This window comes from Mediterraneibacter sp. HA8405 (genome assembly GCF_056148955.1).
This window is the reverse complement of sequence record NZ_CM148758.1, coordinates 1,440,499-1,555,202: the sequence shown is the minus strand read 5'-3', so window position 1 is coordinate 1,555,202 and position 114,704 is coordinate 1,440,499. Positions and strand designations below refer to the sequence as shown.

Here is a 114,704-nt window from a genome sequence, read left to right as displayed (position 1 = left end):
CCGGTCAGAATTTTTGCCCTTCCGGACAGTTTCCGTTTCCTTCGCAGAAAAACAACAACTCCGATCAGAATGACAGATCCGGCCAGCACTCCTGCTGCCGGCAGAAGTCCGGCAAGGGTATCCCCTGCCTTCACATTTTCCTCTGTCTTCTCCTCTCCGTCTCCATTCTGAGCCGCTTCTTCCTCTGCCGCCAGGAACGGATCTGTCTCTGCAGAATCTGCCCCCTCTTCTGTCTGTTCATTGTCCGGCGTCATCTCTTCTTCATCCGGCGCCGGCTGTTCTCCATCCGTCTGTCCATGATCTGTGTCCGGATATTCCGCCACAGCGGATAATGTAAAAGAAGCATCCGCCGGCATAAAATCCTCTTTTCCTTCAGAAACCGACAGTTCCTTCACCGAAACTGACACATCGCCCTCCGGTATGGACCGGCCGGCTGTCAGACGGATCCGGAATACCGCCTCTTCTTCTGTACTTCCGGCTCTGTTGATCAGAACAAACTGTCCGTTGTCCGGATTATAAAACAACTTTTCCCAGGAATTTACTGTCTGGAAGTCTTCCCTGGAAACCTTTTCAAACACAGCGGAGTCATATTCCAGCGTTCCTTTCAGCGCATTTACTCCGCTTCTGATATCTGAATACCCGTCCAGAGCAAATGTGAATTCAATCACCTGCCCTTTTCTGACGGAATCGGCTGTGGAAGTAATTTCCATCCCGGACACATCCGCCGCGTTTACCTCCACACTTCCCCATAAGAGTCCGCATACGGTAACCGCTGCTGCCAGCAGGGCTCTTATTTTTCCCATATATCATTTCAGTCCTTTCAAAAAATTTGTCATTTTATGACCAGACTGATTGTACTTGTTTTATATATAGGGAACAATATGAAATTACTGGTAACAGGGCCTGTCATATGTTTTTCCTTACGGCAGGGATCCGCAATCCGCGTCAAAGAAAAACAGACTCTGCCCTTTTATTTATTCTGTCTGATTTATATTGACAGATTTAATATACGCAAAGTCTGTTTTTCTTTTATTTGAATCGTATTTCTGTTTTATTGATTCTTTTCAGATCAATCCTTTTCTTCCGAAGGTATTTTATACATCCAGATATGAGGGCATCCCTCCTCAAATCCGATCTCTCCATAGGGCTGATATCCCTGTTTTTCATAAAATTCCTTTGCTCTGACCTGCGCGTGAAGAACAACCCGGATTCCTCCCTTTTCCTTTACTGCCCTTTCCACCGCTTTCAGCAGTTCCGTTCCGATATCCCGCCCGCGGTATTCTTTCCTCACGGCAATTCTTCCTGCAATATAGTCGTTCTCTGTCTTATCATCTTTGAAAAAACGGCAGGTCCCCACCGGTTTATCACCGTCAAACGCAACAACATGCTCTGCATATGAGTCAATGTCATCCATTTCATTTTTAAATCCCTGCTCCTCAACAAAAACCTCTGTTCGGACCGCCGCCGCTTCCTCCGGCAGCGTGCTGTAAAACTTAATCTCCATATTCCCTCCCACAATAAAAGGCACTCAGGAATTAACCTTATAACACAGAATGTGCCGTACCTGCGGTTAACTCTGAATGCTTTCATAAGGCGCCTTACCCGGTGATAAAGCGCGGCAGATAATATTTTTCACCATTGTAACAACAGAGCAGCGAAAAGTCAATTTGAATTTACCTGTGGCATGCGATTGAAAAAAAGTCCGAAAATGTCAGAATACGAAGTAAGAATAAATCGTTTTCGGATAGCGGCTGCGGGAAATTTCAGCTCCGTTCCGCATAATAATTAAAACTACAAAACCCTGAGCACAGGCTAAAAGCAGGATTTTCAATGGAGCTGTTCGAACGGAACGTGAGTTTCCATTGAAAATCCTGTTTTTAGCCTGTATCCAGGGTTTTGTTGTTTTACTTATTCTGCGGAACAGAGATCAAAATCTCCCCAGCCGCTTCCCGAATACGATTTCTGTTTACTCTGTATCAAAGTATTTTCGGACCTTTATTCAGCCACATGCTACAGATAAATCCAAATCCGTCAGTTTATACTTCTCTCCACATATGTTGTATGCAGAATATGATGCGCTTTTTCACTTCCCGGCTCTCCCAGATATTCTTCATACAATTTCTTTATCGAAGGATTTTCATGGGATTTTCTCAGGGTCTTAGCTGCGTCGTTATCATACAGTGCCTTCGCGCGGATGGCTTTCACATCTTCAAAATTTCTCACATCCGCGTGCACCTGGGGCTGGCCGCCGCCGTTGACGCATCCGCCCGGACAGCACATGATCTCTACAAAATGATAATCTGCCTGGCCCGCACGGATTTTGTCCATGATTACTTTTGCGTTGCTTAAGCCGGAAGCCACGGCCACTTTTACATCCGTTCCTGCCACGTTATATGTGGCTTCCTTGATGCCTTCTGTTCCGCGCACTTCTGTAAACTCCACATTTTCAAGCGTTTCTCCGGTCAGTTTTTCCACTGCGGTACGAAGAGCTGCCTCCATAACGCCTCCGGTAGCGCCAAAGATCACGCCGGCTCCCGTGGACTCGCCCAGCGGATCGTCGAATCCTTCCTCCGGCAGAGCCCGGAAGTTGATGCCAACCTTACGGATCAGCCGTGCCAGCTCTCTTGTAGTGATAGAGATATCCACGTCCGGAACACCTGCGGCGTCCTGATCATCTCTTTGGATCTCAAATTTTTTCGCCGTACAGGGCATCACGCTGACACAGACGATATCCTTCGGATCAAGTCCCATCTTTTCAGCATAGTATGTTTTTGTCACTGCGCCGAACATCTGCTGGGGAGATTTACAGCTGGACAGGTGCGCCAGCTGATCCGGATAGTAATGTTCACAGTACTTGATCCATCCCGGAGAGCAGGAAGTTATCATGGGCAGTACCCCGCCGTTTTTCACCCGGCCGATAAACTCATTGGCTTCCTCAATAATTGTAAGATCGGCGCTGAAGTCTGTATCAAATACTTTGTCAAATCCGATCCGCCTCAGTGCGGCTGCCATCTTTCCTTCTACATCCGTTCCCATGGGGTATCCGAATTCTTCCCCGAGAGCTGCACGGACAGAGGGGGCAGGCTGCACAACGACATGTTTTGTTTCATCTGCGATTGCCGCCAGTACGTCATCCGTATTGTCTTTCTCATACAGGGCGCCTGTGGGACAGGCAGCAATACACTGTCCGCATCCGACGCAGCTGGTATCTCCCAGCCCCATTTCAAAGGCTGAGCCGATAAATGTGGCAAATCCTCTGTTATTCGGGCCGATCACTCCTACAGACTGTACCTTCTCGCACACTGCAGAACAGCGGCGGCAGAGAATACATTTGTTATTGTCCCTGACCATATGTACAGCGCTGGTATCGGGCTCATAGTGGGGCATTTCTCCTGCGAAATGATCTTCATCCTCCACGCCCAGTTCCTGGCAGAGCTCCTGCAGTTCACAGTGTCCGCTTCTGACGCAGGACAGGCATTTCTTGTCATGCACAGACAGAAGAAGTTCCAGCGTCCGTTTCCTCGATTCGATCAGTTTCTGCGTATTGGTCAGAACTTCCATGCCTTCCGATACAGGATAAACACAGGCAGCCACCAGATTTCTTGCGCCTTTTACCTCTACCACGCACATGCGGCAGGCGCCGATCTCGTTGATTTCTTTCAAATAGCACAGGGTGGGAATACGGATTCCCGCCGCATGTGCGGCTTCCAGGATTGTAGAGCCTGCCGGAGCAGTAACATTTAAGCCGTTAATTTTCAGATTGACATTTTCCATCTTCTCTACCCTCCTTATTCTTTATAAATCGCGCCGAATCTGCATTTTTCCATACAGGCGCCGCATTTCACGCATTTTTCAGGGTTAATCATATGAACTTCCCTTACGCTGCCGATGATCGCATCTGCCGGGCAGGTTCTCGCGCAGAGCGTACATCCCTTACATTTATCCGGATCAATCTTATAGTGAAGAAGCTCCTTACAGACGCCTGCCGGACATTTTTTATCCACGATATGCGCAATATATTCCTCTCTGAAATACCGCAGCGTGGAGAGCACGGGATTGGGAGCCGTCTGTCCAAGCGCACACAGAGAGCTGGTCTTCAGATGATTGCACAGCTCTTCCAGCCGGTCCAGATCTTCCATCTCTGCCTGTCCTTTTGTAATCTTTTCCAGGATTTCCAGCATACGCCTTGTTCCGATCCGGCAGGGCGTACATTTGCCGCAGGATTCGTCTACTGTGAACTCCAGGAAAAACTTGGCAATATCCACCATACAGGTGTCCTCGTCCATAATGATCAGGCCGCCGGAACCCATCATAGAACCGATGGCGATCAGATTATCGTAGTCTATGGGCACATCCAGATGTTCCGCCGGAATACATCCGCCGGAGGGGCCGCCGGTCTGGGCCGCCTTGAACTTTTTCCCGCCGGGAATGCCTCCGCCGATCTCTTCCACGATCTCCCGCAGTGTAGTTCCCATGGGGATCTCCACCAGACCGGTGTTGTTGATCTTTCCGCCCAGAGCGAATACTTTGGTTCCCTTGGACTTTTCTGTTCCCATAGATGCGAACCATTCCGGCCCGTTTACAATAATCTGGGGAATATTTGCAAATGTTTCTACGTTATTTAATATGGTCGGTTTCTGAAACAGACCTTTAAGCGCCGGGAACGGCGGGCGGGGTCTGGGCTCTCCTCTGCTGCCTTCAATGGATGTCATGAGAGCCGTCTCCTCGCCGCACACAAATGCACCTGCACCGAGTCTCAGTTCTATATCAAAATCAAATCCGCTTTCAAAAATATTTTGCCCGAGAAGGCCATATTCCCGCGCCTGGGCAATGGCAATCTCAAGACGTTTTACGGCAATGGGATATTCCGCACGCACGTAAATATATCCCTGGGACGCCCCGATCGCGTATCCGGCAATGGCCATAGCCTCCAGCACCGCATGGGGATCTCCCTCCAGAATCGAACGGTCCATAAATGCTCCCGGATCTCCCTCGTCCGCGTTGCAGCAGACATATTTCTGATCCGCCTCATTTGCCGCCGCGAATTTCCACTTCAGTCCGGTGGGGAAACCGGCGCCGCCTCTGCCTCTCAGACCGCTGTCCAGCAGGATCTGTATCACATCTTCCGGCTTTTTCTCCGTCAGCACAATGCCAAGAGCCTCATAGCCTCCGGTTCCTATATATTCCTCAATATCTTCCGGGTTGATCACACCGCAGTTGCGCAGGGCAACCCGGTGCTGTTTTTTATAAAAATTCGTCTCATTAAGAGGAGTGATCTTGTCTGTTTTTGTTGTCTCTTCATAGAGAAGGCGGGTCACAACTCTTCCTTTCAGAAGATGTTCCGCCACGATCTCCGGAATGTCGTCTTCCTGCACCATGGAATAAAAGGTTCCTTCCGGATATACGATCATAATCGGTCCCAGGGCGCACAGGCCGAAACAACCGGTCTTTACCACGCCGACTTCCTCGGAAAGTCCCTGAGCCGCAATCTCTTTTTCCAGTCTGTCAATAATTCTCTGGCTGCCGGAGGAGGTACATCCTGTTCCGCCGCAGACAAGTACATGTGAACGATACATATTCTTCCACCTCCTCTTTCTACTCGGCTTTTTCCTGAGCGGCGCTCAGCGTATACTTTGTCACCACCTGTCCGCCCAGCAGATGAAGCCGCAGCACTTCCAGCGCCTTCTCCGGAGTCATTTTCACATATGTCACCTTTTCTTTTCCCGGCGCCATCACTTCTACGATGGGCTCATACTGGCACAGGCCGATACAGCCGGTCTGGGTCACATTGATCTTATCGCTGAGACCCTGTTCCTGAACCGCATCGGAAAGCGCCGTAAGCACCGGTCTTGCTCCGCTGGCAATTCCGCAGGTAGCCATACCTACAACAACCCGGGTCTGCTTTTCGTTTTCGGCGCGGACGCCGACCCGTCCCTGCATCTTTGCCCTGATTGCACGTAATTCTTCGAGAGATTTCATAGCTTTCCTCCAATTCTGCTTTCAATTCTTCTGTCTCTTTCTGTTCATGTTTCCGATTGGTCTGTTCTTAACTTCCACTTTTTCATCTTTATTCATTATCTGAGATCTATATATCCGCTCCTTCGTCCGTGTCTGTTTTCCCCGACTCCAGATATTCCTTTATAAATGCAGACACTTCCGGTTCACGAAGAGATATCCCTTCTCCCAGAATCTCCCGGATCTCCCGGGTATCCAGGACAAAACACTTTTCTCCATATCTGTATGTATACCGGAAACGGATATGCCCGTTAAATACAATCAGCGTATGAATCACTGAACTGATATCCCCCAGCGGCATTCTGTCAATGTGAGACAGTCCGAATACCGCTTTTACTGTCGTTCCTTTTCCTTTTTCTGAATCAATCTGAAAGCTGCCTCCCGTACTCACCGCCGCCTGCCGGAAAAACGGGATTCCCAGTCCCACTTTCCGTGTGGTTCTTGTGGTGAAAAACGGATCTTCCGCATGAGCCGCTTCCTCCGCCGTCATGCCCCGCCCGTTGTCTCTGATCGTTACTGCCAGAATGTCCTGCGCAGGCTGTACGTCCACTTCAATTTCCACAAGAGAGGCCTGCGCCCGGATAGAATTCTCAGCTACATCCAGAATGTTCAGAGAGATCTCCGGCATCATGCGCTTACTCGTACTTTGCCAGAATTCCGTCCAGATCGTCCACTGTGAGGCGGCCGTAGACTTCGTCGTTAATCATCATAACCGGGGCAAGCCCGCAGGCTCCCACGCAACGGCAGGCGTCCAGAGAAAACTTACCGTCCGGCGTGCATTCTCCGCCTACAATGCCAAGCTTTTCCATCAGTGCATTGTAGATATCTCCCGAACCTTTGACATAGCACGCCGTGCCAAGACAGACAGAAATCCGGTATCTGCCTTTCGGATTCAGCGTAAACTGGGAATAAAACGTGGCGACGCCGTAAATTTTTTCCATAGGGATACCGGTTTCATCAGAAATGATCTTCTGCACTTCCATCGGAAGGTATCCATATATATCCTGTGCCTTCTGCAGAATCGGCATCAGGGCACCTTTTTCATTTTTCAGCTCGGAAATTACTTTCAAAAGCGCCTCTTCCTGTTCCTTTGTTCCGGAAAACGGAACGCTTCCTGTTTTAGCAGCCATTCTTCAACCTCCATTTCTCGCATATATTGGTGCTCATTACAACCATGATAGCATAGGGCATCACAAAATACTACCAGAATATTTGTGAAATTTTGTGAAAAATTTTAATCTTCCAGATTATTTCTTTTATTTTCGCAGTGCAGAATATACAATTTCCTGTTTCATTGCTTTTTTTATATGTAAATGTTATACTGAATGAAACTTTTGTGTGAATTCCGGCAGAATTCTGAGCGGCAGCTGTCAGCCGGCAGTTCACCGGCGATTACTTCTTTTTTATAAGATTTTATTTACAGGAGGGTTTATGACAATCAGAGAGATGCAGAAAATTCTGGACGCGCAGTTTCTGTACGGAGAGGAACTGGAGGATGTGGATGCGGAATTTGTCTTTTCCGCCGATATGATGAGCGATGTGCTCGCCTACTGCGGCAAATGTTCCGTCCTTATGACAGGTCTGTGCAATCCCCAGGTGGTCCGTACCGCCGAGATGCTGGACATTGTCTGTATTATCTTTGTCCGGGGAAAAATGCCGGACGAACACATGCTTGCCCTTGCCATGGAAAAAGGGATCGCGATCCTTGCAACCGAACACTATATGTTTACGGCATGCGGCCTGCTTTACGAACACGGACTCAGAGGAGGTGCTTAGATGGGCGATCAGCTGATATTCACCTACGACATAGACGGCAGCGACTTTACCCGCGCAGGTGAAGCCAGCAGTTCTGTCAAAAATAAATTGAAAATGCTGGGAGTAAACAGTGAAGTCATCCGGAGGGTGGCCATCGCCATGTACGAAGGCGAGATCAACATGGTCATCCACGCCGACGGCGGCCAGATCACAGTCACTGTTTCAGATGACGACATTGTCATAGTTCTCGCTGACAGAGGCCCCGGCATACCGGATATCGGGAAGGCTATGCAGGAAGGCTATTCCACGGCCAGACCGGAAGTCCGCTCCCTGGGCTTCGGCGCCGGAATGGGCCTTCCGAACATGAAGCGCTATACCGACCAGATGGAAATTGATACCGTCGTCGGGAAGGGCACTACCATTACCATGAAAGTAGCGTTTTAAAGGAGGTGCGTCATTGAACAAAGACAAATTTATCCGTTCTGTCCGACTGAAGGAATCTGCCTGTCAGGGATGCATCAACTGTATCAAGCACTGCCCTACACAGGCGATCCGGGTGCACAACGGAAAGGCGCACATCATAGATAAATTCTGCATTGACTGCGGGCGGTGCATCCGCTACTGTCCCCACCATGCGAAAATTGCTATCTATGATCCCCTTTCCGTAATCAATAATTTCAAATACACTGTCGCCCTTCCGGCCCCTTCTCTCTATGCGCAGTACAACAATCTGACCAGCACGGACATTGTACTTAACGCACTTCTGAAACTGGGATTCGATGACGTATACGAAGTAAGCGCAGCAGCAGAACTTGTATCGGAGGCTTCCAGGGAATACATAAAAACTCATGAAAAAGAAGCGCCCTTTATCAGCTCTGCCTGCCCTTCTGTCATCCGTCTGATCCGTGTGAAGTTTCCCGCCCTGCTCTCCCGGCTGCTTCCCATCAAAGCTCCGGTGGAAGTCGCGGCAGAAATTGCCCGGGCCAGGGCCATGAAAAAGACCGGACTGAAACCGGAGGAGATCGGTATTATCTTTATCTCTCCCTGTCCGTCCAAAGTCTCCTATGCAAAAGCGCCTCTGGGCATTGAAAAAAGCAATATTGACAATGTAGTGGCCATCAAGGATATCTATCCCCTGCTTCTGCCCCATATGAAGCACGACGAAAGTCAGCTTACACCGCTGTCCAACTCCGGCAGAATCGGAATCGGATGGAGCAGCGCCGGCGGAGAGGTAGGCGGACTCCTGGTGGACAACTATCTGGCGGGAGACGGAATCGTCAATATTCTCCGGGTTCTGGAAGAACTGGAGGACGAAAAGCTTCACGGACTGACCTTTGTCGAGTTAAGCGCCTGCACCGGCGGCTGCGTCGGCGGCACTCTCACCGTGGAAAATGAATATATTGCCGCCACAAAGACAAAGCGTCTCGCAAAATATCAGCCGGTGTCCAAAAACCACTTATCTGACAATCCGGAAATCGAAAGCATGTACTGGGCGGATGATGTGGACTACGAACCGGTCTTCCGTCTGGGCAATACATTCAAGGAAAGCCTGCGCATGATGAGCGAAGTAGAACAGCTCACCGCCCGGTTCCCGGGTCTGGACTGCGGTTCCTGCGGCGCTCCCACCTGCCAGACTCTGGCGGAAGACATTGTCCGGGGAGACGCCACGCCGAACGACTGTATCTATGTTCTCCGCTCCAATATCGCAGACCTTTCCCAAAAAATCCGGCATCTCACCCGGGAAAGAGAATCCGGGGACAGCATGCCTGAGGAAGACAAAGTTCTCCTTCGGAAATACATCAGCGAACTGACCACGGATCTGGCCTCCTTCGGGGTGCCGGAGAGACAGAAAAGAAAGGACTAGGTGATCCACATGAAACTGCAGACAATACTGAAACTGCCGGACTGCCGTGTTCTGTCGGAAGGCAGGCCGGAGCGGGAAGTCACCCGGGTCTTCTGCTGCGATCTTTTAAGCATCGCCATGAGCAGAGCCCCCTCTGACAGTGTATGGGTGACGGTAATGGGGAATAAAAATACAGTAGCCGTTGCCTCGCTCGCTGACGTAGCCTGTATCGTACTGGCAGAGGGCGTCTCCATGGACCGAGATTCTCTGGAGAAAGCGTCGGAAGAAGGGATTGCAGTTCTTTCCACAGAACTCCCTGTCTTTGACATGGCCCTGAATATTTACAGGGCGGGCATGGAATGATCCCTCTTTTTTATGACCTGCACATTCATTCCTGCCTTTCCCCATGCGGGGATGATGACATGACTCCGGCAAATCTGGTCGGGATGGCTGCGGTCAAGGGACTGGATGTCATTGCTCTGACGGACCACAACAGCTGCCGGAACTGTCCCGCTGCCCTCTATCACGGAAAAAACTACGGCGTCACTGTAATTCCGGGTATGGAACTGACCACTGCGGAGGAAGTCCATGTGATCTGTCTGTTTCCCACACTGGAAGGCGCACTGGCATTTGACGCCTATGTATATGAGCGTCTCCTTCCCGTTCCGAACCGGGAGGACATCTTCGGGAAGCAGCAGATCATGGATAAGAAAGACCAGGTGACAGGCACGGTAGAAAACCTGCTGATCAACGCCACTTCCATTTCCTTTGACAACGCCCTTCCTCTTGTGGAGTCTTTCGGAGGCATCGCCTACCCGGCTCACGTAGATAAATCTTCCACAAGCCTCCTTTCCAACCTGGGCTTTGTCCCTCCGGACAGCAGATTTTCCTGTGCTGAATTTCATGACTTCCGGAACCTCCACCGGATCCGCAGAGAGCATCCGTATTTTGAAAAATGCCATGTAATCTGCTGTTCCGACGCTCACTATCTGGAGGATATCCACGAACCGGAATACCAGATTCTGTCCGGCTCCCGGAAAATCAAAGATATTCTGAAAGCCCTTGCGCGGTGTGAATAATAGCAGCAGAATTTATGTTCACGCCGCGCTTTCTTTTTATCCGCGATTTATTCATGTCGTTCATAATTTTAAGAAATGTTACTAACAATCCCTTGCTTTGTCTATTTCTCCTGCTATAATAAGTTTGGAAATATTTCTTTGGCGGCTGTCCGGCGGGACGGCCTGCCTGATCATATTTTTTCTAAGGAAGGAGACTCATCTACATGATACATGTTACAGAAACTATCAAATATGTCGGAGTCAACGATCACCAGGTAGATCTTTTCGAAGGCCAGTATGTTGTGCCAAACGGAATGTCCTACAACTCCTACGTCATTGATGACGATAAGATCGCTGTTATGGATACTGTGGACATTCACTTCACTCACGAATGGCTGGACAATCTGGCAAATGTTCTGAACGGAAGAAAGCCGGATTATCTGATTATCCAGCACATGGAGCCGGACCATTCTGCAAATATTGAAAATTTCCTGAAGACCTATCCGGATACAACTGTTGTTGCCACAGCCAAAGCTTTTGCCATGATGGACTGTTTCTTCAGCCTGGATCCTGAGGTAAAGCGTCTGGTAGCTGAAAATGGCTCCACTTTATCTCTTGGAAGCCATGAGCTGACTTTTGTGTTTGCTCCGATGGTTCACTGGCCGGAAGTTATGATGACATATGACAGCACAGACAAAGTACTCTTCTCCGCAGACGGCTTCGGAAAGTTCGGCGCCCTGGATGTGGAGGAAGACTGGGATGACGAAGCCCGCCGCTATTATATCGGCATTGTCGGCAAATACGGCGCGCAGGTACAGGCTGTCCTTAAAAAGGCTGCCGGACTGGACATTCAGACCATCTGCCCGCTGCACGGCCCGGTACTGAAGGAAGATCTGGGACACTATGTCGGAAAATATGATGTCTGGTCCTCTTATACAGTAGAGTCAGAGGGAATTGTAATCGCATATACTTCCGTATATGGTAATACAAAGAAAGCCGTAGAAATGCTTGCCGAGCTGCTGAGGGCCAAAGGATGTCCGAAGGTGATTGTTCACGATCTGGCACGATGCGATATGTCACAGGCAGTTGCTGATGCTTTCCGCTACGGCAAACTGGTTCTTGCCACCACAACATATAACGCGGAAATCTTCCCGTTCATGAAACAGTTTATCGATCACCTGACAGAACGCAACTATCAGAAGCGCACCATCGGTCTGATCGAAAACGGTTCCTGGGCTCCTCTTGCCGCTAAGATTATGAAGGGCATGTTTGAAAAGTCCAAAGACATCACCTGGCTGAACACAACTGTAAAGATCAAATCTGCTGTCAGCGCGGAAAACAAAGATCAGCTTCAGGCAATGGCTGACGAGCTCTGCCAGGAGTATATCGCCCAGTCTCCGGAAGCTGCCAACAAGAATGATCTTACCGCTCTTTTCCGTATCGGATATGGTCTGTATGTGGTTACATCCAACGACGGAAAGAAGGACAACGGTCTGATTGTCAACACAGTAACACAGCTTACCGACACGCCGAACCGTGTAGCTGTGAATATCAACAAAGCCAACTACTCTCACCACATTATCAAGCAGACCGGTATTCTTAACGTGAACTGTCTGTCTGTAGACGCGCCGTTCAGCGTATTCGAGAGATTCGGATTCCAGAGCGGACGTACAGTGGACAAATTTGAGGGCATCACGCCGGTACGCTCGGACAACGGCCTGGTCATCCTGCCGAAATACATCAACGCTGCCATCTCTCTTAAGGTTGAGCAGTATGTTGACCTGGACACACACGGCATGTTTATCTGTTCCGTGACAGAGGCCCGCGTAATGAGTGATAAAGAGACAATGTCTTACACATATTATCAGAACAACGTAAAGCCGAAACCGGACACAGAAGGAAAGAAAGGCTTTGTCTGCAAGATCTGCGGATATATCTATGAAGGAGATGTACTTCCGGATGACTTCATCTGCCCGCTCTGCAAACACGGCGCAGCTGACTTTGAGCCGATCCAGTAATCCGGACCGGAGCAGCATCACCGGAAGTTCCAAAAGGCACATTCCGGGATTATAAGCGGTCGCCAAGGCCTCGGGCAGGCCCGGACTTTGGCTCGTCGCCAGTACAAAAAGAAAAGCGGATTCGGCTGTCCGCTTTCCCTCGATATAAAAACCGGAAACGGAAGAAAACAGAAAACTGCCGGAACCGCAGCGCATATCAGCGAACTGCGGTTCCGGCAGTTTTTTACCGAATATCTGCCTGATCAATAGATCTGCTCACAGATCTTCCAGCTTCTCAATTCTCTGCCGCACTTCTTTTACCCTTCCCGGGCTCTCCCCGCCGGAACCGATTCCGATTACCACATCATCCGTCAGCACAAGGGCCGGGAAAAAAAAGTCACAGAGCGTTTTATCGTCTGCCACATTCACCGGAATTCCCCTTTTTCTGCACTCCGCGTACACGGCTCGGTTTACTTCCCGGTCGTCTGTGGCGGCAATGGCAAACTCCATCCCGTCCAGATCGGAAGGACGGTATTCCCGAAGTAAAATTTTTATTTTTCCTCCTTCGGCAAAAAGAGCAATCTCCGGGCATACCTGAGGAGCAGCCGCATGAATATCCGCGCCGAACTTTACAAGGGCTTCAATCCGCCTCCGGGCGATCCGCCCTCCGCCCGCCACGAATATCTTCCGGTCTGTCAGGTCGATAAACATAGGAAAATATGGTCTTTCCATCTCACTCCTCCATCATATACAGCAGCGCATTGCAGATGCATGCCGCAATATTGCTGCCGCCTTTTCTCCCCCTTGCCACAATGCAGGGGACGTCCTTCAGATCCAGTATCATTTCCTTCGCCTGTACAACATTCACAAAGCCTACCGGCACCGCGATAATCAGCTTTGGTTGCAGCTTTCCTGCCTCGATCAGTTCGCAGAGTCTGACCAGAGCTGTGGGGGCATTTCCAATTGCAAAAATACCATTCAGCCCCATCTCTGCCACCTTGTCCATACTTGCACAGGCCCGGGTGGTCCCCCTCTCTGCTGCCATCCCGGCCACGTCCTCGTCTGACATAAAGCAGTATGCCTGACTCCCATACTGAGCCAGTTTCTTTTTATTGATTCCTGCTTTTCCCATCTGGGTGTCCGTCACTACCGGGGCGCCCTGCCGGAGCGCTTCCAGCGCCTTCTCCACGGCTCCCCGCGAAAATACCAGGTTGTCCGCATAGTCAAAATCCGCGCTGGTATGAATGCACCGTTTGACAATGGGTTCCGTGCCGGGCATCAGAACTTTACCCTTCTGCCTCAGTTCTTCCGTTATGATCTCAAAACTTCGCTTTTCAATATCCGCAGGCCGTACCTGCTCCAGTTTTTCATGCATAGTGCTATTTCCCACGTTCTAAATCTTTATTATCTTTATTCAAAAAATCACTTTCTACTTTGAAGTTCATCCACATGCTCTTTAATCACCACATCAATATATTTCTTCCACATTGGTGCATCTACCATGTCTCTGTTGGCTTCACATTTCAGAAGTAATGATTGTAATCTTTCCGGCGTAGCTTTTTCCGCTTTGAACAACGCTACAAAATATCTCCGGAACTGTTCCAATGTAAGTGGCACAATATCCAATCTCTGTTTCTCATCATCCTTTGTATACCAGATACCATGGCGAAAAGTTTCTGCAGTATTGGTATCAATTTTTATCGCAATAAACATCCCATATACAGGCTTGTCATATTTCAAAACAGCATCCGAAACATGACGCCGAACCGGTTCCCCTTCCATTGCTTCCTGTCGAGATGATGTTGACATTGTAACTTCTGTCAAAATAGTGAAATCCTTATACTCACAATATAAATCACCTTTTCCTCCTCCTGCTGCCGATACAGGCAGAAAATCCGAATCCAGGCGAAAACCCCGAACTTCATAAGGTTTATTAACCATATGATCAATCGCAAGTGCTGCTCTCCACAATACCCATTCAAGATATGCCGGTGTTTCATCTTTTGGCACTTCGATGGCATTATCCTCATCATAAACATGCTTCCCGCCGCCCTTGATAAGAAGTGACATGTAATCGGATATTTCCTGCCATTGTTTACACTGTTCTTCTGCATAAGCAATTTCATTCGTCTGAGCCAGTATGTTCTCCAATCGTTGTCTGGCTATATTAATTTCGACAGCATTAGTTAATGGGAGATCTGAAATATCGAATACTATATGACGTTCCCTCATATGCACCATCAGATCGTCCAATAAAATTTTCGCGATAAGAATATCGTCTGTAGGTAAAGGAGCTCCATTACAGAGTTTTTGGTACTCATTTATAATTGGCTCTGTACTTGCAGTAACTTTAGAAAGCTTCTCTGCAAGAATATGTTTTGAAGGAACAATTATAAGGCCTCTTCCTTTACGCTGAAGTACGCCTGAAATACGAAGATATCTCATATTCATATCGCTATAATCCAAGAAGTTATCGCTTTTCCTGTCATAATTTTCGCCTCTTTTGGCAATCTCTTTTTTATCAAACGATCGTTTTGCTGGTGCAAGTGCCCTCCTGCCTCTTAAATCAAGAATATTGTCAACAACTTCATTTAAATTATAACTTGGATTTGTTGTATGTCCCCATAGAGCAAATTCAATTCGACTGAGTTCAGAAGAGCCTGTTCTTCTTTCTAACTCCAACATAATTGCCAATATCCATCTTAACGGAGAAAAATAGCCTTTCCCACCCGGCATCGGAAACTGCTCCACACTCATCGCACGTAAATAGCATTCCTGAACAGCAGAATAAGTATCTGCTTTTAAAAATATTTTTCCAAACGGAGTAATGTCATCAATCCGTCCTAGTGCTTCCTGCTTTCCCTCTGCCTTTCTTACCTGAGGATAAATAAAACCATTTTTGGCAAACATTAGCCTCCATTTTCGGGCATGACTTCCGGATTCGTCTTTTCCACTTTCATTCTGAATTATGCCTTTTTCATTAAGCAGATTCATAAAACCAATTTCATTTTCTTTACCATGAAGATTTCCAATAAACGAAGATTTTGCAAAAACTGAAAATCCTTCCTGAATTCGATTGGGATTTCTTAAACCGGTATTTCCGACCAACCAGATATTAATTTTTTCGTTCATAATGCCCCTCTCTTATCAGAATCCAATAAATAAGTATTCCTGCACTTTATTCCGATTACTTTTCGCCCTACTTTGGTTGCCAAATGAATAAGTATAATTTATGGGAATCACTTCAACATGTTTTTTATATTTTGCCAAAATAGCTACCATTTCATCCTGTGCAGGCAAACTGTTTGAAGAATATGATACAATTAAAATACTGTCTTTAAACTTTTTAAACAGTAGGTCAAAAGCATCTGATGCTCCCTTTCGTGTTGAAAAAGGTGTTGGATAAGACTTGAATTTTTTTGTCAAGGTATTCTGCTGAATTTCTACACCTTTCCAATCACGGGCAAGGCCTTCTACAAAATGATAACGTCTGACATATTCATTATCAGATAGCGGTGAATAATATGGAGGATCTATATATACGAGATCAGGAGTCTCGACTTTTAATTCCATTGCATCTCCGTGCCTAGCTTTATTGGGCTTACCATTGTCAAATACCGCGTAATTTACAGCCTGTACTGCTTCTAAAAAATGCTGTTCCAATGATTTCTTTAAATCTTTTCTACCGTCATTATACCGGTTTCCGGTATAGGTAAAGATCCCTCTGGGACGTTTTTTAGTACATGCACGAATCAAGGCTGTCATGGCGATAGCATGCCTATATGGATCTTTGATTGATGCTATATTCATTCTTAAAATATCAATCAGATCATTTTCCTCATCTGTATAATATAAGCCCTGAAATGTATCAGCCACAAAGTGATCCGATTCTTTCCGCGGTATCAAAAGCTTTTCTGCTTCATCCATAGATAAAGTAATTCCATTATTTTCAATCATTGCTTTTGCAAATGTCGCAGACATAGCCATATAATCATTACTTACTACCGTTTTCCCCTGAGCTTTAAACATATATCCCACAATGCCCGATCCGGCAAATAAGTCTACTACTGTATCAAACTGAAATTGTGATGCAACGGCCCAAATTTCAGAAAGCAATTTGCTTTTAGAACCCATAAATCTTGTAGATGGATATTTATATACCTGTTCAGGTAATATTTCTGGAACAAACTTAAACATCGCCTTGCCTTTGGGAAGTGCTGTAACAATTACATCTTCTCCTTTTCGATTACTGCCACTGCAGGATATATATCGTTTTGTCTGAATCACTTCAATGCTAAAAGGCTTATATAATTCATGCACAAGCGGATGATTAGAATTTGTTAAAATTACATAACATCCCATTTCATGCAGACGTAAGACTTCTTTAGCTAATTCCACATGGTCTTCTTCATAAAACTGTTCTTTTGTATATCTCTTAAAATCAGAATATTCCGAAACAGGCAGATAAGGCGGATCTAAAAATATAAAATCCCCCGGCCTGGCATACTCTTTCAATACTGACAGATAATCGCCACAAATTATATTTGCTTTCCGTAATACATTTGATGCCGCATACAAGGCCTCTACATCACAAAACTTTGGAGCCTTATATTTTCCAAATGGAACATTGAACTGTCCTTTTTTATTCACACGATATAGTCCGTTAAAGCATGTCTTGTTAAGATAAATCATCCTGGCTGCGGCTTCAGCCTTCGGCAATTCCTGCCATTCCAAAGCACGCACACGGTAAAACATCTCCTGTGTATTCTCATATTTCTGCAAATAAGAAATTACTGCATCGACGTTATCTGCAACTTGCTTATACATATTGATCAATTCCGGATTACTATCTGCAATAACTGCATCCTCAGGATTTAATGCAAAGAACATTGCTCCGCCGCCGATAAATGGCTCAATATATCTACCGTACGAAACCGGTACTTTCGGCAATAATTCTCCTAACATCTGTGTCTTTCCACCTGCCCACTTTAATATGGGTTTCGCCTGCAGGCATTTTTTCTTTTCAATTATTAATTCCGCTGCGCTGTTTCCTTTCATCACGACTCAATCTCCGTTATCTCCATAATATCACTTATATCACATTTTAAAGCTGTACAAATTTTTACCAACACATCTGTAGTAACATTTTCATTCTTTCCTAACTTAGCCACAGATGCATGACTAATACCAGCAGCAACACATAAATCTTTCTTTTTCATATCCCTGTCTATTAATAACTTCCATAATTTCTTATAACTAATTGACATTTTGCACCTCTTACATTCCATACCAGTGAACATCAGTTCTTTTATCAACTTTATTAAGTATACCTTAAGAATTCAGCAAAAGCAACTTAAAATTCATCATTTGCTGAATTCCAGAAGATAAACCGAGCACGGATATTTTTCCACCGCAAAAGTTCTAAATCACATATTTATTTATATAATACGAAGATATATTCATGAGACAACATCAAAAAATCTTTCTTCTTTTCTTTCCAGTATTCTGTAGATCTACAATTATGCTGCTGTTTGATAATAATCTCTTTTAATTGAAAACCTGTTCCAATAAAAACATTCATAGTATCCATTCCTAATGGCCGAACAGAACCTTTTTCTCGTATATCTCCAATCATAAATGCACAAATCGACTTATTTTTTAAAATCCTATATGCCTCTTGTGCCACATCTTTCATTGCAAAAAGAAATTCTTCATAATGTAGATGTGATACATCCTCAACAATATCGGAACTATATTCGATTATATTGGCATATGGTGGATGTGTACAAATCATATCTATACTATTGTCTTTAAGAAATGATAAATCTCTTGCGTTTCCCTGTTGTATAAAAATCTGGGATTTTAAATTATTTGAAAAATTCAGATTTGAATTAGATAATTTAATGGATTCGGGATTAATATCTATACCAATAGCATTTCTGCCCAGAAGTTTTGCCTCAATCAGTGTTGTTCCACTTCCCAGGAACTGATCTAATATCCAATCATTTTCTTTCGTATACCTTAAAATTAAATTTCTTGGAACATAAGGAGTCCAATTCCCCCTATATTTACCTGAATGTGTGGCCCATTTCCCTCTATCCGGGAAGGACCATATCGTCGTTTCCTCTAATTTGAAATTTTCAGGTTTTTCTCTTATAAAAATCATTCCCTTCTTTATATGATTTTACCATTATAACCTACAAGCAAATCGCCGTCTATTAAATCTATATAAAATATTACCCCTATTCCAACATATCTTCTTCATGGTAATTAATATCTATATATCTTCATTTCACCCTCCGGGCAATCCCGCAGACCACCCGGTCTGCCCGGGCCGCCTCCGCCGCCAGCTCTGTACAAATCCGTCCCACAGCCTCTCTGTACTCCCGGTCAGAAGCGTCTATGGGGACAAGACCGCAGCCGATCTCATCCCACACAAGAACAATTTCTCCCTGCCGTTCCAGAATCAGATCCGTCAGTTCTTCTTTTTCCCGTCCCGCTTCCAGCCAGCGCCGGATAAACAGATGAAAACGGTTCATTCCCTGAAATGTATGGATCTCATCCAGGGAACAGATCCCTCCGTCCGTCCAGGAGAGTCCGGGATACTCTGCCGACGCCCAGGCGTATTTTCCCTGAAATGCCCCGCCTGTTACCAGCTTCAGTTCCTGTCCTCCTCTGACGCCGCAGGGAATGCCATAGACCACCTCCGTCACCTGGTCCGCTGTCTCTGCCAGAGTCCGGTTGATCTCTCCCAGGATCCTTTTATACTCTGTCATCTCGTCTGTTTCCCCTCCGTTCTCCGAAGGAACTTCCGAAAACACCTCATTGGTCACCACCACTACAGCGGCGCAGCTGTCCTTAAGCATCCGGACTCCCTCCGTCACCGCATGTGCCGTATTTTCGCCTGCCCCTTCCGGCTCATACATCTCATTGGCTGTCAGATTGGACAGACACTCCAGCAGAACGCAGGCGTTCTCAGGCAGGAGATTCTCCCGGATTTTTCCTGCAATATCCGTATACCATTCCAGCGTCTGAAATCCCCTTGTCTCCCTCATCTTCCTGTGACGTTCTATTTTTCTGAGCGTCTCTTCTCCCCGGGGGATCATGGCGGCAATATAGAAAAGAGGAAGTTTCGTGCCGGCTTTTCTGCTCAGTATCCGGTGGATCCGGCAGATGTGTTCCTCCGCGTAGGCAGACTTTCCGCTGCCGCTTCCTCCTGTAACCAGTTCCAGCATGTTTTCCTTCCTCCTTTGTCCTTATCCATTTGTTTATTTGCTTACATCCGCATACCGGTATTCCAGACCTCCGGTGGCCGGGTTCCGGGTAATACCGGTAATATCCGGATTCACCAGATTTACGCCCTTCATGGCATAAAGGGGAAGGATGTAAAACTGCTCTCCCACCGCATACTGTTCCGCCTGGTGCAGCAGCTCCGAGCGCTTCGCAGGATCTGTCTCGGAATCAGACCGGGCCACCAGGCTGTCGTACTCTGCGTCCCGGATGCCGCTGCAGTTGTACGTACTGTTTGACAGAAGCATGGACAGGTAGGTATAAGGATCGGCAAAGTCTGCCGTCCAGTTCATTCTGCACAGGTCAAAGTCTCCTGCATGGCGACTGCTGTAGTTCATCTGCAGTTCCTGGGCCTCCAGTTCTATGTCAATATTCAGGTTCTCTTTTAACTGTTCTTTCAGAACCTGGGCCGTATCTGAGTCCATTTCCAGAGAGGGATAACGGTATGTCAGCACCGGAAAGCCCTCGCCGTCGGGATAGCCAGCCTGGGCCAGAAGCTCCCGGGCCCGGCTTACATTTTCCTCAAAAGGCTGCTCTGCGCCGTCCGTAAAATATTCCCCTGTGTTCTTATCTTTCATATATTTGGCCACCAGATTGTACGTCGGTTCCGTATCCTCTCCCACAATCCTGCAGAGTTCTTCCCGGTTTACCGCCAGATTGATGGCCTCCCGCACCCGCACGTCGCCGAGGGGTTCTACATTCAGATTGAAATAAATATACCGGGTAGCGATCTGTTCCGTCAGATAAAGATCCTCTTTTCCCTCATACAGTTCCATCACTGTGGAAGAAAGGGATGTGGCCACATCCACCTCCCCGGCTTCGTAGGCGCTGGCCATAGTCTGGGTATCGGCGTAAAACCGGAAGGTGATCCGGTCCAGATTTACCGCGTCGGCATTCCAGTAATTTTCGTTTTTCTCCAGAACAAAATACTGATCCGGTACATACTCCTTCAGGAAAAAGGGCCCGTTGGAAAGGCTGGTCTCAGGATTTTTGTCCCAGCCGCTGTCCGCAGAGTCCGCGTACGTCCGGCAGGAGGGCATATATACAGGAAGACGCAGCAGATCCAGGAAATACACACAGGCCTCATCCAGCCGGAAGATGAGCGTATAATCATCCGGCGTCTCCACCCCCAGACTGTCCATGTCCGCCTCTCCATTGTATATCCCTTCCGCATTTTCAATGGGGAAAAGGTATACCGCGTATCCGCTGCCGGAAGCCGGGTCCAGGGCCCGTTCTATGGTATTGCGGAAATCTCCGGAGGTAACCGGCGTTCCGTCGGACCAGAGGGCGTCTTCCCGCAGATGGAAGGTCCATACCCGGTTGTCCTCACTTACCTCATAGGACTCGGCAGCCCGGTACTCTACTTCACCGTTCTCATCAAAAGTGAGCAGTTCATCCATTGCGGCCGGGGCATAGGAAAGCCAGCTCAGGGCAATGGAGCCTGCCGGGTCCAGGGTTCCCGTGTCACTGCTGATGGCGATGGTAATCTCCTTCTCTCCGTCCGCGCTTTCGCCGCTGTCCTGTAAACAGCCGGTCAGCAGCCCCGCCGTCAGCGCCGCAGTCAGAAGAACCGCCCACAACCGGGGCAGGGTCCTTTTTGTATTCTTCCGTGTTCTCCTTCTTTTACTCATGTCGTTTCTCCTTTTTCAGACTCGCACATCCGTCTATATCTGAGATGTCATTTTATAGCCTTCTGCTCTTCTGCCGCTGTGTTTTTCCGAGTAGAGGAAGCATTTTACCGTCCGCTCTCCGAATACATAGCTGTCCGGTGTTTCCTCCCTGCAGCAGTCCATGGCGTAGGGACAGTTTTCTGCAAAAGGACAGCCCCTCTGCGCTCCGCTGTCTCTGCCCGGCAGCTCCGTACTTTTCTCCCGGAAAGAGATTCCTTTTCTCCGTCCTGCCCGCAGAGGATCCGGGGCCGGCATGGACAGGAGAAGCTGCTTCGTATAGGGATGCCAGGGATCGGTGCAGACCGATCTGGTTCTTCCTGTCTCCACCAGTTCTCCCCGGAAGAGGACGCCCATTCTGCCGCTGATCCTGGCGACTGCTTTCATATCATGGGAGATAAACAGACAGGTCAGGGCCTGCTCTCTCTGCAGAGTTCCAAACAGTTCCAGCAGTCCGTCCCGGGTGGAGGCGTCCAGGGAGGAAAAAGCCTCGTCACAGATCAGAAGCTCCGGATCACAGACCAGAGCCCGGGCAATGCCGGCCCTCTGCCGCTCTCCGCCGGATAATTCCCGGGGATACCGGTTCCGGACCGTTTCCCTGAGACCGGAAAGCCGCAGGGTATCCTCTGCTTTCTGTCTGCGCAGCCGGGGATCCGGCACGGTTTTCCGGATGGCTTCCTCCAGAGCCTGCCCCACCGTCAGACAGGGGTTCAGAGCCCCATAGGGATCCTGAAATACCATCTGCGCTCTTGTTTTGCTTCTGTCATCTATCATTCCGCTGTCGGGTTTTAAAATTCCGCTTAAGATCCGGGCGAGGGTAGTCTTTCCGCTGCCGCTCTCTCCCACCAGGGCAAATGTTTCGCCTTTGTACAGTTCAAAAGAAAGATCCCGGATGCCTTCTTTCGTATGATATTCTTTCGTCAGGTGCTCCGTCCGAAGCAGAATTTCCTTCGCCGCCTTTTCTTTCTCTGTCCGGAAATGCATTTTCCCGGCGTTTTTGATCAGCTGTTTTGTATATTCCTGCTCCGGGGAGTAGAAAATCTCCTCCGCCGTGCCGGACTCCACAACCTGTCCTTTCTCCATCACATATACGCGGCTGCACAGAGAGGCGATCACGCCCAGATCATGACTGACCAGAAGAAGCGCTGTTTTCGTCTCCCGGACCACTTTCCGCAGCAGCCCCAGAATCTGCGCCTGCACTGCCCCGTCCAGGGCGGTGGTGGGCTCGTCTGCAATAATCAGCCGGGGATCACAGGCAAGGGCAATGGCGATTACCACTCGCTGCTGCATGCCGCCGGACAGCTCAAAAGGATACTGCTTCATCCGAAGCGCCGGATTACGGATTCCCACCAGATCCAGAAGTTCCAGAGCCCTTTTGACCGCCTCTTTCCTGGTGCATTTTCTCCGGTTTCTCACTGTCTCGGCGATCTGTTTTCCGATTTTCACAGAAGGATTGAGGCAGTTCTGGGAATCCTGAAAAATCATGGCAATATTGTGCCCCGGAACGGGAATCTCCCCGTCCAGGGACAGATTTTCATATTCCACTTCCGCATTTTCCGCAGAAATTCCCATAATCGCCCGCACTGCCGTACTTTTCCCGCAGCCGGACCGGCCCACCAGCCCGGTGATCTCCCCCTCTTCCATCGAAAGAGAAAGACCGCTGACGGCGTCAAAACTTCCTTTTTCCGTATGATATTGTGCGTTCAGATTCTGTACATTCAGCACGTTCATTTGCTTTCTCTTCCTTCCGTCATCATCCCGGCAGGCCGGCTTTTATCAGCAATAATATTATCCCAATGGTACAGCGTCCGGTTTCCCCCGGCGCTTCCGGTCTGATTTTCCAGCACGGAGCCGACCGCATTCAGACACAGAAGCATGACACAGAGCACCACAAGGGGACAGGCCATCTGCCAGGGATAGAGTACCATCTGGCTTCTGGCCTCCTGGATAATGGTTCCCAGACTGGCCGCCGGAGCCGCGATTCCCACTCCCAGAAAACTGAGAAAAGACTCTGTAAAAATCGCCTGGGGGATAAGGAAAATCAGATTGACCCGAATGGGCCCTGCCGCATTGGGCAGCAGATGGCGGAACAGAATACGCATGGAGGACAGGCCTTCCATTTTCGCCGCACAGGCATAATCCGTCTCCTTCAGTCGCAGGATCTCTCCCCGCACAATCCGCGCCATATCGACCCAGCCAGCCACGCACAGTCCCAGAATAATACTTCCCGGACCCGAGCCTGCAGCCAGCATAATCAGGATGACATAGATCATGGAAGGGATGGAAGAGATGATATCACCGATCCGCATCAGCACCATATCCGCTGCTCCTCCCAGCCATCCGGAAAACGCGCCAACAAGAATTCCCAGTATTCCGTTGATCAGCGCGCTGGATATGCCCACAAGCAGGCTGATTCCCGCACCGTACCACACCCGGGCAAATAGATCCCGCCCGAACCGGTCCGTCCCGAACCAGTGGGTCAGGGAAAAGGCCTGATTCCGGATGTCCCCGTTCTGTTCTGAATAGGAAAAGGGCCAGAAAAGAGGCACCAGCACCGCCAGCAGCACCCATACGCCCAGAATGATTCCATACACAAGGAGCTTTCTCCGGTCTTTCCGCGAGAGCCGGGAACCGCCGTGTGCTCCGGCTTTTCTATGTTCTTTTTTTTCCTGATTCTGTGAGGCAGTTTCTCTGCCTCTGAAGTGAAAAATGAAGTTTCCCAAACTGCCGCCTCCTTCTGTCCGCTCTTTCAGCCCGGAGCTTTCTCTCCGCATTTTCTTCTGAAAATCTTTTCTGCTGTTTCCCGGGTTCCTCCGGTCTCCGTCACTGCTCTGTCAGGTTTCACCGGAAACAGCTCTCCGCGTCCGGGGATCCAGCCACGCGCACAGAAGATCTGTCAGCAGATTTGCCAGGATCACCACAGCTCCCATAAACACAGTCAGTCCCAGGATCAGGGTGTAGTCCCTGTTTGTGATGGAATTTACAAATTCCCGTCCCAGCCCCGGAATATTAAAGATACTCTCCACCGCAAAACTTCCGGTAAGCAGATAAGCCATAGCCGGTCCCAGATAACGCAGAACCGGAAGGTACGCATTTTTCAAAGCGTGGGTAAACACGGTACGGCTCCGGCTCAGCCCCTTCATCCGGGCAAAGACCACATATTCTTTCCGGAGTTCCGTCTCCAGAGAATTTCCGGTCAGCCGGCAGATCACTGCGGCGGGATACAGAGCCAGAGCCACGGTAGGAAGCACATAGTGGGCCGGTGTCAGAAGACCGGATACCGGAAGCACCTTCAGTTTCATGCTGAATACATACAGGAGAAGAAAGGCTGCGGCAAATCCGGGAATGCCTGCCGCAAGCATTTCTCCTGCGGAAATCACGCTTTTCACCGCTCTGCGCTTTGTAACCGCCCGGAGGATTCCCAGCCCGGTTCCCGTGATTACCGCCGTCAGAAGCGCCGCGATTCCCACCGACGCGGTCAGCGGCCAGGTCCGCCCGATAATTTCCGCCACGCCGGTTCCCGGCTCCGTGTAGGAAATGCCCAGATCTCCCTGCAGCAGATTGCCCATGTAGGAGAAATACTGGGAAATCAGCGGTTCACTCAGCCCGTACTCCTTCTCAAGGGCGTCTACCACCTGCTGGGAAACCGCTCCGCTCTGGAACGGACTGCCCGGCATAAAATGAATGAGAAAGAAGGTCGCCGTAGCCAGTACAAAAAGGGAGAGAATCCCTGTCACGATTCGTTTTCCTGTATAGCGGAGCATTTCTCCTCACCTGCCTTTCTCATTCGAATATGGATATAAACCGGCGCTGTCTCATACAGAAAATCAGACAGCCGGAAGCCGCTTCTTTATTCTTTGCCTATTCTGCAATATCCGCCAACTGAAAGGGAATCACTTTTTCCAGATCAGAAAGACTCATCTCCACCTGGTATCCGATTTTTCCTCCGCTGAATATGATCCGCTCACAGTCTGCGGCGGACTGGTCTATGGTTGTCACAAACTGCTTTTTCATTCCGATTGGGGAACATCCTCCGTGAATATACCCGGTCAGCGGGAGCAGTTCTTTGGACTTGATCATCTCAATACTTTTCTCTCCTACAGCGCGGGCCGCTTTTTTCAGATCCAGTTCCTTTTTCACCGGAACGACAAACACATAGTTTGCTTTTGACTTGCCCACGGTAACCAGCGTCTTAAACACCATGTCCGGATCCTGATTCAGCGCCTGGGCCACCTCCACGCCGCTGATGGCTCCGGTACTCTCATAATTGTGGCTGATATAGGTAATCTTCTTCTGATCCAGTATGCGCATTACATTGGTTTTATCCTTGTTTTTACTCATTCTCCGTCCTGTCCTTTCCTGCTTTTTTCAGACCCTCATACATTTTGGAGGAAACCGGAAGATCCAGCCCCAGTTTCTTTCCTTCGTGAACAATATATCCGCTGAAGGTCTCTGTCTCCGCCGTCCTGCCTGCCCGGATATCCCTCTGCAGGGAACTGGTGGCATTTCCGGCCAGTTCCTTATAAAATCTGTGGATAATGGCGTCAACATGTTCCTGAGTTACCGCCACTCCTTTTGCAAGCGCTACCTGCCATGCTTCGTTTACAAGAGCCTCATATTCCGCTGCCTTCCGGGGATCCCTTCTCAGTTCTCCGATGGTATTGTCGTAATATGCCGTCGCCACATTGTAGGCACAGTTCAGAATATACTTGCGCCAGATTTCCACTTCAATCTCGTCCGACACCTGATGGTCAATATCCGCCGCTCTCAGAATCGCCGAGACTTCCCCGATCTTCGCCTTTTCTAATGCGTCTGCGTCCGTGATCCCGATCCGCAGATTCGCGAAATCTCCCTGCTGGGTAACAGAATAATCCTCATTTGCAAAAGAGACAATATAGATCAGAGAGTCCACCACTGTGCCTCTGCTGATCAGAGAACGGATTCTGTCACCGGGATCCACCCCGTTCATTACAGGAATAATTACCGTATCCTCTGTTACCGCATGATCCATCTCCCGGCACACATCCTCCAGGGAATAATTTTTTACACAGACAAAAATGTAATCCTGCTCTGTCATGCCGGAAATCTCTGTCACCGTCTCGGGATGCACCGTGATTTCCCCTTTGTATTCGCTGTGAAGCACCAGGCCGTTCCCAAGAATCGCCTCTTTTCTGGCTCCTCTTGCCGCCAGAGTAAGATGGGGACACACCCGGCCCAGCATCCCGGCCAGAAAACCGCCTACGCCACCGGCGCCTACAACAGCGATCTTCTTCTCTGTCAGATCTGTTTTATATGCCTGATTTTCTCTCTTTTCCAACTGTCGTCACCTTCCTTCTGCCCTGTGTTTACCAAACCGGCAGTTCTCTGATTTTACAGAGAATCTCTCTGCCCGCCTGCCACTCGTCCTCCGCTGCCAGGGCGGCAAAGCCCCGGCCGTTTCCGGCCTGCCAGTCATAAAAGCCATGCTCCCCTTCCGCCAGTCTGTGCAGGGCGGCCATAATCGTTCCGCCGTGAACCACAAAGGCGATACTTTTTTTCTTTTCTGCAACGCCCTTATGCAGCCATCTGCGGACCCCTTCCGCACAGCGGCTCCGGAATGTTTCCTGATCTTCTCCTTCCGGAAAAGCCAGAGTGCCTCCGCTCTCAAGCCATGCGATATAGGCCGGATCGTCTTTCAGCTCCTCATAGGTCTTTCCCTCAAATCTGCCGAAATCACACTCCCTGAGTTCCGGTTCCGTTACAATCTTCTGTCTCGGATAAATCAGTTCCGCCGTCTGTACACAGCGTTTCATGGGACTTGCCACAATCATCTCTGCCGGCGGATAAAAAGAGGCGTATTCCCCGTCTGTTTCCTTCTGATTTTTCAGATACATTTCTCTTTTCTTACGAAAGGAAGTTACCGCCCTGTGAGACAGGGTTTCGTCCGTCCTTCCGATATACTGCTTCTTTTCATTTCCCGGCGTGGGCAGATGCCGGATAAAAATCACTTCCATAGGAAACCTCCTGCCAGGACAAAGGCTGCCAGCATTCCCAGTTCGCAGAGCTGGAGGAAATACCCGGCCAGATCTCCCGTCATCCCCCCGAACTGCTTTTTACACAGGCGGTAATAGTAAAGAAAAATCACAGCCGCGGCCGCCAGCATTGCTGCTCCCTGAGCCGGAGACAGAAGGCACATCAGAATTCCGGCCAGAGCCGCCCATATAAAAAGCACAATCCGGACTCTGGTCTTGTGGGCGCTGTCCTGAAATGTCCGGAGAAGTCCGCTGTTTTTCGCCGCCGGAAAGGTCACCACCGAGATCCCGCTCAGCGCCCTGGACAGCACATACATACAGGAGGCTGCCGCCAGAGTGTTCCGGCAGTTTCCGCTGCCCGGCACTTCGCTCCACAGAGCAAATGTAATGAGAAACCAGCAGCACAGACCGATCACGGCAAAGGCCCCGGTGTGGGGATCTTTCAGAATCTCCAGCTTTTTCTCCTTACTTCCCCAGGAGGCAAGGGCGTCCGTAGTGTCGGCAAATCCGTCCAGATGAATCCCTCCCGTCACAAAAACGGGAATCAATGTCATCACGGCGGAAAAAAGGACGGCTCCGCAGTCGGTTAATCCGAGAAGTTCCGCCGCGGCCAGATACTGCAGAATCCCCACAGCCACGCCGACGACCGGGAAAAAGCACATCGCGTACTTCATATTTTCTTCCTTCCACTCCACTGCCGGGACCGGAATTTTCGAGTACATGGACAGGGCCACTGCCAGTGATTTTACCAGATGCATTTACTTCAACTCCTCATATTGCTGTACATGGATCTCATCAAAGGTGCTCATCTTCCGGTACACTTCCAGTCCCATTTCCAGAAGGGGAAGGACTGCCACCGCTCCGCTTCCTTCACCCAGAGACATATTGCACTCAAGAAAAGGCGAAAGCCCCAGGGCTTCCAGCACCAGTCCTCCGGCAGGTTCTCCCGAACGGTGGGAGGGCAGCATGTAGTCTGACGCATCCGGCGCCAGACGGGCCGCGCAGAGAGCCGCCACAGACGAGATAAAGCCGTCGATTACCACAGGAATCCGGCAGATGGCCCCGCCTAAGAATACTCCTGCCAGACCTGCAATGTCCAGGCCGCCGACCTTTGCCAGCACATCCAGAGGGTCCTCCGGATCCGGCCGGTTCAGACTTACAGCCTGCCGGATCACCTGAATTTTCCTTGTAAGCCCCACTGTGCTCAGACCGGCTCCCCGTCCTGTCACCGTCTCCGGATCACAGCCGAGAAGAACCGACGCCAGGGCACTGCTGGTAGTAGTATTCCCGATTCCCATTTCTCCGGTGGCAATCAGATCATATCCCTTATCCGCTAGCTCTTCCACAATACGGATACCTGTAAGAACCGCGCGCGCTGCCTGCTCCCTGGTCATGGCAGGATCCCGGGCCATGTTGCCGGTACCCCGGGCGATCTTGTACTCTGCCCTGGTCAGGCCGGGGACGTCCGAGGCAATGCCGATATCCACGGGAAACAGATCCGCTCCCGTCACCTGTGCCATCATACACACACTGGCAGCGCCCCGGGTAAAGTTCTCCGCAACAATCGCCGTAACTTCCTGCCCCGTCTGGGTCACTCCCTCGGCCACCACGCCATTATCCGCGCACATGATCACAAGGGCTTTCTTATCAATGCCAAAATCCACCCTGCTCTTCATCCCCGCCATCCGGATCACCGCGTCTTCCAGCTTTCCCAGACTGTGAAGCGGCTTGGCCACCGTCCGCCATCTCTCCTTAGCCATTTCCATATAATACCCGTCCGCCGGGCTGATTTTTCTCAATTGTTCCTGCAATTCCATATTTTTCTCCCAAAGGGGACGGACCCCTTTACCTCAAGTTGTCTGACTATTCCAGCCAAAGGGGTCCGTCCCCTTTGGCTGAAGTTTTCTGATAATTTCTGCATTTTTCCACAAATCGCTCTGCGAATTCCCTGCATGAGGGCAGGTACAGATGGGGGAATCCTGCGAAGAGATTTTTTTCTGCGTGAATGCAGTTCCAGCTCCGTTTTCCGTCCGGCTTGGCAGCTGTGCAGCTGCTGCCGTTATCTGTGCTGTCCCAGTAGTGGAACTCGTGTCCCCTGATTTTTTCTCCCGGCGCCAGCCAGCCGTCTGCCGCTGTGTCCGGTCCCCCACCATGATTCCGTCCGATCTCCACATAACCGAACCGGGACAGCCGGCCTGTGGGGAAAGCTTTTCCTCTGATGATCCCTGCCATGGGCCATTCTCTGCCGTTTTCATCCTGCAGGGTTTCATGCAGATACAAAAAGCCGCCGCACTCGGCCAGACAGGGAACGCCTTTCTCTATGGCCTGGCGGATGGAATCGCTCATACTGCGGTTAGAAGACAGCTCTCCGGCATACAGTTCCGGATAACCGCCGCCCAGAATGATACCGTCCGCTTCGGGAAGCTGCCTGTCTGAAAGGGGACTGAAAAATACCAGACAGCATCCCAGTTCTTTCAGAAGCTCCAGATTGTCTTTGTAGTAAAAACAGAAGGCCCGGTCCCGTGCCACGGCAATACAGGGACCGTCCGGACACTTTCTGCTCTCCGGGCCGTCACAGCCGCCGCATCTGTCCGTCCGCTCCCCCTCCTGCATCACCGCACTTTCGGCAATCTGCAGGATCTGATCCAGATCCACTGTCTCAGACAGAATATCTCCCGCTTTTCTGATCTGCTCTTTTAATCCGTCTGTCTCTTCCGGCGTCACAAGTCCCAGATGCCGGCTTTCAAAAGAGAAGGCCGGATCCCGTGGAATATATCCGAGTACAGGAATCGGATGTCTCATGCTTTTCAGCTCCCGCTCCAGCATCTCTTTCAGCCGGGGATAAAGTCCTGCCGAAACCTGATTTAACAGAATTCCCTGTATCCCGCTGTCCCTTCTGTACTCCGCCATTCCTTTTATCACTGCGGCCAGGCTGAGCGCCGCACCCCTGCCGGAGACAACAAGGAGCACCGGAAGCTTCAGCGTCCGGGCCACATGATAGGAACTGGCCTTCGCCGAGTCCAGAGACATGCCGTCATAATATCCCATCACGCCTTCCGTAATCACAAGATCTGCCCCTTCTCCGTGGCGGGCATATATTTTCTCAAGGATATCTTCGTCCGAGAAAAACAGATCCAGATTTTCCGAATCCACCCCCAGCACCTCCCGGTGAAACATGGGATCAATATAGTCCGGACCGCATTTGCAGGCCTTCACTGCAAGCCCCTTTTTCTGGAAGGCCGCCATAAGGGCGCAGGAAACTGCTGTTTTTCCGCTGCCGCTGGCAGGCGCTGCCAGAAGAATACCCGGAACGCCTTTGTTCCTCCCGGCAGAAGATCCCTTCGCTGCATCATTCTGAACCACTTCCCTCTGCTTCTCCATCTGAACATCCTCTCTTTTCCACGCCGGCGTACCCGGCTTATAATCCGCCCCGGTCCTGATCGGAGTCTGTCTCCTGCTCTGTCCCGCCGGCCGAGACGATATACACCGGATTCAGTCCCGTCATCATATGATATCCGGCCAGCTCTCTGGACCGGGATACACACAGCTGGGTGATCTCCATATGGGGCAGAAGCCCTTCCTGTCCGGCATCCATCACTTCCTTTATGGTTTCCATGGAAATGGCATTGATCACAATACGGACCCGGGGATTCTTCCGGATAACGGCTTTCAGGATTTCCTGCAGCCTGCCGCCGCTGCCGCCGATAAATACATGGGTGGGCGGTTCCAGATCATCCAGTGCTTCCGGCGCCTGCCCCTCGATAATGCGGATGCCGTCAGCCCGGAACTTTCTCCGGTTCTGCGCAAGCAGCTCCAGAGCCTGGGGATTCTTTTCCACCGCGTACACCCGGATCCGGTCGCTGCAGCGGGCGGCTTCCACAGACACGGAACCGGTCCCGGCTCCTATGTCGTAGACAACCGCATCCCCGGTCAGATTCAGACGGGCCAGACTGACCGCCCGCATTTCCTCTTTGGTCATGGGAACCTTTCCCCGGATAAACGCGTCGTCCCGGATGTGGGGCTCTCCCCGGTTTTCCGGCCGGGGGTTTTCGATCAGCGCCGTACACAGGCCTTCCACATCTTTATCACTCAGTTCTGAAGGCCTGCCGGAAATGATCTTTTCATCCGGATAGGACAGCCTGCTGCCCGCCCGGACTGTCACATCATCCAGCCCGTATTCCCGCAGTTTCTGAAGCATCCGGCTGCCGGTATCCTTCCCGCCCAGCAGAAGAAATGTCCTGGCGCTGCGGGAAACGGTCTGAATAAAGTTTTCCTCCCGCCCGTGAAGGCTCACTATAGAGGCGTCCTCCCAGGCAGTCTGAAGCCGGGCCGCCAGATAACACACCGAGCTGATCCCGGGTATCACTTCCACGTCATACAGACCGGGGAATTCCGCCAGGCGCTGTGCCAGCTTCCCGGCCCCGCTGTAAAATCCCGTATCTCCGGAAAAAAGTACGCCGATACGCTGCCGCTTCTTCTGTTCCTGTATCAGAGAAACAATCTCCTCCGTCACATATGCCTCCGCATATTCCGGCTCTTCCGCGGTCCCGGATTCGCCCGGTTTGTCCGGATTCTGCCGGATTTTTCTCATCTTCCGGAAGGTCTCCAGCATCCGCCGGGCGCCGATCAGATAATCGCAGCGCTCCAGCGCCGCTTTTGCCTGGCCGGTCAGGGACGCTGCCGTTCCCATTCCGATTCCCACAAGAAAGATTTTCTGTTTTTCTGTCTGCTGATTTCTGTTCTCACACATCTTTATATCCTCTGGGCGTAACCATCCGCCCGTTCAGCTCCACAGTCTGTGCGTTTCCGATAAATACAGTAGAAAACATATCGGTCCGGGCGTCTTTCAGCTGATCCAGCGTAAGGATCTGTACCGCCTCTCCTTCTCTTCCGATATTTTTCGCAATTCCGCATACATTGTTCCCTTTCCGGTATTCCAGTACAATGCGGCAGGCCCGGTTCAGATAGTCCGCCCGCTTCTTACTGGATGGATTGTAAAGGCAGATCACAAAATCCGCAGCGGCCGCCGCCCGGAGACGCTTTTCAATGGTCTCCCAGGGAGTCAGCAGATCACTGAGACTGATGACCGCGAAATCATGCATAAGAGGCGCGCCCAGAAGAGCCGCTCCGGCTGACGCGGCAGTCAGTCCGGGGACAATCTCGATTTCCGTTTCCGGATACTCCTTCCCGATCTCGCAGATCAGCCCGGCCATGCCGTAAATGCCTGCGTCCCCGCTGCAGACGAGAGCCACATCCTGTCCTTTTTCCGCCTCTTCAAATGCCATCCGGCAGCGGTCCGCTTCCCTGCGCATGGGAGTCGTTATGAATACCTTTCCCGGAAACAGATCCCGGATCAGGTCAATGTATACGGTATAGCCGATAATCACCGGGCAGTGCTCCAGCACTTTTCTGGCCCGGATGGTCATCTGATCTTCTGCTCCCGGTCCCAGACCTGTCACATAAATTTTATTCATCGGTTCCTCCTTCTTCCGTCCCTGTTCCGGCCGGTTTCTGCTGTTCTTCTGTCCCCTGCCGGAATTCTGTGGTAAAGGAGGGATCGTACAGTTTTGACCGTTCATATTCCCCCTCCAGCACTTCTCCCACAACAATCAGCGCAGTCTTCCGGACGCCTTCCGCCCGGGCAGTTTCCGCCAGAGTCTCCACCGTACATCTGAGCACCTTCTCCTCCGGCCAGGTGGCCTTGTACACGACCGCCGCAGGGGTCTCCGGCGGATATCCGCCTTTGATCAGTTCTTCTGAGAGCTCCGGAAGCATTCCGGCGCTTAAGAAGATCACCATGGTCGCCCGGTGTGCCGCAAAGCTTCGGATAGACTCCCGCTCAGGCACCGGCGTTCTTCCCGCCATGCGGGTGATCACCACAGACTGAGACACGCCGGGAAGCGTATACTCCGCGCCAAGGGCTGCGGCAGCTCCGCAGAATGAGCTGACTCCCGGGCACACTTCATAGGCAATGCCCTGTTCATACAGACAGTCCATCTGTTCCTTTATGGCTCCGTACAGACAGGGGTCGCCTGTGTGGAGACGGACGACCTGAAGCCCCTGTGCCTCACCCTTCTCCATTACATCCAGCACTTCTTCCAGTGTCATTTCTGCGCTGTTGTAAACTCTGCAGGATTCCCGGCACAGAGAAAGAAGCTTAGGATTCACAAGGGAACCGGCGTAAACCACCACATCTGCCTCCTGCAGAAGCCGCTGTCCCCGCAGGGTAATCAGATCCGCCGCTCCCGGGCCTGCTCCGACAAATGTAATCATGGTCTGTTCCTCCTTTTCTTTTCCCCGCTCTTATCTGACCGGTCCTTCACTACCAGAAGGGAATAGTACCCGGCCTGATCCGGTATTTCTTCCCTGCTCCGGAAAATCCGCTCTCCCTCCATGCCACAGTTTTCCACCATCTTTGCTTCCAGTTCCTTTTCCCGGAGGAGGGCTTTCACCTGTCCCATCTTCCTTCCTGCCTTCATCAGCACTTTCGTTCCCGGAAGCTCCAGCCCCTCTTCAATATCATAGGACGCCGGAAGAATATGAAGTTCTTCCCGGTTCTCCGCCAGAGAACAGTCCAGCCGGGCGGCAGCCGCACAAAAGGAAGTCACTCCCGGAACAAGGGCCGTTTCATACCCCATCCGTTTCAGCCGTTTGTGCACATACATGCAGGTAGAATAAACAGAAGGGTCGCCCAGGGTGAGAAATACCACATCCCTGTTCTGATCCAGCAGCTCTGCCACCTGGCCCACGTCAAGATCATGAACCGCTTTCAGTCGCTCCCTGTCTTTGATCATAGGCATGGGGAGAAACAGCACCTCTTTCTGCTCCGTCTCCGGACACGCCTTCCGGGCAGTCTGGTATGCCACGCAACCCTCCAGATATCTGCTGTACCGGCCTTTTTCCGGACAGCTGTCCCGTACCGGCTCCTGAAGTTCCGGATCGGATACGGGAACCGCAATCACACTGCTCTCCCGGATCACACGGAGCGCCTTGCATGTAATCAGTTCCGGATCACCCGGACCTACCCCTGCCCCTGTAAATTTTCCACTCATATCTGTGTCTCTCCTTCTGTAATCTTCTGAAGCAGCTGCCCGGCTCCGGACGTCTCTGCCCGGATCTGGTCTTCTGCAGAAAACATAACTGCCTCAACCTCCAGTTCTCCGCCTGCGCGCTGCCTGAGATAAAATTCTATCCGCTCCATCACTGTCCGGAGAACCGGCTGCAGAAGCCCTTCCCCGCGGAGAACAGCCGCAGCCTCGGAAGTATTGATGCAGTTCATAATCCGCTCCACGGTCTTCTGCCCTGCGCCTGCCAGCGCCGCGTGAGAGGCAAACACCTCCATCCGGCAGTCAGCCTGTCTGGAATGCGTATTCATGACGCCGGCCGCCAGCTTGATAAATTTGCCCATATGCCCCACAAGAAGGATTCCCTTCATTCCCAGAATCTTTCCGAAGTCAATGGCCTCTCCCACATAATTGCTGCACTTCACGCACAGCCGGGGATCAGCCGAAAGCTCCTCCTGCAGGAAATCGCTGCCGTAGTTTCCCGGCGTTACAAAGCACCTGAGAGAACCGCTCTCCCGGATCATTTTCATTTCCAGATAAATGGTATCCGTCAGAGCTTTTTCACTCATGGGTTCCACAATTCCTGTCGTGCCCAGAATAGAAAGACCGCCTTCAATTCCCAGCCGGGGGTTAAAGGTCTTCTTTGCAGTCTCCTCTCCTCCGGGAACGGAAACCGTCACCTTTATATTTCCGCTGTATCCGTATTTCTCACACATTTCCAGAACACCGTCCCGGATCATCCGGCGGGGCACCTGATTGATGGCCGCCTGCCCGATCTCCTGCTCCAGTCCCGGCCTGGTCACACGGCCCACTCCGGGCCCGCCTTCAATCACAATCCGGGGGCCCGCCGGACCAGCCCCGCCGGTTTTCTCCACCCGGACAAAAACAAGCAGACCGTCAGTCACATCCGGATCGTCTCCGCTGTACTTCCGGACCGCGCATTCTGCATACGTATCCTTCCGGGTAATCTCTTCAAGATCCAGATACAGCCTGATCCCTTTCGGCGTCATCAGCCGGATCTGACGGATCTCCTCCCGGCCCAGAAGCATCCGGGCCGCCGCCTTCGCCGCCCCGGCCGCACAGCTCCCGGTCGTATATCCCAGCCGCAGACCGGAACGGGTTGTCCCGATATCGTGATTCATCTCTCTTACGCCTGCTCCTCTTCTGTCTCAAGCTCTCCCAGCATCTGCGCGGGATTATCCGCTGCCTTCACTTTCCCGAAAGCCCGGACGATTACACCGTTCTCATCAATCAGATATGTGGTACGGACAACGCCCATTGTCTTCCTGCCGTACATATTTTTCTCTTTCCACACATCATAGGCCTGAATACAGGACAGTTCCGGATCGGAAAGAAGGGTGAAGGGAAGGTCGTATTTCTCTTCAAATTTTTTGTGGGATGCCACGCTGTCCTTACTCACCCCGATAACAACCGCGCCTTTCTCTGTAAACTGAGGATAGAGCTCCCCGAACCCGCAGGCCTGCTTTGTGCATCCCGGCGTGTTGTCCTTCGGATAAAAATACAGGATTACTTTCTTTCCCCTGTATTCCTCCAGTGTGTGCATGGTTCCGTTCTGATCCGGCAGTTCAAATGCCGGCGCTTTTGTTCCGATTTCCAGCATAATTGTCTCCTCCTTCTTTTTCCAGGCAGGCGGACATCTTAAAATCCGCGCTGCTCTTTTTTGTACCGGCGACGAGCCAACGTCCGGGCCTGCCCGAGACCCTGGCGACCGCTTACAATCCCGGAATGTGCCTTTTGGCACTTACGGTGATTCACCTTCCCGGCTTTTTATATTCATCCTTCAGCCGCTTCTTCAATATGCTCCAGAAAGATTTTCCGGATTCCTTCCAGTTCTCCCAGACCTTTCAGAATCACCCGGACCTCATAGCCTTCTTCTTCCAGCCTGCTTTTCCACGAATCTTCCTCTCCCGCCATATCATTTTTGGCATGATCGCCGGCCACAAGCATAAAGGGCATAAGCACCGCCTTTTTCTTTCCGGAGATTTCAAGTCTTGCCATGACATTGTTAAGCTCCGGGAAACTTTCCACCGTTCCCACCAGAACCTGTGTATACCCCAGGGCGTGGAAGGTATACTCCAGCGTGGGATACGCAGAGTTGGCGTGGTGGTCTGTACCGTGTCCCATCAGAACAAGCATCTCGTCCGGATCCAGCTCTGTCTCTGTCATTACTGCGTGAACCGATTTTTTATAATCATCCACAGTACTCAGAAGAGGCTTTCCCGCGCGGATCTGCCGGAACAGTCCCATGTGTTCCATCAGACTTTCCATCATAGCGTCATTTTCAATCCCGTTAATAATATGAGTGGGCTGGACGATTACTTCCTCCACACCGTCTGCCGCCATACGTTCCAGCGCCTCTCCCACTGTATCTACTGCAAGACCGGCTGTCCGCTTCAACTTACGGATAATAACAGAACTTGTAAAGGCCCGGTATACGCCGGCCCGGGGAAACTTTTCCGCCGCTTCCCGCTCAATCACCGCAATCGTCTTTTCCAGTGTATCCAGATGGCTTGTACCGAAACTTACGATCAGAATTCCTTTTTTCATACCGCCTGACTCCCTTCTCTGTCTGAACGCAGCCGTCCGCAAAGCCCAGACTGCTGCGTCTGAAAATTTCTTATGAAAGCATTTCTGCCAGTTCATCCATGCTCCCGGGGATCTGACCTCCGGAAAGCACTCCCTTATCTTTAAGTTTCTCATAGATCCGCAGGACTGCAGGACGCTCAAGACCTGCTTTTTTCAGCGCATTTTCGTCTTCGCACACTTCCCGGGGCGTACCCTGGCAAATCACCTTTCCTTCATGCATCAGCACGATCTCGTCCGCCCATGCCCAGGCATAGTCAATGTCGTGAAGAGCCATCAGCACGGTGATCCCCTGCTCCGTCAGCCCCCGGATCAGCTCATGGACTTTCTTCGTATGGGCTGCGTCAAGAGCGGAGGCCGGTTCATCCAGAATCATAACCTGCGGATGCATAACCAGAATATCGGCAATGGCCACCTGTTTTTTCTGTCCGCCGCTCAGAGCGTGGGCCGGCCGGTCCTGAAACGGTGTGATCTTCAGCTCACGGATCACTTTCTCTACCTCCCGCCGGGCAGTCTCTTCCTCCACGCCCAGATTCAGGATCCCGAAAGAGATCTCCTGAAAGACACTGGCGGAAAACAGCTGGTTGTCCGGTTCCTGGAATACGATTCCCACCTTTTTTCTCACATCCAGCAGGCCTTTTCTTGTATAGGAGACAGGTTCTCCGTCAATCAGCACTCTGCCCTCATCCGGCCGGAGGATTCCGTTCAGACACAGAAAAAATGTGGACTTTCCGGAACCGTTGCCTCCCATAAAGGCCACTTTCCTGCCCCGCCCGATCCGGACGCTCAGTCCGTCCAGTGCCTTTCTGTCATTTTCTTCATAAGAATAGGACAGGTTTTCCGCCTCGATCACCCAGTCTTCTGTATGGTTCATATCACTCTACTCCCTATTGTAACAGCCAGCAGTATAATTTCAAATACCGCAATATAACATATTTCTTTTCTGCTCACCGGCTGCTCCTCTGAAAGCACCCGGATAGTTCCGTCATAGCACCGGGACTCCATTGCGTCATACAGGGCGTTCGCTCTTCGGAAAGCCCGGATAAAAAGGGCACAGCCCATACTGCCGAAGGCCCGCACCTTTGTCCGGTAATTCCGGTTTCCCAGACGGGATTTCTGAGCAGTCGTTATGGCAGACGCGGTTTCCAGAAGTACGAAAATAAACCGGTAGATCAGCAGCATCAGCTCAATCAGCAGAGCCGGAACATGCAGTTTCCTTAAAACTTCCAGTATGTCCGTCATTGTCGTATTCAGCGACAGAAAATACAGACAGCTGACCGCTGAAAGCGCCACCGCCCACAGCAGCGCGCCGTCCGTTACAGAATCTCTGCTTCCGGTAATATACCAGTCTCCGACCGGAAACGCAAAGGCGTCCAGGGGCGTCTTTGAAATATTTACAATCACCGCCGCGCTTCCCAGAATCAGAAAAGCCAGAGGCACCATAAGAAGTCTGATATAACGGGAAAGGGGAATCCCCCCTTTCCTCACCGTCAGTATGCCGTTTGCCGCAAATGCAGCGGCCGCCGCTGCAGGGGAGCGGCCCGCGACGCAGATCACAAGTGTAACCACGGTATACAGAAACTTCTCCGACGCATTCACATATCTGAGCCGGGAGCGGTAGCACAGCTTGTCAATTACAATCATACTGCAGTACCGCTGCCCTCTCTGCACGTGCTTCCGGCCGCTGTCTCCTCACCGTGCGGCAGAAGTTTTCTTCCGGCTGTGTTTTGGGGCGTATTATCTGGTTCCTCTTTCATCCACTTCTTCCGTTCCACAAAACGGCCCATAAAAAATGCAATGACGCCCACGCCGATTCCGGTCTGCACACAGAAAATCAGACTTTCCACCTCGCCGGGCAGTTCTCCTCCCAGCGCGGTTTCCAGAACCGGAGTAAACCAGGGTTCATATTCTCTGTTTATTTCAGCTGCCATCTCGCTTCCCGCATTATCTGAGCCGCCAAACTTTGCGCCTTTTAAGACAAACAGCGGCACAACTGCAATGAAAATGGCTGAGGCTAGCAGAATCAGTACGGTTTTCGTATTTTTGCTCATCTTACCGCGCCTCCTTCTCTTTGAAAAACCCAATGCTCTTTAATTCAGGCTTTGCATATGTCTCCAGCCCGATCACAATCACCACAGTCAGAATTCCCTCAATAACAGCCAGCGGAAGCTGCGTGGGCGCGAACACGCCAAGAAACTTCACCACAGAAGCCCCCACGCCGCCTGCCTCAGACGGATAGGCCAGGGCAAGCTGAATGCTGGTTACACAATAGGTAAACAGGTCTCCCAGAAACGCTGCCAGAAAGATTCCCACTCTTCTGTTTATCTTTATCTTCTGACAGAGTCTGTAGATTCCGAAAGACACCAGCGGCCCTGCTATGGCCATGGAAAATGTATTGGCCCCCAGTGTGGTCAGCCCTCCGTGTGCCAGAAGCACTGCCTGGAAAATCAGTACAATAATTCCCAGTATACTGACAGAGGCCGGGCCGAACAGAACCGCTCCCAGACCGGTTCCTGTCATATGGGAACAGCTTCCTGTTACAGACGGAATCTTCAGAGAAGAAATCACAAAGATAAACGCTCCCGACATGGCAATCAGCGTCAGATTTCTCCGGTTTTCCTTTACTTTGTTTTTCAGGGAAAAGAAGCCCGCAATCAGAAACGGCAGGCAGATAAGTCCCCATGCCACGCAGTATCCTGCAGGCAGGTACCCCTCCATGATGTGCATCGCATTGGATGCAGGCGCGACGGCAAACACTGCGGCAAGCGCAATGGATGCCTTGAGTAAGTATTTTTCTTTTTTCGGCATTTTTCTCTCCTTTTTGATCATAATCCCGTAATCTCTCCCGGGTCCTTTGAAAGTGAATATTCTGGCTCAGGCATCATCACAGATGTTCCGCCTTCCCACAGGCTGCCGCCCGCAGTGACCTCTGTGCCGTCGTCCTCCTCTTCTGTATACTGTCAGAAAACATAATGGCGTGCTGCCGCTATGCTCTCTGCACGCATTCAGGCGTGGCGCAGAATGGAACATTGCTCCTCCAATACAGCAACGGGTATTGCGCGGGATTCTCACCCGACTTCCTCGTATCTTTTCAGATAACTGATCTTTCAAATATGCCAGACCCGGCATTCGTACAGCTTCCGGCCCGGCGGCCGTTATTTTCAGAAATGCTGTACCGTATCCTAATATTCGATCCCTTTCCGGGCCTGAACGCCCCGGTCAAAAGGATGTCTGATCTTGCGGATTTCCGACACGTAATCTGCCAGCTCCACAAGACGCGGATCCGGATTCCGCCCGGTCAGGACGACCTCCAGCCCTTCCGGTTTCTCTTTCAGGAAACAAAGCGCCTCTTCCTGCGGAATCAGGCCGTAGTTATAAGCAGCCATAAATTCGTCCACCACAAGCACATCATAAGAGCCGCCGGATATCAGCTGCATTGTCTCTTTCCACAGCTTCCGGTACATCTCTTCTGCCTCCTTTTTTTCCTCAGCATTCAGTGAGGAATAGAAACCATATGATTTTTCCAGGTGAAGAACTTCTATTTCAGGAATCTTATCCAGAACCTTAAGTTCTCCGGAATTTTCATTTTTCAGGAAACGCGTAAAAAGAATCCGTTTCCCCCAGCCTGCTGACCTGACGGCAAGCCCTGCTGCGGCTGATGTCTTGCCCTTGCCGTTTCCGCAGTAAATATGAATCAGACCGGAATCCATAAACATTGCTCCCTCCTGTAAAATCCTACTCATTTTAACACATCGCTTTTCCATTAACAAGCCTGAGAGCTGTCTCTGCAGACCATCTCTTAAAAACCGGCGCTTCCGCTCTGGTCTTTTCTGGTGTTTTATGCTATTCTGTCTGGGAACAACCGGACGAATTTATTTATGGAGGAAACAGAATATGAAATTTACATTTGCACACAACAATCTGAATGTATATGATCTGGAAAAATCACTGGACTTTTACAAAAAAGCTCTCGGACTTGAAGTTGTCCGCACAAAAGACGCCTCTGACGGAAGCTTTAAGCTGGTATACCTGGGAGACGGCACAACGCCCCATCAGCTGGAGCTTACCTGGATGCGGGATATGGACCGCCCCTATAATCTGGGAGATAATGAAATCCATCTGGCTTTCCATGTGGATGATTTTGACGCGGCTCACGCAAAGCATCAGGAGATGGGATGCATCTGCTTTGAGAATCCGAAAATGGGAATCTATTTTATCGCGGATCCGGACGGTTACTGGCTGGAAATTGTTCCGGGAAAATAATTCCGATATAGGATAGAATTTCATATATTAATAATACTTTCAGAAATATTTGTAACAAGAAAAGCCCTGCGGAATTCCCGCAGGGCTTGTTTGTTTTTTTAATATGGATAACGAACGTAAACCATTCCGGACTGTACCGGCCCGATCTTTACAACATCACCGGTGTGCGGCGCGTGAATCATCTGTCCATTTCCTATGTAGATACCGCAGTGAGTAGCACTGGTACAGACATCACCCGGCTGTGGATTGCTGACTCTCGGCCATCCAAGGAACGTATATGTGGTTCCGATTCTTGAGTAACTTCCTGTCAGACAGTAACCGACAAATCCGGAACAGTCAAACGTGCTCGGTCCTGTTGCGCCCCATACGTAAGGGCATCCCATTTTTCCGTAAGCCCGATCCACGACTGTATTTCCGGTGGACACACTGTAACTTGGAGCTGAAGAGCTTCCGCCTGTATTCGTTGTCGTGCTTCCGCCGCCTGTATTCTGTGCTGCCTGAGCTGCTGCCTGACGGGCTGCTTCCGCCTGCCGGGCCGCCTCTTCTTCTGCTTCCGCCCTCTGCGCTGCTTCCTGAATCATTTCATCCAGATTTGATATGTCGTCTTTCTTATCATTAATCGTCTCGTTCAGTTTTTTCTGCTGAACTTCATTCTCGGCTTCCAGTTCCTCCAGATTCGCTCTCTCTGTCTCCAGTGTATCCTGAAGATCCTCAATCTCTTTCACAGTATTTGCATACTCATCAAGCTGATCCCTGTCATATTCATGCACCTGCTGGGAATACTCAGCCTGTGACAGTATACTGGAAATATCTCCGGATGTCATAACCTTTTCCATTGTGGCCGTTCCGCTGCTGGATTCATACATATATTTGATTCTCAGCTTCATGGCCTCATACTGTTCGTCTTTCTTTGCTTCCGCAACCTTCAGGTCTTCTTCTGCCTGGATGATTTCTTCACCTTTTGCAATCAGATCCAGCTCCAGCTGATTTGCCTTTGAAATCAGATCATTCAGCTCTGTTTGCAGATCGTCCAGTTCATCCTGTGCAGCTTCCTTCTGTTCCTTCAGCTGTGCCTCTTCCTCTCTGGCCGAACTCGGCTCTGCAAATACAGGTGTAACGACCATAGAGCAGACCAGAGCGGATGCGATCAGCATGTTATGTACTCTTCTTAATCTCATCTTTTCACCTTTCCTTATAATATTATCTATATCCCCACACATATGCATAATACAACATCAAATACTGTTTTTCAACATTATTTCCCAAAAAGGCATATCCGCAGGGTAACGCAAATTATCTTCTGTATAATACGTAATAAATTATAATAAAGATCCGGCAAAATATCAATACTTTTTTAACATTTCCGTAATATTTCTCGATTCGGAGCTGAACTGATCTTCTATATGTTCAGCCCTTTATCCGTCTGATAAAGGGCTGAACGGAATCTGAAGGATATAATTTATGTATAATTAACATTCCGACCAGGCATTTTACACATTACAGTTTTTACGCTTTTTCAGACAGATCACTGCCCCCGCCATAACAGCTGATACCGCCATCACCGCAAAGACGGTTCCTATCGGGGACAAATCTCCCGTCCGGACAGCAGCGGCCGTTTTCTCCGCGCCGGCAGATTCACTGTTCCTGTTTTCTTCTGTAACAGAACCGCTGCTATTACTGTTCTCTTCTTCCGCGCCGGATGTATCAGAATAATCTTCATCTGTTCCCGGTTTCTCTGCGTCAGAAACCAATATCAGCGCATTTTCCGCCTCCTGCAGCGCCTTATATGCATTATACACTTCCGTCTGAGTCGCATCCTCATTCTCCAGAACTGCCTGCGCGTCTTCTATCGCCTGCTGCAGTATGAGCCACTGATCTGCCGTATAATCTTCCTCATTCGGAATATCTCCGCCGGTCGTCACAGCGTCCAGCAAATTCTGCAGTTCGTCCTTATTCACAACGGATTCGGTATCCTCCACTTTGACATAAGCATGATATCTGTAGTTATATGCGTCATACATGGGATAAAAATCAAGTCCGTTCGTCGAAAGATGTGGTACATCCTCTTCATCCGTTCCCGTTATAACAGTTACTGATTCTTCCAGATCATCACTGAGCACCAGCGTATACCAGTTCATCGGTTCATATGTATCTCTGTCGTCTTTGGCAACCATTACAAGCGATCCGTACATCAGAGAAGCGACCGTACTGCCGTCCACCTCATCCGGTGTCTTGTCAAGATGAAGCGTGTAGGGCATATTAATTGTTATAACATCACCTGATTCCCAGGTGCGGGTAATCTCAACGTATGTGCTTACTTCCGGATTTGTACAGATTGTTTCTCCGTTTACCCGAACTTCAAAACCATCTGTTGCCCAGTAGGGGACTCTGAGTTTTATTGTAAATTCACCGGAACCTGTAACAGTAAGTTTGGAATGTTCGGACGGGAAATCTGTCTCCTGTTTTACCGATACACCCATCTCATCCCAGGTCACTGTTGTCGGCATATACAGGTTTACGTACAGCGTATCATCCGACTTTGCATAGGCCGCTGCCTGATATTTTACATGTTTTTCCATGCCGGTTCCGTTACAGCATGTGAAGCCGCCGTAATCAGTATCATAGTCCTTTGACTGCCCCGGATCTATCGGCAGCATATAAGTTGTTCCGTTGTGCATATACTCTGTAGTATCATGGCTTTGAGAAGCCGCGATCTGATTGATCAGTGTTCTTTCATAATAATCCATATATTCCGCATTATCCGGGTCATAGTTATAAAGCTGCTATGTCAGTTTGAGCATATTATAGGCCGCGCACGTCTCACAGTTTTCTCCGCGGCTTTCATTGCCGAGAATATTCTGTCCCTGCGTATACGGATCTTTGAATGTCTCTCCTGTCCCGACGCCTCCGATTGAATATGCGTAACGGTCCGTCACGATCTCCCAGAAGTTCTCCGCCACATTATAATAATAAGAATCCCCTGTTGCGGCATATTCATGGATTGCGCCTACAATCTGCGGAATATGCTGATTTGCGTGGCGGTCGGCCACATCATCCACATTAGCGGCCAGGTTGTCAAAGAATGTGCTGTTATCAAACATCTGAGCCGCTTCCAGATATTCTTCCTCACCTGTAATCTCATATAATGTCGCCAGCGACTCGTTCATTCCTCCGTACTCACCCGCAATATACATAGACCACATCTGCTCACGCTGTTCCTCCGTCGTACAGCCGCTCAGTCTCCTGTAAACCCATAAGCCGAGATCTTTTGCCGCTTCCTCTGTTACAGTTACCGTCGCCGTAACCTCTACATCATAATCTACGATCTGACCGGTTACCTCAACTGAATCTCCCACTGTGGCAAACTGATCGACAGTTAAATCCACAGGCCATACTACTTTTTCTTTTCCTGTCGTATCATCTTCATATGTGACCTTCACATGTCCCGGCAGAGAAGGAAGTGTTCCCGGCTGCGTCTCCACTGCAATATCTTCTGTAGCTACAATATCATTTTTTTCGTAAACAGGAACTACTGTCGCCGTAAATTCTTTTGTAACAGAAAGCGCGCCATAAGATATCGTTGCCGTCAGGATCACTTCCGTGGGATCACCTACCGGCCTTGTGACCTTGCCGTCCGCCGCTATAATATCAGGTTCCGAACTTTCCCATGTGATTGTGGAACCGTATTCTCCGGCTGAAGGCAGATTCAGATTGTCACTGACTGCCGCCAGTCCTGATAAAGTCAGCGCTTCTGCATCTCCATTGACGATTTCCTCAGGTGTAAGCTTTTGCTTTACAGTTACTTCAAACACCTTTGTGTCTGTCACATCACCGGACTGAAGTGTTACCGTCAGAGTTACCTCCGCATCTCCTTCTCCTGCTTCCGGCCTGGTGACGCTGCCGTCACTGCTGATCACATCCGGATCAGAACTTTCCCAGCTGATATCAGAACCCGCGGCTCCTTTTACCGGAAGCGTCAGATCTTCCGTAACCTCAGTTACATCTCCCAGATCCAGCCATTCTTTATCTCTGGCTACCTTTTCGTCATCCGGAATATTAAATTCTTCAGAGACTTCATCTGCCGTCATTGCATAATCATAAATCTTAAAGTCCGCGACCATACCGCTGAGAATATCATTTTTAAACTGTCCGTATCCGATCAGAGCGTTGTCCGCTCCTTCAAGAACAGACAAATCCACATCTGTTTTCTCTGTGCCTATCAGGACACCATCCTCATAAAGGGACATCTCTTTTTCCGAACCGTCAAAAGTTACTGTTGTAAACACCCATTCCCCTGTCGCTAATGCTTCGCCTTTTCCCGGGCCTTTTTCATCACCCCAGCCACTGTCCGTTATAGCCGCTGTATAACCTGTGTGTCCGTCATTATAGCCGTCCGCGATAAGATACATATAAGTCGTAGTATTAAAGTCAGACTCTCCGGCTTTAAAGCCGAAATCCCAGATTCTCTGATATCCTGTGGACGCGTTCAGGTAAACCCAGCAGCTGACTGTGATATCTTCCAGGTCATTAAATACACCGGAAGGAAGTTCTACATAAGTATTTGTTTCGCTGGGCTGTCCGCCCTCCATTGAATAGGCCGTATAGTCGGTGCCATAAATGTTTACAGAACTTGCCGTGGCCTGTGAACCTGTGGGCCGGACAACGCCGGCATGTCCGTTCCCGCTCATATCATTTACAATCGTTCCGGTACTCAGACTTTCAAAATCGTACCATAATATAAGGCCGTCGTCCTCCCTTGCCGAAGCCCCGTCCGTACTTTGCTGCTGCCCTTCTTCGGCATTCACTGCGTCCGGCAGCGGAACAGCAGTTACTGTTACTGCACATGCCAGCCCGATAGCAGCTCCTTTCTTCATCCATCCTCTGAATTTTTTCATGTCTCTCCCTTTCTTTTATGTATTTTTCTTCAAGCTTAAAAATATTGTTTGTCCATTTTGTGTTCAGTGTGTGATTATCCGTAAATAATCATAATTTTTACGGATATCAGGCCGTTTTTTTGGTTGTTTTTACTTTTATTATCACACATCGGGAGCGCCAATGCGCCTATATGCACAACAACTGCTTTTATTCAAATTCAGAAATTCGGATTTGTCAAAGTGAACTTCCGGTATCGAAAAAGAAAAACAGAGGACAAAGAAGTTTTTATAAGACGAATTCAGAAGAGGGGGACAGGGAATTCCCTTCGCAGATCCTCATAAGACAAAAACAGCGGGGAGCTTTAACGGCGGAGACGGCAGGTGATCCAGACAGTAGTGATGCTTTAGATCCAACCAGCTGCAGTCGGAACAGCTCCGGTTTTTTCCTGTTTTCTGAAATTCGGAATTGTCGGGGATACTGCTGACTGGATGTGCGCAGAAAACAGCGGGATACCGCCGATTGGATGCGACTTTTGGAAATGAGGGATGTGTGCTTTTGGTGACTTTGGAGCAGATATTAGAAAAACCAAAAACCTGGCGGCAGGCGTTAAAATTTACAGCAGAATTGTCTGAGCGAATGCGAGTTTTCTGCTGTAAATTTTGCTCTTAGCCTGTCGTCAGGTTTTTTAGTTTTTCTTTATCTGCGGAACGGAAACAAAAGCACACATCCCTCATTTCCAGATCCGATTATCCAATCTCCTGGTATCCAGGTGTTTTCGGACGCCTCTCCACTCACAGCTCTCCGACAAATCCGAATCTACTGCACTGACAGATTAGTGTATCCCATAAGGCTTTCATCAATCTCTTTTGCTGCCTCCCGGCCTTCACGGATAGCCCATACGACCAGGGACTGACCTCTATGCATGTCGCCTGCAGTAAATACATTCGGCACGCTGGATGCATAGTGTCCTTCTTCTGTTTTTACATTGGTCCGCTGGTTCACTTCCACGCCGAAAGCTTTCGTAACATAATTTTCGCTTCCCAGAAATCCTGCCGCAATCAGAACAAGATCTGCGTCCACAGTATATTCTGATCCCGGGATCTCAACCATCATCATTCTTCCGGTAGCCTCGTCTTTTTTGCTTTCCAGCTTCACAAGCACAGCCTTACAAAGTTTGCCTTTCTTATCTTTGACAAACTCTTTTACCGTAGTAGTGTAGACACGGGGATCCGAACCGAACACCGCAATGGCCTCTTCCTGACCATAGTCTGTCTTACAGACCTTCGGCCACTCCGGCCAGGGATTGTTCTCCGCTCTTTCATCCGGAGCCTTGGGCATCATCTCAAGCTGAAGTACAGATTTGGCTCCGTGACGGATGGATGTTCCAACGCAGTCATTTCCCGTATCTCCGCCACCGATTACGATTACATTTTTTCCTTTTGCAGAAATATATGTGCCGTCTTTCAGCTTCATATCATTTGCCCACAGCGCTTTTGTAGTGGATTTAAGGAAGTCCACCGCAAAATAAATTCCTTCCGCATCTCTGCCGGGAGCTTTGATGTCTCTTGGATTGGAGGCTCCACAGGCCAGAAGAATACGATCGTACTCTTTCAGAAGAGCCGCAGGTTTCACATCTTTTCCTACATTGCAGCTGAGACGGAATTCCACGCCTTCTTCCTCCATTACTGCAAGCTTTCTGTCAATATACTGTTTTTCCAGCTTCATGTTGGGAATTCCGTAGCGGAGCAGTCCGCCGGCTTTGTCTTCCCGTTCAAAAACTGTTACAGAGTGTCCGCGCTTATTAAGCAGATCAGCCGCTGCCAGTCCGGACGGACCGGAACCGATTACAGCAATCTTCTTTCCCGTACGCACTTTCGGCGGATTCGCCTTTGCATAGCCTTTCTCATAGGCATTTTCTATAATTGCGTACTCATTGCTCTTTGTAGCAACTGCCTCCTGATTCAGACCGCATGTGCAGGCTTTCTCACACAGTGCCGGGCATACTCTGGAGGTAAATTCCGGGAAATTATTTGTCTTAGCCAGCCGGTAGTATGCTTCCTCCCAGTTTCCGTTGTAGATCAGATCATTCCACTCCGGAACCAGATTGTGAAGAGGGCATCCGCTTGCCATGCCCATCAGATTTTTGCCGGACTGGCAGAAGGGAACGCCACAGTCCATACAGCGTGCTCCCTGAAGTTCCTGCTCCTCCTTGGAAAGAGACGTGTGGAACTCATTGAAATGACGGATCCGCTCAAGCGGCTGTTCCGCAGTCTTGTCCTGTCTTGCATAATCCATAAATCCTGTTGCTTTTCCCACTTTTCACCGCCTCCTATCTTCCGTTTTTAATCATGTTGAATGCTTCAATTTTCGCTTTTTCACGGCTTAAACCTTTCTCCTCCATCTGGATAATGGCCGCCATCATTTTCTCATAATCTTCCGGAATGATCTTCTTGAATTTCGGCAGATATTCCTCAAACTTATCAAGGATTCTCTTTCCGGCTTCCGAATTCGTATAGGACACATGTTCCTGAATCATTCCTTTGAGTTCCTGCACGTCATATTTATCTGTCACACGCTCAATGTTAACCATGGCCTTGTTCACCCGTTTATAAAGGGTGTTGTCCGTATCCAGCACATAAGCGATACCGCCGCTCATACCGGCCGCAAAGTTCTTGCCTACCTGGCCCAGAACAACCACACATCCGCCGGTCATATACTCACAGCCGTGATCTCCCACGCCTTCTACAACCGCCCGGGCTCCTGAATTGCGGACACAGAATCTTTCTCCCGCCACGCCGTTGATATAAGCTCTTCCGCTGGTAGCTCCGTAAAGAGCAACATTTCCTATTATAATGTTCTCATCGGATTTGAACCGGGTACCGTTCGGCGGGCACACAACCAATTTTCCGCCGGAGAGGCCTTTTCCGAAATAATCATTACTGTCGCCTGTAAGCTCAAGTGTCAGTCCCTTCGGAATAAATGCACCGAAGCTCTGTCCGCCTGCGCCCTTACATTTGATTACAAAGCTGTCGTCTTCCAGACCTTCCGGATATCTCTTCGTAATTTCCGAGCCGAAGATCGTTCCGAATGTACGGTCCGTATTGGATACATCGACTTCCAGGCTCCTCTTCTGCCCCTTCTCCAGAGCCGGAAGCAGTTTCTTAACAAGTACTTTTTCGTCCAGCGTTTTCTCCAGTTCAAAATCAAACCGTTTCTTCGGGTCGAAAATCATGCCTTTCTTTTCTTTGGCGTAGGGATTATAAAGCACGCTGCTCAGATCAAGAGTTGCCGCCCGGTCTGATGTAGGAGTGTCCTTCACTTTCAGAAGATCTGTTCTTCCCACCAGTTCATCTACAGAGCGCACACCCAGTTTTGCCATATATTCTCTTAATTCTTCTGCAATAAACCTCATGAAGTTCATTACATACTCCGGTTTTCCTGCAAAACGCTTTCTGAGCTCCGGATTCTGGGTAGCCACACCAACCGGACAGGTATCCAGGTTGCAGACACGCATCATAACGCATCCCATAGTTACCAGCGGAGCTGTTGCAAATCCGAATTCCTCCGCTCCCAGGAGCGCTGCGATTGCCACGTCACGGCCGCTCATCAGCTTGCCGTCTGTTTCAATACGCACCCTTTCTCTCAGTCCGTTCTGAATCAGAGTCTGATGTGTCTCGGCAAGTCCCAGCTCCCAGGGAAGTCCCGCATTATGAATAGAACTTCTGGGCGCCGCGCCGGTTCCTCCGTCATATCCGGAAATCAGAATCAGTCCTGCTCCGGCCTTTGCCACACCGGCAGCAACCGTTCCAACACCTGCCTCAGATACAAGTTTTACAGAAATTCTGGCGTCTTTATTCGCATTTTTACAGTCATAGATCAGCTGCGCCAGGTCCTCAATGGAATAAATATCATGATGCGGCGGCGGTGAAATCAGGCTCACACCAGGAGTAGAATGACGGGTCTTCGCGATCCACGGATACACCTTTCCGCCCGGAAGGTGTCCGCCTTCACCCGGTTTTGCGCCCTGAGCCATCTTGATCTGAATCTCCTGCGCGCTAACCAGATACCGGGATGTAACGCCGAACCGGCCGGAAGCCACCTGTTTGATGGCAGAGCAGCGCTCTGTATCCAGTCTCTCGATATCCTCTCCTCCTTCACCGGAGTTGGACTTTCCGTGAAGCCGGTTCATTGCAATTGCCAGAGTTTCATGAGCTTCTTTCGAAATGGAACCGTAGGACATAGCGCCGGTCTTAAACCGGGTAACAATGGAGTCCACACTTTCCACTTCTTCAACAGGAACTCCTTTCTTCGGATAGTTAAAGTCAAGCTGACCTCTTAAATTAACCTTCTCTCCTTCTTCGTCCACCATCTTTGTATATTGCTTGAACATCTCATAATCGCCCCGTCTGGTGGACTGCTGAAGCATATGAATAGTCTGAGGATTGTACAGATGCTCCTCTCCGCCGCTCTTATATTTATGTCTTCCCTCGCTGTCCAGAGTCATATCAACACCCAATCCCAGGGGATCGAATGCTTTCGAGTGGAAGGCTGTATAGTCTTCCGCGATCTCCTCAATTCCGATACCGCCTACGCGGCTTACCGTATCGGTGAAATACCGGTTAATGAAATCCTGTTTCAGTCCGATTGCCTCAAAAATCTTCGCACCCTGGTAAGACTGAATCGTAGAAATACCCATTTTGGATGCAATCTTGATAATTCCATGAATAATTGCGTTGTTGTAGTCATTTACCGCCGCATAATAATCCTTGTGAAGGAGTCTGGATTCGATCAGCTGACGGATGGACTCGTGGGCAAGATACGGATTGATTGCACAGGCTCCGTATCCCAGCAGTGTAGCAAAATGATGTACTTCTCTGGGCTCGCCGCTTTCCAGAATCATAGCCACAGAAGTTCTCTTCTTAGTGCGGACCAGATGCTGCTGCAGGCCGGATACAGCCAGCAGAGACGGGATCGCCACATGGTATTCATCTACATCCCGGTCAGTCAGAATCAGGATATTGGCTCCTTCTCTGATAGCACGGTCTGCCTCAATAAATACATATTCAATTGCCTTTTCCAGACTTGTGTTTTTATAGTATGTGATCGGAATCTCGGCAACTTTGAAACCTTCCACATTCATTTCCTTGATCTTTAACAGATCCGTATTGGTGAGGATCGGATTATCCACCCGGAGCATCTTGCAGTTCTCTTCTTTTTTCTCCAGCAGATTACCATCTCTTCCTACATAGATCGCCGTAGAAGTTACAATCTCCTCGCGGATTGCGTCAATCGGCGGGTTTGTAACCTGAGCGAACAGCTGTTTGAAGTATCCGAACAGCGGCTGATGTTTCTGAGAAAGAACAGAAAGCGGCACATCGATTCCCATTGCGCCGATTCCTTCGCTTCCATTCTGCGCCATGGTAAGAATAGATGTTTTTACATCTTCATATGTGTAGCCAAACGCTTTCTGAAGCCGTGTACATTCTTCTTTGGAATACCTCGGTATATCTTTGTTCGGTATTTTCAGATCTTTCAGATGGATCAGATTTCTGTCAAGCCACTCTCCGTATGGCTCTTCGTTTGCATACTTCTCTTTCAGTTCTTCGTCGTCAATTACTCTTCCTGCCACAGTATCTACGAGAAGCATTTTGCCCGGATGAAGCCTCTCTTTTACAAGGATCTTGGATGGTTCAATATCCAGCACACCCACCTCTGAAGAAAGAATCAGGTTGTCATCATCTGTAATATAATATCTGGAAGGCCGAAGACCGTTCCGGTCAAGCACCGCACCCATCACATCTCCGTCAGAGAACAGAATAGAAGCCGGTCCGTCCCAGGGCTCCATCATAGTTGCATAGTACTGATAAAAGTCTCTCTTATTCTGAGACATGCTCCTGTTATTTACCCAGGGCTCCGGAATGGCAATCATTACCGCAAGGGGCAGTTCCATACCGCTCATTACCATAAACTCCAACGCATTGTCCAGCATAGCGGAATCGGAACCGGATGTATTAATTGCAGGAAGAACTTTATGCAGTTCTCCTTTCAGGCAGCCGGACTCCATCGTCTCTTCTCTGGCTCTCATTTTATCCGCATTTCCCCGGATTGTATTAATTTCTCCGTTGTGCACAATAAAACGGTTCGGATGGGCTCTCTGCCAGCTTGGCGCTGTATTTGTACTGAATCTCGAGTGAACCATTGCAATAGCAGACTCATAGTCCTTATCCTGAAGATCACCGAAAAACTGACGAAGCTGTCCTACAAGGAACATTCCTTTATAAACAATTGTACGGCTGGACAGGGATACCACATAAGTATCATCGCTGCTCTGCTCAAATACGCGGCGGACAACATACAGTCTGCGGTCAAAATCCAGACCTTTTTCCACTTTCTTCGGCCGCTCAATGAACGCCTGCATAATGCACGGCATGCAGTCTACAGCAGTTTTTCCCAGTATTTCCGGATGAATCGGCACTTCACGCCAGCCCAGGAAATTCAGTCCTTCTTTTTTTACAATTACTTCAAAAATATTTTTTGCCTGATTTCTTTTCAGCTCATCCTGGGGAAGAAAGAACATTCCCACACCATAATCTCTCTCACCGCCCAGAGTAATACCGAGAGGCTTACAGACTTTGCTGAAGAATCTGTGAGAAACCTGCAGAAGAATACCGACTCCGTCTCCGGTTTTTCCTTCTGCATCCTTTCCTGCTCTGTGTTCCAGGTGCTCTACAATCCGGAGGGCGCCCGCAACAGTATCATGACTTTTTACGCCTTTAATATTTACAATTGCACCGATTCCGCAGTTATCATGTTCAAAGCTTTCCCGGTACAGTCCCTGCTGGCTGTCAATTTCTTTCCTCATAATCCCTGTCCTTTCTTTTTTATTTTGTCTTTTTCGACTATACATGATTTTTACCCGTTTGTAAACAAGAAAAATTGTTATATTGTCAGATAATTCGATAATTAATTTATTTATATAAATTTATCTGATAATTTACTGTTGTGGCAAACAATAGGAATTTATTTTATAATTGCTGATTTTCTTTGTTTTTTTGTATTTTTATTATATATAAGCGCAAAAAAATACGGCAGGATTCATCTCCTGCCGCACACAATTTAAAATTGTTTTTTTATTAAAACATATCTCCGGGATTCCCTGTCTCTGATTTATTTTCTTTCTGCACAGGTCCTCCGGTTCTCTGAATCATTACATACATTACGGAGCAGATAAACGCTCCTATAATGACCGCTCCCGCCATTCTGAGCGGAGCTTGTCCAATCCATCTGAACACCCCGGTTTCCGTATAGATCAGTGAACTGCAGTTGGCAATCACATGAAGAACCGCCGGCGCTTTCAAAGATCCGAATTTCTCATATACATAGCAGAGAAAAATCCCCAGCAGCAGCGCATAAACCATCTGCGCCCCGTCCTGATGCATTAAAACAAAAAACAGGGAAGACCACAGCGCCGCATACCAGAAACTTCGATTTTCCATAAAACGCCGGAACAGTACTCCGCGGAACATCAGCTCTTCCGCAATCGGAACTATAATCCCCAACACCAGAAGCTGTACCGGAAACGGGGGAGAGTAGACAGTCAACGACGAACTCTGTGACTGTCCGTTATAAAACGCCAGCTGCACCATGGCGGCAAAGCATGTGGCCGCTATGCTGACAGCCAGGCCAAAAACTACAACTGTCCCGTATTTTTTCAGAGGAGCTTTTTCCGAAGTTTCCACACCGCAGACTTTCTCCAGCTTTCTGTCCCTGGCAAAGAAAACCGCATTGATCGGTATCGTAATCAGGGCGGCTACTCCGGCAATCTCTGTCGCATAACGGAAAACCTGTTCCATAGCAGGCTCCATCAGCGTCCAGTACTGCTGTGTCATCTCATCCATTGTCATAGCCTGCTGTCCGATCAGCTGTTCGTATGTATCCATCAAATACGGAAACGAAAGGATAAGAATACCGATGATCTCCACAACAAGTCTGACGCCCATATAAATCAGAATCGGCGCTGCAATACTCCAGAACGGACTTTTTCTATGAATTCGATTCATGGCTGTTATTCCCCGCTTTCTGCAGAATCCACTTCCTCATCTCACTCTCTTTGCCCTGCACTGTTCCCTGCACCATTTCCGGTCTTCCGCCTCCCCGCCCATCGAAAGCATGGTTAAATTCTCCCGCCAGAGAACGCACATCCATCTCCCTGCTGCCTATGACATAGCGGTAACCGTCCCGGTCGCCGCCCGAAAATACCGCGCAGAGAACCCGGTCCTTTTCAAGAACCCGGTTCATCAGGTGCCGCATGGATTCCCCCGCGAACTCGTCTGTAAAAATGCAGACCACCTGCTCTTCCGCGGGAATCATATCTGCTCTGTACTGAATCAGTTTCTTTTCCTTTTCGCTTATTTCCTGCTTCAGTTCTCCGCATTCCTGCCTCAGATGCTCTACAGCCTCTGCAATTTCATTTTCTCTGGCACAGAGCATGGCGGATACAGACTGAGCCTCCCTCTGCTTTGCTTCATAATCCAGAAGCGCACGTACGCCGCAGAGCATGGTCACCCGCACGCCTCCTTTATATTTCTGCACGCCGGTCAGTTTGATCAAACCGATTTCTCCGGTATATTTCACATGAGGCGCACAGCAGGCGCATACATCATATCCCGGTATAACCACAATCCGCACCTGGCCTTCTATCTCAATTTTGCTCCGGTATTCCATAGAAGCAAGCTCTTCTTCCGAGGGATAGAGAACCTCTGCAGGAAGGTTTTTCCAGACCGCCCGGTTAGCCTCCCGCTCAATCTCCTGAAGTTCTTCCTTTGTAATAATGCCGTTAAAATCCATAGTACAGTCTTCGCTGCCCAGATGAAATCCTACATTATTATATCCAAAGCGGGCATGCACCAGACCGGACACGATATGTTCGCCTGTATGCTGCTGCATTTTCATGAACCGCTCTTCCCAGTTAATCCGGCCCGACACGTTCCGCCCGACCGTAAAATATTCCGGAATATGTTGACTTTTATCCTGCATTATATGGAAAATACGGCCGTCTTTCTCCTGCACGTCACACACCCGCATTTCATCCAGCGTTCCGGTATCCGCATACTGACCGCCTCCTTCAGGAAAAAAAGCCGTCCGGTCCAGTTCCACTTCATAATGCCCGTCCCGTTTCTCGCAGGATACAACTTCTGCCGTAAATTCTCTCAGATGGCTGTCGCTGTAAAAGAGTTTTTCCGTCATATTCTATCTACTTCCTTTCCATCGTCCGTCCCGGCTCTTCCTGCAGTTTTTACATCCGTTCCGGAGCTTCAAATCCCAGCAGATCAATACAGGACTCCAGCACTTTCTTTGTCAGTACAAGAAGAGAAATATATCCGCTTCTTCGAACAGCATCCTCCTCTGCCAGAATCTTTGTCTCATGGTAAAACTTATTAAACTCATTGGCCAGATCGTAAATATACGCACAGAGTTTATGCGGCGCCGTCTCCTCATACACTGTATTAATCACATCATTGTATTTGAGAACCTGAAGCATAAGTGCCTTCTCATATTCTCCTTCCGGAGAGAGGATCTTCAGATCAGAGAGATCGCCGCCCATTTCCTCATATTTACCGAGAATGGACTTGATCCTTACAATTGTGTACAAAATATACGGTCCGGTATTTCCTTCAAAGGATGTAAATCTGTCCACATCAAAGATATAATCTTTGGAAGCCTGGTTGGACAGATCCCCGTACTTGATCGCAGCCAGTCCGACAGTCTGCGCCGTCTTTCTCGCCTCAGACTCTTCTACTGTACGGTTGTCCATAATCTTTTTATACATCTCATCCTCAATCTCACGGATCAGATTTTCCAGGCGCATCACACCGCCTTCTCTTGTTTTAAACGGCTTGCCGTCTTTTCCGTTCATCGTACCAAAGCCCAGGAATTCAAGATCTGTCTCCGGCCGTACAATTCCTGTTTTCTTCGCGCAGCGGAACACCTGGATAAAATGCAGCTCCTGTCTCTTGTCTACCACATAGATTACCTGATCCGGGTGGAACTCTTCCTCCCGGTCCACCAGAGTGGCAAGATCTGTCGTATCGTAGAGAGCTGCGCCGTCTGATTTCAGAATCATACAGGGCGGCACTTCCTTATTGTCCGACTCTTCCTGTACATCTACCACAAGAGCGCCCTCGTCATAACGGGCAAAGCCTTTGTCCTTCAGCATCTGCACCATATCCGGAATAAACTTCTGGGCATCCGCCTCCCCTTTCCAGAGGTCAAAATGCACATTCAGCTTTTCATAGTTCTTCTTCAGATCCGCGACGGATACCGCCATAATATGTTTCCAGATCGCTCTGCATCCCCGGTCTCCATTCTGCAGAAGATAGGTAGCATGCAATGCTTCTTCTCTGTAATCTTCGTGCTCTTTCGCGTATGCGCTGGCCGTCGGATAAATCTCCTCCAGTTCCCCGATGGTAAAGGGCGCTTCCTCCGGATATTCTCCTTCAAAATTCTCATCAAAATACGGAAGATCCGGCTGCCTTTTCTTAAGCTCTGTAATAATCAGGCCCATCTGGTAGCCCCAGTCGCCCAGATGAATATCACCGATCACTTTATTTCCCTTATACCGCGCAATCCGTTTGACACTTTCTCCGATAATGGCTGATCTGAGATGTCCCACATGCAGCGGCTTTGCCACATTCGGTCCGCCATAGTCAATAATAATGGTTCTGGGATTCTCTTCCTCGTTCACTCCCAGCTTCTCATCCCCGGCCATTTCATTCAGGTACGCAGCCACATAGTCCGGAGAAAGCTTCAGATTGATAAATCCCGGCTTCACTACATCCACAGAGGCAAAGCAGCCGCAGTTCTTCATCTGCGCGGCCACATCCTCCGCAATCATAAACGGCGCTTTCCTATATTTCTTAGCTCCCGCCATAGCCCCGTTGCACTGGTACTCGCACAGGTCCGGCCGGTTGGACAGCGTAACCCTGGCCAGTTCTCTGTCATATCCGGCCTTCTCAAACGCTGTCTCCATCTCTATCGTAATCAGTTCCAGTAATGTCTTCACTTTATTTTCACACTCCTTAATCCATATGAAAGATATTCTACCATGTCTGCAGGGTAACGGCAAGTTTTGGTTGAAAATTTGAATTTGTGCATTTGAATTTGTGGGTGGAGAAAGTTTCCGCCGGGGAGTCCGGGTATGGTGCCGGAGAGCACGCTTTCGCTCGGATCGCGGCGCAGCGGTACATAAGAGCGCAAAAGACGCGCTCTAAGTGCCGGCGCCGCTTTACGGCTCTCCATCACCATACCCGCACTCCCCGGCTGCGCTTTCCCGCTCACAATTCCAAATTCAAACAAGAAGAAACGAAGCCAGAACTTTATCGGCTGACACAAGACTGTATTCCGCGCTGCTGTTTGAAAGCAGGTGCATTTTCCTGTTTCAAAAGCGGAAATCGGATGAATAGTTAGCCGTAGTCGAAATAGTTCTGTCTTTGTTTTTGTTTGTTGAATTTGAAATTATCAGTGGCAGTGCCGATTGGAAAAGAACAGAAAATGGCGGAATACGGACGATGGGATGCGCCTTTCGGATAGCGGCTGCGGGAAATTTCAGCGACTTGGAGCGTAATTTAGTAAAACTTAAAACCCTGAGTACAGGCGTTAGGATTTTCAATGGAGCTGTCCGAACGGAACGTGAGTTTCCATTGAAAATCCTGTTTCTAGCCTGTGCTCAGGGTTTTGTAGTTTTAATTATTACGCGGAACGGAGCTGAAATTTCCCGCAGCCGCTATCCGAAAACAATTTATTCTCACTTCGTATTCTGACATTTTCGGACTTTTTTCAATCGCATGCCGCAGATAAATTCAAATTCATCTCATTTTCTGATGATCCGGATCCCTGTTCCAAGTCCCATTCCCGCAGCGGATATGGCTGCCCCGATCGGGATCATTATAAATTCGGGCATGTTAATTTTATTAAATGTAATCATATTCGCCACACTGAATGTCGCATACCCGGCAAGCATATACATAACGCCATAGGCAGCGACAGATATCCATTTTTTCCTGCCCCAGTAATTATTGATCCCTATTACAAACGAGGTGAAAAATGTTGTAATCGGCAGCAGTATCCAAAGATATACCACACTGTATCCCATAGCATCCGAGCCGCTCTTAAAAACCCAGAAGGAAATAAGAGCAGCCGCCCACACTGCCAGGTAAGTAAAAACCGGCAGCAGACCGGATAATTTATTGCCGCTTTTCGTTGTATTCATATCCGTGTTTTCCCCAGGACACTTCAGATAACCTGGTTCTGGATGTTTGCTTTTTCTTCCGGTATCCATTTGATTCCCTCCCTTTTCCTGTATGCGCATTTATTTCTTTTATCATAAATGTCCCGGAAGATCCTGTCTATCATTTTTTACAGGCAGAATACCTTACGGCAAAATATTTTTTCATTCCGACAGTTTTCGCAGATTCTTCGTATATGGAGACGTCTTACAGCTGCTTTTTCTTTAGATTTATTTTTTTTAGCAAAAATCCCGGGAGGATACTGTAAACAGCATCCTCCCGGGATATGTCTGAAGCGTCTGAGCGGAGTCGAACCGCCGCACATGCCTCCGGAGGGCATTGCTCTATCCACTGAGCTACAGACGCATTCCGGCTGTCTGAGGGAACACATCTGCATTCCCTCTTCAACAGCCTTAATTATCCTAGCATAATTTCGGGGAAATGTAAAGATTTATTTTCCTCTTCTCTTTTGACGCCGTAATACTGTTTTCATTCCTGCCACGGCAAATCCGGCTGCTGCAGAGGACGCGGCCATCAGAGCGGTTCCGCTTATATCCGGAAGTTCATCGCCTGTTTTTACCGCTTCTTCCGCCCGTTCCCGTATCTCCACCATCTGTCCTGCATCTTCAATATCGTCATGAGATGAGAGAAGAGTATCACCAAGATACAGATATTCATATATGACCAGGCGTTTTCCTGCGAACAGCAGAGAATCCAGAGCAAATTCCATTTCTACCGCCGTTTCGGACTGGCGGGGAGTAAAGCGTACTTCTGCTTCCACAGGCTCTCCGTCCGCCAGGAGTGCTTCACCTGTGGCAGCATCCATCACGATGCCTTTCAAAGTGTATTCTTCTCCTTTATTCAGATATTCCAGCTCAACAGTATCTGTTATCGCAGACTCCTCGCCTGCTTCTGTCCATTTTGCTCCGCTCTTTTTCCAGACCGCCGCTGTATCTGTAATAGAAGATCTGTTATTTTCGATCATTACTTCCACGCCCTTTCCTTCTCTGTATTCCACCTGCACTTCATAAGGAGATAACGGGAGCATATACCCTGCAGCCTGTTTTGTTTCCACAATCTCGTACGTTCCGGGAAACAGCTCCTCCGAGCAGGCAGTGCCGTCTGTACCGGTAACCATGGTTCCCGCCTTTTCTCCCGCTTTCATCCGCAGGGTACCGTCAGGTGTTACAATATCTGTTTTTGCTATTATGTCAAAATATACTCCTTCAAGTCCCTTTCCTGATTCTGCGTCAGTCTTTTTCAGCCGGATCTTTTCCATGGCCGGTTCATCTTCAAACTCTACCTCGACAGGCTCCTGCCAGTCATGGCCTTCCTTTACCTGGAATTTCAAGAGCTCTTCATTCAGGAGATATCCTTCCGGTGCAGTAATTTCCCGAAAATAATATGTCCCCACCGGAAGCTTTTCCGGAAGAATGAAGCACCCGTTTTCATCTGTGGAAAATGTATGGCTCTCCATTCCGGAAGGATAATGAGCCGTCATAGTCAAAGGATTTTTCTCTGCATCCAGCAGTTCAAATTCTGCGCCGGCCGCCGGAATCACTTTTCCTGTAGTACTGTCCTTTTTGATCAGTTTTACCGGAGAAAATATCTGTTTATTCTCAAGGATGTAATACAAAATTTCTCCCTCCTCATCTATGGTCACTTCAAAATCATCCACGGGCATAAATCCTTCCGGCGCGTTTTCTTCACTTATTGTATAAGTATCATAAACCAGGCCGTTCCGTCCTCCTTCTGAATTTCGGTCAGTAGACGCACAGCCGTTTTCATCTGTTTCAATCACCGTTGTTTTCCCGGTAGTCTTTGATGTTATCCTGAACCGGATTCCCGGAAGCGGACTTTTCTGTTCCTGCTCTGAATCCGCATCCTCCCGGAACTTTACAATCTTAATATGTCCTCTTATTACCTGATCAAGAATTTCCGGATACTGGAACACCGTATCTGTCTGCCCGCTGCCGGACACAGTCACCTGTCTTACGATCACTTCCTCATTCAGAAGATACCCTTCCGGCGCTTCTGTCTCTTCAAAGGTAACCGTACCCAGAGGGAGTACATTTTCTCCGGAAGCCGTCTGGTAGAAAGGATCTCCGCTTACCTTTGCTTTTTCAGAAAGGATTACTCTGCCCTGACTGTCGGATTTCATCACCCACGTTCTGGCAGCCTTTACTCCTGCCTCCGCGGGATCCGTATCATAATATCCCGGATAAAACCGGACTGTAAACAGCGCATCTGAAAGCACGGCGCTGCCCTGGCCTGCAGGTTTCCCGGTATCTGCATCGGCTTTCTGAAGGATCAGTTCTGCCGGATAATAGTAAGCTTCGTCCGTACAGGAATACGTAGACACCTGATTATTTTCCACAACAATGTTCTTTTTTTCATAATCCAGAACATATCCCTCCGGGCTTTCAAGTTCCCTGATTTCATACTTTCCGATCCGTACGTTGTCTGCCCTTCCATACCCGTCCCGGTTTGTCGTAATGCGGTAAGAAGGCGTATCTTTTCCCGGTTCAAACAAGCCGAATACTGCTCCTTCCAGAGAATAACAGGCACTGACGTCTGTCCATTCCGGCTGTCCGGACTTTTTATATATCTCCACTGAACCTGTCAGGGCTTTTCCCGTGCCGCCCATTACCTGTCTGCTGCCGCTTGTATTAAAGATAAAAGCATTGAAATACTCCGGCGGCTCAGGCAGGGAACGGATATTTGCCGCTTTCTGCTTCAACCCGCGGATCTGTTCATCGGAAAGTCCGATAAATGCATTATTATTTTCCAGGTAAAAATATGCCGCAATACAATGGCTCATGCAGTATTCATCTGCTTTTACCATCTTCCCTGAGAATCCGAAATACCCGTACTTTTCAACATAAGCCTTATAGCCGGGGCCTCCGTACAGATAATACAGCGCCTTTCTCAGGCTGCCCGCTTCCAGGCGCTGCGCTTCATATGCTCCGGATGACGGCCAGGGTTTGGAAGGTTCGAGACAGTAGGCAGTCTGTCCGTCCACCGTATAAAACCGGGTATGATAGCTCCCGTAAAATACTTCTTCCCCGATATCAAGATTCACCGTAATCTTTTCTCCCGAGGAGGAATCGGCCATCAGCCGGACTTCTTCACTTTGTTCTTCTGCATGCACAAAAAAAATACCTGTTGCAGCAGGAACTCCGGCAAGTATAAACAGCGACAAAAGAACAGCCAGAAATCTTTTCACACAGATCATCCTATTTGCGCCTCCCTTCTCTGGCACGTGTCTAACTGCAGCGTGCCGCTTCCGCGGTCGTAAAAGTAAGCCGAATCGCCCAACACTTCCTCTGCCGCCACCTGAGTTTCATTAATCTCCCGTACCATGGCATCCATCTCGCTGCATGGAATGCCGGCAGAAGCCGGCACAATCACCACTTCATGCACACTGCTGGGCAGGACAAAAAAATCATCTTCTAAAATACTTCCGATCATTTCGAGAATATGGGGATATGCAATACAGGCCGCTCCATAGCTGCGGATCCGGTTGGAAAGCACATACATCTGATCTCTGGCTGTTTCCGGAGCGTCCAGCAGATTCTCTCTGTCTCCGGAAATCTCCGTACCGGAAAGGCACTCCTGCAGAGCATACCGCATCGTCAGAAATTCTGCCGGAAGCAGGCGCTTAACATTTTCGACAGCTGCCTCCCAAAGTAATTTTTCCTTTACACCCCACCGTTTTATATGATCAGTTTTTACCGGCATCGCCGCTGTTCCGTCACTGCTTACTTCCAGAAGCACATAAAAGACCACAGAAAGATCCAGAAACGACCTGTGAGGCGTATCTCTGAGGAAGCCCCGGTTCTTTTCCGTATTGATCAGCTTGAATACAATTCTGTCCTTTACCCCTTCAAACTCCAGAAGCCTGCTGCAGTCCCACGGTTCATCTCTGCGGATGTTCCGGTAGAACTGCATCAGCAGATCAACGGTTTCCTCTATGGTCCGGCCCTTTCTGTACTGATCGTAATATTCTTCCAGATAGATAGTCGGCGATATATTTATACCGGGCGCTTCAATAACGACACCTGTCCTCTCTGTTCCGTTATTTTTCACTGCTGTATAGCAGGAAGCTCTCACACCTCCTTCCATTTTCTGATTCAGATTTTTCTCTACCGCGCTTACAAACTGCTGATAATTCATTCTTCTCCTTTCATGACGCGGTTCATTGAATTTAAACGAGAAAAGCGGTACGAACTGTACCTTTGAAAAAAATGATTTGAATGTTATTATGTGCTCTTGATTATAGACGAGGCGCCGCCAAAAAGCAATGCGGCATATTTCACAAAAAAGAAGGGCGGCGGAATCTGCTTTTTTGTCACAGATCCTGCTGCCCTTTTTAATTCGGTTATACTCTTGATAAGTATTCGCCTGTTCTTGTGTCGATCTTCAGTACATCGCCTGTCTCACAAAACAGCGGAACCATTACAACAGCGCCTGTCTCAACTGTTGCCGGCTTTGTTGCGCCCTGTGCCGTATCTCCCTTGAATCCCGGCTCTGTTTCTGTAATAGCCAGTTCCACGAACAGCGGCGGCTCAACGGAAAATACATTTCCTTTATGAGAACAGATCTTTACAGTCTCGTTCTCTTTTACAAACTTCAGAGCATCGCCAACCACATCTGCATTCAGCGCGATCTGATCATATGTCTCCATATCCATGAAGTTGTACAGATCTCCGTCCTGATACAGGTACTGCATATCTTTTCTGTCAATGTGTGCATTTTCAAATTTTTCAGTAGGACGGAAAGTCTTCTCAACAACACCGCCGCTGATAATGTTTTTCAGCTTGGTTCTTACAAAAGCCGCGCCTTTTCCCGGTTTTACATGCTGAAATTCCATAATCTGATAAATATTTCCGTCAATTTCTACGGTTAAGCCGTTCTTAAAATCTCCTGCTGAAACCATCTATAATCCTCCTTCAATTACGCCTTTACTCAGCGCTCCACTCTATACATTCTATAATATAATTCCCTATTTTTCAATCCTTTTTTTACCTGCTGTCTTTTTCCGTCGAAACAGGGTGGGAACAATACAAAACAGGGAGCCTCAGTTCTTATTTTTCTTCTTTGCATAAAAATAAAGCACAATCTTCTCCAGCCGTCTTTTCAGTACTATCTGAATCTCTTCTTTCGGATGAATGGGCCGGACAAGAATGTTGTGTATGCCTGCCCGCTTTGCCCCCCACACATCCGTAAAGAGCTGATCGCCGACAAAAAGCGTCGTATCTCTGGTGGTTCCCATGATCTCCATGGCCCGGATATAATTTTTCGTAGAAGGCTTGTGCGCATTATAGATATAGTTTGTCTGAATATCCTTGTTGAACATCTTCACTCTCGCTTCCTGATTATTGGAAATCAGGCAGGAGGCAAATCCGATCTCTTCCAGTCTCCGGAAAAGCTTCCGCGCCCTCTCGTCCGCAGGCGCTCCGTGAGGCACAAGAGTGTTGTCGATATCGAAGATAACTCCCCGGTATCCGTCTTCATATAACTTTTCAAATGGGATGATATATGTAGATGCAACATACTCATCCGGAAAAAATCTGTCAAACATTATTTCCCATCCAACTCCATCAGCTTTGAAATCAGTTCCTCACAGATCTGCAGAATCGTTTTGTTGTCTGTCTGTACTACAACATCTGCTGCCGCCTCGTACTTTTCCCGCCGCTGCTCCATCAGACCTGCAATAAACTCTACGTTTTTGTTTCCGTCAAGAATCGGTCTGTCGTTGCTGTCCTTGACTCTTTCGAAAATCGTCTCCGGGCTGGCGGTAAGGAGAACAACTCTCCCGTTTTTCTTCATTTCAACTACATTTTCCTGGCGGAGAGCGACGCCACCGCCGCAGGAGATGATACAGTTCTGTCCGGTCTGAAGTTCTTTCAGAAGATTTGTTTCAAGGTTCCTGAAATACTCTTCCCCGTATGTAGCGAAGATATCCGGAATACTCATTTCTTCTTTCTCTGCAATCACCTGATCCATCTCTACCAGTTTCATATCAAAGACCGTGCTCAGATAATCGGAAATCGTTGACTTCCCGGAACCCATAAATCCGATCAGGACGATATTGTATGAGAACAGCTTTCTCGCCTGGATCCGCTTGCTGTTGCGGAGAATTCTCTGAAATACATCCTGTATTTCTTCCTGATACTTATTATCTCTAAGCTTCTCCTCCAGCCTGTTCTGCTGTTTGGCTTCCTGAGCCGGCTGGAGTATGGGCATTCCATATGTTTCTTTGTAAGCCATGATCTTCTCGACAATCGAATTTCTTTCCACCAGCGCGTCAATAATTTTATCGTCACAGATGGCAAGCTGTTCACGGTACATTTCCAAATCGTTCATTTTCATCCTCCGTCTGTAAAGCGGATCCCCATCCGCCTTGGTGCTTCTTCCGGACGCAGATTTCTTCATGTTCCGGCAACAGAAAATTGCCTGTTCCCCGTCCGCACAGTACATCATATTATAGCAATTTTCCATTGTTATGGCAAGGATGAATCAATCCCTGTAATTCTGCGCAGTTTCTTTTTCTATCCGTTTTGCCGCGGGCCGCTTCCCGCGCCGCTGTACTCGCATTCTTCAAGCCTTTCATCCGGCAGATGACACCTGCGGCGTTCCTTTTCCGCCAGCCTGCTTACAAATACTGTGGCCGGATGGTGCAGGATTTCTTCCGGCGGCGCGTACTGCTGGATTTCTCCCTGATCCATGACCAGCACCTTTGTTCCAAGTTTCAGCGCCTCTGAAATGTCATGTGTCACAAACAGTACGGTAATCCCGGTTTTTTCGTAAATCCGGCGCAGCTCTGTCTGGAGCTGTGTACGGGTGATCTCATCCACAGCTCCGAAAGGCTCATCCATCAGGAGGATCTCCGGAGATGCTGCCAGAGCACGGGCAATTCCCACTCTCTGCTGCTGGCCGCCGGAAAGTTCCGCCGGATACCGTTCTCTCATTTCTTCGTCCAGGCCAACGATCCGCATCCATTTACTGACCGCTTCCTTTGTCTTCTTTTTATCTCTTTTATTCAGCAGATCGGGCACATAGGCAATATTCTGCTCCACCGTCATATGGGGAAACAGGACGCTGCCCTGGATGGCATAGCCGATATTTCTCCGCAGAAGGGTCTGGTTTTTATCCCGGATGTTCTCTCCGTTAATCAGGATGTCTCCCGCCGTGGGCTCCAGCAGGCCGTTGACCATCTTAAGGGCCGTTGTCTTGCCGCATCCGGATGATCCGATAATGGTGATAAATTCTCCTTTTTCTACAGAAAGGCTGAAGTCCTTCAGTATTACTTTTTCTCCGTAGGCTTTCCGCACATGGCGGAATTCAATCATTGTCTGCATTTCGTATCCTCCTTACTCTATAAGCCCGTGTGATGCAAGAAATTCTTCTGCCACATCTTCCGGCTCCCTGTTCTCTGTCTCCACCGCATAATTCATCTGTGCCATATCGCTGTCCGAGATCAGTCCGGTTACTTTTTCGAAAACTCCGTTCAGCTCCGGATGCGCTTCCAGCACCTCGCTGCGCACCACATTTCCGCACAGATACGAAGGGTAGAACTGTTTATCATCTTCCAGTACCACCACATCCGCCGCGGAGAGCTGTCCGTCTGTGGTAAATACAACCATAACATCAATCTGTTCCTGTTCCAGCGCCTGGTATTTCAGACCGATATCCAGATCCATTGTCTCCTTAAAATTCAGGCCGTAAGTATCGCAAAGGGCCTCATAGCCGTCTTCACGTTCAAAGAAATCGTATTCCGCTCCGAAGACAAGCTGATCCGCAGCGGCCGCAAGATCGGAATAAGTGTGAAGATCATATTTTTCCGCAATCTCCCGGCGCACTACCATCCCATAAGTATTATTGAACCCGTACATGCCGGTCCATTCCATGGAATAATTATCCTTGTACTCCTGCCGGAGCTGATCAAACAGATCCTCTGTATACAATTCCTCGTTTTTCAGCACCATATTCCAGGCAGTACCGGTGTATTCCGGATAGATATCAAACTCTCCGCTTTCCATCGCAGGCTGAATGTTGGAAGTACCGCCGCCCACGCCCTGGGTCAGCTCCACATTCAGATCCGTGTCCTGCTCAATCAGGATTTTCAGCATCTCGCCTATTACATACTGCTCGGTCATAGGCTTTGTCGCGATATGGATCGTTTCTCCGGTATTTGTCCGGAATACCGCAGTCACAATCAGCGCGGCGCAGATTACTGCTGCAGTTCCCGCAGCCATAATCCGATTTGTCCGCTTCGCTTTCGCGCTGCGCTTTTTCATCCGCCGCTCCACAAATCCAAGCAGGAAATCAACCACAAGGGCGAGCACTGCGATCAGCAGGCTTCCTGCCATGGTCATTGCCGCATTATTGGTGGTAATTCCCCGGTAAATGGCAACGCCCAGACCGCCTGCGCCGATGAAAGAGGCAATACCGGCAAGGGCAATGGTCATAGTTACCATGCTGCGGATCCCGGACATAATCACCGGCATGGCAAGGGGCAGCTTGATCCAGAAAAGGATCTGGAGCCGTGTGCTGCCCATTCCTCTGGCCGCCTCAAGAATGGCCGGGTCAATATTGGAGATTCCCGTGTGAGTATTGCGCACCATAGGCAGCAGCGCATATACGGTAAGCGCGATCACGGCCGTGGCATTTCCCACGCCGGAAAACGGTATCAGAAATCCAAGCATAGAAATGGAAGGAATCGTATAAAGGAAATTAATCACCGCCAACGCCGGCTTTGCCGCCCGCTGAAATTCACTGATCAGAATCCCCGCAAGACCGCCTGCAAGGATGGCCATTGCAATGGCAAGGAGAGAAATCTCCAGATGTTCCAGAAGCAGCCCGGCAAAAAAGTCCGTCCGCTCCGTAAGCAGCGTCCATATGTCTTTCAGCATCTTTACTCACCTCTTCTCTGAATTGCTTTTACCGGACAGTTTTCAAAGCACAGTCCGCAGTGCAGACAGTGCTCCTGGGTAACTGCAAACGGAGTGCCTTCCGCAATGCACTGCTGAGGACAGATCCTTTTGCACTTTCCGCATCCGATACATGCGTCTGTAATCTCAAATCCCTTCTCCGGTTTCTCTGCCATTCCGATGGCAAAGCTCTCTCTGTATATCGGGCTCTTTCCAAGATCAAAGAACTCAACCTGCCCTTCTTCAATACAGAAGGGCTCCAGAATATACCTGCTCTCTCCCGGATAGACATCATTCATGGAGGGATTTTCCCGGAAAATCCGGTCGATCCACTTTTTCTGATCCGCCAGTCTCTTTACCTTTCCGGAAAGGCGCACCATCTGGTATTCCCGGTTCATACCTGTAATCTCTGTCTGAGGCAGGTTCTCAAGCTGCCGGTAAAAATTCTTGCCGCGGGCTGTGCAGAAATAAAGTTTTTCCTCTTCCACCAGCATAACGTCAATCATCCTCGCATGAGGCATTCCCTTCTCATCTACTGTGGCAAAGGCCACATCCTTAATATCCCGTAATATCTGCAGGCACTCTTTCGCTGTCATTTTTCTCCTCCTTTTTTCTGAATACAAACCGGACCTGCGAAGTCCGCTATGCCGCTTTCGGACATACTAAATCATATTTTTCTCATTTCTATCTATTCCCTGTTCTGTCCATCTTTTTCCTCAGATTTTCATATGTTCCCTTTCACCGCCTCTGATGTCTTTGTAAATTCCCGTTTTAATGTAATATTCATTGTTACAACTCATGCTGTTAGAATACCACGCCTTTGTTGTAATGTCAACAGTTACATTTTGATAAATTCCAATTTTACAGTAATTTTCTCCCAAATACAGAATGTGGGATAATCCCCGCCGCTTCTTACGAAACACAGGCAGGTCTTATCCCACACTCACCCATATCCATTCTTCTCTTCTGTTCAGAAAACAAGCTGCACCAGCAGCATATAACACACCGTACCTCCTGCAATGGAGAGAAGCATCTGCCGCTTCCACACATGCAGAAAAATAACCAGCACAATTGAAATCAATTCCGGCAGGCCGTGGCTTCCGGTAAATATACTCACATTTTTCAGGCTGTAAATTACAAGCAGCCCGAACACTGCGGCAGGAAGGACTTTTCCAAGATACTGTATATATTTCGGCGTCGGCTTTCCTGCCGGGAAAATCAGAAACGGCAGGAACCGCGTGACAGCCGTTCCAAGGACCACCATTGCAACCGTAATCATCTGTTCTGTCAGCGTCATTGTACTTCTCCTTCCTTCTCAAGAGGTCTTCTCATTAATGTCAGCACCACAAGAAGCGCCAGCATGGCCGGTATAATAAAGTTGTCCGCCCCGAACGCGATCAGGCACAGCAGGGAAATGCCCAGACCCAGAATGGAGCTGGTATGGTTCTTTTCTTTCAGCCACTGCTCCATAAAAATTACCACGAACATGGCGGTCATTACAAAATCAAGCCCCTCTGTATTGAAATGAATCAGTGACCCGAAGATGCCTCCCAGGGTTGCGCCTGAAAACCAGTAAAAATGGTTTAACAGCGTAACAAAAAACATAAACCAGCCCCGGTCCACATTCTCCGGGATATCGGCAGTATAATTAATAGAAAAACTCTCATCGCACATGCCGAAAATCAGATAGACTTTTTTCCATCCGGTGCCGCGGAACTTGTCCAGCATGGAAATCCCGTAAAACAGATGCCGGGCATTGATCATCAGTGTCATGACAAACGCCTGCAGGGGATTGAACGCCCCCAGAAGCATATTGACAGTTACAAACTCAATAGAACCGGCAAATATCGTAATGCTCATCAGCATGGGATACCAGAAACTGAAGCCCGAAACGTTCATATAAATCCCATATGTAATCCCGAGAAACCAGAATCCCGCAAATATCGGTATAGTATAAGGGAACGCTGTCCGAAAAGCCCTTCTGAGCATTTTTGATCTTGTCTGCATAATCATCCTCCCAAACCTTTGCTGCTATTAGATTAGCATTGTGTTTCCATATATTCAACAGTATAAAAGAAAACCCGCCGCTTTGCCGTACAGGAACCGGCAGGCGGCAGGTTATTTTTCCGTACATTTCCCGCAGTCAGAACAGCCGTTGCAGGTAAGACGGCTTCCGCATTCCCGGCATGTAACAGGATGGTAATGAGGCACATACAGATTCTCTTCAGGAATATCATATCCCCATTCATCTGTCAGCCGGAAATGAATTTCTTTCCCCCGGAAGCTCAGGCCGGACCGGAAAGCCTGCCGGGACTGTGTTCTTTTATCCGGAATGCGGTAAACTTTTTCATTTTTTATGAAATACGTTCCAGTCTCAATAAAGTTAAAAGTGACATTATATGCCCGACACTGGTCACTTAAAAGTTTCACCCATTCATAGCGGCACGGACGGGAACCGTCATAATTTTCTCCTCCGCACATCACCTGCTCAATCTGCCCTTCCGCCAGATATTTTCCGATATCCACCGGTCCGATCAGCGGAGCGGTCATAATACCTTTATGCTTAAAGGGCAGTTCAAATAAAAGCGGTATCCGTTCATCTGCCCGCCTCTGGTTCTCGCAGGTTACATTAAAGAAAATATTTTCCCAGCCGGTTCCCCAGTCATAGGGGAGACAGGATGATACCCGCTGCGGCCGTTTTGTCAGAAGGAAAAACTTCACATCTTTCCTCTGGCGCATGATGGCCCATGCCTCGTCTCGCCAGGCATCTGCCTCTTCCAGGAAGAAATCTGACGTCATACAGACCCGGATCATCTCCCCGCTGCGCACCTTGTACTGCCCCTGCCGGTTTCTGGACAGAGGATAGCGGAAGCCGTTCTTCGTCCGGTAGATCCGGCTTCCGTCCTGCTCCCGCATCCGGTCAAGGAAATACATATAACAGTTTTCGCAGCCCTCTGAACACTTTCTGCAGCCGTGCCACGGATTCCAGATATCATGCATCCGCTCCGCCTCCTTTCCGGCAGACATTTCATATCTGCTCTGATGATCTTTGCCGTTTACTTTATAAGGGAAATTATATACAAGCCGGGGCAGGATTCTTACAAAAGTGCCATCGCCACCGTACCGGCGGTGAGCAGCACAAGCCCCAGTGCTTCTTTCCTTCCCAGTTTCTCGCCGAACACAAAATAGGAAAATGCCACCGTCACAAGCACGCTCAGTTTATCGACCGGCGCTACAATGCTGGCCGGTCCCTCCTGAAGCGCCCGGTAATAGCAGAGCCAGGACGCGCCCGTGGCCACACCGGAGAGACAGATAAACGCCATTTCCTTTTTTCCGATCCGGGCAGCCTCTTTCTGTTTTCCTGTCACAAAAACCATGCCCCATGCCATAATGAGCACCACGCATGTACGGATAGCGGTTCCCAGATTGGACTCCACGCTGGAAATGCCGATCTTTCCGAGGATCGCCGTCAGACTGGCAAAAAATGCAGAACCCACTGCATAGAGAAGCCACATAACTGATTCCCTCTTTCTCGTTTTACATATTCAGCCGGTATTCTGCGCCGGGACCCCGGCACTGCCTCTATATTAACATGCCGGACAGCACGGACGCAATCGTCTCGATTTTCTTTACGGAGTACATTTGAATAAGAACATGTGGTACAATGGTTTAAGCTGTTGAACCAAAGGAGTATAACTATGATGGAGCACGAAAGAGAACTCTCTCAGCTCGCTGAAGAGTTTGAGAGCTGCCGTCGGATAAATAAAATGAATGGAGAAAATCGCATGACAGACTTAATGCAATTAATGAAAGAACGCCACAGTGTACGCCAGTACGAGGACAGACCGCTTGAGGACGGCGTTGTCTCCGCACTGGAAGAGGAGATCAAAGCATGCAACAAGGAAAGCGGGCTGCACATCCAGCTTGTGAAAAATGAGCCAAAGGCTTTTGACAGTTTTATGGCTCATTACGGAAAGTTCAGCGGCGTCACAGACTATATCGCCATGATCGGGAAAAAGGGCGCTGATCTGGACGAAAAATGCGGATACTACGGAGAACGGCTTGTCCTGAAAGCCCAGGAGCTGGGTCTGAATACATGCTGGGTCGCCATGACCTACAGCAAAGTAAAGACCGCTTTCACCATAGACAGCGGAGAGAAGCTGTGCATTGTCATTTCCCTCGGATACGGAAAGACAAAGGGCGTACCGCATAAGTCAAAATCAGCGGACGCCGTGACAAAAGCCGACGGCTCCGTTCCCGGCTGGTTCCGGAAGGGAACAGAAGCCGCCCTTCTCGCGCCTACTGCAATGAACCAGCAGAAATTCCTGTTTACACTGAATGGAAACAAAGTCTCCGCGAAAGCCGGATTCGGATTTTATTCAAAAATTGATCTTGGAATCGCAAAATATCACTTTGAAATCGGAGGAGGAAAAGAAAATTTCCAGTGGGCGTAAGCTTTCACCGGGTATCCGATCTATATGCGCGAAGCACTTCTCTCCCAGTACCCGGAATACAGGGCTCCCAGCCACTGGCATGATGATATCGAGTTTATCTGCGTACTGTCAGGCGGGATGAAATATAATATAAATGGAGAAATCGTGAATCTGAAAAAAGGAGAAGGGATTTTCGTCAATTCGGGGCAGATGCATTCTGGCTTTTCGGATAACGGACAGGAATGCGGCTTCCTGTGCCTGCTCTTCCATCCCATGCTGCTGTGCTCTGTATTTCCGTACGAAAATGATTTTGTGACGCCATTGATTCAAAACAGCCGGACGCCTTATCTGCTGCTTTGCCCGGAGCAGGCACCGGCAGCTGCCTGGCAGCAGGAGATTCTGTCCCGGCTTCGTCTTCTGTACCGGAACCGGAATTCCCATACCGCTCCTCTGCGCGCCCTGTCGTCCTTCGCCCTGATCTGGTCGCTGCTGCTGGAACATGCACCGGCGGACAGCGCGAAAGGAAAGCGGCAGAGTCAGGATCTGACAATTGTAAAAAACATGACCGGATTTATTCAGAAAAATTACAGAAAAAAGATCTCTCTTGCGGAGATCGCTTCGTCCGGCGCCGTAGGACAGAGCAAGTGCTGCAGACTTTTTGCCAGATACTTTTCCCAGTCGCCGAATGAATATCTGAATCATTACCGTCTGAGTAAAAGTCTTGATCTGCTTCACAATACAGATATGTCAGTTACAGAGATCGCTCTGTCCGTCGGATTCGGCGGCGCCAGCTATTTTGCCGAAACATTTCGCAAAAGGATGGGGATAAGCCCCACGGAGTTCCGCAGGCGGGATCAGTAAACCGCTTCGAGCTCCACCGTGCCCGAGAGTTGTGATATTTCTTCCTCGCCTGACACTGCGTGGCCCAGCTCATAAAGCGACGGATTCTCGCTGTATTCACCGTAAAACATAACCACATCTCCCCAGGGCGCATAGTATGCCAGGGTTCCGGTCTCCACCCCCGCCAGAGGGGTATCTGCAGTGTCCAGAGCTTCGGGATAAAATATTTTTTCATTGTCGCTGAAATCCTCGATCTCGACGGAAAGCGGCAGCTGCGCATAGAGATCTGCCGCTGCTGTGCTGTCATTCAGTTCAAAAATTATTTCGCTGCCGTCTTCCGCCAGGACCCGTATCTGTCGTTTTTCTCCAGACATTGTTTCGTCCTCCTCTCTGTCTGCAGTCCGGTTATCCGGATCTGCTGTTTCTTCCTGACTTTCCTGCAGAGTTTGTTCATTTTCTCCTCCGTCAGTTTCCTGTGTGTTCCTGCTTTGCCGGCTCTCTTCCGCATCCTCTCTGTCCTGAGAAGAAGCGCAGCCCCCGGCCAGAAGTATTGTCAGAGCTGCAGACGCCAGCATCCATCTCTTTTTCATTTTCCACATCACCTCGATTTCTGTTCGTCACTCTGTCTGCTGTTTTCTATCTTAAAACGCAGATAATCCATGCGTTCCAGCTGTTTTTCCCGGAGATGAATCTCGTCCAGCGTAATTCCTCTCTGCCGGTTAAGCATCTGCATGCGCTGCTCTGCCGTATCTTCTTTTTTCAGGAACAGCCGCATGTATTCCTCTACTTCACTGCTGTCAAATCCGATATCATGAAGGGTCATGATCATGCTCAGCCGTTCAATGTCCTGATCGTCATACTGCCACATGCCCATCACTTTCTTTACAGAGCCGCACAGTCCCCAGCTCTCATATTCTCTGAGTATCTCCAGCGGGATCTTATACCGCTCGCTTGCTTCCTGTATCGTCATATTGCGCTCCCTTCTGCCTCCTGTCCCGTCACTGGACAAAACGGATATTATAGAGCCGGTACACTTCCGCCAGGCTCCGTATCTTAAGAATCTGACTTTTTCCGCTGTCCATCCGGCTGATCTGCACCATATCTTCCGGCGCCAGTTCAAAGTCATCTATGTCAAAATTCTGCCGGATTCTTTCTTCATGCACCGATTTCGGAATGGCAATAATGCCCTTCTGCCTGAGCCATCTTAAGATAACCTGCGCAGGCTGTTTCCCGTATTTTTCCCCGATTCCCGCAAGCATCTCGTTGGTAAATATGCCATTTGCGCCTTCCGCAAAGGGAGCCCATGCCATAGCTTTTATATCATACTGCTCCATCACCTCTCTTAAATCTTTCTGCTGGCAGAACGGATGAAGCTCGATCTGATTTACCGCGGGCACAACTTCGCTGTTCAGGATAAGATCCACAAGCCGGTCGGCCTCAAAATTGCATACTCCGACTGCCCTGATCTTTTTCTCCCGGTACAGTTCTTCCATAGCCCTCCAGCTTCCATAATAATCCCCGTAAGGCATATGAATAAGATACAGATCAAGATAATCTGTCCCAAGATTCTCCAGTGTCTTCTGAAAAGAGAGCTTCGTCTTCTCATACCCCGCGTCCTGGATCCATACTTTGGATGTAAGGAACACTTCCTGTCTGGAAATACCGCTTTCTCTTACTGCTTCCCCTACCGCCCGTTCATTGCCGTAGCAGGCTGCAGTGTCAATCAGGCGGTATCCTGTCTGCAGGGCCGTAAGAACACTTTCCCTGCATTCTTTTCCGTCCGTAATCTGGAACACCCCGAAGCCAAGCCGGGGCATTTCTGTCCCGTTATTCAGACATATTACACATTCATTCCTGTTTTCCATTTTCCGTCTTCCCTTTCTTTTATCCGATATTTTATCTGTATAAATAAATGATATATTCATTCACATGCCGTGTCTAATGCTTGTTTTTTTGTTTCAGAAATGCTTGTGCCGTATTTCTCATTTTCCGGGGTTTCCTGATAAAGTCAATCACCGGAAGTGCCAAAAGGCACATTCCGGGCTTGTAAGCGGCCGCCAGGGCCTCTGGCAAGCCCGGACTTTGGCTCGTCGACAGTACAAAAAGTGGATGCTTCCGGCACTTCAGCTGAACGCCGCCGGAAACATCCGCACTTTTTTATGTATCACTGTTCTTTTTCCTGTCCGTCCTGTACTGCACGGTTCTCTTTAATAAAACTGATAAACTGCCGCGTCGTGCGTGAAACAATCTGCGCCTTTTTCCAGACGATTACCGCTCCTGTCTCCAGGGCCGGCGACAGCGGAATATATTTCAGTTCATCAAACCGGTTCTGCAGATGAAAGCAGAGCGCCACTCCCATCTTCCTTTCAACCATAACGGCCACATTATTGATCAGATTATATGTACCGATCACATGGATCTGATCATAATAATCTCCGAACCATCCTTCCAGCTCATTTTTGACAAGAGGCCTCTGTACGAGAAATACCGGCACATCCAGCAGATCCTCCGGCGTGATGGATTTTTTCCGGGCCAGCTCAGAGTCTTTGCGGACCAGCACGCCCCACCGTTCCTTCCTCCGGAGACGGATGAAATTATATTTCGAGATATCCACCGGCTCCGTCAGCAGTCCGATATCCAGCAGTCCCTTATCCAGCCGGTCTTTTATATCATCTGCGTTTGCCGTATACAGATCGTACCGGACCATGGGGTATGTATCAGTGAACCTTTCCATAACATCTGCCAGTTCCTGCACGCTGTTTGTCTCCCCGCTTCCAATCGAAATGTTTCCCGAGAGTTCTTCCTCACCGTGCCGGAACTCATTTTCTGCCTTGTCCACAAGCTGGACGATCTCCTGAGCTCTGCGCTTCAGAAGCATCCCGTCCTCTGTCAGACGGATGCTGTGGTTGCTCCTTTTAAATAATTTCGTCTCCAGCTCCTCTTCCAGCTGCATAAGCTGCCGGGAAAGGGTCGGCTGGGTGATATGCAGAAGTTCCGCGGCTTTTGTTATGTTTTCTTCTCTTGCCACCATTAAGAAATATCTCAGCACTCTTATTTCCATTGTCATACACCTCATGTTGAGAATATCATCCCGTGCCGGATTTTTCAATCTGTTTTATCTGCATTTTCTGCCCAGCTCGTACGCCAGCTTGGGGTAACGGCTGTGTCTTGTCATGGAGGGACTGCCGCATCCTCTGCCCAGCACCATTCCCTGATCCTGAAAGTCCAGATACCGGACCAGCGTCTTATAATGGCTTTCCAGAGCGTCAAACGTCCAGTCGTCACTGTTCCAGGCAACGGTCAGAAGCGCTGATTTCATATGCTTTCCTGTGATGCTGCTGTTATATGCGCAGAACCGGTCCACCACGGTCTTCAGCTGGGCAGACATGCCATAGTAATAAAGCGGCGTCGCAAAGACAATCATATCCGCGCCAAGAACCGCGGCCCTTATCTCCTGATTGTCGTCATGCTGTATACACGGTCCCTCATAACCGCACGCCACACATCCTGTACAGGGATTTATATTCATATCTGCCAGGTCGAATCTCAAAACGCTGTGTCCCGCTTCTTCCGCGCCCCGGGTGAACTCCTCTGCCAGAATGTTCGTGGAACCGTTTTTATTTGGGCTTCCCTGCAAAATAACGATCTTCATAATCATTTTCTCCTTCCATTTTTCTCTGTCTGTTTTTCTGTTCTGTCTCAGAAAGAGTACAGGCCCCTTCTGAGAAACCGCGAAGCCAGCTATCCGGTTATGACAGGCAGCGGAGCGGACCGCGGATATCCGCCTGACCCGCGCCTTCCTTACAGGACTTCAGATACCCAGCTCTGTATCTCTTCCCGGGAGGAAGACGCGTCTTCCTCATAGCAGTCAAAGATATTGTCCGAGATCTCCGCATCCGGCGCCGCTTCTGTAATAATTTCCACACTTCCGGCCAGTCCGCCTGTTCCGTGAGAACAGAACAGATATACCTGTTTCCCTGACAGATCATTTTCTTCCAGAAAGGTCAGAAGGGGCATGGGTACTCCGTACCACCAGTAGGGATAGCCCAGAAAGACAGTATCATAATCACTCAGATTTTCCACACTCTCCTCCAGTTCCGGCCTTGCGTCATCCCGCCGCTCCTGATTTGCCCGGTCCAGACATTCGTCCCAGTCGCTGGAATAAGGCTCTGTCACCTGTATGGGAAACAGATCCCCGCCGGTCTCTTCCTGCACCCATCCCGCCAGCTGCTGTACGTTTCCCGGCGGGATCACACTGGGAGACGCCACTGCGTCCACATCATCCGCCAGTATGGCATTGTCCGCCCACAAGAAATAAGCCACCAGAATGTTTCCGGACGTCTGCGGGGCATTTTCCTGAAGTTCTGATGTGTCAGCCGTGCTTTCGTCTGCCGCCGTACCGCTGTCTTCTCCTGCCCCGGTGCGCTCTTCCTGTACATTTCTTTCCCTGTTATCTGTATCTTCTGTATTTCCGCAGCCGGATGCAGCGGCTGCAAAACATATACATAAAATCAATGCTGATATTCTTTTTTTCATCTCATCCTCCTGCTGACTGCCTGCCGATATTCTGCTTCTTCTGTTTTATTTCTGTATCTTTACAGCTTCTGGCTGCCGGCAGACCAGACGTGTTTTTCCTGTGCCTGCTCTGCTGTATTCTGTGCCATAACGCCTACCAGCCTGTGGGGAACATAGGGCTCTTCCAGATAGCTGATCTCCTCTTCCGTCAGACAGATATCTGCCGCTTTTGCCATGCCTTCTACATGAGACAGCTTTGTCGCTCCTACTACCGGCGCCGTCACCTTCGTAAGCAGCCAGGCAAGAGCAATCGCGGTCATAGACACTCCCCGTTTTTCCGCCAGTTCTGCCACACGGGATATAATCACACCGTCTTCCTTTTCCGTAGCGCCATATTTCAGTTTCGCGTAATCATCTTCCTGCAGCCTTTTTGACGTCTCTCCCGGCTTCTTTGAGAGGCGGCCGCCTGCCAGCGCGCTGTAGGGTGTCATGGCAATATTGTCCTCCCGGCAGAGCTTCGCCATCTCCCGCTCCTCTTCGCGGAAAATAAGATTGTAATGGCCCTGTATGGACACAAATTTTGCAAATCCCTCTTTTTCCGCAAGAGCGTTCGCCTTGGCAAGCTGGTAGGCAAAGCAGTTGGAGATACCGATATATCTTGCTTTTCCGGCTTTCACTACATTATTGAGTCCTTCCATGATGTCATAGAGCGGCGTCGCATAGTCCCACATATGATAGATATACAGATCCACATAATCCATCCCCAGGTTTTCCAGGCTCTTATTGATCATCTTTTCAATATGCTGCTGCGCGGACACGCCCTGCTGAATCTCTTCCGGCGTGCGCGGAAGGAACTTGGTGGCCACAACGACTTCGTCCCGTTTTGCGAAGTCCTTAAGCGCCCGGCCCAGATACTGCTCGCTTGTACCGCTCTGGTACGCAATCGCCGTATCATAAAAATTGATGCCGGCATCCAGAGCCCGGCGGATAATCTCCCGGGTGTGCTCTTCATCAATCGTCCAGGTGTGCTGTCCGTTTCCGGCATCGCCGAATCCCATACAGCCCATACAGATACGGGAAACATTTAAATCAGAATTACCTAATTTTGCATACTGCATATTTTTCTCCTTCCATTGGCAACGTAGTCGAACCGGGGATTCCTGCGTCCCTGTTCATAGTTTATACATTTATACATTTTTGAATATCTTCTGTAATTTTATTCTGACATGGCGGCGGCATCAATTCAAATACTTAAATCTTATGTTTTTTAATGCTCGCAGAGCATTTCTTTTCAGCCATCCACAAAATTTCATATGCGGTAAAGTAACACAGAAATTTGACGGGCAGCAGTCCACCATTCCGTAATTCTAAAATAAAGATATATACTTACGCAACCAGACCTAACATTTTTTGCCCGCCATAGTTGGTGGAACTTTTGAAAAGTCAAAAGTATAATGATATCAGGAGGTGTGAAAAGTATGAAAATGCAGAAAAATAATATCGCCTGTAATTTGACTGCACTGCGGCAACTTAATAAATTCTCCCAGGAGGAAGTAGCAGAGCGAATTGGAGTTTCCCGGCAGGCTGTTGCAAAATGGGAAGCCGGTCAATCAGTACCCGACATTCTGAATTGTGACGCACTGGCCAAACTGTATAATGTGGATCTCGATGATCTAATCCATTACGACCAGGAGCAGACTGGCGAAAGCATACCGCCCAGGGGTAAGCACATATTCGGAACCGTTTGCGTAGGTGAACGCGGTCAGATCGTACTTCCCAGGCGGGCCAGAGATGTATTCAAAATTAAGCCCGGAGATATGTTAGTCGTTTTAGGGGATGAAGATCCGGAACATCCGGGAATCGCACTAATGAAAGAAGATTTTTTTCTGGGTATTGCCCGGCTGTTCAAAACTGCTTTAAATATGACAGATGCCCCTGACAGAAAGGAGAAAAAATAATGGAAGCTGTATTAAGCGTTCAGAATATTAATAAACACTATCCCGGATTCACTCTGGAAAATGTCAGCTTCTCGCTTGCCCCTAACCGCATTATGGGGTTGATTGGTAAAAACGGGGCAGGAAAAAGTACAACCTTGAAAACTATTCTTAACATAGTGTCGCCAGAAAGCGGAAGCGTCACCATGTTCCAAAAAAATTTCTATAAATATGAAAAAGAGTGTAAGCAGCGAACCGGTGTTGTGTTTGGAGGAGTTGATTTTTATCCGCTGAAGAAACTCTCTGCTATCACGGCTGTTACTCGAAAATTTTATACAAACTGGGATCAGGCCCAGTATCAAAAATATATCAGGCGTTTTGCTTTGAATGAAAGTAAAAAAATCAAAGAACTTTCAAACGGAATGAAAGTCAAATACCTGCTTGCGCTGGCATTGTCCCACCATGCTGAGTTACTGATTCTGGATGAGCCGACTTCTGGTTTAGACCCGGTATCCCGTGAGGAACTGCTTCATATTTTCCGGCAAATTGTGAAAAACGAAAAATGTTCTATTCTGTTTTCCACACATATTACTTCTGATTTGGACAGATGTACCGATGATATTACCTATATTCAGAATGGGCAGGTATTGCAAAGTGCAGATAAGGATACATTTCTGCGTTCTTTTGAACATTTGAAAACCCCAGATGATACGGGACCGCTCACTTTGGAAGAAATTATGCTGCGTACAGAAAGGAGTGAATGGGATGATGAAATTACTGTATAAGGAAGTGAGGCTTGCAGCTCATCCAACCTCTATTGTCTTTGCCTTTCTGGGCTGTCTTGTTCTGGTGCCGTCCTATCCTTACAGTGTAATTTTTATGTTTGGCTGTTTGGCGCCTTACATCACGTTTCTGAATGCACGGGAAACAAATGATGTCTGGTATACAGCTGTTTTACCAGTAACAAAACGTGAAAGTGTTCTGGGGAAATGTCTGCTTGTTGTTTCCTTTCAGTTGTTTCAGCTGCTTTTCTCTGTCCCATTCGCACTTTTGCGAAACACCCTGAATATAACAAATAACCCTGTAGGTTTAGACGCGACCATTGCGTGGTATGGTCTGGGGTTTTTCTTATATGCGGTATTCGATTTTGCATTCCTCACGGCATTTTATAAAAGCGGCTACAAGGTTGGGAAATCATTTATCCTTGCCGCAGGTCCTGTCGTTCTTCTCATGGCAGCGATAGAAGCAGCTTCCCACATTCCGGCACTTGTCTGGATGGATAGCTGCCAGCCAAAGCATCTGCTGATGCAGCTGCCGATTTTAACAGCCGGAATTTTCTGTTATAGTATATTTATTCCATTGGCATATCGGATTTCCATAAAGCGCTTTGAGAAAGTTGACCTGTAAACTCAATATCCACTACACAATCCAGCCGGATCCGCCCTCCGTCCTCCAGGATAATCTGACCGGCATCCGGATCGATCCGCCGGATCTTTCCCCTGGCCGTATGATAGGCTCCGCCGGATTTTTTCTCATCCTGGACAAAATAAGTAAGCACAATCTCCGGTTTCTCTCCCGGAAGAGCGCATGCAAGCTGAATTTTGTAATTCAGCTCCTGTTTTTCATCCTCCGACAGATCCGGCTCCTCATCTGTCAGCCGGGCCGTCTCCTTTATTACATCTCCGTATCCGGTCAGCGCGGCAAAGGGAGCGAACTGTGCCGCACGGTCGGATACCGGCATGTGTGGATGAACGGAAGAAACGTGGTGAGGAAGATGAATAATATCCCCGTACTTTTTCTCTGCATCTTCTGTCTTCATGCTTTATGACCTCCGATCTGGCCGTTCCTGTCCCTGGCAGTCGCCCCTTCTTCCAGATTCATTCCTTTCAGAACAGCATTTTTTCCGAACTTTTTCTTGATCTCCAGCACTGCTTTCTGCATCTTCCTTTCCCGCTCCAGCTCCGCCTCCTGCTTCTCCTGTTCTTTCTGCAGGGCGGCATAATCTGTAAAAAGATCCATCTGCTCGAACCGGGGTTCATTCTGTGCCTCAGCTTCCGGGATGACATGTGCCGCGGCCATACTCAGTCTCCGCACCAGGAGCTTTTCATCTGCGATACGGTCAAAGAGTTCCGCGACCGCCTGTATAATCTGCCGTGTCGAAGAAGTATACTGCTTCAGATTGACTGTGCCGTGGGCATGCTTTGGTATCTTTCTTCCGTAACGGTCCGTCTTCACCTCTCCGCCGTATTTCTTCCGAAGGGCAGGATCCTTCAGATTGTCAATATCATATCCTACCGTCAGAACAATCTGATTGGTAACAAGCCCCTTCTCTACCAGATCCAGCGCAAGCAGATCCGCCATCTCCTTCGCTGCCAGTCTTGCCTTTTCAAAGGGATAGGCACACTGAAGCACCTGTCCGGAGCCCACGCTGCTGCTCCGGGGCCGGTATGCTTTAATGTCCGCAATCGTACATGGCTCCCAGCCCCACGCATGATCGATCAGAAGTTCTGCGTTGACGCCGAACAGACTGTACAGAAGATCTTCATTGTAATAATCTGTCGGTTTGCCCAGAGAACAGCGGGCAATATCTCCCATGGTAAAAAGTCCGTGTTCTTCCAGCTTCTTCGCATAGCCTCTGCCCACCCGCCAGAAGTCTGTGAGCGGCCGGTGGGACCACAGCAGTCTCCGGTAGGACATCTCGTCCAGCTCGGCAATGCGCACGCCGTTCTCATCTGCCGGGATATGCTTCGCCTCAATGTCCATGGCGACTTTACAGAGATACAGATTCGGTCCGATTCCCGCCGCGGCAGTAATGCCGACAGTCTCAAGCACATCACGGATCATCTTCACAGCCAGCTCCCTCGGGGTCATCCGGTAAGTCCCCAGATAGGACGTAGCGTCAATAAACACCTCATCGATAGAATAGACATGGATATCCTCCGGTGCAATATATTTCAGATAGACCTCATAGATCTCGCTGCTGATCTGCATATAACGCGCCATCTGAGGCGGCGCAACAATATAGTCCAGCGCCAGAGACGGATCCTTTTCCAGATCCGGAGCCTGGCAGGATGCTCCCGCAAGCTTGTGCCCCGGAGCATTCTGCCGGCGCCGGGCATTGACTTCCCTGACCTTCTGCACCACCTCAAACAGCCTCGGCCTTCCCGGGATATCATAAGCCTTCAGAGACGGGGAGACCGCAAGGCAGATGGTCTTCTCCGTCCGGCTTTTATCCGCCACTACCAGATTTGTAGTCAGCGGGTCAAGTCCCCGTTCCATGCACTCCACGGAAGCATAGAATGATTTCAGGTCAATTGCAATGTAAGTTCTCCCATCCATTCTTTCCGCCTCCCCGTATGATTTCATCCTCTTATATTTTTATCCTCTTTTATAGAAAGAATAACACAATTCCCGAATCCGAACAAGTGTTCTTTTCCATTTTTTATATTGTATTGCTCTTTCCCTGAACTGAGATTATAATACATATGCTGATCAGCTCTGTCAGAAAAATCACAGAATTGTAACTTAAGAGAGGTATTTTATGGAAACAGTACATCAGACAAAAAACGAAATCACCGAAGGAGTTATCTGGAAGCAGCTTCTGCTGTTCTTTTTTCCGATTCTGATGGGCACATTTTTTCAGCAGCTTTACAATACAATCGACAGCGTGATTGTGGGCCAGTTTGTAGGAAAAGAGGCTCTCGCCAGCGTAGGGGGCTCCTCCGCCCAGATTGTCGCTCTGGTTGTCGGTTTCTTTACCGGGCTCTCTTCGGGAGCCGCAGTTGTCATCGCCCAGTTTGTGGGCGCCCGGAAGGAAGAAACCGCCAATGCCGGGCTGCACACCGCGTATGCCATCGCGGCGGCCGGCGGAATCGCTCTTACCTTTATCGGGATCCTGACGGCTCCCATTCTGCTCAGGCTTATGAATACGCCGGCCGATACTATGGACGGCTCCCTGACTTACCTGCGGATTTATTTCGCGGGCATTCTGTTTGTGCTCATCTACAACATGGGCTCCGCTGTTCTCCGTGCTGCAGGGGATTCAAAAACGCCCCTGTATATTCTGATTATCTGCTGTATTATCAATATTATACTGGACACGGCTTTTGTACTTCTTTTCCACATGGGAGTCGCAGGCGTCGCTGTAGCCACACTGACCGCCCAGGCTGTCAGCGCTGTTCTCGTTACGCTCAAGCTGATGCGCTCTGACGGAATTCTGCATCTTTCCCTGAGAAAAATCCGTTTTCACGGTTCTCTTCTGAAGCTGCAGCTGAAACTGGGACTGCCCACGGGATTTGAATCCGTTCTGTTTGCGATTACAAATATCGCCATTCAGACCGCCATCAATACATTCGGCACAGATACCACCGCTGCATGGTCTGCATACGGCAAGCTGGATGCCATTTTCTGGATGGTCAGTACCGCGTTCGGCATCTCCATCACCACTTTTGTAGGGCAGAACTACGGCGCGGGAAAGCTGGACCGTGTGCGCAGGAGCACACGAATCTGTATCTGCATAGATCTGGCTGTGTCCTTTGTTCTGGTGGCCCTGCTTATTCTGGCAAGAAGTCTTCTCTTCCGGCTGTTTACTTCAGATGAAACGGTTGTGCAGATCGGTTCCGATATGCTGCTGTTTATCACTCCCTGGTATATTGTCTATGTGTTTATCGAAGTGCTGAGCGGTTCCCTGCGGGGCCGTGGAAATGTAATCGTTCCTGTGGTAATCACCCTGGTCGGAGTCTGCCTTCTGCGGATCGTCTGGCTGGCAGGCGTGCTGAAAATCTCACCGACCATCCATGCAATTATCTTCAGTTATCCCGTAACATGGGTTATCACGGCTCTTGCCTTTATCGCATATTACCTGTGGCAGAACAGACGATACCAGCACAGATCTTCCGATACAGTCAGATAAGCCGCTTTACACAGCCAGATGCTGGCTGTCTGACAGAAACATCCGGCATCTGTTTTTATTATACCGCAGAATACTTTCTCTCATTTCAGGACAATAATGCGGTCATACTCCGCTTCTGCCTGTTTCATTCCGTCCGCGCTCAGGCTGCTGGTCACATACACATCCGGCGCCCACAGAAAATATCTGCACACATACCTGACTTCACCACTTGACACCTGCCCGTTCTCATCCGGCGCCACAATCAGATATTTCCTTGTATCTGTCTCCCCATTTTCATACCAGTGATCCCCCGCAATCCTCTCCACCTGCCCCGGCAGGGAAGTTTCATATCCGGCGCGGATACTTCGCAGGCCGTTAAATTCTGAATATAAAAAGTTTATCCCGAGAATCACCGTTCCAAGCACCGCCCACTGATATCTGCGTTTTGCCCCGGGGGAGGAGTATGCCCGGTATGCTCCCCGCTCATCGATGTCCACCGCGAAGGATTGTTCCAGATCCACTGTCGTCCCCATAATCAGCGACCCTGCGAAAAGGACTGCCGCGCTGCAGGCGTACCTCTCAAAACCTGCCAGCCTCAGCGCCTCCTCTGCAGGCATAGAAAAAAGATACAGATACAGCATTCCGGCGTAATACAGAACCGTTACGGCAATACCGGAAACAAGAATCCATCCGAGCCTCCACTTCTTTTTCATCCTGAACCGGGCGTACAGAACCGCTCCCGCGGCCAGAATCAGACTCAGAAAGATAATCTGCAGCGCCCGTCCGGAAGGATCAAAAGCGGCCTTCAGAAATGCTTCTGTCACCTGTCCGTAAAGCTCTCTTCCCACGGGCGCTCCATAATCTCCGGCCGCCTGTTGCGCGCCTGCCGTCAGCCACTGGCCGAACTTACCCTCAAAGCCTGCCAGATCCGTATTCAGATGATGCTGCCACGCCAGAACAGGTAGCGCGCTTCCGGCAGTCATCAGTGCTCCCCATAAAATCACTCTCATTCTGCATCGCATGTCCCGGAACAGTTTCCTGCGGCTGTGCAGCTTCACGTTTTCTTCCGACTTTCCTCCGCATATCTTCCGGGCGTTCTGCCGTTCGGTCCGGAATAATATCCACAGGGCGTACGCTGCCACCGTGCCGGCAAAAAATATTCCCGTGCTCTTGACGATTCCTGTATAGCCAAGAAGGATTATCTGGAGGAGACAAAGCCTCTCCGGCTCTTCCCGGTACCGCCAGGATACTGCCAGGGACGCCATTGCCAGCAGAGGCAGCAGAAAATCCACCAGCAGATTATTTATCCGAATGGTCAGATTCAGATAGGACAGAACTGCGCACCCCATTCCCAGAAAAGAATAAAGCAGAAATCTCCTCCTCTCTTTCACAATACCGAATACTGCATAGAAACAGGCGAAAATCAGGCTGTTCTGCGCAAGAATCATCATGCCCTGAGAATGCCCGGCAAATCTGCAGACATAATAGATGAACAGACTACTGCCCGGCGGATAATCCCGGAATGGTATCAGGATGCTGTCCGCCCCCGGGAACCTGTCCGCAGACAGCAGATATTTCACGATCAGCGCCCAGTGGGAAAAATTGTCATAATGAATCATCTTAAGATTCAGAGAAAGAAGTGCAAATGCCATCGTTCCCAGGACAAAGCAGAACCCGCACAGACTCCCTTCCGGCAGATGTATTTTCCCTCTTATGAAAAAGACAAGAAATACAGCGAATCCTGCCACACCGCCCAGAAGCAGCAGATCCGCCGTCAGCGCCAGACAGTTCAGCAGTCCTCCCCAGAAAAGCACAAGGCCGATTCCTGACATAGAGACAACCGGCACGAACCATTTCCGCACTTTCCCGAACCGGTAAACGACAAAAAAATATCCCGGGAATGACAGGAAAAGCAGGAAAGCTTTCCCCGAATTCCATATCAGTTCCACCTGCTCACCTTCCTTCCAGTTCTGTCCTTTTCATGCTTTCTTCTTCCTCCGCTCCCGGCGCATCCGTATATTGCGGTATATTTCATCATAAACAGTCAGCCACGGATCGATTTCCCGGGGAAGCGAGTGTTTCCGGTCATGAATAATCTGCAGCCACTGCCTCCGGTTTCTTTCATCTACCGGAGAAACCACTGCCGCAAGAAGCTGGCCGGACTCTTTTCCTTCCTTCAGAGGTTTCTCCCTGCTGTAAACGCATGACGCATTGAGAACTGCTTTATAATGGTCTGAGATAACCGCAACGTGAAATGTATCTCCCTTTTTCACAGACAGTTTTTCCGGAAGCCGCAGTGAAATTCCCTCTTCCGACACATCCGCCGTTCTCCCCCTGCGGTATTCTCCCCGGCTCCATATCTCCGCTTTTTCCTCTGCGCCGATCCTGTCTGAAACACGCTGTGATTCTCTTCCCATCATAAAAAAAAGCGCGTACAGAAGAGCCACCAGGTTATACCCCAGCCAGAACAGGATCACGCTGCTGTACACCAACGCCATTCCATACTTGCCCCGCAGGAACCGGATCAGGGACAGAACGGTAAGGATAATCAGAATTCCGTGAGGAATCAGGTAACGGGCGGATGTGGTCTTTGCCCTTTGCTTCCTCTTATCTGTTACTTTGAATTTCTTCTGGTGAATCCCCACCGATTCCAGAAAAACCGGGATAATCAGATAGGGGGCAAGGATGGTATCTATAATCTGGCTCCAGCGCAGATTCCGGATATTGGTGCTCAGATACCCCATAGATACACGGCTGCACACATATGACGGCAGCCAGAACAGCAGCAGCTCTCCAAACCCGCATTCCACCAGCCGGAACCCGAACAGGGCAAAGAGGACCGGAGCCAGGATAAAGATCATCCTGCACAGAAAAGACCACCAGTACAGATAGGAATTCAGATAGGACAGACGCGCCGCGGCCGGCAGTTCTTTCGCGAATACCGGGTTCGTATTCTGAATGCTCTGGATTACGCCCCTGGCCCACCGGATCCTCTGCCCGATCATGCTCTCTACCGTTGTAGTGGAAAGTCCTGCTGCCAGGACTTCCGTTGTGGCATAAGTGATATACCCTGCTTTCTGAAGACGCAGACTTGTTTCAAAATCTTCGGTCACCGTATCATACGGGAATCCGCCGATCTCTTCCAGTGCCGTCCGCAGGATGACGGTATTGCTTCCTGTATACACAGCAGTATTGGAAGCATTTCTCATTACATTGATCTCCCTCGAAAAAAAGTCCTGCTCATTGGGAATATCCTTTTCCGAAAAAAGATTGAACTGAAACAGGTCCTGATTGTAAAAACTCTGAGGTGTCTGTACCAGTCCCATCTTTTTCTCCGGTATAAAAAAATAGGGGACTGTCTTTACCAGAAACTCTCTTCTCGGAATCATATCTGCGTCAAATGTAGCAATCAGCGGAGAAAACGTGCAGGAAAGAGCATGATTATAGTTTCCTGACTTGGCATGCCGGTTATCTGAAAGCCCCAGATACCCCACGCCAAAATCCTCCGCAAGCTTCCGGATTTCCTCCCGGTTTCCGTCATCACACACATAAATATGAACTTTTCCCTTATCCGGATATTCCAGAAAGGTACAGGCATTGACTGTCTTATAAAGAAGCTTTGCGGATTCATTGTGGGTAGCAATAAACACATCCACGTCAGGAAACCGTTCCGGGGGAACCTCCGGAAGATAAATTTCAGACCTGCTGCTTTTCATCCGTCCGGCCATCAGCTCCGCCATCCCCAGAAATGTTACCGTTTCCGCCAGAACCAGCGCGATCCCCGCCGCGGCCTGCAGAAAGCCGGCGCTCCAGGGAAGAGTAAAAAAAATCCTCCATAACAGATAAACCATGGAAAAGAAAATTGTCATCAGAAACCATATGTTTCTCTTCTTTTCAGATGTCATAGGCTCAGCCGTCCTTTCTTCTTTTCTGAAACACCCATCTTTTCTGCGCCTGGTAAGAAAAAATGAACAGAATGCCGTCACAAAGAAGCTTTGCCGCGGTCGGTTTTATGTGAAAAAATTCGGAGACCGCATATACTGAAAAAGCAGACACTGCAGTAATTCCGACACACAGAATCAGGTACCGGACAGCTTCCTTCTTTTTTCCCGAGGACCGGCAATGGTCTTTTCTCTGCTTTCTTCCCTTCACTTCTCTCCGGAAAACCCAGTTCCTGTTCAGAATAAAATTCACTGCCGCAGAAAGCACCCGCGCAATTACGGTAGCTGCGGCAATCTGCCGGAACTGTCCCTGCTGCCCGGGACCGAAAAAAAGGGAAAGCAGAGAAGCGCTCCGGATATGAGTAAAAGTTTCATCAAAAAGCCAGAAAAGAAACAGATCCAGCAGTGCGCACAGCAGAGACGTGAATACAAATCTCCCGGGGCCGCCGAAAAGCGCTCCCGTAACCCGGAGGCTGTCCTGAACCGGCCTGAAATGCGTACCTGCATTTTCATTTAGGTAAACCGTCTCAATCTTTTCCGTCCGCACGGGTATACCCTGTTCTGCGCACGCAAAGAGAACGCGCGTCTCATACTCAAACCGGTCTCCGGGAATTTCCAGCATCAGATCCAGAAGCATTCCGTCAAATGCCCGGAATCCGGTCTGAGTATCTGCCAGATATATGCCGCTGAACACCCGGAAAAGGACGGATGAAATCCGGTTTCCCAGTCTGGATTTCCAGGGAACCTCTTTTCCCGAAAAATCGCGGACGCCAAGAACCAGCGTATCCGGATGCTTTTCCGCTGTCCTTAACAGCCGCACTCCATCCTGCGGAAGGTGCTGACCGTCACAGTCCAGGCACAGCACTCTGCACGCTTTTCCGGCAGATTCACGCACATACCGGAATCCTGTTTTCAAAGCCTGCCCCTTTCCCCTGTTTTCTCCGTGATGCAGTACAATACATCCTGCCATCTTTTCGATCCGGTCAAATATCTCCCGGTAGTCCCTGCCGGATCCGTCGTCAATAACTACAACCTGCGACGGAATTTTCTCCTGAAGCTCTCTGATCTGTCTGCACAGTCCGGACTCCGGTTCCAGAGCCGGAATGATAATATATGTCCTCTTCATTTTCCGTCATCCTTTCCTGTCTGTCTCAGATGATACAGCCGGCTTCCCTTCATCTGGCCGGTCGCCGCCCAGAATCCTGCTTCTGGGGCAGTCTGATCTGCATCCGATACACTCCCTTCTCATGCAGTTAATCATTTTGCTGTTAATATAAAAGCGGTCTTTCCCCAGATATTTTGAAATATACAGCGCCGTATCCGCGCATTGATACAGATGCCTGTAATCCCGGATGCTCCCATCCACAGGAACCGCTCCAATGCTGGCGGAAACCCGGTATTTGTCATAATCTTCTTTCAGTGCGCTGCGGATATCCTCAAGAAGAGCGCTGAACTTTTCCTCCAGGATTTCCTCCGACACAGAATTGCAGACAAGAACCACGAATTCATCCCCGCCAAGCCGGCCTGTGACATCCTCTTTTCTGAAGGCTTTGGACAGACACTGCGCGAATTTCTGAAGGGCCCGGTCTCCCTCCGGATGTCCTTTAAAATCATTGATCTGTTTAAAATTATCCAGGTCAAAAAGGATCAGCGCCCCGCCCGGATGCTCTTCTTTCAGAAATGCTTCTGCCCGGCGTTCAAAGCCATTTCTGTTGTACAGGCCTGTAAGCGGATCATAATCCGCCTCTGTCCGCGCGACAGAAAGCTGATCTTCCATCCGGTCCATTCCCTGTGATTTCTCCACATACTCCCGTTCAAGCTGAAAAATCATTTCCATCAGAGGCCTGAGCTCCGGGATCTCACTGCCGTCTTCTTTCAGTTCCCGCCCGCCCCGGATGATACGGCAGATCTCCTCCGTGATCTGCTCAAAATGGCTGAACAGATATTTTTTCAAATGATGCCGCACCATCAGCACAGTCAGTACGCTGATAAATCCGATCACTGCCAGTCCGATCCAGAATGTCAGAAATATATTGCCCAGCACCCGGTTCATACCGGAAAAAGCCACCAGATACATCTCATCCAGCTCTCTTACCACCGCGCTCTGAAAGGCTCCGTTGACCGAAAGCAGCACTGGCTCCCCTTTTGGAAGCCGGGCAAGATAATCCAGCATCTCTTCACCCTCACTGACATCTTTAAGCCGGATCTCCTGACTATTGTTCTCGGTGATGCCGAAAACTCTGCCCCTTTCCTTACCAACTGCAAAAATGCTGGTCTCATATTCAGTTGTTGCCTGTTTCAGGATTGTTCCTACCACTTCTTTCCCGTTTAACAGTCCTGTCCGGGACATATCCGCGTCGATCCGCACTGCAGCGAACCGTTCCGACTGTGATCCCGCGGCTGCGTAGAAATATTCCGGCCGGTTCTGAAAATCCGCCCTGTCAATCCGCACTGCAGTACTTTCCCCTTCTGCCGCAGTTTTCAGCTCCTCCATCAGTGCTTCCTCTTCCCGGATTCCCTGCAGAGTTTCACTTGTACTTAAAAAAATTACTCCCTCTGAATCAATCAGGGAGATCTCGCCCGCCTTCATAAGTCCCTTCAGGATCTCCAGACCGTTTCTGTCAATCATCTGCGTATCGTGTGCCGCAATATACTCCACCGCCCGGGCACGGTTTATATAATCTTCTGTCAGATGCTCCAGATTCTCCTCATATTCCTGTGAGGCCTGTTCCAGATTTGCCTCCACACTCGTCAGAAGCTGATTCAGATATCTGCCGTTTTCCTCTACTCCCCTCTTATAAAGACTGACAGCAAAAATCAGCACGGTCAGAACAGCGGAGAACAGAAATGTGGCTGCAAGTCTTTTATACAGCCGTTTCATATGCACCCCTCCATCTGATATACTGTTCTTTCGGCAGCGGTCTGGAAAAGTAATACCCTTGTCCGAAATAACACTGGTGCTCCACAAGAAAACAGATCTGTTCTGCCGTCTCCACACCTTCAGCCACCACTTCCAGCCCCAGGCCTCCTGCCATTGTAATTGTAGACGCAAGAATAATATCCGCTCTGGGATCTCCGATTCTGCTGACAAAATGCCGGTCCAGTTTCAGAATATCAAAGTGGACTTCCTGTAATAATTTCAGAGTAGAACAGCCGGTTCCGTAATCATCCATGGCAACCCTGTATCCCTCCTCCTGCAGATCATCCGCAAGCTGTATTATCCCTTCCCCGCCGTTTTCTTCCGCAGATGTCTCCGTAATTTCAAAAGAAAGATCTTGCCGGGTCACTCCATACTGTTCTGTAAGCCTCCGGAACCGCTCCGGAGTCTCCCGCCTTTCTGCATGCAGCCTGGATAGATTCACTGATACAGGACCAAATGGAATCTTCCGCTGTTTCGACTCACTGATGTCCTGACAGACAATCCGCATCACTTCCGCATCCAGCAGAGCCGTGAGTCCCGCTTTCTCCAGAAGCGGAATGAATTCATCCGGCCGCACCAGACCACTGTCCTGTCTCTGCCAGCGAACAAGCGCTTCTGCACCTCGTGGAACCCCTGTCCTCATGTCAACCTGAGGCTGATACCAGACATGAAACTCTCTGTTCTTCAGTGCCTCTCCAAAGCGTTCTGCCGTCTCCGATAATCTGTCTGTTCCCATAAAAGCCTCCGTATTCCTGCAAATGCATGCTCCTGTATCATTAGAATGCCTGAAAGCCGGGAACTTTATACCATACTTTTTTTATCACAAAAACGCTGCCCCAAAAACCTGTTTTTTATTTTTCTTTCACCCACGGAAATATAAGGGTAATCTCAAATATATTCTCTGTCTGTTTAACCCTGAAGTATCCGTTCATTTTTTTCATCATCTTCTCCACATTATGGAGGCCGATATTCGTGCTGCCCTCTGTTTTTCTCCGGTCTTCCGTGCTGCAGCTGATCCCGTTTCGAAAGGCCAGACCTCCGTACTCTTCTGTGTATATGGTTTCTATTCGTACAGGCATACTCTTATCTGCATATTTTTCGATATTGGAGACAATGTTGTCCATAATCCTGTTTATATACTCTTCATTTACACGGATCTGCCTCCTTTCACTGCCTGATCCGGTGTCCGGCCGCAGTCCTACTGTATATCCGCGCTCACCCAGATAAGCTGTCATTTCCGAGAGGGGATCGTAAAAGAGCTCCCGCAGTGTCTGCGGATCCCCGAGCTCTGCTTTTGTTTCCTCTGTGATAAGGGCATATTCGAATATATTGTCTGACAGACGTTTGATCTGACGTGCCTTTTTCTCGATCTTGCGGACATACTCCATAGCCTGCCGCGGGTCTTTTTCTGCTTTCTTCCCGAGTATCTCCGTATAAATGAGCAGTGAAGTAAGCGGAGTTCTCAGATCGTGGGACATCTCGGTTATCATTCTGCGGTTGGCGGCTGTAAGCTCTGCTTCTTTTTCATTGCTCTCTCTGAGGGCCATGCGCATATTGTCAAGTCCGCGCGCAAGTAGAGAAAGCTCGTCCTTTCCCTGTACTGTGACCTGATAATCGAGATCCCCGCTCCCCAGGATCTCACATTCAGCTTTCAGTCTGCCGATATACCGCACGGGTTTCCGTATGCCCAGTATCACAATTGCGACAAGCAGAATAACTGCGAGGAGAATTTCCGCTGTCATGGCATAACTGTATAACGGATATGAGAAAAATCCATACAGAAATACATCCGCCGTTCCATCTGCAAATTCCGCTGTATAGTAATACTCCCAATCGTAATACGCTCCCTCCGCCTCTGCGTCTTCCACAGCAGCATCGGGATAATTGGAATCATAGGTAAGAATCTCGTCCTTATAAACCTGGATGGATACAATCTTCCGCTTTCTCACCCATTCTGTAAGTTTTTCCGAATCGTTCGACGCCGCTTTGGTTTCGTCTATGTAGTCCTGAAGATCCTGTATATACGCTTCGCTCAGTTTTTCAATGTGGCTGCTGTCCGAAAAAATTTTTGTAATCATCTGTTCACCCGCATAGTTGATCACAACAAAGAACAGACCGGATACCGCCACTGCGGCAAGCAGCAGCCCCGCCAGTTTAAAATACAGAGAGTGCATCTTCTCCCTAACGTTCTCCAAACCTGTACCCCTTTCCCCACACTGTCAGAATGAGCTTCGGATTCTTCGGGTCTTTTTCAATCTTTACACGCAGTCTCCGGATATGTACCATCACCGTAGAATTGCAGTTATAAAAGTACGGCTCGTTCCAGACGCTTTCATACAGATTCTGAGCAGAAAATATCTTGCCCGGATATTTCATCATCAGCAGCAGAATATTGTACTCAATCTCTGAGAACTCCACATTTTCACCATTTATGAGTACTTCATTAAACTCTTCGTTAATCCGTATGCCCGCCTGCTCAATGTATTTCTGCGTCTGCTCCTCTTTGGGTTCTTCTTTACACCTGTATATCTTCCATCTTCTGATTAGCGCCTTTACTCTGCCGAGGAGTTCAGAATAGGAAAACGGCTTTGCCAGATAGTCGTCCCCGCCAGCCATAAGACCGATCAGCTTATCTGATTCCTGCGATCTTGCCGTCAGAAACAGAACCGGGACATAAGAAATCTTCCGGATCTCCTCGCAAGTTTTAAGTCCGGATATTCCCGGCATCATTACATCAAGTATGACGAGATCCGTCTCCTCTTTCATAAGCTCAAGACCTTTCCTTCCATTCTCCGCCTCCGATACAGAATACCCCTCTCCTTCCAGCAGGATTCTCACTCCTTCCCTTATATCCGCATCATCCTCTACAATCAATATTTTTTCCATGAATCGCCGTACCTTTATCTTTCCACAGCAGAACAGGTGCAGTTCCCTTCCGGGAATACACTCTGCTGCCGTTCTTCTCTGTTCTTAAACTCATATATCAGCGGGATTTTCTGCCGGAGTTTGTACCGGATGAATTCCTGTTTTTCCCTGAGGCGGCTGAGTTTTTCTTTCCTGATTTTTTATTGGATGAACTGCTGTTTTTTCCTGAACTTCTGCCCGTAGAATCTGCAAAACTGCCTCCGGTACTTTTTTTACTGTTGCTGCCGGAGCTGTTCGTTCTGTCAGAGCTGCCCGAATTCCTGTTCTTAGAATTCTGACCGGTGTTTCCGGATTTTTTGTTATTGGAGCTCTGACCGTTGTTACGCGAATTTCTGTCGGAATTACTGTCTGAGCTATTGGAAGTATTTCCCGATCTGCCGTCAGATTTTCCTGTCGAAGAACTGTCTGAACTTGTGCTTGTAGAACTCTTACTGTCTGACTTCTTAATGTCATTTCCTCCGCAGGCTGTGGCCGACACTGCCATCATAGCCACCATTCCCAGAACCAGACCTTTCTTCATAAATCCTTTTATCTTCTTTTCTGCTGTGTTTCTTTTCTGCATATTCCTTGTCCTCTCTTTCTTATAGCAGGATTTCAAAGGCTTCTCTGTTATGACTGTTCCTGCTGTCTCTGCCTTTGATGGTTCTTATTATCAGGCACAGACCTTAACCAATCCTGAACGAATTCTTAATAAATCTGAAATCCTTTGTTTTCCTGAAGAAAGGCACATATTTATTCTTCTTTTCCCGGGCGCTTTTCCGCAATCTCCAGATCATACGAACAGTCCGATTTCTGTTTATACTCATCCCATCCTTTCCGCACTGAGCTGTTTTGTATATTTTATCATCTCATGGACGACATAGACCGCAACAATGAATTCTGTAATCGGCATTGCAAACCAGATCGCGTTTCCGCTGAATACTGCCGGAAGCAGATAGATCAGAATGCCGCCGACAGATACCTGAAATAAATCGTTTTAATTCTGCCATTCAGAAAATCCATTTTCTCATCCTCCTGTAATAACCTGATAAAGCAAAAAACCGGATAAGGAATAAGCATTGCAGCTTATCTCTTATCCGGTCTGTCATTTCTTTTGAATGACCTTCCCTCCGAGGTTCAGGCGTCTCAGCCTGCCTCTTATCCGGCTGATACTGTTTTTTCCTTAACAGACAGCCCTCCGAGCAGTATTATGCATAACATATTGAATTTTATTTGTCAAATGTTCCTTCCCTTATTTTATAGATCAGGTAGTCCAGAGAATCCAGACTCTGCTGTTTCTCATGAATTATTTCAAGCACTTCAAAACGGAATTTCCGCAGAATACGTATCATTTCGTCTTTTTCGTCCTCTTTCTGCAGTGTCTCCAGCTGTCTCAGATTTTCTTCGTCCATCCCTGCTTTCTGCAGAAACCGGACCGTTTTATCCGGTAATGTCATCTCCGTCCTCCTTACCTGAAAAAGTGTAAGCACATAGTGGAAAAATATTTTTCTCTCTGTACTTACATTATAGTCCGGCCCGCATACCGTGTCTAATACCTGATATATATTTTACAACATACCTTCCGGGCATGAATTTTCAGCTGTTTTTCTTCTCCTGAATTTCCTTCTCTGTCAGGCATTTTCGTATATGACTTATAAACTTTTCTGCCGCTGTCCCGAATGGCTGCTGCCGTTTCCACGCCAGAGCGCAGGTTGACGCCAGTTCCGGTTTCAGCGGCCGGCACGTCAGTTTGGTCTGATCCCAGAAGTCAGCGGAGCCGCATGTATTGATAGAATAGGCCAGCCCCTGATTTGCCATAACTGCGCTGCTGGCAGGAAGATTGCTTGTAAAGAGCACCTGGATCTTATCATAGTAATCCCCGAACCAGTTCGCGATCTCTCCCTGTATGCTCGGCCGCCTCGGCATAATCAGCGGCACGCCCACCAGATCTTCCGGCGTGATGTATTCCTTTGCGGCAAGGGGCGCGTCCGGGTGCATGGTAACCACGCACCTTTCCGTAACCGGAAGCCGGATAAAATCATATTTTTCCAAATCCACCGGCTCCAGCAGCAGACCGATATCTGTCAGTCCTCTGTCCATCCGTTCTTTTATATGATCTGCCGTAGCCGTATAAAGGTCAAAGGTAACCAGAGGATACTTTTCATGAAAAGTCCGGATCAGTTCCGGAAGCTTCTGGACCGACCGCAGATCACCGCAGCCGATCGCTACCACTCCTTCCACCTGCTCATCCTGTTCTATCAGTTCCCGCTCTGTCTTGTCTACCAGCTCCAGGATCTCCTCTGCCCGGCGGCGGAGCAGCATTCCCTCATTTGTAAGGACAATTCTCCTCGTTCCCCGCAGGAACAACTTTACTCCCATTGACTCTTCCAGCTGCGAGAGCTGACGGCTCAGCGTGGGCTGTGTTATATGGAGCACCTGCGCTGCCCGTGTGATGCTCTCCTCTCTCGCTACCGTCAGAAAATATCTCAGAACTCTTATCTCCATAATACAGTCTCCTTCTTATCTATCCGATTACCCGGAATTCTTTCCATCTGCCTCTGCGGAAACGGATCCAGAAAATTACCGCCCGGATCATCCAGTCCAGACACATGGCAAGGGCTACTCCGATTACCCCCAGATGCAGCCGGATGCCGAACAGAACCGAGAAGACAACCCGGCATGCAATGGTAGAGAATACACTGACATACATAGTAAATTTTACGTCTCCGGCAGCCCGCAGTCCGTTGGCCAGCGCGCCTGAAAAAGGATAGAACAGCGCGTTGAAAACGTTGTGTATGAGAACCAGTATTACCACCAGCCGGGCCGCCTCATCCGACAGCGCGTACCCTTTCAGCACAAAAGGCGCTGCCAGCAGGATCAGGCCGTTCCAGAGAATAGAGGCAAGCAGGGTAATCCGCAGAAGTTTTCTCATATAGTAATCCGCCGCCTCTGTGTCTCCCGCTCCCATGCACTGGCCGATCACGGTGACAAATGCCAGCCCCAGAGAAGTTCCCATCAGCGCCGCCACGGACCAGAAGCTCTGAGCCACGCCATTGGCCGCGATCTGCACAGTCCCGAACAGTGCGGTAATACTGCTGAGAGCTACTTTCACCAGCTGGAAGAGTCCGTTTTCAATACCATTTGGTACGGCAATTCCAAGGATCCTCTTTACCATGCTTCCGTTCCGGCAGAAAATATTCTTCCATGTCAGATATACGCGAACCGGACTTTCTGTCTCTGTCCCGCCGCTGTTTCCCGTCATCCTGTCTTTCTGCCGGAAACAGAGAACGACAATAACCGCCGCTGAAAAAGATCTTGCAATCAGGGACGGATAAGCAACGCCTGCCACTCCTGCGTGAAATACAAAGACGCCCAGTGCATTTCCCGCAATATTAATCATATTCGCGGCAAGAGAAAGATGCATGGTCACATCTGTCTTTCCCATACTCCGGTAAATGGCCGCCCCGGCGTTGTAAATGGCGATTGCCGGATAGGAATAAGCGGAGATCTGAAGGTAAGTCACACACGCCTCCATCACATCCCGGTCCACCTCGCCGAACAGAAGCCTCAGAAGCTGCCGGTTCAGTATCAGACAGACGGTCATTGCCGCCGCGGAAAAAACCGCCGCAGTCATCACAAGCTGCCCCGCCGCCAGACTCCCGTTTTTCTGATCCCGGCTTCCGATATACTGGCTGACCACCACAGCGCCGCCTGCCGCCAGAGCAGAAAACAGGAAGATAAACACTGTATTGAACATATTTACAAGAGAAACACCGGATACCGCTGCCTCCCCGGCGTAACTTACCATAAATGTATCTGAAACTCCGACCAGCACTTCCAGCAGCTGTTCGAAAAAAAGCGGAAGTATAAGCAGTTTCAGCGCATGATTCGAAAAAATCTTTCTCTCATCCGGTACCGCTCCGGCCGGTTCTGTAAGCCGGTACAGCAGCTGTTTCATTGGTTCTTCCTCCCCGGCAGATGTTATCTTTCTTACAAAATAAAGTATAATTCTTTGGTTCCGATATATCCAATACTTAATTTCAATAGACTTTTATGCCCTGAAAGCATCAAAAACCGCAGGAATACTTGCGCCGAATACTTGCGCCGCATCCCCACGGTTTTTCTGTTAATCTTTCTTCTTTTTTCTATTGTCTCTTACATGTTTTCAATCAGAATCTGTGCCTTTTCTGTATGACCGCAGAATTATTGTTTTCTCTTCTACTGTCCTGCCTTTACTTCTTCAAATTCTCTCTGAATCTGTTCAGAAGGCTGCGGCGTCAGCAGCGACACCACCACAATGCACAGGCAGGAGAAGAGAAATGCCGGCAGCAGCTCATAGATATCCCACAGGCCGCCCAGGGGACGAACCAGCAGATTCCATACAAAAACCATTCCGGCGCCGCCCAGCATGCCGGCAATCGCTCCGGCTCTGGTTATTCTCTTCCAGAACAGACTGAAGAGCATCAGCGGTCCGAACGTAGCGCCGAATCCGGCCCAGGCGAAACTTACAATCGTAAAGATAACACTGTTCTCATCCAGCGCAATGATAATTGCCACAACCGCGATCAGAAGCAGCGTAATTCTTGAAATATTCAGCACTTCTCTGTCAGACGCCTTTTTGCGGAACAGTCCCTGGTAAATGTTCTTCGCGAATGCGGAAGCCGCAATCAGAAGATAGGAATCCGAGGAACTGATCGTCGCCGCAAGGATGCCGGCCATTACGAATCCCGCGATCAGCGGAGGAAGCAGGTTCGTGGAAAGAAGAATAAATACGTTCTCCGCGTCTGAAGATGTTGTAAGAGCCGTCGGATACAGGGTTCTTCCCACCAGGCCGATAAATACTGCGATAGTAAGTGAAATCACAACCCATACCGTTGCAATACGGCGGGAACGCTTCAGCTCATCTTCGTGGCGTATTGCCATAAACCGGAGCAGTACCTGAGGAACGCCGAAATATCCCAGTCCCCACGCAAGAGCTGACGCGATGGGCAGGAATCCATAAGATGCCGCTTCTCCGAAAAGGGGCACGCCTCCGGCCGCCTGCTGCACACCGTCAACCGTCTGGGGCGAGGCAATCCCGAAGAAATCAAGAAAGCCCGGTATACCTCTGACATTGTCTATAACAGCGCCAAGGCCGCCCGCTGAGATGGTTCCCACACAGACGATAACCCCCAGCGCAATAATCATTACCATAGCCTGCATAAAATCCGAAGCGCTCTCCGCCAGGAATCCTCCGATAATCGTGTAGATCAGCACAAATACTGCTCCGATAATCATCATGGGGATATAAGGCAGATCAAACAAAGTAGAAAACAGCTTTCCGCAGGTTACAAGGCAGCTGGCCGCATACACGGTAAAAAAGATCAGAATAAATACAGCCGCTATCGTCATAATAACTTTCCGTTTCTCATGGAAACGGTTGGAAAAATATTCCGGCAGCGTGATTGCGTTTCCTGCCTTTTCACTGTAACGGCGCAGCCGTCTGGAAACGATCAGCCAGTTTACATAGGTCCCCACTGCCAGACCGATTGCCGTCCATGCCGCGTCCGCGATTCCGCACCAGTATGCCACGCCCGGCAGTCCCATAAGCAGCCACCCTGACATATCGGACGCCTCCGCGCTCATTGCCGTCACCCATGGTCCCAGGCTTCTGCCTCCCAGGAAATAGGCGTCCGAGCTTGCGTTTGCCTTTTTCGCAAAAGTAACTCCTAAAATAATTACCGCCGCCATGTAAATAATCATGGCAGTCAAAATCTGTAAAGTGTCTCCCATTCCATAGTATCCTTTCTGTTTTTCATACCGGCATACACCGGCGCTTTTTCCTGTGCCTGTTCCGGAAAAAACAGTTCCCGGAATCATCCTCTGTACACAATATGAAATTGATTATAAACAAATTATAAAATTTTGGCAATCCTTTTCTGAGTCTCTGCTGTCCTTTCTCAATATTCCGGAGGATCAAAGCTCAAAATTCTGCCGGGACAGTTCCTGTCCCAGATTTTCTTCTGAAAAACGGAAAATCAGATCTTCTCCCTTAAACCAGACCAGATCTAATGTAAGGCGCATAGCTCCCTGCAGATCCGGTGGTTCCGCGGCATAAACGGATTCTTTCCCGCCGTCTGTTTCCAACGCCCGGTAAAGTACACACAGCAACTCACGGCACTGATCCTCCTCCCGGATTTCCATCCCATATATTTCCTGCCTGTCCTTCCCCGCAGCTTCTGTCTCCTCGGGCTTCTGCTTTCCGGAATTCTCTGTTCTGTCAGTTCCGCAGTTCCAGTATACCTGAACCGAAGATACATTCCGCATCAGTCCCTGAATAAGCGCCTGCGCAAGGGTATAAAAGGCATCCAGCGCGGATTCCGTCTTATCTTTCCCGTCTTTCAGATCCAGGAAAAGCACTGCACGTCCCTTCGTCTCCTCCTCATATTCCTTCACCCACAGACTGTCCCTTCTCGCCGTCTGATTCCAGTAAATATGGCGGACCGAATCTCCGTCTCTGTATTCCCGGATCTGACGTACTTCTTCATAATTATTCCCCGGCAGAAAAGAAACCTGCGGATACTGATCTTCCAGGCCGTCAGAATCCGATTCTTTCCTGATCTGCATTTCATACCGGGGCGGAAACACAAACACATCTGTCTTTTCTTCCACTCTTCTTTTTCCGGAAAACAGCGAAAGATAATCAAACACACGGAGTTCCTCTGAGCGGTAAGAAATAATTCCACAGTGTTCCTGTCTGTCCTGAACGGAAATGATATGCTCGCCGCATTCAGTGCTTCTGTATACTTTCCGCTTTTTCACAGCCTTTCCGTTCCGGAAAATCTGAAACCGCAGCGCAAATCTGGTAACCGGAAGCCTGCCCCGGTTTTCTGCCTTCAGCGTCCAGGTGAAAGGACGGTCCTTTTCGGCAAAAACAGTCTTCTCCTCAACAGACACGCTCAGATGTTTCTTCAGATACCGGCTCAGGATAAACATAACCGGTATCAGAAAGAGCTGTGTCAGAAAGAGAACCATCAGAGCCGGATTTTCATACATGCCGGCAATATAATATATAAAAATGAGAAGGGCGAGAAACACAGACTTTCTCATCTGTATCCCTCCCCCATCGGCGGTATTTCTGTATTTTTTATGATTTCATCTATGATCTGTTTCTTTGTCTTTTTTCCATTTTCGCAGTTCCTGAGAGAAGAATACGGTGTGACACTACATAAGGGAACTGGCCGCTTACATCCAGAGGCGTCACATAATCCCTTCCCTCCATCCAGGCAGCGGCCTTCGCCATTTTCACCAGCGCAATGGTAGCTCTGGGGCTTGCGCCTCTTGCGACTGCGGAATGATCTCTGGTCGCCCGCACCAGATTCAGAAGATATTCATACACAGAATCCTTCATATACACCTGATAAATTTCTTTCTGCATGTCCTGAAGCATCCCGCCAGTCAGTACCGGCTGTATCATCCGGTACTTTTCATCCGGTCCGATACCCTTTGCCATGGCAAGCTCACTCTCATAATCCGGATATCCCAGACTCAGACAGACCATGAAACGGTCTACCTGTGCTTCAGGAAGATACTGGGTTCCTGTGGTTCCCGCAGGGTTCTGTGTTGCAATAACAAGAAACGGAGAAGGCACCTCTCTGGTCACTCCGTCTACAGTTACTTTTCTCTCCTCCATAACTTCCAGCAGGGCTGACTGGGTTTTCGGGGAAGTCCGGTTGATCTCGTCCGCCAGAAGCAGGTTGCAGAAAACGCTTCCCTCCTGGTATACAAATTTTTCTTCCTCTCTCCGGTAAATCGAAAATCCGGTCAGATCCGACGGAAGAACGTCAGGGGTAAACTGTACCCGGCGGTAGTCCAGCTGCATCGCTTTTGAAAAGGCTACCGCAAGTGTTGTCTTACCCACACCGGGAATATCTTCCAGAAGCACATGGCCGTCTGCCAGAAAAGCAGTCATGATCTCTTTTATCTCTTCACTTTTTCCTAAAATCACATGGTTCACCTGCTCCAGCACCTGGCGAACCGCCTTGTTTTTTTTCTGTTGTCCGCGTCTGATTCATATGCGTTAGACTCCATATTTCTCCAGGGCATACAGCGCAGCCCCGGCAGCTCCTACAATTTCAGGTTCCTCACAGATATAAAGCTCTGAACCGATCTTTTCTTCCACGGCCGTAACCGGTGGAAACAATCCAGGAAATATCTTCCCTGACAAGACCTGCCTTTTCCAGTACATCCTTTAACACTCTGTCGGCGCTGACTCCGGATTTCGCGCCTGTACGCACCACAGAGAAGGCTCTGATCTTTCTGTCCTGATCCATAATCACTGCATTGGTTGATGTAGAGCCACTGTCTATTCCCATTACATACATTGTGCCGTCACTCCTTCTTTGTTTTTCCGGTCTGTGCCTTTCCGCGGTCAGCGACTCCAGAAACGCCTCGATTCTTGTCCGTACCTGTCCGCTGCTCTGACGGGTGTAGTCTGTCTCAAGCAGAAGCATGGGACGGTCCAGCCAGTTTTTCAGCCAGGCATATTCATAGGCATAATTGTCACAGAACTGAACTGTGTGATAGATAATCCCGATATTGACAGCCCTGTCCTTTACGGCATACTGCTGTTCTTCCTCTTTCTCCTTTAAATATGCGGTAAATTTTTCTTCATCAAATCTTTTTCCGGAAAATGCTTCATACTCCCGGATCATAGCCCGGATCCGCTGTTTGTAAAGTGTGATTCCCGCGTCTTTCGTAATCCGGGGCGTATCCAGCATATAGATGAATTTGTCCGGGAACTCTTCTCTGAGTACGTCGTAGAGCCGGCGGATGCTGTCGCAGCAGGTCGTCAGGATCACGCCTTCATAATCACTGCTCATGACCTCTTCCAGCACGCCCTTTGCAAAGCTGCAGATATTCGGATGCATCCGGATCTCGGCCTGGTTAAAATTGGTCACATCCGGTTCGATCCGCTCCATCTGAACTCCCATGGACTCGAACACTTCCACCGGAGCGTATTTACATATATAACCTAACATGCTCTTTCCTGCTCCTCCTCTGTCAACCGGCCTGCGCTGCTCTTTTCTCCGTCCGCCTCTGTTCCGTTTTCATTTTCCAGCATCTCCAGGAATGCTTCCAGCCGCGTTTTGATCTGTCCGTCATGGCTGTTTCTCCGGTCAATGCCGTCGCCGTCAAGGATCAGCATGGGAATATTCATCTCATTCAGCTTTTCCTTGAGCAGAAGACTGCCGCCTGAGGATTGTTTGCATCCCCAGTGGCAGAACTGGATGACCGCATCCGGATGAAGCGTATCTGCCAACTTCCCGACCATATCCGCCTTTCCCGATATATTCTTCCAGAGCCCTGAGCACCGCGTCATTTTCAAATGTTCCTCCCTGTACCACAATCCGGTCTCCCAGGGAATCTACGTTGGAAAGACGCACAACCTTTGTAAATACGTTTTCAATAATCGATCTGCACAGGCCTGCCATAATATCTTCCGCACGTCTGCCGTTTCTCTGTTCCGTAATAATACTGCTGTTCATAAATACCGTACACCGGCTTCCCAGCACTGCGGGATGCCGGGACGAAAATGCCGCGTCCGCGATCTTGTCCACCGGAATATGCAGGGAAGACGCAAAGTTTTCAAGGAAAGATCCGCAGCCGGAAGAACATGCCTCATTCACGAGGATATTGGTAATAATCCCGTTCTCCAGCCAGATCGCCTTCATATCCTGGCCGCCGATGTCCAGAATAAAAGAGGCGTCTTTTACATATTTCTCCGCTGCCCGGGCATGGGCTACTGTCTCTACCGTATGGTACTCTGCCCGGAATGCCTTTGCGAACAGCTGCTCGCCGTAGCCGGTAGTGCCTGCCGCGATAATATGAAGCCTGCTTCCCGCCTTTCTGTAGCGTTCTCTCATATCAATGAGCGCACGGCGGGCAACCTCAAGGGGCGAACCTTCATTCGGCGCGTAAAACGTATCCAGGATCTCTCCGTCTTCTCCAAGCAGGACAAATTTTGTAGTCGTGCTTCCGGAATCAATTCCCAGCCATGCGGAGATGTCCTTGTTTTTTTCAATTCCGGCATGGCGGGGTTCTGTTTTTTATGTCTTCTGCAGAACTCGTGCCGCTCTTCTTCCGAGGCAAAAAGCGGCGCGGCCTCTTCTCTGCTGTTCTCTGTTATGACGGACTTTTTCTCATTCAGAATCTGAAGCAGCTTTTCCGCCGTACAGTCTTTTCTCCGCGCAGGAATATTTACGGCGGAGACTGCCGCGCCTCATCTTAGCATCCTGTCCTCCCAGTTCAATGGCTGTACCGATATTTTCATACTGACTTTTCAGAGCCTCCGCATTTGCAGCTACCTCCTGAATAAACGGAACCCCCAGCTACTCTGCTATGGGCTTTGCTCCGGAACCGATCATGCCCACTCGAAACAGAGTGTGGGGGAATTGATTTTTTAGCTGCTCCAGCACGTAAATCACACTTTGTACCTGATCCGCCTGGTGCCTTCTGTAATCAGAATAAAGAATTCTGCCGTCACACGGATCCACTACCGTAACCTTCGTTGTGGTAGATCCGATGTCAATGCCTGCTGTCAGATTTTTACAATCCGCAGCTCTTCTCTTTTCATTTGTCACTTTATCACTTACTTTCTCTTCGGTTATCTCTGTAAAAGGGAAACCCTTTGCAACTGTTTTACTACCGCTTTTGCCGAATTTACAACCGCGGATCTTTTTTTCTCGAATATGACGGATAGTCGGCCTGAAATTGTCCTTTTTACATGCATATTGCTCATTACGCTGTTTTCTTTTTATTCGTCAAACTCCAATGTCAGATACTTGAAACGTTCGTCATGCCATTTTTTTACAACCTTTCCGGATCTGGTTTTCAGCCGTTCACGGTTCGTGAAATTGCCGCTGGCCCCATAGGCGTGTTCAAGCATGTACCAGTAGGATGTGGGAAGTTTGTTTTCCTCCACCTGCAAAATATCGCCGATCTCACAGCAGTCCGGCGTCTCAGTAGTAAAGTCCATTAATCTTGCCATAATTTCTCAGCTCCCTGCTTTTATATTGTAAGTACTCTGCTGTTTCTGCATGCTATAACCTCCCTGTTTCTTTACTTTAAGCCAAACTCTACAGGGGGCTGGGCACTGCAGTGCTCCCCGATTATTTTTTCCATCCAGATCATGTGATACCAGTTTCCAAATTTATACCCGCATTTATGAAATTCTCCCACTTTTACAAAGCCCAGATGCGCATGGAACTCTGCGCTGTTTCTGTTGAGATACCGGTCTTCCTTTTCCGGATACCCGATGCAGGCATACAGGTTTAGTATGCCCGTTTTTTTGAGTCTGCTCTCCAGCGCTTCATAGATTTTTCTCCCCAGTCCGCATTTCCGTGCATTGCGGTCAAGATAAACCGTCAGCTCGCATGACCAGTCGTAGGCGGCGCGTCCTACAAACGGTCCTGCATAAGCATAGCCTTCAATTACTCCGTCCCTTTCAATAACCAAGTATGGATACCGTGCCTTCGTCTTCTTTATCCGTTCCTCAAACTCCGCTAAAGATGGAACTTCATATTCAAAAGTGATTGCTGTTTTCTTTACATAATATGCATATATTTCCAACAGCCGCGCCGCATCTTCCAGCTGCGTGTCTCTGATTATGATGTGATTCATTTTAATCCTCCGGTCTGGACAATGTGATTTCCTAAATTATAACAGCTGTCATCCCCGGTTACAACATCTCTTCAGAAAGCACAGCGGAATATTAACATCAGTTAAAACCGTGAACCCCCATATGGGGGTTCACGTGTTGTTTTTATTTCTTCACATCCAGCAGCTTAGTTCCCTCCGGCGGATTGCTGTCCACTGCGCCTACAATCCTGTGGGGCACATATGGCTCTTCCAGGAATGCAATATCTTCTTCTGTTAATTTCACCGAAAACGCGCCGGCGGCGTCATCAAAATGGGATGCTTTCGTAGCCCCGATGATCGGCGCTGTTACTCCTTTTTCCCATTCCCATGCCAATGCGATCTGCTGCATTTTTACGCCATATTTTTCTGCCAGACGATGAACCCTGCGGACGATTTCCATATCCTGTTCCTGAGTCCGGTCATATTTTCCCATAGCTGCCCGGTCTGTCTTACTGCGGATAGAGTCCGGTTTCCGTTTTTTCTCGGACTTGCTGAAAGAATTAATATATTTTTCATTTTTTCCTCCATACAAAAGCCAGAACCATGAAACGATAAAAAGTCCCATGGTTCTTGGCAGATTATTATTTCATTTCTTTTTCCCAGTAACGGATCACATTGAGCTGTGCCTCGTCACCCAGCTTCTCGATCGTCTCAATCTCTTCTGCGGACAGCTCAACTTCTGCTGCCTTCACAGCATCCTCTACCTGGTAAACTTTCGTCACTCCGATGATCGGCAGCGTGCCTTTTGCAATAGCCCAGGCGATCGGAATCTGTGCAGCCGCCACATGATGGCGGTCAGCGATCTCCGCCAGTCCGGCGTTCAGTTTCTCCAGCTGTGGGAGCATCGGATTGTAGGTTCTTCCCCGGTCAGAGTCTTCCGGGAATGGATGCTCTGTGCCGTACTTCCCGGTCAGGGCTCCCTGCTCCAGCACCATATAGGAGAAGAAAATGATATCATTTTCTTTGCAGTAGTCCAGTATTCCGGAAGTTTCCGAAGACCGGTTCAGAAGGCTGTAGTGATTCTGGATCGCAGAGATCTTCAGGCCCTCTTTTGCCAGAATGTCAGCCGCTTCTTTGATCTCCGCCAGGCTGTGGTTTGAAAGACCGATCTTCCCGATCTTTCCGCTCTTTGCAAGAGGGATCAGCTCTTTCACCCATTTCGGCGCGTCCAATGGATTGTGAATCCAGTAGAAATCCATATAGTCTGTCCCCAGCAGTTCCGCGCTCTTCTCATACAGCGCGGTCACAGCGTTCTCTGCTGTCGGATCCGCACACTGCGGTGTAAATTTATCAGAGATCAGATAGCTGTCCCTGGGAACTCCTCTGAGAAAATCCCCCAGAACCTTTTCCGAAGTTCCCATCCCGTACACATACGCAGTATCCCAGAGATTCAGTCCTTCTTTCATGGCCGCGTCGAATACCGGCCTGAGAGTTTCCGGCGTAAGAGTTCCTCCAAATGTACCATCGTTTCCCCATGCCCATGCTCCAAGAGCGACCTTAGGCATTTCTTTTATTTCTGCCATGTTGTTTTCCTCCCGATATTCTGCTACTCGCTTATATTCATACATTTTCCGATCACATCGCCTGTCCGGAGATACTCATACGTCGGCATCTCAAAAAGAACCGGTTTCAGTGTACGGTAATCGATCTTCCCTGCATCGTTCAGCACGTTCTCTTCTGCATAAACGCCGTCAATCTTACAGATAAAGCTCTCGAATCCTTCCGTTTCATAGATATCATCTACGATACAGTCCATGACTACCGGAGCCTCGTCAACGACCGGCGCTCCTGTCCCTTCTGTGTGGTACGCGAACATATCGGATTTATCCACCTTGTTTCCGCTGACGCATCCTGTACGGTCCGCTTTCTTCAGCATTGCCTCATCCACGATATTTACCGTCAGGGCACGGGTTTCTTTGATTCCCTGATTCGTATAATGGGGTTTTGCAAGGCTGACCATGATCCGGTCGTGGCCGATGATCCCCACATGCCCTGCCAGGACATAATTCGGTTTTCCGTTTACCATCGTTCCCACTACAACAAGCGGAGTAGGATAAAGCGCAAGACTTTTTCCAATATTCTTTTTCATGATCTTTTACTTCCTTTCGGTTTCCATTCATTTCAGTTTTCTGACAGGTTCTTTTCTGTCTTCACACATATTGTAAGTCCAGTCAGTTTCCGAGTCTAATACCTGTTCTTTATCATTTATCATGCATTTTGTGAATGATTCTTTTTTCACAGAATCTACTTTTCCAGATTCTGCTTCAGCCATGTCTGTATCATGTCATGCAGATCTTCGCTTCCGTTTTCCAGCACATACAGACTGCTTCCCATTTTCGCTGCCGGGCAGAGATCCCGCACTGCCTGTTCCATCCAATGATCCTCTCCGCCGCAGTGGCTGAAAAAAGGGAGAACAGTCTTTCCGGTCAGATCATTTGCACCCAGCCAGGACGCCACAGGCGGGGCAATGGTACCACACCAGTTGGGAGACCCGACAAAGATCACATCATACTTATCCGCGTTTTCGTCAACGGGGAACAGCAAAATTTTCTTCCCTGTCCTGATTTCCTCCTTCACCTGAAGCAGCAGAGTCTCAAAATCTGACGGATAAGGCTGTCTCGGATAGATCCGGCTGAGTCTGCCCCCGGTCTGTTCCTGTATCATTTCTGCAATCCGGCGGGTTTTTCCGGAATAGGAATAGCAGACAATTAAACTATTTTCTTCCATACACTTCATCATCCTTTACCTCTTGTTTTTCAGCATCCGGCTGTCTGAGTGTTCTTTCGTCCATTATCCTATGATTCTTACGCTCTGTCTAATACCTGTCTCTTATCATAAACTATTCCTTTCACGTATGATAAAATCCGTCTCAATTTTGGCCCTCAATTTTGCCGCGAAAAATATCGTTGAATTTTACAGCAGATCGGGATATACTGTGGTTAGAAAGGAGTTGAGCAATATGCCAAACATCAAGCCTATTTCTGATCTGCGAAATTACAGCGAAGTACTGCGTGATGTAGCAGTCGGCGCTCCTGTCTTTCTGACGAAAAACGGGCGGGGCCGTTATGCAATTTTAGACATACAGGATTTTGAAAAGACACAGGCGACACTCCGGCTGATGAATGAACTTGCAAAGGGCCGGAAATCCGGCGAGGAGAAAGGCTGGCTGACATTGGAAGCTGTGGAGGAAACCCTCGGGATTGTGAATGAATAACCTTCACTTATCCCAGGAGGCACAAAGAGATCTGGCCGAGATTAAGATTTATATTGAGAAGGAACTTCTGAACCCCTCTGCGGCTCTGGCAACCGTAAGCAAAATCACAAAAAATCTTCGTATTTTAAGGGAATATGCAAATGCAGGAACTCCACTGTCCTCGATTGCAGACGTGGAGAGCGATTACCGCTTTCTTGTGAGCGGGAATTATCTGAGCTTTTACCGTACCTATGGAAATGAGGTCTATGTGGATCGTATCCTCTATGCCCGCCGTGATTATATGCGTATCCTGTTCGGGGATATTACGACAGAAGAAACTGATAAATAACCAGACTATTTTACAGTTTTTGAAATTTCTGCTCCTTTTTATAGCTTAAAATTTGCCGGATTCTACTGTTCCTGTATCGTCTGTACGAAAAGAGATGCCGCCTGAGAAAACAGATGATTCTTCTTCCACAGGATCACACTTCTTGTAATATGTGCCGGGGTAATCTGACGGAAACAGAGTGCCGGATCCGCATGTATGGACAGGGCGCCGTCCAGACAGACCGCGCAGCCCATCCCTGCCTGCACCAGCAGCGCGGCGTTGGAAAGAATATTATAATAAGCCGGAATATTCAGATGCTGTTCCTCACACTGCATCCAGTGGAGGATCTGATCTTTGGCTTTCTCTCTTCCCGGCATGATCAGGGGATACTGCTTTATATCCTCTGCCGTTACAGTTTCCTTTCCGGCAAGTTCATGGTCCTGCCGTATGAGGATACCCCAGGTTTCCTTCCGGGGAAGCCTTACATATTCAAATTTCGCTGTGTCGATAGGCTCCATCACAAGACCCAGATCGAGCAGCCCGCGCTCTGTCATCTCTTTGATGTTATCTGCCATGCCATTATAAAGATCAAACTGAACGTTGGGATATTTCTCCCGGAATTCTTTCATATAAACAGCCAGTGTGCGCCCGCCCAGCGCTTCTGTGGCGCCGATCCTGATGGTTCCGCAGATGATATCCTTCCGGTCTGTAAATGTATGTTCCAGCTTATCCGCAAGTTCTACAATCGTTTCCGCCTGCTGTCGGAACAGAAATCCTTCATCTGTCAGAGTAACAGAACGTTTTCCCCGTATCAGAAGCGGCGTTCCCATCTCATCCTCCAGCTCCATCATCTGGCGGCTGAGAGTCGGCTGGGTAACATGAAGTATATCCGCAGCTCTTGTAATGTTGCCTTCATCCGCCACAGTCAGAAAATATCTCAGTACACGCAGTTCCATGCCGTTTCCTCCTTCGCTTCAGTTTCTGCACAGAAAAACTATTTCTGCTTTTTTCCTGCCAGGCATGAAAGCTTTTATGCTTTCCCGATTCTACTTTACCAGTTATTCTTCTTTGAGACAAATGCTTTTATTATATTGTCTGCCATTGATGACAGGCATAACGCTGTTCGTCCAGTATCCCACAGTATCCCGAACCGGATACCGCGGCTTTGTCTGCAAAGGTTTCCTGCACCGGCAGGAGTATTCCTCGTTATCTGAACAGGAGCAGCGGCTGCATGATTATTCGAATTTCCGATCATACAATAACGCGGCGATCAGTACCACAAAACAAGAACCCGCATTATGCACCAGCGCCCCGGTAGTAGGAGTCAGCACTTCCATAAGTGACAGTACGATGGCCACAAAGTTAATGCACATGGACAGTGTGATGCTGGCCTTGATTGTCCTGACCGTTGCGTTGGACAGCCACTTGAGATATGGAATTTTTGAGATATCGTCACTCATCAGCGCAACTTCCGCAGCGTCTACTGCGATATCACTTCCCATGCTTCCCATTGCTACGCTCACATCCGCAGTCTTCAGGGCCGGCGCGTCATTGACGCCGTCCCCGATCATGCAGACCGTATGGTTTTCTTTCTGCAGCTTCTCGATATTCTGCACCTTTTCTTCCGGCAGCAGCTCTGCACGCACCCCGGAGATTCCCACCTGTTTTGCAAAATAGTCCGCCGTTTTCTGATGGTCGCCGGTGAGCAGGACCGTACGGGTGTCCATATCCGCAAGGCGGGAAACCATGTCCTTTGCTTCCGGGCGCAGTACGTCGGACAGCGCGATAACGCCGATACATTTCCGGCCGTCCGCCACAAGAATAGAGGCTTTGCCCTGGGTCCTCAGCCGTTCCAGTGCAGACTGAACCTTCTGGCCGATCGAAGCTCCGTTCTCCACAAGGAATTTCTCATTTCCGCAGATCAGCCTGCGTCCGGATACTTCCGCCAAGATCCCTTTTCCGGCAGTCATTTTAAAATCCTCCGCCTCCGTCAGTGTGACTCCTTCTGCCGCCGCATAAGCCACGATCGCCTTTCCCAGAGGATGTTCGCTTCTGGCTTCGGCAGAGGCAGCCAGAGCGAGCAGTTCCCTTTCGCTGACATTTTCATCAAAAGAAATGATATCACTGACGTCCAGACGCCCGTAGGTCAGAGTGCCGGTCTTGTCGAATGCGATGATATCTACCTTTCCCATTTTTTCAAGGGCTTCACCGGACTTGATAATCACGCCGTGCTTTGTCGCCTGGCCGATGGCCGCCATAATGGCGGTGGGCGTTGCCAGCACCAGAGCGCAGGGGCAGAACACCACCAGTACGGTCACGGCGGTAACAATATTTCCACTGAACACATAGGCAAGAACTGCTATGAGCAGAGCCACCGGCACCAGCCAGCTCGCCGCTCTGTCGGCGATCCGCTGCATGGGAGCCTGCTTATTCTCCGCGTCCTGCACCATGCGGATGAGCTTCTGCAGGGAACTGTTTTCTCCTACTTTGGTCGCGGAGATATCAATGGAGCCGAAACGGTTGATCGTACCGCAGAAAACCTCTTCTCCCACACTCTTATCAACCGGCAGGGATTCCCCTGTCATAATAGACTGATCGACAGATGTCTCGCCGCTTAAGATCGTTCCGTCAACAGGGATCGTCTCGCCGGGCAGTATACGCAGGAGATCCCCCTGCCGGATCTCCTCTGTCGGTATCATTTCTTCTTTCCCGTCTTTCAGCCGCCGGCCTTTTGTCGGAGCAAGGCTGATAAGCTTTTTCACTCCTTTCTTTGCACGGTTGGTTGTGGCTTCCTCCAGAAGCGCGCCGATCGCCATGATGAATACGACCTCCCCCGCTGCGAAAAGATCCCCGATGGCGATCGCGGCGAACATGGCAATGCAGATCAGAAGGGCGGAAGATATTTTACTGATGCCGGGATTATGGATGATCCGCCAGACCGCCAGATACAAAAGCGGGATGCCGCTGATGACGATAGTTGCCCATGCGGGATCAAACGGCAGAAAAGAAAGCCGGACCGATGTTCCGCCGAACTCTTCCATCAGGTGCGGAACAAGATCCAGCAGCAGGAATGCCCCCGCCACGATCGTCATGGGAAGCCCTGCAAGAAAATCATTGAGTTTTTTTAACATAGTAATCCCTCCATTCCCGCCAGATGTGAACTGTAATTCATTCCAGACGCAGCAGCTTTACGCTTGACTCGCATTTACATCTGTCATACAATTAATTCGATAACAAACATTTTGTTCTTTTTTATTGTAGGCATGGAAATGAAGAAATACAATGGATAATATTGTTCCCGTGTTCCGTATGGAACATTTTTGAAAAATTGTACGGAAAAGGAGTTATTATGGACAGACGGCAGCAGAAAACAAGAGCGGCTGTTTTTCGCGCATTCAGCACGCTTTTATCAGAAAAAAGTTACAGTAAGATCACAGTACAGGAGATCATTGATACCGCCAATGTAGGCAGGACTACTTTCTATGCGCATTTCGAGACAAAGGACGATCTGCTTAAAGCCCTGTGCAAAGAGCTTTTCGATCACATTATCAGCAGCGCGGCAGACTGCACCCACACCCACGGACTGTATTCTGACGGAAATGCGCCGGAATCCGTATTCTGCCATTTACTGCAGCATCTGCAGGAAGACGAAAATAATATCCTCGAACTGCTCTCCTGCGAAAGCAGCGAGATTTTTCTGAGGTATTTTAAAGACAGCCTGAATGAACTGATACAGGATCAGTTTGTGGATCAGAACAGAAAGACGAATACCGGTATTCCCCGGGACTTTCTGGTCAACCATATCTCCGGCAGTTTTGTGGAAATGGTGCTCTGGTGGATCAAGGGCCGGAGAAAACAGGCGCCGGAGGAACTGGACCGGTATTTCCGCGCGGTTATTGAACCGATCTTATAATCAATGTAACCAACTGTTTTTCACGAAATACAGAAATGTTTTTCGTCACTTTTTCACGAAATGCGGAAATGTCTGCCGCGTCTTCACCACATATCGAAGCAGAAGAACTGCCAGCAGGAAGATCCACGAGAATGCCTCCGCATAGGCAACTACCATGTTTCCGAACACCGGTTTAAACGCATAGGAGCAGAGAATCCTTACCCCCAGAGACAGGATGCCTGCAATTCCGGAGAAAAGCATATCGCCCCGTCCTTCCAGACAGCCCCGGACTGCCATGCTGATCCCATAGATCATGTAAAAACGGGAGATTGCATGGAAGAACTCCTTCCCAATGGCAGCTGTATCAGCGGTGATCCCGAAAGCCGCGATCAGCCTTTCGCCGAGCAGCAGGACGAGGGCGGTCAGTCCGAGGGATATGACTGCCATGATCACAGTGCCGGCACGGAAGACCTGCTTTGCCCGCTCCGGCTTTCCTGCGCCGATATTCTGCGCCACCACCGTCGCGATCCCCGAACCGAAATTGATGATCGGCAGGAAGATTACCGTATCGATGCGATAGGCCGTGGTGATCGCCGCCACCGTCTGTTCACCGAATCCGTTCATGAACTGCTGGAGATAGATATTCCCCGCGGAGCTCACGCCGGACTGAACTGCCGACGGCAGTCCGTAGGCAGCTCCGCTCTTCCACACGGTTTTATCCGGCAGATTGCCTGAAAACGAGAATCTGAGAAATGGATATTTCCTTACTGTATACACGATCATGTAGACCGCCATCGCAGCCTGTGAAATTGCGGTCGCGGCAGCCGCTCCCGCCGCGCCGTATCCCATGCCGGCAACAAAAAGAAGATCCAGAACCACATTCACTGCCGAGCAGACCAGTATTGAGAAAAACGGCGCACTGCTGTTGCCGATTCCCCTCAGCACCGCAGAATATGTATTATAAACGGCGATAAACGGAATCGGTCAATTGAAAAATTAATTGCAACATTGAAGTTGTAACTGCACCCTGTTTGTGTTGCCTTTTTTACCGTGTCCTGCCTTCTCTAAAATTCCGGTTTATTTCTTAAGCAAAGCCGGTGTAAGGGTTATGGAATCGGGCGGGATCTTCTCAAGGCCCAGGAGGTTCGCAATCTCCTGACCGTAGATCTTGATACTATCTTCGTAATGCTTTCCGTACTGCTCTTCTCAATGAACTTGAAGACAGGATACTCTTTCTTTTGCACATAGAAAAAGAACGTATCAGCTTTCCGATACGTCCCCGCTTTTCTGCGATTCTTATTCTATCGCGTAATTTATATTTCACAGATTACTTTATTCAATTATTTTTACAGAATATTGATTCTATCTGTTTTGAATATGTTTCATTTCCTTTTTCTGTTTCTCCCGATCTTTGGAAAGTTTCAAAGCCAGGCTGCGGACTCTGTCAAAAGATTCCAGTTCGCTTCTCAACAAAACATAGACCATTTCTGAAAGATCTTCTCTTTTATCATATCTTCTGAATGCTTCTCTGTACTTTCCAGTCGGCCGGATTGAGACAGGCAGCAACCCGTT

Annotated in this window: 109 protein-coding genes, 1 tRNA gene, 3 pseudogenes and 1 riboswitch (2 of these 114 only partly in view); of the genes and pseudogenes, 17 read left to right on the top strand and 96 right to left on the bottom strand. The window is 49.2% G+C overall.

Annotated elements, in window-relative coordinates; all coding sequences use genetic code 11:
* The 7 genes from AC0QUU_RS07340 to AC0QUU_RS07310 form a co-directional block, all read right to left on the bottom strand.
* Nucleotides 1-803, bottom strand: the start of a protein-coding gene (locus tag AC0QUU_RS07340; protein WP_474545477.1) for a ZmpA/ZmpB/ZmpC family metallo-endopeptidase-related protein. 7,120 nt of this gene lie to the left of the window's left edge; the window shows 803 of its 7,923 coding nt (coding positions 1-803); the start codon lies at nucleotides 801-803; its stop codon lies beyond the left edge, outside the window.
* 266 nt (nucleotides 804-1,069) lie between these two features.
* On the bottom strand, nucleotides 1,070-1,504 hold the full coding sequence (locus AC0QUU_RS07335; protein WP_474545476.1) for a GNAT family N-acetyltransferase: 435 nt from the start codon (nucleotides 1,502-1,504) through the stop codon (nucleotides 1,070-1,072).
* A 527-nt stretch (nucleotides 1,505-2,031) separates the two neighbouring features.
* The gene (locus tag AC0QUU_RS07330) at nucleotides 2,032-3,774 is read right to left on the bottom strand and encodes an NADH-dependent [FeFe] hydrogenase, group A6 (protein ID WP_474545475.1); all 1,743 of its coding nucleotides are present in this window, start codon (nucleotides 3,772-3,774) and stop codon (nucleotides 2,032-2,034) included.
* A gap of 14 nt (nucleotides 3,775-3,788) precedes the next feature.
* Complete coding sequence (nuoF, locus tag AC0QUU_RS07325) at nucleotides 3,789-5,576, bottom strand: NADH-quinone oxidoreductase subunit NuoF (protein WP_474545474.1); 1,788 nt, start codon at nucleotides 5,574-5,576, stop codon at nucleotides 3,789-3,791.
* Nucleotides 5,577-5,595: 19 nt separating this feature from the next.
* Entirely contained in the window at nucleotides 5,596-5,979 is a 384-nt protein-coding gene (locus AC0QUU_RS07320; protein WP_474545473.1) for a (2Fe-2S) ferredoxin domain-containing protein, read from the bottom strand.
* 106 nt (nucleotides 5,980-6,085) lie between these two features.
* Nucleotides 6,086-6,646, bottom strand: coding sequence for an ATP-binding protein (locus tag AC0QUU_RS07315; protein ID WP_474545472.1), 561 nt, complete (start codon nucleotides 6,644-6,646; stop codon nucleotides 6,086-6,088).
* Nucleotides 6,647-6,650: 4 nt separating this feature from the next.
* Complete coding sequence (locus tag AC0QUU_RS07310) at nucleotides 6,651-7,145, bottom strand: NADH-quinone oxidoreductase subunit NuoE family protein (RefSeq protein WP_474545471.1); 495 nt, start codon at nucleotides 7,143-7,145, stop codon at nucleotides 6,651-6,653.
* Nucleotides 7,146-7,446: 301 nt separating this feature from the next.
* On the opposite strand from AC0QUU_RS07310, the gene AC0QUU_RS07305 reads away from it, so the two are divergent.
* From AC0QUU_RS07305 to AC0QUU_RS07280, 6 genes are all read left to right on the top strand, one after another.
* Complete coding sequence (locus AC0QUU_RS07305; protein WP_474545470.1) at nucleotides 7,447-7,791, top strand: DRTGG domain-containing protein; 345 nt, start codon at nucleotides 7,447-7,449, stop codon at nucleotides 7,789-7,791.
* Complete coding sequence (locus AC0QUU_RS07300; RefSeq protein WP_474545469.1) at nucleotides 7,792-8,214, top strand: ATP-binding protein; 423 nt, start codon at nucleotides 7,792-7,794, stop codon at nucleotides 8,212-8,214.
* Between the two features lie 13 nt (nucleotides 8,215-8,227).
* Nucleotides 8,228-9,634: a [Fe-Fe] hydrogenase large subunit C-terminal domain-containing protein gene (locus AC0QUU_RS07295; protein WP_474545468.1), complete on the top strand. Its 1,407-nt coding sequence runs from the start codon at nucleotides 8,228-8,230 to the stop codon at nucleotides 9,632-9,634.
* Nucleotides 9,635-9,643: 9 nt separating this feature from the next.
* Nucleotides 9,644-9,976: a DRTGG domain-containing protein gene (locus AC0QUU_RS07290; protein ID WP_474545467.1), complete on the top strand. Its 333-nt coding sequence runs from the start codon at nucleotides 9,644-9,646 to the stop codon at nucleotides 9,974-9,976.
* Nucleotides 9,973-10,692, top strand: a complete 720-nt coding sequence (locus AC0QUU_RS07285; RefSeq protein ID WP_474545466.1) for a PHP domain-containing protein — start codon at nucleotides 9,973-9,975, stop codon at nucleotides 10,690-10,692. Before AC0QUU_RS07290 ends, AC0QUU_RS07285 begins: the two co-directional genes overlap by 4 nt.
* Nucleotides 10,693-10,898: 206 nt before the next feature.
* Entirely contained in the window at nucleotides 10,899-12,689 is a 1,791-nt protein-coding gene (locus AC0QUU_RS07280; protein WP_474545536.1) for a flavin reductase, read from the top strand.
* A 255-nt stretch (nucleotides 12,690-12,944) separates the two neighbouring features.
* Here the strand turns inward: AC0QUU_RS07280 and AC0QUU_RS07275 are convergent, their stop codons facing one another.
* The 29 genes and pseudogenes from AC0QUU_RS07275 to AC0QUU_RS07135 form a co-directional block, all read right to left on the bottom strand.
* Entirely contained in the window at nucleotides 12,945-13,400 is a 456-nt protein-coding gene (locus AC0QUU_RS07275) for a precorrin-2 dehydrogenase/sirohydrochlorin ferrochelatase family protein (RefSeq protein WP_474545465.1), read from the bottom strand.
* A 1-nt stretch (nucleotide 13,401) separates the two neighbouring features.
* Nucleotides 13,402-14,043: a precorrin-8X methylmutase gene (locus tag AC0QUU_RS07270; RefSeq protein ID WP_474545464.1), complete on the bottom strand. Its 642-nt coding sequence runs from the start codon at nucleotides 14,041-14,043 to the stop codon at nucleotides 13,402-13,404.
* A 47-nt stretch (nucleotides 14,044-14,090) separates the two neighbouring features.
* On the bottom strand, nucleotides 14,091-15,800 hold the full coding sequence (locus tag AC0QUU_RS07265; protein ID WP_474545463.1) for an AlwI family type II restriction endonuclease: 1,710 nt from the start codon (nucleotides 15,798-15,800) through the stop codon (nucleotides 14,091-14,093).
* Nucleotides 15,801-15,815: 15 nt separating this feature from the next.
* Nucleotides 15,816-17,726 (bottom strand): Dam family site-specific DNA-(adenine-N6)-methyltransferase, encoded by a 1,911-nt coding sequence (locus AC0QUU_RS07260; protein WP_474545462.1) that lies wholly within the window; start codon nucleotides 17,724-17,726, stop codon nucleotides 15,816-15,818.
* Complete coding sequence (locus AC0QUU_RS07255; RefSeq protein WP_474545461.1) at nucleotides 17,726-17,935, bottom strand: helix-turn-helix domain-containing protein; 210 nt, start codon at nucleotides 17,933-17,935, stop codon at nucleotides 17,726-17,728. The genes AC0QUU_RS07260 and AC0QUU_RS07255 overlap by 1 nt, the downstream gene beginning before the upstream one ends.
* 167 nt (nucleotides 17,936-18,102) lie before the next feature.
* Nucleotides 18,103-18,834: a TRM11 family SAM-dependent methyltransferase gene (locus tag AC0QUU_RS07250; protein WP_474545460.1), complete on the bottom strand. Its 732-nt coding sequence runs from the start codon at nucleotides 18,832-18,834 to the stop codon at nucleotides 18,103-18,105.
* 121 nt (nucleotides 18,835-18,955) lie between these two features.
* Nucleotides 18,956-19,903, bottom strand: coding sequence for a bifunctional adenosylcobinamide kinase/adenosylcobinamide-phosphate guanylyltransferase (locus AC0QUU_RS07245; RefSeq protein ID WP_474545459.1), 948 nt, complete (start codon nucleotides 19,901-19,903; stop codon nucleotides 18,956-18,958).
* A 33-nt stretch (nucleotides 19,904-19,936) separates the two neighbouring features.
* Nucleotides 19,937-21,589 carry a peptide ABC transporter substrate-binding protein gene (locus AC0QUU_RS07240; RefSeq protein ID WP_474545458.1) on the bottom strand — a complete coding sequence of 551 codons (1,653 nt, stop codon included), beginning with the start codon at nucleotides 21,587-21,589 and terminating at the stop codon, nucleotides 19,937-19,939.
* Between the two features lie 33 nt (nucleotides 21,590-21,622).
* Entirely contained in the window at nucleotides 21,623-23,356 is a 1,734-nt protein-coding gene (locus AC0QUU_RS07235; protein ID WP_474545457.1) for an ABC transporter ATP-binding protein, read from the bottom strand.
* A complete protein-coding gene (locus AC0QUU_RS07230; protein WP_474545456.1) occupies nucleotides 23,353-24,348 on the bottom strand; it encodes an ABC transporter permease in 996 nt (331 codons plus the stop codon). Before AC0QUU_RS07230 ends, AC0QUU_RS07235 begins: the two co-directional genes overlap by 4 nt.
* Before the next feature lie 111 nt (nucleotides 24,349-24,459).
* Entirely contained in the window at nucleotides 24,460-25,389 is a 930-nt protein-coding gene (locus AC0QUU_RS07225; RefSeq protein ID WP_474545455.1) for an ABC transporter permease, read from the bottom strand.
* Between the two features lie 97 nt (nucleotides 25,390-25,486).
* Nucleotides 25,487-25,966: a Cys-tRNA(Pro) deacylase gene (ybaK, locus tag AC0QUU_RS07220; protein ID WP_474545454.1), complete on the bottom strand. Its 480-nt coding sequence runs from the start codon at nucleotides 25,964-25,966 to the stop codon at nucleotides 25,487-25,489.
* Nucleotides 25,959-26,942 (bottom strand): ketopantoate reductase family protein, encoded by a 984-nt coding sequence (locus tag AC0QUU_RS07215; RefSeq protein WP_474545453.1) that lies wholly within the window; start codon nucleotides 26,940-26,942, stop codon nucleotides 25,959-25,961. Before AC0QUU_RS07215 ends, ybaK begins: the two co-directional genes overlap by 8 nt.
* A gap of 28 nt (nucleotides 26,943-26,970) precedes the next feature.
* The gene (locus tag AC0QUU_RS07210; RefSeq protein WP_474545452.1) at nucleotides 26,971-27,618 is read right to left on the bottom strand and encodes a histidine phosphatase family protein; all 648 of its coding nucleotides are present in this window, start codon (nucleotides 27,616-27,618) and stop codon (nucleotides 26,971-26,973) included.
* A complete protein-coding gene (cobS, locus tag AC0QUU_RS07205; RefSeq protein ID WP_474545451.1) occupies nucleotides 27,609-28,394 on the bottom strand; it encodes an adenosylcobinamide-GDP ribazoletransferase in 786 nt (261 codons plus the stop codon). Before cobS ends, AC0QUU_RS07210 begins: the two co-directional genes overlap by 10 nt.
* Nucleotides 28,395-29,453, bottom strand: a complete 1,059-nt coding sequence (gene cobT, locus AC0QUU_RS07200) for a nicotinate-nucleotide--dimethylbenzimidazole phosphoribosyltransferase (RefSeq protein WP_474545450.1) — start codon at nucleotides 29,451-29,453, stop codon at nucleotides 28,395-28,397.
* A 46-nt stretch (nucleotides 29,454-29,499) separates the two neighbouring features.
* A complete protein-coding gene (locus tag AC0QUU_RS07195) occupies nucleotides 29,500-31,017 on the bottom strand; it encodes a cobyrinate a,c-diamide synthase (RefSeq protein WP_474545449.1) in 1,518 nt (505 codons plus the stop codon).
* Nucleotides 31,018-31,054: 37 nt separating this feature from the next.
* Nucleotides 31,055-32,386: a precorrin-6y C5,15-methyltransferase (decarboxylating) subunit CbiE gene (gene cbiE, locus AC0QUU_RS07190; RefSeq protein WP_474545448.1), complete on the bottom strand. Its 1,332-nt coding sequence runs from the start codon at nucleotides 32,384-32,386 to the stop codon at nucleotides 31,055-31,057.
* Nucleotides 32,379-33,110, bottom strand: a complete 732-nt coding sequence (gene cobJ, locus AC0QUU_RS07185) for a precorrin-3B C(17)-methyltransferase (RefSeq protein ID WP_474545447.1) — start codon at nucleotides 33,108-33,110, stop codon at nucleotides 32,379-32,381. The genes cbiE and cobJ overlap by 8 nt, the downstream gene beginning before the upstream one ends.
* The gene (gene cobM / locus AC0QUU_RS07180) at nucleotides 33,103-33,909 is read right to left on the bottom strand and encodes a precorrin-4 C(11)-methyltransferase (protein ID WP_474545446.1); all 807 of its coding nucleotides are present in this window, start codon (nucleotides 33,907-33,909) and stop codon (nucleotides 33,103-33,105) included. The genes cobJ and cobM overlap by 8 nt, the downstream gene beginning before the upstream one ends.
* A complete protein-coding gene (cobI, locus tag AC0QUU_RS07175) occupies nucleotides 33,906-34,688 on the bottom strand; it encodes a precorrin-2 C(20)-methyltransferase (RefSeq protein WP_474545445.1) in 783 nt (260 codons plus the stop codon). Before cobI ends, cobM begins: the two co-directional genes overlap by 4 nt.
* A complete protein-coding gene (gene cbiD, locus AC0QUU_RS07170; RefSeq protein WP_474545444.1) occupies nucleotides 34,685-35,842 on the bottom strand; it encodes a cobalt-precorrin-5B (C(1))-methyltransferase CbiD in 1,158 nt (385 codons plus the stop codon). The genes cobI and cbiD overlap by 4 nt, the downstream gene beginning before the upstream one ends.
* Nucleotides 35,843-35,847: 5 nt before the next feature.
* Nucleotides 35,848-36,321 (bottom strand): thioredoxin-dependent thiol peroxidase, encoded by a 474-nt coding sequence (gene bcp / locus AC0QUU_RS07165; RefSeq protein WP_474545443.1) that lies wholly within the window; start codon nucleotides 36,319-36,321, stop codon nucleotides 35,848-35,850.
* 173 nt (nucleotides 36,322-36,494) lie between these two features.
* The gene (locus AC0QUU_RS07160) at nucleotides 36,495-37,268 is read right to left on the bottom strand and encodes a sirohydrochlorin cobaltochelatase (protein ID WP_474545442.1); all 774 of its coding nucleotides are present in this window, start codon (nucleotides 37,266-37,268) and stop codon (nucleotides 36,495-36,497) included.
* 70 nt (nucleotides 37,269-37,338) lie between these two features.
* On the bottom strand, nucleotides 37,339-38,178 hold the full coding sequence (locus AC0QUU_RS07155; protein ID WP_474545441.1) for an energy-coupling factor ABC transporter ATP-binding protein: 840 nt from the start codon (nucleotides 38,176-38,178) through the stop codon (nucleotides 37,339-37,341).
* Nucleotides 38,175-38,948: a cobalt ECF transporter T component CbiQ gene (cbiQ, locus tag AC0QUU_RS07150; RefSeq protein WP_474545440.1), complete on the bottom strand. Its 774-nt coding sequence runs from the start codon at nucleotides 38,946-38,948 to the stop codon at nucleotides 38,175-38,177. The genes AC0QUU_RS07155 and cbiQ overlap by 4 nt, the downstream gene beginning before the upstream one ends.
* 101 nt (nucleotides 38,949-39,049) lie before the next feature.
* Nucleotides 39,050-39,355 (bottom strand): annotated as a pseudogene (locus AC0QUU_RS07145) (energy-coupling factor ABC transporter substrate-binding protein); the annotation flags it as partial.
* Between the two features lies 1 nt (nucleotide 39,356).
* Nucleotides 39,357-40,112, bottom strand: coding sequence for an energy-coupling factor ABC transporter permease (locus tag AC0QUU_RS07140; protein WP_474545439.1), 756 nt, complete (start codon nucleotides 40,110-40,112; stop codon nucleotides 39,357-39,359).
* Between the two features lie 34 nt (nucleotides 40,113-40,146).
* Nucleotides 40,147-40,428: riboswitch (cobalamin riboswitch) on the bottom strand.
* Between the two features lie 58 nt (nucleotides 40,429-40,486).
* Nucleotides 40,487-41,014 (bottom strand): cob(I)yrinic acid a,c-diamide adenosyltransferase, encoded by a 528-nt coding sequence (locus tag AC0QUU_RS07135; RefSeq protein ID WP_474545535.1) that lies wholly within the window; start codon nucleotides 41,012-41,014, stop codon nucleotides 40,487-40,489.
* A gap of 184 nt (nucleotides 41,015-41,198) precedes the next feature.
* On the opposite strand from AC0QUU_RS07135, the gene AC0QUU_RS07130 reads away from it, so the two are divergent.
* A complete protein-coding gene (locus tag AC0QUU_RS07130) occupies nucleotides 41,199-41,567 on the top strand; it encodes a VOC family protein (protein ID WP_474545438.1) in 369 nt (122 codons plus the stop codon).
* A 98-nt stretch (nucleotides 41,568-41,665) separates the two neighbouring features.
* On the opposite strand, the gene AC0QUU_RS07125 is transcribed toward AC0QUU_RS07130, so the two are convergent.
* From AC0QUU_RS07125 to AC0QUU_RS07090, 8 genes and pseudogenes are all read right to left on the bottom strand, one after another.
* A complete protein-coding gene (locus AC0QUU_RS07125; protein ID WP_474545437.1) occupies nucleotides 41,666-42,745 on the bottom strand; it encodes a C40 family peptidase in 1,080 nt (359 codons plus the stop codon).
* Nucleotides 42,746-43,057: 312 nt separating this feature from the next.
* A pseudogene (locus AC0QUU_RS07120) lies at nucleotides 43,058-46,156 on the bottom strand (beta-L-arabinofuranosidase domain-containing protein).
* A 1,102-nt stretch (nucleotides 46,157-47,258) separates the two neighbouring features.
* Complete coding sequence (locus tag AC0QUU_RS07115) at nucleotides 47,259-48,758, bottom strand: glutamate synthase subunit beta (RefSeq protein WP_474545436.1); 1,500 nt, start codon at nucleotides 48,756-48,758, stop codon at nucleotides 47,259-47,261.
* A 13-nt stretch (nucleotides 48,759-48,771) separates the two neighbouring features.
* A complete protein-coding gene (gene gltB, locus AC0QUU_RS07110; RefSeq protein ID WP_474545435.1) occupies nucleotides 48,772-53,304 on the bottom strand; it encodes a glutamate synthase large subunit in 4,533 nt (1,510 codons plus the stop codon).
* A gap of 271 nt (nucleotides 53,305-53,575) precedes the next feature.
* Nucleotides 53,576-54,502, bottom strand: a complete 927-nt coding sequence (locus tag AC0QUU_RS07105; protein WP_474545434.1) for a lysostaphin resistance A-like protein — start codon at nucleotides 54,500-54,502, stop codon at nucleotides 53,576-53,578.
* Nucleotides 54,486-55,688, bottom strand: coding sequence for an alanyl-tRNA editing protein (locus AC0QUU_RS07100; RefSeq protein WP_474545433.1), 1,203 nt, complete (start codon nucleotides 55,686-55,688; stop codon nucleotides 54,486-54,488). The genes AC0QUU_RS07105 and AC0QUU_RS07100 overlap by 17 nt, the downstream gene beginning before the upstream one ends.
* Nucleotides 55,689-55,737: 49 nt before the next feature.
* The gene (gene argS, locus AC0QUU_RS07095; RefSeq protein ID WP_474545432.1) at nucleotides 55,738-57,504 is read right to left on the bottom strand and encodes an arginine--tRNA ligase; all 1,767 of its coding nucleotides are present in this window, start codon (nucleotides 57,502-57,504) and stop codon (nucleotides 55,738-55,740) included.
* On the bottom strand, nucleotides 57,501-57,797 hold the full coding sequence (locus tag AC0QUU_RS07090) for a hypothetical protein (protein WP_474545431.1): 297 nt from the start codon (nucleotides 57,795-57,797) through the stop codon (nucleotides 57,501-57,503). The genes argS and AC0QUU_RS07090 overlap by 4 nt, the downstream gene beginning before the upstream one ends.
* A gap of 140 nt (nucleotides 57,798-57,937) precedes the next feature.
* Between AC0QUU_RS07090 and AC0QUU_RS07085 the strand changes: the two genes are divergently transcribed.
* A complete protein-coding gene (locus tag AC0QUU_RS07085) occupies nucleotides 57,938-58,261 on the top strand; it encodes a hypothetical protein (RefSeq protein WP_474545430.1) in 324 nt (107 codons plus the stop codon).
* 50 nt (nucleotides 58,262-58,311) lie between these two features.
* Here AC0QUU_RS07085 and AC0QUU_RS07080 read toward each other — a convergent pair whose 3' ends face one another.
* The 14 genes and pseudogenes from AC0QUU_RS07080 to AC0QUU_RS07015 all read right to left on the bottom strand — a co-directional run.
* Nucleotides 58,312-58,710 carry a hypothetical protein gene (locus tag AC0QUU_RS07080; RefSeq protein ID WP_474545429.1) on the bottom strand — a complete coding sequence of 133 codons (399 nt, stop codon included), beginning with the start codon at nucleotides 58,708-58,710 and terminating at the stop codon, nucleotides 58,312-58,314.
* A 310-nt stretch (nucleotides 58,711-59,020) separates the two neighbouring features.
* A tRNA-Arg gene (locus AC0QUU_RS07075) sits at nucleotides 59,021-59,092 on the bottom strand.
* Between the two features lie 85 nt (nucleotides 59,093-59,177).
* Nucleotides 59,178-61,961, bottom strand: a complete 2,784-nt coding sequence (locus AC0QUU_RS07070) for a SpaA isopeptide-forming pilin-related protein (protein ID WP_474545428.1) — start codon at nucleotides 61,959-61,961, stop codon at nucleotides 59,178-59,180.
* Complete coding sequence (locus AC0QUU_RS07065; protein ID WP_474545427.1) at nucleotides 61,958-62,902, bottom strand: DUF5688 family protein; 945 nt, start codon at nucleotides 62,900-62,902, stop codon at nucleotides 61,958-61,960. The genes AC0QUU_RS07070 and AC0QUU_RS07065 overlap by 4 nt, the downstream gene beginning before the upstream one ends.
* Before the next feature lie 205 nt (nucleotides 62,903-63,107).
* Complete coding sequence (efp, locus tag AC0QUU_RS07060; RefSeq protein WP_474545426.1) at nucleotides 63,108-63,665, bottom strand: elongation factor P; 558 nt, start codon at nucleotides 63,663-63,665, stop codon at nucleotides 63,108-63,110.
* 141 nt (nucleotides 63,666-63,806) lie between these two features.
* Nucleotides 63,807-64,310: a YqeG family HAD IIIA-type phosphatase gene (locus tag AC0QUU_RS07055; RefSeq protein WP_474545425.1), complete on the bottom strand. Its 504-nt coding sequence runs from the start codon at nucleotides 64,308-64,310 to the stop codon at nucleotides 63,807-63,809.
* Nucleotides 64,310-65,095 (bottom strand): shikimate kinase, encoded by a 786-nt coding sequence (locus AC0QUU_RS07050; RefSeq protein WP_474545424.1) that lies wholly within the window; start codon nucleotides 65,093-65,095, stop codon nucleotides 64,310-64,312. The genes AC0QUU_RS07055 and AC0QUU_RS07050 overlap by 1 nt, the downstream gene beginning before the upstream one ends.
* A gap of 185 nt (nucleotides 65,096-65,280) precedes the next feature.
* On the bottom strand, nucleotides 65,281-66,090 hold the full coding sequence (locus AC0QUU_RS07045; protein WP_474545423.1) for an ABC transporter ATP-binding protein: 810 nt from the start codon (nucleotides 66,088-66,090) through the stop codon (nucleotides 65,281-65,283).
* A gap of 12 nt (nucleotides 66,091-66,102) precedes the next feature.
* Complete coding sequence (locus AC0QUU_RS07040) at nucleotides 66,103-67,644, bottom strand: ABC transporter permease/substrate-binding protein (RefSeq protein WP_474545422.1); 1,542 nt, start codon at nucleotides 67,642-67,644, stop codon at nucleotides 66,103-66,105.
* 2 nt (nucleotides 67,645-67,646) lie between these two features.
* Nucleotides 67,647-68,258, bottom strand: coding sequence for a pyridoxamine 5'-phosphate oxidase family protein (locus tag AC0QUU_RS07035; RefSeq protein WP_474545421.1), 612 nt, complete (start codon nucleotides 68,256-68,258; stop codon nucleotides 67,647-67,649).
* 374 nt (nucleotides 68,259-68,632) lie between these two features.
* The gene (locus AC0QUU_RS07030; RefSeq protein WP_474545420.1) at nucleotides 68,633-68,959 is read right to left on the bottom strand and encodes a branched-chain amino acid transporter permease; all 327 of its coding nucleotides are present in this window, start codon (nucleotides 68,957-68,959) and stop codon (nucleotides 68,633-68,635) included.
* Nucleotides 68,956-69,669: an azaleucine resistance protein AzlC gene (azlC, locus tag AC0QUU_RS07025; RefSeq protein WP_474545419.1), complete on the bottom strand. Its 714-nt coding sequence runs from the start codon at nucleotides 69,667-69,669 to the stop codon at nucleotides 68,956-68,958. Before azlC ends, AC0QUU_RS07030 begins: the two co-directional genes overlap by 4 nt.
* Nucleotides 69,670-69,780: 111 nt before the next feature.
* A complete protein-coding gene (locus AC0QUU_RS07020; protein WP_474545418.1) occupies nucleotides 69,781-70,662 on the bottom strand; it encodes a DUF5131 family protein in 882 nt (293 codons plus the stop codon).
* 98 nt (nucleotides 70,663-70,760) lie between these two features.
* Nucleotides 70,761-71,174 (bottom strand): annotated as a pseudogene (locus AC0QUU_RS07015) (EamA family transporter); the annotation flags it as partial.
* 186 nt (nucleotides 71,175-71,360) lie between these two features.
* Between AC0QUU_RS07015 and AC0QUU_RS07010 the strand changes: the two are divergent.
* A complete protein-coding gene (locus tag AC0QUU_RS07010; RefSeq protein ID WP_474545417.1) occupies nucleotides 71,361-72,116 on the top strand; it encodes a nitroreductase family protein in 756 nt (251 codons plus the stop codon).
* A gap of 24 nt (nucleotides 72,117-72,140) precedes the next feature.
* A complete protein-coding gene (locus tag AC0QUU_RS07005; protein ID WP_474545416.1) occupies nucleotides 72,141-72,956 on the top strand; it encodes an AraC family transcriptional regulator in 816 nt (271 codons plus the stop codon).
* On the opposite strand, the gene AC0QUU_RS07000 is transcribed toward AC0QUU_RS07005, so the two are convergent.
* The 7 genes from AC0QUU_RS07000 to AC0QUU_RS06970 all read right to left on the bottom strand — a co-directional run bounded on the left by AC0QUU_RS07000 (nucleotide 72,950) and on the right by AC0QUU_RS06970 (nucleotide 78,568).
* The gene (locus tag AC0QUU_RS07000; RefSeq protein WP_474545415.1) at nucleotides 72,950-73,525 is read right to left on the bottom strand and encodes a cyclophilin-like fold protein; all 576 of its coding nucleotides are present in this window, start codon (nucleotides 73,523-73,525) and stop codon (nucleotides 72,950-72,952) included. The genes AC0QUU_RS07005 and AC0QUU_RS07000 overlap by 7 nt on opposite strands.
* 8 nt (nucleotides 73,526-73,533) lie before the next feature.
* Complete coding sequence (locus tag AC0QUU_RS06995; RefSeq protein ID WP_474545414.1) at nucleotides 73,534-73,905, bottom strand: MerR family transcriptional regulator; 372 nt, start codon at nucleotides 73,903-73,905, stop codon at nucleotides 73,534-73,536.
* Between the two features lie 28 nt (nucleotides 73,906-73,933).
* Nucleotides 73,934-74,800 carry an aldo/keto reductase gene (locus tag AC0QUU_RS06990; RefSeq protein WP_474545413.1) on the bottom strand — a complete coding sequence of 289 codons (867 nt, stop codon included), beginning with the start codon at nucleotides 74,798-74,800 and terminating at the stop codon, nucleotides 73,934-73,936.
* A 299-nt stretch (nucleotides 74,801-75,099) separates the two neighbouring features.
* On the bottom strand, nucleotides 75,100-75,996 hold the full coding sequence (locus AC0QUU_RS06985) for a LysR family transcriptional regulator (RefSeq protein ID WP_474545412.1): 897 nt from the start codon (nucleotides 75,994-75,996) through the stop codon (nucleotides 75,100-75,102).
* Nucleotides 75,997-76,050: 54 nt separating this feature from the next.
* Complete coding sequence (locus AC0QUU_RS06980; protein WP_474545411.1) at nucleotides 76,051-76,587, bottom strand: flavodoxin family protein; 537 nt, start codon at nucleotides 76,585-76,587, stop codon at nucleotides 76,051-76,053.
* A 149-nt stretch (nucleotides 76,588-76,736) separates the two neighbouring features.
* Nucleotides 76,737-77,471 carry a flavodoxin gene (locus AC0QUU_RS06975; RefSeq protein WP_474545410.1) on the bottom strand — a complete coding sequence of 245 codons (735 nt, stop codon included), beginning with the start codon at nucleotides 77,469-77,471 and terminating at the stop codon, nucleotides 76,737-76,739.
* A gap of 59 nt (nucleotides 77,472-77,530) precedes the next feature.
* Nucleotides 77,531-78,568 carry an aldo/keto reductase gene (locus tag AC0QUU_RS06970; protein WP_474545409.1) on the bottom strand — a complete coding sequence of 346 codons (1,038 nt, stop codon included), beginning with the start codon at nucleotides 78,566-78,568 and terminating at the stop codon, nucleotides 77,531-77,533.
* A gap of 360 nt (nucleotides 78,569-78,928) precedes the next feature.
* On the opposite strand from AC0QUU_RS06970, the gene AC0QUU_RS06965 reads away from it, so the two are divergent.
* Genes AC0QUU_RS06965 through AC0QUU_RS06955 form a run of 3 tightly spaced genes read left to right on the top strand, consistent with a single transcriptional unit; the run spans nucleotide 78,929 to nucleotide 80,791 of the window.
* Nucleotides 78,929-79,408 carry a helix-turn-helix domain-containing protein gene (locus AC0QUU_RS06965; protein ID WP_474545408.1) on the top strand — a complete coding sequence of 160 codons (480 nt, stop codon included), beginning with the start codon at nucleotides 78,929-78,931 and terminating at the stop codon, nucleotides 79,406-79,408.
* Nucleotides 79,408-80,169, top strand: a complete 762-nt coding sequence (locus tag AC0QUU_RS06960) for an ABC transporter ATP-binding protein (protein WP_474545407.1) — start codon at nucleotides 79,408-79,410, stop codon at nucleotides 80,167-80,169. Before AC0QUU_RS06965 ends, AC0QUU_RS06960 begins: the two co-directional genes overlap by 1 nt.
* The gene (locus tag AC0QUU_RS06955) at nucleotides 80,150-80,791 is read left to right on the top strand and encodes an ABC-2 transporter permease (protein ID WP_474545406.1); all 642 of its coding nucleotides are present in this window, start codon (nucleotides 80,150-80,152) and stop codon (nucleotides 80,789-80,791) included. Before AC0QUU_RS06960 ends, AC0QUU_RS06955 begins: the two co-directional genes overlap by 20 nt.
* On the opposite strand, the gene AC0QUU_RS06950 is transcribed toward AC0QUU_RS06955, so the two are convergent.
* Nucleotides 80,736-81,203, bottom strand: a complete 468-nt coding sequence (locus AC0QUU_RS06950) for a YolD-like family protein (protein WP_474545405.1) — start codon at nucleotides 81,201-81,203, stop codon at nucleotides 80,736-80,738. The genes AC0QUU_RS06955 and AC0QUU_RS06950 overlap by 56 nt on opposite strands.
* Entirely contained in the window at nucleotides 81,200-82,723 is a 1,524-nt protein-coding gene (locus tag AC0QUU_RS06945; protein WP_474545404.1) for a Y-family DNA polymerase, read from the bottom strand. The genes AC0QUU_RS06950 and AC0QUU_RS06945 overlap by 4 nt, the downstream gene beginning before the upstream one ends.
* A gap of 202 nt (nucleotides 82,724-82,925) precedes the next feature.
* Between AC0QUU_RS06945 and AC0QUU_RS06940 the strand changes: the two genes are divergently transcribed.
* Nucleotides 82,926-84,296, top strand: a complete 1,371-nt coding sequence (locus AC0QUU_RS06940) for an MATE family efflux transporter (protein ID WP_474545403.1) — start codon at nucleotides 82,926-82,928, stop codon at nucleotides 84,294-84,296.
* A gap of 80 nt (nucleotides 84,297-84,376) precedes the next feature.
* Here the strand turns inward: AC0QUU_RS06940 and AC0QUU_RS06935 are convergent, their stop codons facing one another.
* The 25 genes from AC0QUU_RS06935 to AC0QUU_RS06815 all read right to left on the bottom strand — a co-directional run bounded on the left by AC0QUU_RS06935 (nucleotide 84,377) and on the right by AC0QUU_RS06815 (nucleotide 108,446).
* Nucleotides 84,377-86,224, bottom strand: coding sequence for a hypothetical protein (locus AC0QUU_RS06935; protein ID WP_474545402.1), 1,848 nt, complete (start codon nucleotides 86,222-86,224; stop codon nucleotides 84,377-84,379).
* Between the two features lie 30 nt (nucleotides 86,225-86,254).
* The gene (locus AC0QUU_RS06930) at nucleotides 86,255-88,180 is read right to left on the bottom strand and encodes a glycosyltransferase family 2 protein (RefSeq protein WP_474545401.1); all 1,926 of its coding nucleotides are present in this window, start codon (nucleotides 88,178-88,180) and stop codon (nucleotides 86,255-86,257) included.
* A gap of 4 nt (nucleotides 88,181-88,184) precedes the next feature.
* Nucleotides 88,185-89,342, bottom strand: coding sequence for a glycosyltransferase (locus tag AC0QUU_RS06925; protein ID WP_474545400.1), 1,158 nt, complete (start codon nucleotides 89,340-89,342; stop codon nucleotides 88,185-88,187).
* 6 nt (nucleotides 89,343-89,348) lie between these two features.
* On the bottom strand, nucleotides 89,349-91,097 hold the full coding sequence (locus tag AC0QUU_RS06920) for a GGDEF domain-containing protein (protein WP_474545399.1): 1,749 nt from the start codon (nucleotides 91,095-91,097) through the stop codon (nucleotides 89,349-89,351).
* Nucleotides 91,081-91,872 (bottom strand): EAL domain-containing protein, encoded by a 792-nt coding sequence (locus AC0QUU_RS06915; RefSeq protein WP_474545398.1) that lies wholly within the window; start codon nucleotides 91,870-91,872, stop codon nucleotides 91,081-91,083. Before AC0QUU_RS06915 ends, AC0QUU_RS06920 begins: the two co-directional genes overlap by 17 nt.
* Before the next feature lie 115 nt (nucleotides 91,873-91,987).
* Nucleotides 91,988-93,331 carry a HAMP domain-containing sensor histidine kinase gene (locus AC0QUU_RS06910; protein ID WP_474545397.1) on the bottom strand — a complete coding sequence of 448 codons (1,344 nt, stop codon included), beginning with the start codon at nucleotides 93,329-93,331 and terminating at the stop codon, nucleotides 91,988-91,990.
* Nucleotides 93,318-94,022 (bottom strand): response regulator transcription factor, encoded by a 705-nt coding sequence (locus tag AC0QUU_RS06905; protein WP_474545396.1) that lies wholly within the window; start codon nucleotides 94,020-94,022, stop codon nucleotides 93,318-93,320. Before AC0QUU_RS06905 ends, AC0QUU_RS06910 begins: the two co-directional genes overlap by 14 nt.
* A gap of 97 nt (nucleotides 94,023-94,119) precedes the next feature.
* The gene (locus tag AC0QUU_RS06900) at nucleotides 94,120-94,623 is read right to left on the bottom strand and encodes a hypothetical protein (protein ID WP_474545395.1); all 504 of its coding nucleotides are present in this window, start codon (nucleotides 94,621-94,623) and stop codon (nucleotides 94,120-94,122) included.
* 646 nt (nucleotides 94,624-95,269) lie between these two features.
* Entirely contained in the window at nucleotides 95,270-95,497 is a 228-nt protein-coding gene (locus AC0QUU_RS06895; protein ID WP_474545394.1) for a hypothetical protein, read from the bottom strand.
* A 139-nt stretch (nucleotides 95,498-95,636) separates the two neighbouring features.
* Nucleotides 95,637-96,545 (bottom strand): LysR family transcriptional regulator, encoded by a 909-nt coding sequence (locus AC0QUU_RS06890; RefSeq protein WP_474545393.1) that lies wholly within the window; start codon nucleotides 96,543-96,545, stop codon nucleotides 95,637-95,639.
* A 19-nt stretch (nucleotides 96,546-96,564) separates the two neighbouring features.
* Nucleotides 96,565-97,998: an MATE family efflux transporter gene (locus AC0QUU_RS06885; RefSeq protein ID WP_474545392.1), complete on the bottom strand. Its 1,434-nt coding sequence runs from the start codon at nucleotides 97,996-97,998 to the stop codon at nucleotides 96,565-96,567.
* 260 nt (nucleotides 97,999-98,258) lie between these two features.
* Complete coding sequence (putP, locus tag AC0QUU_RS06880; RefSeq protein WP_474545391.1) at nucleotides 98,259-99,812, bottom strand: sodium/proline symporter PutP; 1,554 nt, start codon at nucleotides 99,810-99,812, stop codon at nucleotides 98,259-98,261.
* Between the two features lie 183 nt (nucleotides 99,813-99,995).
* Complete coding sequence (locus AC0QUU_RS06875) at nucleotides 99,996-101,129, bottom strand: DUF58 domain-containing protein (RefSeq protein ID WP_474545390.1); 1,134 nt, start codon at nucleotides 101,127-101,129, stop codon at nucleotides 99,996-99,998.
* A gap of 49 nt (nucleotides 101,130-101,178) precedes the next feature.
* Nucleotides 101,179-102,048 (bottom strand): AAA family ATPase, encoded by an 870-nt coding sequence (locus AC0QUU_RS06870; RefSeq protein ID WP_474545389.1) that lies wholly within the window; start codon nucleotides 102,046-102,048, stop codon nucleotides 101,179-101,181.
* Nucleotides 102,049-102,163: 115 nt separating this feature from the next.
* On the bottom strand, nucleotides 102,164-103,060 hold the full coding sequence (locus AC0QUU_RS06865; RefSeq protein ID WP_474545388.1) for a 2-hydroxyacyl-CoA dehydratase: 897 nt from the start codon (nucleotides 103,058-103,060) through the stop codon (nucleotides 102,164-102,166).
* Nucleotides 103,054-103,353 (bottom strand): 2-hydroxyacyl-CoA dehydratase family protein, encoded by a 300-nt coding sequence (locus tag AC0QUU_RS06860; protein WP_474545387.1) that lies wholly within the window; start codon nucleotides 103,351-103,353, stop codon nucleotides 103,054-103,056. Before AC0QUU_RS06860 ends, AC0QUU_RS06865 begins: the two co-directional genes overlap by 7 nt.
* On the bottom strand, nucleotides 103,241-104,068 hold the full coding sequence (locus AC0QUU_RS06855) for a BadF/BadG/BcrA/BcrD ATPase family protein (protein ID WP_474545534.1): 828 nt from the start codon (nucleotides 104,066-104,068) through the stop codon (nucleotides 103,241-103,243). The genes AC0QUU_RS06860 and AC0QUU_RS06855 overlap by 113 nt, the downstream gene beginning before the upstream one ends.
* Nucleotides 104,069-104,410: 342 nt before the next feature.
* Complete coding sequence (locus tag AC0QUU_RS06850) at nucleotides 104,411-104,662, bottom strand: hypothetical protein (protein ID WP_474545386.1); 252 nt, start codon at nucleotides 104,660-104,662, stop codon at nucleotides 104,411-104,413.
* A gap of 173 nt (nucleotides 104,663-104,835) precedes the next feature.
* Nucleotides 104,836-105,069 (bottom strand): hypothetical protein, encoded by a 234-nt coding sequence (locus tag AC0QUU_RS06845; protein ID WP_474545385.1) that lies wholly within the window; start codon nucleotides 105,067-105,069, stop codon nucleotides 104,836-104,838.
* A gap of 71 nt (nucleotides 105,070-105,140) precedes the next feature.
* The gene (locus AC0QUU_RS06840; protein ID WP_474545384.1) at nucleotides 105,141-105,701 is read right to left on the bottom strand and encodes an N-acetyltransferase family protein; all 561 of its coding nucleotides are present in this window, start codon (nucleotides 105,699-105,701) and stop codon (nucleotides 105,141-105,143) included.
* A gap of 142 nt (nucleotides 105,702-105,843) precedes the next feature.
* Entirely contained in the window at nucleotides 105,844-106,284 is a 441-nt protein-coding gene (locus AC0QUU_RS06835; protein WP_474545383.1) for an aldo/keto reductase, read from the bottom strand.
* Between the two features lie 16 nt (nucleotides 106,285-106,300).
* Nucleotides 106,301-107,242, bottom strand: a complete 942-nt coding sequence (locus tag AC0QUU_RS06830; RefSeq protein ID WP_474545382.1) for an aldo/keto reductase — start codon at nucleotides 107,240-107,242, stop codon at nucleotides 106,301-106,303.
* 23 nt (nucleotides 107,243-107,265) lie between these two features.
* Nucleotides 107,266-107,808, bottom strand: coding sequence for a flavin reductase family protein (locus AC0QUU_RS06825; protein WP_474545381.1), 543 nt, complete (start codon nucleotides 107,806-107,808; stop codon nucleotides 107,266-107,268).
* Nucleotides 107,809-107,835: 27 nt separating this feature from the next.
* Nucleotides 107,836-107,991, bottom strand: coding sequence for a hypothetical protein (locus AC0QUU_RS06820; protein ID WP_474545380.1), 156 nt, complete (start codon nucleotides 107,989-107,991; stop codon nucleotides 107,836-107,838).
* A complete protein-coding gene (locus AC0QUU_RS06815; RefSeq protein ID WP_474545379.1) occupies nucleotides 107,964-108,446 on the bottom strand; it encodes a flavodoxin family protein in 483 nt (160 codons plus the stop codon). Before AC0QUU_RS06815 ends, AC0QUU_RS06820 begins: the two co-directional genes overlap by 28 nt.
* Before the next feature lie 232 nt (nucleotides 108,447-108,678).
* Here AC0QUU_RS06815 and AC0QUU_RS06810 point away from each other — a divergent pair, with 232 nt between their 5' ends.
* Nucleotides 108,679-108,933, top strand: a complete 255-nt coding sequence (locus AC0QUU_RS06810) for a type II toxin-antitoxin system prevent-host-death family antitoxin (protein WP_474545378.1) — start codon at nucleotides 108,679-108,681, stop codon at nucleotides 108,931-108,933.
* Complete coding sequence (locus AC0QUU_RS06805; RefSeq protein WP_474545377.1) at nucleotides 108,926-109,261, top strand: type II toxin-antitoxin system RelE/ParE family toxin; 336 nt, start codon at nucleotides 108,926-108,928, stop codon at nucleotides 109,259-109,261. Before AC0QUU_RS06810 ends, AC0QUU_RS06805 begins: the two co-directional genes overlap by 8 nt.
* 62 nt (nucleotides 109,262-109,323) lie before the next feature.
* On the opposite strand, the gene AC0QUU_RS06800 is transcribed toward AC0QUU_RS06805, so the two are convergent.
* Both AC0QUU_RS06800 and AC0QUU_RS06795 read right to left on the bottom strand, forming a co-directional pair.
* Nucleotides 109,324-110,196, bottom strand: a complete 873-nt coding sequence (locus tag AC0QUU_RS06800; protein WP_474545376.1) for a LysR family transcriptional regulator — start codon at nucleotides 110,194-110,196, stop codon at nucleotides 109,324-109,326.
* Between the two features lie 279 nt (nucleotides 110,197-110,475).
* Nucleotides 110,476-112,371 (bottom strand): heavy metal translocating P-type ATPase, encoded by a 1,896-nt coding sequence (locus tag AC0QUU_RS06795; RefSeq protein ID WP_474545375.1) that lies wholly within the window; start codon nucleotides 112,369-112,371, stop codon nucleotides 110,476-110,478.
* A 218-nt stretch (nucleotides 112,372-112,589) separates the two neighbouring features.
* On the opposite strand from AC0QUU_RS06795, the gene AC0QUU_RS06790 reads away from it, so the two are divergent.
* Nucleotides 112,590-113,153 (top strand): TetR/AcrR family transcriptional regulator, encoded by a 564-nt coding sequence (locus tag AC0QUU_RS06790; protein WP_474545374.1) that lies wholly within the window; start codon nucleotides 112,590-112,592, stop codon nucleotides 113,151-113,153.
* Between the two features lie 45 nt (nucleotides 113,154-113,198).
* Here AC0QUU_RS06790 and AC0QUU_RS06785 read toward each other — a convergent pair whose 3' ends face one another.
* The gene (locus AC0QUU_RS06785) at nucleotides 113,199-114,077 is read right to left on the bottom strand and encodes an MATE family efflux transporter (RefSeq protein ID WP_474545373.1); all 879 of its coding nucleotides are present in this window, start codon (nucleotides 114,075-114,077) and stop codon (nucleotides 113,199-113,201) included.
* Nucleotides 114,078-114,494: 417 nt separating this feature from the next.
* On the bottom strand, nucleotides 114,495-114,704 hold the 3' end of the coding sequence (locus tag AC0QUU_RS06780) for a Fic family protein (RefSeq protein WP_474545372.1). It continues 588 nt past the right edge of the window; the window shows 210 of its 798 coding nt (coding positions 589-798); the start codon falls outside the window, past its right edge — the gene reads right to left on this strand; its stop codon occupies nucleotides 114,495-114,497.

What these genes read in the sequence shown, in the direction of transcription:
- AC0QUU_RS07335 (WP_474545476.1), bottom strand. Translation starts at nt 1,504, where the DNA reads ATGGAGATTAAGTTTTACAGCACGCTGCCGGAGGAAGCGGCGGCGGTC.
- AC0QUU_RS07330 (WP_474545475.1), bottom strand. Translation starts at nt 3,774, where the DNA reads ATGGAAAATGTCAATCTGAAAATTAACGGCTTAAATGTTACTGCTCCG.
- nuoF (WP_474545474.1), bottom strand. Translation starts at nt 5,576, where the DNA reads ATGTATCGTTCACATGTACTTGTCTGCGGCGGAACAGGATGTACCTCC.
- AC0QUU_RS07320 (WP_474545473.1), bottom strand. Translation starts at nt 5,979, where the DNA reads ATGAAATCTCTCGAAGAATTACGTGCAATCAGGGCAAAGATGCAGGGA.
- AC0QUU_RS07315 (WP_474545472.1), bottom strand. Translation starts at nt 6,646, where the DNA reads ATGATGCCGGAGATCTCTCTGAACATTCTGGATGTAGCTGAGAATTCT.
- AC0QUU_RS07310 (WP_474545471.1), bottom strand. Translation starts at nt 7,145, where the DNA reads ATGGCTGCTAAAACAGGAAGCGTTCCGTTTTCCGGAACAAAGGAACAG.
- AC0QUU_RS07305 (WP_474545470.1), top strand. Translation starts at nt 7,447, where the DNA reads ATGACAATCAGAGAGATGCAGAAAATTCTGGACGCGCAGTTTCTGTAC.
- AC0QUU_RS07300 (WP_474545469.1), top strand. Translation starts at nt 7,792, where the DNA reads ATGGGCGATCAGCTGATATTCACCTACGACATAGACGGCAGCGACTTT.
- AC0QUU_RS07290 (WP_474545467.1), top strand. Translation starts at nt 9,644, where the DNA reads ATGAAACTGCAGACAATACTGAAACTGCCGGACTGCCGTGTTCTGTCG.
- AC0QUU_RS07285 (WP_474545466.1), top strand. Translation starts at nt 9,973, where the DNA reads ATGATCCCTCTTTTTTATGACCTGCACATTCATTCCTGCCTTTCCCCA.
- AC0QUU_RS07275 (WP_474545465.1), bottom strand. Translation starts at nt 13,400, where the DNA reads ATGGAAAGACCATATTTTCCTATGTTTATCGACCTGACAGACCGGAAG.
- AC0QUU_RS07270 (WP_474545464.1), bottom strand. Translation starts at nt 14,043, where the DNA reads ATGCATGAAAAACTGGAGCAGGTACGGCCTGCGGATATTGAAAAGCGA.
- AC0QUU_RS07265 (WP_474545463.1), bottom strand. Translation starts at nt 15,800, where the DNA reads ATGAACGAAAAAATTAATATCTGGTTGGTCGGAAATACCGGTTTAAGA.
- AC0QUU_RS07260 (WP_474545462.1), bottom strand. Translation starts at nt 17,726, where the DNA reads ATGAAAGGAAACAGCGCAGCGGAATTAATAATTGAAAAGAAAAAATGC.
- AC0QUU_RS07255 (WP_474545461.1), bottom strand. Translation starts at nt 17,935, where the DNA reads ATGTCAATTAGTTATAAGAAATTATGGAAGTTATTAATAGACAGGGAT.
- AC0QUU_RS07250 (WP_474545460.1), bottom strand. Translation starts at nt 18,834, where the DNA reads ATGATTTTTATAAGAGAAAAACCTGAAAATTTCAAATTAGAGGAAACG.
- AC0QUU_RS07245 (WP_474545459.1), bottom strand. Translation starts at nt 19,903, where the DNA reads ATGCTGGAACTGGTTACAGGAGGAAGCGGCAGCGGAAAGTCTGCCTAC.
- AC0QUU_RS07240 (WP_474545458.1), bottom strand. Translation starts at nt 21,589, where the DNA reads ATGAGTAAAAGAAGGAGAACACGGAAGAATACAAAAAGGACCCTGCCC.
- AC0QUU_RS07235 (WP_474545457.1), bottom strand. Translation starts at nt 23,356, where the DNA reads ATGAACGTGCTGAATGTACAGAATCTGAACGCACAATATCATACGGAA.
- AC0QUU_RS07225 (WP_474545455.1), bottom strand. Translation starts at nt 25,389, where the DNA reads ATGCTCCGCTATACAGGAAAACGAATCGTGACAGGGATTCTCTCCCTT.
- ybaK (WP_474545454.1), bottom strand. Translation starts at nt 25,966, where the DNA reads ATGAGTAAAAACAAGGATAAAACCAATGTAATGCGCATACTGGATCAG.
- AC0QUU_RS07210 (WP_474545452.1), bottom strand. Translation starts at nt 27,618, where the DNA reads ATGGAAGTGATTTTTATCCGGCATCTGCCCACGCCGGGAAATGAAAAG.
- cobS (WP_474545451.1), bottom strand. Translation starts at nt 28,394, where the DNA reads ATGCATCTGGTAAAATCACTGGCAGTGGCCCTGTCCATGTACTCGAAA.
- cobT (WP_474545450.1), bottom strand. Translation starts at nt 29,453, where the DNA reads ATGGAATTGCAGGAACAATTGAGAAAAATCAGCCCGGCGGACGGGTAT.
- AC0QUU_RS07195 (WP_474545449.1), bottom strand. Translation starts at nt 31,017, where the DNA reads ATGGAGAAGCAGAGGGAAGTGGTTCAGAATGATGCAGCGAAGGGATCT.
- cbiE (WP_474545448.1), bottom strand. Translation starts at nt 32,386, where the DNA reads ATGTGTGAGAACAGAAATCAGCAGACAGAAAAACAGAAAATCTTTCTT.
- cobJ (WP_474545447.1), bottom strand. Translation starts at nt 33,110, where the DNA reads ATGAATAAAATTTATGTGACAGGTCTGGGACCGGGAGCAGAAGATCAG.
- cobM (WP_474545446.1), bottom strand. Translation starts at nt 33,909, where the DNA reads ATGATTACATTTGTCGGAGCAGGCCCGGGAGCGGCGGATCTGATTACC.
- cobI (WP_474545445.1), bottom strand. Translation starts at nt 34,688, where the DNA reads ATGAGTGGAAAATTTACAGGGGCAGGGGTAGGTCCGGGTGATCCGGAA.
- cbiD (WP_474545444.1), bottom strand. Translation starts at nt 35,842, where the DNA reads ATGAATCACGATATCGGGACAACCCGTTCCGGTCTGCGGCTGGGATAT.
- bcp (WP_474545443.1), bottom strand. Translation starts at nt 36,321, where the DNA reads ATGCTGGAAATCGGAACAAAAGCGCCGGCATTTGAACTGCCGGATCAG.
- AC0QUU_RS07160 (WP_474545442.1), bottom strand. Translation starts at nt 37,268, where the DNA reads ATGAAAAAAGGAATTCTGATCGTAAGTTTCGGTACAAGCCATCTGGAT.
- AC0QUU_RS07155 (WP_474545441.1), bottom strand. Translation starts at nt 38,178, where the DNA reads ATGAACCATACAGAAGACTGGGTGATCGAGGCGGAAAACCTGTCCTAT.
- cbiQ (WP_474545440.1), bottom strand. Translation starts at nt 38,948, where the DNA reads ATGATTGTAATTGACAAGCTGTGCTACCGCTCCCGGCTCAGATATGTG.
- AC0QUU_RS07140 (WP_474545439.1), bottom strand. Translation starts at nt 40,112, where the DNA reads ATGCCGAAAAAAGAAAAATACTTACTCAAGGCATCCATTGCGCTTGCC.
- AC0QUU_RS07135 (WP_474545535.1), bottom strand. Translation starts at nt 41,014, where the DNA reads ATGGATTCCGGTCTGATTCATATTTACTGCGGAAACGGCAAGGGCAAG.
- AC0QUU_RS07130 (WP_474545438.1), top strand. Translation starts at nt 41,199, where the DNA reads ATGAAATTTACATTTGCACACAACAATCTGAATGTATATGATCTGGAA.
- AC0QUU_RS07125 (WP_474545437.1), bottom strand. Translation starts at nt 42,745, where the DNA reads ATGAGATTAAGAAGAGTACATAACATGCTGATCGCATCCGCTCTGGTC.
- gltB (WP_474545435.1), bottom strand. Translation starts at nt 53,304, where the DNA reads ATGAGGAAAGAAATTGACAGCCAGCAGGGACTGTACCGGGAAAGCTTT.
- AC0QUU_RS07105 (WP_474545434.1), bottom strand. Translation starts at nt 54,502, where the DNA reads ATGAATCGAATTCATAGAAAAAGTCCGTTCTGGAGTATTGCAGCGCCG.
- AC0QUU_RS07100 (WP_474545433.1), bottom strand. Translation starts at nt 55,688, where the DNA reads ATGACGGAAAAACTCTTTTACAGCGACAGCCATCTGAGAGAATTTACG.
- AC0QUU_RS07080 (WP_474545429.1), bottom strand. Translation starts at nt 58,710, where the DNA reads ATGAATACAACGAAAAGCGGCAATAAATTATCCGGTCTGCTGCCGGTT.
- AC0QUU_RS07070 (WP_474545428.1), bottom strand. Translation starts at nt 61,961, where the DNA reads ATGATCTGTGTGAAAAGATTTCTGGCTGTTCTTTTGTCGCTGTTTATA.
- AC0QUU_RS07065 (WP_474545427.1), bottom strand. Translation starts at nt 62,902, where the DNA reads ATGAATTATCAGCAGTTTGTAAGCGCGGTAGAGAAAAATCTGAATCAG.
- efp (WP_474545426.1), bottom strand. Translation starts at nt 63,665, where the DNA reads ATGGTTTCAGCAGGAGATTTTAAGAACGGCTTAACCGTAGAAATTGAC.
- AC0QUU_RS07055 (WP_474545425.1), bottom strand. Translation starts at nt 64,310, where the DNA reads ATGTTTGACAGATTTTTTCCGGATGAGTATGTTGCATCTACATATATC.
- AC0QUU_RS07050 (WP_474545424.1), bottom strand. Translation starts at nt 65,095, where the DNA reads ATGAACGATTTGGAAATGTACCGTGAACAGCTTGCCATCTGTGACGAT.
- AC0QUU_RS07045 (WP_474545423.1), bottom strand. Translation starts at nt 66,090, where the DNA reads ATGCAGACAATGATTGAATTCCGCCATGTGCGGAAAGCCTACGGAGAA.
- AC0QUU_RS07040 (WP_474545422.1), bottom strand. Translation starts at nt 67,644, where the DNA reads ATGCTGAAAGACATATGGACGCTGCTTACGGAGCGGACGGACTTTTTT.
- AC0QUU_RS07035 (WP_474545421.1), bottom strand. Translation starts at nt 68,258, where the DNA reads ATGACAGCGAAAGAGTGCCTGCAGATATTACGGGATATTAAGGATGTG.
- AC0QUU_RS07030 (WP_474545420.1), bottom strand. Translation starts at nt 68,959, where the DNA reads ATGACGCTGACAGAACAGATGATTACGGTTGCAATGGTGGTCCTTGGA.
- azlC (WP_474545419.1), bottom strand. Translation starts at nt 69,669, where the DNA reads ATGCAGACAAGATCAAAAATGCTCAGAAGGGCTTTTCGGACAGCGTTC.
- AC0QUU_RS07020 (WP_474545418.1), bottom strand. Translation starts at nt 70,662, where the DNA reads ATGCATGATATCTGGAATCCGTGGCACGGCTGCAGAAAGTGTTCAGAG.
- AC0QUU_RS07010 (WP_474545417.1), top strand. Translation starts at nt 71,361, where the DNA reads ATGATGGAGCACGAAAGAGAACTCTCTCAGCTCGCTGAAGAGTTTGAG.
- AC0QUU_RS07005 (WP_474545416.1), top strand. Translation starts at nt 72,141, where the DNA reads ATGCGCGAAGCACTTCTCTCCCAGTACCCGGAATACAGGGCTCCCAGC.
- AC0QUU_RS07000 (WP_474545415.1), bottom strand. Translation starts at nt 73,525, where the DNA reads ATGAAAAAGAGATGGATGCTGGCGTCTGCAGCTCTGACAATACTTCTG.
- AC0QUU_RS06995 (WP_474545414.1), bottom strand. Translation starts at nt 73,905, where the DNA reads ATGACGATACAGGAAGCAAGCGAGCGGTATAAGATCCCGCTGGAGATA.
- AC0QUU_RS06990 (WP_474545413.1), bottom strand. Translation starts at nt 74,800, where the DNA reads ATGGAAAACAGGAATGAATGTGTAATATGTCTGAATAACGGGACAGAA.
- AC0QUU_RS06985 (WP_474545412.1), bottom strand. Translation starts at nt 75,996, where the DNA reads ATGGAAATAAGAGTGCTGAGATATTTCTTAATGGTGGCAAGAGAAGAA.
- AC0QUU_RS06980 (WP_474545411.1), bottom strand. Translation starts at nt 76,587, where the DNA reads ATGAAGATCGTTATTTTGCAGGGAAGCCCAAATAAAAACGGTTCCACG.
- AC0QUU_RS06975 (WP_474545410.1), bottom strand. Translation starts at nt 77,471, where the DNA reads ATGAAAAAAAGAATATCAGCATTGATTTTATGTATATGTTTTGCAGCC.
- AC0QUU_RS06970 (WP_474545409.1), bottom strand. Translation starts at nt 78,568, where the DNA reads ATGCAGTATGCAAAATTAGGTAATTCTGATTTAAATGTTTCCCGTATC.
- AC0QUU_RS06965 (WP_474545408.1), top strand. Translation starts at nt 78,929, where the DNA reads ATGAAAATGCAGAAAAATAATATCGCCTGTAATTTGACTGCACTGCGG.
- AC0QUU_RS06960 (WP_474545407.1), top strand. Translation starts at nt 79,408, where the DNA reads ATGGAAGCTGTATTAAGCGTTCAGAATATTAATAAACACTATCCCGGA.
- AC0QUU_RS06955 (WP_474545406.1), top strand. Translation starts at nt 80,150, where the DNA reads ATGATGAAATTACTGTATAAGGAAGTGAGGCTTGCAGCTCATCCAACC.
- AC0QUU_RS06950 (WP_474545405.1), bottom strand. Translation starts at nt 81,203, where the DNA reads ATGAAGACAGAAGATGCAGAGAAAAAGTACGGGGATATTATTCATCTT.
- AC0QUU_RS06945 (WP_474545404.1), bottom strand. Translation starts at nt 82,723, where the DNA reads ATGGATGGGAGAACTTACATTGCAATTGACCTGAAATCATTCTATGCT.
- AC0QUU_RS06940 (WP_474545403.1), top strand. Translation starts at nt 82,926, where the DNA reads ATGGAAACAGTACATCAGACAAAAAACGAAATCACCGAAGGAGTTATC.
- AC0QUU_RS06930 (WP_474545401.1), bottom strand. Translation starts at nt 88,180, where the DNA reads ATGACATCTGAAAAGAAGAGAAACATATGGTTTCTGATGACAATTTTC.
- AC0QUU_RS06925 (WP_474545400.1), bottom strand. Translation starts at nt 89,342, where the DNA reads ATGAAGAGGACATATATTATCATTCCGGCTCTGGAACCGGAGTCCGGA.
- AC0QUU_RS06920 (WP_474545399.1), bottom strand. Translation starts at nt 91,097, where the DNA reads ATGAAACGGCTGTATAAAAGACTTGCAGCCACATTTCTGTTCTCCGCT.
- AC0QUU_RS06915 (WP_474545398.1), bottom strand. Translation starts at nt 91,872, where the DNA reads ATGGGAACAGACAGATTATCGGAGACGGCAGAACGCTTTGGAGAGGCA.
- AC0QUU_RS06905 (WP_474545396.1), bottom strand. Translation starts at nt 94,022, where the DNA reads ATGGAAAAAATATTGATTGTAGAGGATGATGCGGATATAAGGGAAGGA.
- AC0QUU_RS06900 (WP_474545395.1), bottom strand. Translation starts at nt 94,623, where the DNA reads ATGCAGAAAAGAAACACAGCAGAAAAGAAGATAAAAGGATTTATGAAG.
- AC0QUU_RS06895 (WP_474545394.1), bottom strand. Translation starts at nt 95,497, where the DNA reads ATGACATTACCGGATAAAACGGTCCGGTTTCTGCAGAAAGCAGGGATG.
- AC0QUU_RS06890 (WP_474545393.1), bottom strand. Translation starts at nt 96,545, where the DNA reads ATGGAGATAAGAGTTCTGAGATATTTTCTGACGGTAGCGAGAGAGGAG.
- AC0QUU_RS06885 (WP_474545392.1), bottom strand. Translation starts at nt 97,998, where the DNA reads ATGAAACAGCTGCTGTACCGGCTTACAGAACCGGCCGGAGCGGTACCG.
- putP (WP_474545391.1), bottom strand. Translation starts at nt 99,812, where the DNA reads ATGGGAGACACTTTACAGATTTTGACTGCCATGATTATTTACATGGCG.
- AC0QUU_RS06875 (WP_474545390.1), bottom strand. Translation starts at nt 101,129, where the DNA reads ATGAGAAAGTCTGTGTTTCTCGCCCTTCTCATTTTTATATATTATATT.
- AC0QUU_RS06865 (WP_474545388.1), bottom strand. Translation starts at nt 103,060, where the DNA reads ATGTTAGGTTATATATGTAAATACGCTCCGGTGGAAGTGTTCGAGTCC.
- AC0QUU_RS06860 (WP_474545387.1), bottom strand. Translation starts at nt 103,353, where the DNA reads ATGGTCGGGAAGTTGGCAGATACGCTTCATCCGGATGCGGTCATCCAG.
- AC0QUU_RS06845 (WP_474545385.1), bottom strand. Translation starts at nt 105,069, where the DNA reads ATGGCAAGATTAATGGACTTTACTACTGAGACGCCGGACTGCTGTGAG.
- AC0QUU_RS06840 (WP_474545384.1), bottom strand. Translation starts at nt 105,701, where the DNA reads ATGAATCACATCATAATCAGAGACACGCAGCTGGAAGATGCGGCGCGG.
- AC0QUU_RS06835 (WP_474545383.1), bottom strand. Translation starts at nt 106,284, where the DNA reads ATGGGACTTTTTATCGTTTCATGGTTCTGGCTTTTGTATGGAGGAAAA.
- AC0QUU_RS06830 (WP_474545382.1), bottom strand. Translation starts at nt 107,242, where the DNA reads ATGGCAGAAATAAAAGAAATGCCTAAGGTCGCTCTTGGAGCATGGGCA.
- AC0QUU_RS06825 (WP_474545381.1), bottom strand. Translation starts at nt 107,808, where the DNA reads ATGAAAAAGAATATTGGAAAAAGTCTTGCGCTTTATCCTACTCCGCTT.
- AC0QUU_RS06820 (WP_474545380.1), bottom strand. Translation starts at nt 107,991, where the DNA reads ATGGCTGAAGCAGAATCTGGAAAAGTAGATTCTGTGAAAAAAGAATCA.
- AC0QUU_RS06815 (WP_474545379.1), bottom strand. Translation starts at nt 108,446, where the DNA reads ATGGAAGAAAATAGTTTAATTGTCTGCTATTCCTATTCCGGAAAAACC.
- AC0QUU_RS06810 (WP_474545378.1), top strand. Translation starts at nt 108,679, where the DNA reads ATGCCAAACATCAAGCCTATTTCTGATCTGCGAAATTACAGCGAAGTA.
- AC0QUU_RS06805 (WP_474545377.1), top strand. Translation starts at nt 108,926, where the DNA reads ATGAATAACCTTCACTTATCCCAGGAGGCACAAAGAGATCTGGCCGAG.
- AC0QUU_RS06800 (WP_474545376.1), bottom strand. Translation starts at nt 110,196, where the DNA reads ATGGAACTGCGTGTACTGAGATATTTTCTGACTGTGGCGGATGAAGGC.
- AC0QUU_RS06795 (WP_474545375.1), bottom strand. Translation starts at nt 112,371, where the DNA reads ATGTTAAAAAAACTCAATGATTTTCTTGCAGGGCTTCCCATGACGATC.
- AC0QUU_RS06790 (WP_474545374.1), top strand. Translation starts at nt 112,590, where the DNA reads ATGGACAGACGGCAGCAGAAAACAAGAGCGGCTGTTTTTCGCGCATTC.